Source organism: Streptomyces sp. NPDC002787 (genome assembly GCF_053592095.1).
The window spans coordinates 1-112,690 of the sequence record NZ_JBSFVC010000002.1; the positions used below are offsets into that span (position 1 = coordinate 1).

Genomic DNA, 112,690 nt, shown 5'->3' on the forward strand with positions numbered 1-112,690 from the left:
CAGCGACCGCCCCATCGCCTACGACTTCGCGATCAACTCCGCGTTCGACGACGCCGACGCGCTCCGTACGTACGTCGAACAGTCCATGAAGGGACTCAGGAAGAATCATGGCGATCCAGGTCGGCGACAAGGCCCCCGACTTCGAGCTCAAGGACAACCACGGCGCCACGGTGCGGCTGTCGGACTTCCGTGGTGAGAAGAACGTGGTCGTGCTCTTCTACCCGTTCGCGTTCACCGGGGTGTGCACGGGCGAGCTGTGCGAGCTGCGGGACAACCTGCCGAAGTTCGTGAACGACGACGTGCAGCTGCTGGCCGTGTCGAACGACTCGATCCACACGCTGCGGGTGTTCGCGGAGCAGGAGGGGCTGGAGTACCCGCTGCTGTCGGACTTCTGGCCGCACGGCGAGGTCTCCCGGGCGTACGGCGTCTTCGACGCGGACAAGGGCTGCGCGGTGCGCGGGACGTTCATCGTCGACAAGGAGGGCGTCGTCCGCTGGTCGGTCGTCAACGCCCTGCCGGACGCGCGCGACCTGAACGAGTACCTCGCCGCCCTCGACACCCTGTGATTCTTCGGCTCCAAGGCCTGCGAGGAACGGGAACCCGTCACTAGGATCGACACGTTGATCCGATACCAACGCACGACGGGGCTCCCCGCCCCTGACTACAAAGGGAGGAATCGTGGGAGTCAGCCTCAGCAAGGGCGGCAACGTATCGCTGACCAAGGAGGCACCGGGCCTGACCGCGGTCATCGTCGGACTCGGGTGGGACATCCGCACCACGACCGGCACCGACTTCGACCTGGACGCCAGCGCCCTGCTGCTGGAGTCGTCCGGCAAGGTCAGCAGCGACGCCAACTTCGTCTTCTTCAACAACCTGAAGAGCCCCGACGGCTCGGTCGAGCACACCGGTGACAACCTCACGGGTGAGGGCGAGGGCGACGACGAGCAGATCAAGGTCAACCTGGCGACCGTCCCGGCCGAGATCGAGAAGATCGTCTTCCCTGTCTCGATCTACGACGCCGAGAACCGCCAGCAGTCCTTCGGCCAGGTCCGCAACGCGTTCATCCGCGTCGTCAACCAGGCGGGCGGGACGGAGATCGCCCGTTACGACCTCTCCGAGGACGCCTCCACCGAGACCGCCATGGTCTTCGGCGAGCTGTACCGGCACGGCGCCGAGTGGAAGTTCCGCGCCATCGGCCAGGGCTACGCCTCGGGCCTGCGCGGTATCGCCCAGGACTTCGGTGTGAACGTCTGAGCCACCGGGGAAGACCCACTGGGCTCACCATGTCCGGCGCCGCAGTCGTCATCGACCGCGGCGCCGGACGCGCTCGTACGACGAAGGGGGCGGTCCGCGGGGCGGGCGGCGGTCGGCGCGTACGAGGACAACTGAACAGCTGAGCAACTGAAGCTCGAAAATCGGGGAGGACCAGCACCATGGGCGTCACACTCGCCAAGGGAGGAAATGTCTCCCTCTCCAAGGCCGCGCCGAACCTCACCCAGGTGATGGTCGGGCTCGGCTGGGACGTCCGGACCACCACCGGAGCCCCTTTCGACCTCGACGCCAGCGCGCTGCTGTGCCAGAGCGGCCGGGTGCTGGGGGACGAGTGGTTCGTCTTCTACAACAACCTCAAGAGCCCCGACGGCTCGGTCGAGCACACCGGCGACAACCTCACCGGTGAGGGCGACGGCGACGACGAGTCGCTCATCGTCGACCTCTCCAAGGTGCCGGCCAACGTCGACAAGATCGTCTTTCCGGTCTCCATCCATGACGCGGAGAACCGCGGGCAGGCCTTCGGTCAGGTCAGCAACGCCTTCATCCGAGTCGTCAACCAGGCCGACGGGCAGGAACTCGCCCGGTACGACCTCTCCGAGGACGCCTCCACCGAGACCGCGATGATCTTCGGCGAGGTCTACCGCTATGGCGGAGAGTGGAAGTTCCGGGCCGTGGGACAGGGGTACGCGTCAGGTCTGCGCGGCATCGCCCTGGACTTCGGGGTCAACGTCTCCTAGTTCCGTATGGCGCTCCGCGTTTCGTATGCCGATACTCGTTGCGCAATATGCGCTAAAGCAGCCGCCGTGTGGGGTACGAGAGGCGGAGGACTAGACTTCGTGTTCAAAGTTTCGTAAAGCCGCGCGCGGCGCGGGGGAACCCCGTACACACACGATTGGGTAGCCAGTGGTTCTGAAAACCTTCGGGTGGTCGTTCGCGGTCACCGCGCTCGGCTTGGTCGCAGCGGTTCTCTATGGTGGATGGGCCGCGTTCGGTATCGTCGCGATCCTGTCCGTCCTGGAGATCTCGCTGTCGTTCGACAACGCGGTGGTCAACGCCGGGATCCTGAAGAAGATGAATGCCTTCTGGCAGAAGATCTTCCTCACCATCGGCATCCTCATCGCCGTGTTCGGCATGCGCCTGGTGTTCCCCGTCGTGATCGTCGCGATCAGCGCCCAGATGGGCCCGATCGAGGCCGTCGACCTGGCGCTCACCGACAAGGACCAGTACCAGCAGTACGTGACCGACGCGCACCCGTCGATCGCGGCCTTCGGCGGCATGTTCCTGCTGATGATCTTCCTCGACTTCATCTTCGAGGACCGGGACATCAAGTGGCTGGGCTGGCTGGAGCGCCCGCTGTCCAAGCTCGGCAAGATCGACATGCTGTCGGCCTGCATCGCGATGATCGTCCTGCTGATCACCTCGATGACCTTCGCGACCAACGCCCACCAGCACGGCGGCGCCCATGTCGACAAGGCGCAGACCGTCCTGATCTCCGGCCTCGCCGGCCTCATCACCTACCTCGTCGTCGGCGGTCTCTCCGGCTTCTTCGAGAACAAGCTGGAGGAAGAGGAGGAGCGCGAGCACGAGGCGGAGGAAGAGGCGGAGCGCGCGGGCAAGCCGCGCTCGGCCGTCGCCCTCGCGGGCAAGGCCGCGTTCTTCATGTTCCTCTACCTGGAGGTCCTGGACGCGTCCTTCTCCTTCGACGGTGTCATCGGCGCCTTCGCCATCACCAACGACATCGTCCTGATGGCGCTGGGCCTCGGTATCGGCGCGATGTACGTCCGGTCGCTCACCGTGTACCTGGTCCGCCAGGGCACCCTCGACGACTACGTCTACCTGGAGCACGGCGCGCACTACGCGATCGGCGCCCTCGCCGCGATCCTCCTCGTCACCATCCAGTACGAGATCAACGAGTTCATCACCGGTTCCATCGGTGTCATCCTGATCGGCTGGTCCTTCTGGTCCTCCGTCCGCCGCAACAAGGCGCTGGCGGCCGCGGAGGGAAAAGCTGACGCCTCCAAGCAGGAGGTGTCCTCCGGGGTGTGAGCCGCTGTCCGGGCCGGTGTGACCGGTTCCGGAGTGTGACGGCCCTCCGCGTGAGGGAACGCTCTGAGCGGGGCGGCCGACGAGGACTCGTCCTCGTCGGCCGCCCCGCTGGTGGTTGACGCGACGACACGGCAGTTGTGGGGCGGGCATGAGTTTCCTGGACAACCTCTGGCGGGGGCGGGCCTCGGAGTTCGACGCGGGCAACGCGGCGACCAACGCGATCGAGCTGACCAAGCGGCATCAGAAGGTGTCGCTGTCCAAGCAGAACGCGGCGGCGGGCCATCTGCGCGTCAACCTGTCCTGGCGGATGCGGACGTCCGACATCGGCGGGCCGAGGCGGCAGAGCGTGCTGCGGCACCCCTTCAAGGCGCTCCGGCCGGAGGAGGTGCAGGCGCACAGCCAGAGCATGGTGAACGTCGACCTCGACCTCGGCTGCCTGTACGAGCTGGCCGACGGGACGAAGGGGGTCGTGCAGCCGCTGGGCGGCTTCCTCGGGGACATCAACGAGCCGCCGTACATGCGGCTCAGCGGGGACGACCGGTTCGGGTCGGGCTCCGGCGAGACGATGTACATCAACCTGGACCACCGGGACAACTTCAAGCGGATGCTCGTCTTCGTCTACATCTACGACCAGACGCCGGCGTTCGACCGTACGCACGCGATCGTGACGCTGTACCCGAGCAACGGGCCGCGGATCGAGATAGGCCTGGACGAGAGGCATCCGCAGGCTCGGTCGTGTGCGGTGGTGATGATCGAGAACGTCAAGGGGGAGATCATGGTGCGCCGGGAAGTGAAGTTCGTGTACGGGTTCCAGGCGGAACTCGACCGGTTGTACGGGTGGGGGTTGCAGTGGGGGCGGGGGTACAAGACCAAGGCGGAACGCTGAGGCGGGTCCTGGCCGGTCGCGCCCCTCACGGGGCGCTCCTCAGCGGCCGATGAACTGCGGCCCCTGCGGCGGCAGACGGAAGTCGGGGTCCAGGGCCGCCGCTGTGGGCTGGGGGTAGCCGTAGGCCGGGCCGTTCGCGGTGGCGGGGGCCGGCTGGGGATGCGGGTAGCCGTAGGCGGGTTGAGCGGGCTGTTGGGTGGGGGCCGCCGCCGGAGGGTAGCCGTACGCGGGCTGGGACGGGACGCCCGTGGGGGGCTGCTCGGGGGGCAGGGGAGCCGAGACCTCCGGGGCCTGGGCCTGGGTCGTGTCGCTCTGGTCGGCCGCCGCTGCCGCCTCCGACTCGTCGACCGAGATGCCGAAGTCCGTGGCGAGGCCCTGGAGGCCGTTGGTGTAGCCCTCGCCGAGGGCGCGGAACTTCCAGCCGCCGCCGCGGCGGTAGAGCTCGCCGCAGATCAGGGCGGTCTCGTCGCCGGTCTCGGGCTTGATGTCGAAGTACGCCAGCGGTTCCGCGTCGGCGACGGTGGCGTCGTACAGCAGGATGCGCAGGGACCGTACGCGGTCGAAGGAGACGGGGAGCCCGGAGGCGTCGTCGGCGGAGGCCACGAGAAGAATCTGGCCGACAGCGGACTCGACACCCGCCAGATCCGTCTGGATCGTGTCGGTGAGGCCGTCCGCCACCCGCTTTTTGCCGAGCCGCCACACCTTGCCCGAGGGGTGGCGCGGCTGGTTGTAGAAGACGAAGTCCTCGTCGGACCGTACGCGTCCTTCGGGGCCGAGGAGCAGCGCCGAGGCGTCGACGTCCGGGGAGTCCTGACCCGGCGCCCAGCGCAGCACGGCACGGACCGCCGTGGCCTCGATCGGGACGTTCGACCCCTTCAGCATCGCGTGCGTCATGCGGTCATCCTGCCCTCTCGGTCCTGATCACGACAACGCGGGGGCGCGGAACCGTCGGTGGAATCGTCCAACGCCCGACACGGCCGGGTTACCAGAACTTCACGCTCGGCGGGAACTGATGTCACACATTTGTACGTACTATTACCGGCCACGATCGTGACCGGACGCCCAGGAGCCACGGGGGAATCACATGCGTCATTTCGGGCACATCGCCCCTGAGGAGCGTCAGCGCCTCTTCTTCCGGGAGCCCGGTGTCTTCGATGCCGACTCCCCTGCCCGCGTGCTCGCCGCCGCCCTCGGCGCCACGCTCTACAGCCCGGCGACCCGGGTCCGGCTGGCCGACGACATTGTCAAACAGGCCGGGCGCGGTGTGGTCTCCATGGTGCTGTGCCTGGAGGACTCGATCGACGACGCCGAGGTCGTGGGCGCCGAGGAGAACCTGGTCCGGCAGTTCGCCGATCTCGAGGGCCGTCCGGACGTCGAGCTTCCGCTGCTGTTCATCCGGGTCCGCTTCCCCGAGCAGATACCGGACCTCGTGAGCCGTTTCGGCCCGGCCGTACGGCTGCTGTCCGGATTCGTGTTCCCGAAGTTCACCGAGGAGCGGGGCGTCGCCTTCCTGGAGGCGCTCACCGCCGCTGAGGCCGCGAGCGGGCGGCGGCTGTTCGGGATGCCGGTCCTGGAATCGCCCGAGCTGATGTACAGGGAGACGCGCGTAGACGCGCTCCAGGGCATCGCCCACACCGTCGACAAGTACCGCGACCGCGTCCTCGCGCTGCGCCTCGGCGTCACCGACTTCTGCTCCTCGTACGCGCTGCGCCGGGCGCCCGACATGACCGCCTACGACGTCCAGATCGTCGCCTCCGTGATCGCGGACGTGGTGAACGTGCTGGGGCGCGCCGACGGCACCGGGTTCACGGTCACCGGGCCCGTGTGGGAGTACTTCCGGGTGCAGGAGCGCATGTTCAAGCCGCAGCTGCGCAGCAGCCCCTTCCTGGCCAACCGGGCCGTGGAGCTGCGCGAGTCGCTCATCGAGCACGCCCTGGACGGCCTGCTGCGGGAGATCTCCCTCGACCACGCCAACGGCCTGCTCGGCAAGACCTGCATCCATCCCTCGCACGTCCTGCCGGTGCACGCGCTGTCCGTGGTCAGCCATGAGGAGTTCGGTGACGCCCAGGACATCCTGCGGCCCGACCGCAACGGGGGAGTCCTGCGCTCCGCCTCGCGGAACAAGATGAACGAGGTCAAGCCGCACCGGGCCTGGGCGGAGAGGGTGCTGCAGCGCGCCGAGGTGTTCGGCGTCGCCAACGAGGACATCGGGTTCGTGGACCTGCTGGCCGCGGGTCTGCCCGACTGAACGCCCGGCCTGTGACCGACGTCCGCAATCACGTCGTACCGACAAGGAATCGATGATTAACGCAGCGAACGACACGACCGGTGGGTCCGGTACGGCAGCCGGTGGGGCCGGCCCGGCCGGTGCCGTCTGGTCCGGGGCCTGGGTCGCCGAGCGGCTCGGGGTCGAACTGGTCGGCGGCGAGGAGCTGAGCGGGCTGCTGGGGCTCGCGCTGCGGCGCAACCCCAAGCGGGCGCATCTGCTGGTGTCGAACGTCCTCGGCAAGCATGTGCCGCAGTCCCCGGCCGTCGTGCACGGGCACGGGTTCGCGCTCGGGCGCCGGGTGCGGGAGCTGCTGGGCGTGGACGGGGCGCGTACCTCGGTCGTCCTCGGATACGCCGAGACCGCCACCGGGCTCGGGCACTCGGTGGCGGACGGGGTGGGCGACGCGCCCTACCTCCACTCCACCCGGCGCCCCGTCGAGGGCGTCGACCAGGCCGGTGGCTTCGAGGAGTCCCACTCCCACGCGACGTCGCACCTGTTGCTGCCGGAGGATCCGACGCTGCTCGCGGGGCGGGGGCCGCTCGTGCTCGTCGACGACGAGTTCTCCACCGGGAACACCGTCCTCAACACCATTCGCGCGCTGCACGAGCGGTATCCGCGCAAGCGGTACGTCGTCGTGGCACTGGTCGACATGCGGTCGGCGAAGGACCAGGGGCGGTTGGCCGAGTTCGCCCGGGAGATCGGGGCGCGGGTGGACCTGGTGGCCGCGGCGAAGGGCACCGTGCGACTGCCGGAGGGGGTGCTGGAGAAGGGGCAGGCGTTGGTCGCGGAGTACGAGGCCGCGCCTGCGGCTCCGGCCGGGGACGCCGGTGCGTCGCGGGTCACCCGGGTCGAGCTGGGCTGGCCGGACGGGGTGCCCGACGGCGGGCGGCACGGGTTCACGCCCGCGCATCGCGCGCGGCTGGAGAGCGCGCTGCCCGGTATGGCCGCGCGCGTCGCCGACGCCCTGCCGCCGGGGGCCCGCCGGGTGCTCGTGCTCGGCTTCGAGGAGCTGATGTACGCGCCACTGGCTCTCGCGCGGGAGCTGGAGAAGTCGGCGGACGGGCTGGAGATACGGTTCTCCACGACCACGCGGTCGCCCGTACTCGCCGTCGACGACCCCGGCTACGCGATCCGCAGCCGGATCGTCTTCCCCGCGCACGACGACCCCGCGGACGGGCCGGGGGAGCGGTACGCGTACAACGTGGCCGGCGGCGGCTTCGACGCGGTGGTCGCGGTGGTCGACTCGGTCGCCGACACGGCCGCCCTGCACGCCGCCGACGGCCTGCTGGCCACGCTCACCGCCCACACGCCCAGCGTGCTGCTCACCGTCGTGCCGTCCTACGTCCCGCCGGTCCGGCACCGCCGGGACACGCCGTCCCGGCGGAGCACCGTCGCGGCGGACGAGCCCACGGGGGCGACGGGAGCGAGCGGGTCCGTCGTCGGGGGTGCGACAGCGACACCACGCGAGCCGTTGCCGGGAGCGCCGGCTGGGGCTGGGGCTGGGGCGCGCGAGCCTCTGCCGGGACCGTCGGCTGCGGCTGAGGCGGCCGAGACCCTGCCCGGCGGGGCCCACGCCCCGGTCGCCCCGGTCGCCCCGATGTCCGCCCAGTCGGCGAGGGCGGTCGGCCGAACCGGGTCCCGCGCGCCGGCGTCCCTCTCACCGTCCTCGCCCGTCACCGAAAGGCCCTCGATGCTTCCCGACCCCCTGCGCGGTCCCCACTTCTCCTCCTACGCGCCCGACGAGGTCGGCTGGCTGCTCCAGGACCTCTCGGAGGTGACGCTGGAGGCGCCCACCGAGGAGCGGGAGGAGGCCATTCAGAGCGGGGGCGCGCACTACGCGGAGTCCCTGCCGGTCGAGTACCAACCGAGCGAGCAGTACCAGGCGCTCTTCCACAGCGCGTTGGAGGCCTCCGCCGAGAGGATCGCGCTGGCTGTCGGGGTCGTCACCGAGACCGTGCTCGCGGAGCGGCCGTCGCGGCCCGTCATCGTCTCGTTGGCGCGGGCCGGGACGCCCGTGGGTGTGCTGATGCGTCGGTGGGCCCGGCATCGGCACGGGGTCGAGATACTGCACTACGCCGTGTCGATCGTGCGGGGACGCGGGATCGACGCCAACGCGCTGCGGTGGCTCGCGGTTCACCACGACCCCGCCGACGTCGTGTTCGTCGACGGATGGACCGGCAAGGGCGCGATCACCCGGGAACTCGCCGCGGCGATCCTCGAGTTCGAGGAGTCGGACGGGATCACCGGGTTCGATCCGGAGATCGCCGTGCTCGCCGACCCGGGGTCGTGCGTGCGGACGTACGGCACGCGGGAGGACTTCCTGATTCCGTCCGCCTGCCTCAACTCCACCGTCTCCGGGCTGATTTCGCGGACCGTGCTGCGCTCGGACCTCGTCGGTCCCGACGACTTCCACGGCGCGAAGTTCTACCGGGAGCTGGCCGGTGTGGATGTGTCGATGCGGTTCCTGGACGCCATAGCCGAGCGGTTCGACGATGTCGTGGACGCCGTCGACGCCCGTACCAAGGAGTTGCTCGCCGCCGATCGCACGCCCACCTGGGAGGGCTGGGCGGCCGTCGAGCGGATCAGCGAGGAGTACGGGATCCACGACGTCAACCTGGTCAAGCCGGGTGTCGGGGAGACCACTCGGGTGCTGTTGCGCCGGGTACCGTGGAAGATCCTCGCGCGGGCCGGGGCGGGCGCGGACCTCGACCACGTACGTCTGCTCGCCGAACAGAGGGGGGTACCGGTGGAAGAGGTGGCCGAACTGCCGTACACGTGCGTGGGGTTGATCCACCCGAAGTACACGCGGGGCGCGACTGGCGCCGACGGCAGGGCGGTGGCGGTCTGATGCCGGGGCCTCAGGTTCTTGTGGCGAGTGATCTCGACCGTACGCTCATCTATTCCGCCGCCGCGCTGGCGTTGACCATGCCGGACGCGCGGGCGCCCCGGCTGCTCACCGTCGAGGTGCACGAGAGCAAGCCGCTGTCGTACATGACGGAGACGGCCTCGCGGCTGCTCGCGGAGCTGGGGGACGCGGCGGTGTTCGTGCCGACGACGACCCGGACGCGCAAGCAGTACCAGCGGATCAGTCTGCCGGGCCCGGAGCCGAAGTACGCGATCTGCGCCAACGGCGGGCACCTGCTGGTGGACGGGGTCTCGGACGCCGCCTGGTACGAGCGGGTGACCGCGCGGCTCGCCGACGAGTGCGCGTCGCTCGCCGAGGTGCGGGACCATCTGGCGGCCACGGCCGACCCGGTGTGGGTGCGCAAGCACCGGGTCGCGGAGGACCTGTTCGTCTATCTCGTCGTCGAGCGTGAGCTGCTGCCCGAGGAGTGGGTGAAGGATCTCGCGGTCTGGGCCGAGAACCGGGGGTGGACCGTGTCTCTGCAGGGGCGCAAGCTGTACGCCGTGCCGAAGCCGCTCACCAAGTCGGCGGCGATGCGGGAGGTCGCGCGGCGGACCGGGGCCGAGCTGACGCTCGCCGCGGGGGACTCCTTGCTCGACGCGGATCTGTTGCTCGCGGCGGACCGGGCCTGGCGGCCCGGGCATGGGGAGCTGGCGGATGCGGGGTGGGTGGGGCCGGCTGTCACGGCTCTTCCCGAGCGGGGGGTTGCGGCCGGGGAGCGGATTCTTCGGGAGTTCCTGCGGGTCTCGCGGGAGGGGTGAGCCGGTCAGGAGGTGGGGGTGCTGTGCGTTTCGGGCTGCGGGTCCGTTGTGGCTTGTCGCGCAGTTCCCCGCGCCCCTGAGGAGTTCCCCCTTCTCAGGAAGCGGGCCAGGATGAACGCCAGGACCGCCAGCGCCGCCCCCGCCAGCACGATCTTCGAGTACGTCGAGACGATCGTCGTCACCTCCGTCCAGTTCGCGCCCAGGAAGTAGCCGGCCAGGACGAAGACCGTGTTCCAGAGGGCGCTGCCCAGGGTGGTGAGGAGGGTGAAGACGGGGAGGGGCATGCGTTCGACGCCGGCCGGTACGGAGATCAGGCTGCGGAAGACGGGGATCATGCGCCCGAAGAAGATCGCCTTGGTGCCGTGCCTGAGGAACCAGGCCTCCGTCTTCTCGATGTCCGAGACCTTGACCAGGGGCAGCCTCGCGGCGACGGCGACCGTGCGGTCGCGGCCGAGGAGGGCGCCGACGCCGTAGAGGGCCAGGGCGCCGACGACGGAGCCCGCGGTGGTCCAGAGCAGGGCGGCCAGGAGGTTCATCCGGCCGGTGCTCGCGGCGAAGCCGGCGAGGGGGAGGATGACCTCGCTGGGGATCGGCGGGAACAGGTTCTCCAGCGCGACCGCGAGGCCCGCGCCCGGCGCCCCCAGGAGATCCATCAGATCGACGATCCACAGGGGCGCGCCGCTCGTCGACTCCGCGTGCATGGCTGTCATGGGGGCACGCTAGGCGAGCGAAGCTGAAGGGAACCTGAGGGGGCCCTGAACGCTCATGACCGGGCCGGTCGCGGGGTGAACGCTTCCGGCCCCGGAGTGAACGCTTCCGGCTCCCGGACCGTTGATCGAAGTGTGTTGATCAACCGCAGCAGCCGCCGCCGCAGCATCCGCCACCGCCGCCCGCCCGGGGCGCCGGTGCGGACGTGGTGGCCGAGCCGCCGACCGCGACCGTCGACAGAAGTTTGACCGTGTCGGAGTGGCCTCCGGGGCAGTCCGCCGGGGCGGACGACTCGGCCATCGGACGGCTCAGTTCGAAGGTGTCGCCGCAGGTCCGGCAGCGGTACTCGTAGCGAGGCATGGGCACAGGCTAACCGGCGCCCGCGCGGTGTCAGGAGGCCTCGGGAGTGGCTGGTCGATCACACTGGCCGAAATTTCACGCTGTCGACCGAAGCGGTTGTGAAACTGACTGATAATTTGTGGTCGCTGTGTGGAGGCCGAAAGGCCGGGGGAAACAGGGGGGCTCAGCCGCGGGTGTGGCGGCTGTGGCTGTCCACACGGGCGATGCCAAGTGGGGAGGGGGGACAGGAGTGACCGCTGTCCTTTGTCGATCGGGAGCCACGTCTCCCGGTCGGATAGTCGCCGTGCGCGGGCGAAAGGTTGCCGCGCACCGCCGAATCGTTACCGCGCACCGCGAGGGACGCATATCCGCCGGAGCCCGCCGTGGCTAGGGGAGAGGGGCCTCAGGGGGAGCCTGCGGAGTCCGACCTCACCATGCAGCTGAAGCTCCCCGCCCTCCCGGCGGACGAGACCATGCAGCTGCGGGCGCTCGAACCGGGGGCGCTCGAGGGCCGGAAGGAGCAGCCGGAACCGGGGAGACGGGGCAGACGCAAGGCGCCCAGGCCGTCTGTTCGCGCCAGATTCCTCGCTGTCGCCGGCTCGCGGCTGGCTCCCTTCGCTCCCCTCGTCCGCCGGGTGCGTCCTCAGTACCCGCGCCCGGGCCGTACGGACTGGCGGCGCTGGGTGCCGTCCTGGCGCCAGTCGCTGGGGGCCACGGGCCTGGCCGTGGGCTTCAGCGGCATGTTCCTGACCGTCGCCTACGCCGCCACGGACATACCCGAGGACCTCAACACCTTCGCCACCCAGCAGGACAACGTGTACTTCTGGGCCGACGGCACCCCCATGGCCCGTACCGGCTGGGTGCGGCGCCAGGCGATGCCGCTCAAGGACGTCCCCGAGGACGTGCGCTGGGCGGTCCTCGCGGCGGAGAACGCGAGCTTCTACTCCGACCCCGGCATCTCCGTCAGCGGCATCACCCGCGCGCTGGTGCGCACCGTCGGCGAGGGAGACACCCAGGGCGGCTCGACCATCACCCAGCAATACGTCAAGAACGTGTACCTGACACAGGACCGCTCGCTCGGCCGCAAGTTCGACGAGGCGATGCTCGCCCTCAAGCTCGACAACCAGATGAGCAAGGACGAGATCCTGGAGGGCTACCTCAACACCAGCTGGTTCGGCCGCGGCACCTACGGCATCCAGCGGGCCGCCCAGGCGTACTACGGCAAGGACGTCAGCGAGCTGAACGTCAGCGAGGCCGCGCTCCTCGCCTCCCTCCTCAAGGGCGCGGGCCTCTACGACCCCACCCTGAACAAGGCCAACCGCGACCGGGCCGTGGAGCGGTGGGAGTGGATCCTGGACCGGATGGTGTCCATCGGCAAGCTGTCCCGGACCGAGCGCGCCAAGTACACGAAGTTCCCCGAGCCGGTGAAGCAGTCCACCCAGTACGACACCGGCAAGCAGAGCGACTACCTGGTGGAGCTGGCGTCCCAGTACGCCAAGAAGGCCGCGAACCTCACCGACCAGGAGTTCGACCGGGGCGGCTACCAGATCTACACGACCTTCGACAAGGACCGGCAGACCGAGCTGACCGACGCCGTGACGAAGGCACGCGAGCAGGTGGCGAAGGACAAGCCGAAGAAGGCGAAGACCGCCCACTTCGGGGCCTCCTCGGTCGCCGCCGACGGGCGGATCGTCGCCGTCTACGGCGGCCCCGACCACCGCAGACAGGGCTACAACGAGTCGAACGCGACCACCGTCCCGGCCGGCTCCGCCTTCCTGCCGTTCGTCTACGCCGCCGGTCTGGAACACGGCGTCGTCAAGGAACGCGGCGGCGAGGCTACACCTGTCACCGCGGAGACGGTCTACGACGGCAACGACGCCGTCCCGGTGACCACACCCGAGGGGCCGTACTGGGACCGGGACGGCGATCAGGTCTCCGCCCACAACGACGGCAAGAAATCCTGGGGCCCGATCACCTTGCACGACGCCCTCGCCAACTCGGTGAACACCCCGTTCATGCAACTGGGCATGGACACCGGCCTGGACAAGGTGCGGGACACCGCCGAGGCGGCCGGACTGCTTTCCTCCAGCCTCGGGGCGCAGGTGCCCGCGCTCTCCGTGGGGAACTCCACGCCCAGCGCCATCCGCATGGCCAGCGGATACAGCACCTTCGCCGCCCTGGGCAAGCACACCGAGCCGTACTCCGTGCGGAAGGTGACCCACAACGGGTCCAAGGTCCCCCTGAACACCCCCAGGCCCAAGCGCGCGTTCGGCGGCAAGGTGGCAGCCCAGGTCACCTCGGCGCTCACCGACGCCTTCCGCAAGGACCACCCCGACTCACCCGGCGCCGCCTCCTACGAGGTGGCCGGCAAGGGCGGGACCACCCAGGACGACAAGGCCGCCTGGTACGTCGGCACCGCGGAGGACGTCTCGACCGCCGTGGTCGTCTACCGCATCGACCTCACCGAGAGCCTGGAGCCGCTGCCGCTCGACGGGATCGCCGGAACGCCCAACTCCGGTGTCCCCTACGACATCTGGTCCAGTGCGATGAGTATCGGCTGACCACCGATGAGCACCCGCACCCACCACCCTCGCAGAATGAGCCGTACATGAAGCCTGGCAGCACCTCGCACCGGGGCCGACGCCGCAAGGCCCGCCCGCCGCGCCGCACCACCCGTCCGCAGTTCCTGACCCTGGCCGCGCTCCTCGTCGTCGCCTCGCTCGTCGGCGGTTACCTGGTGCTGAACCGTTCGGCCGACACCGCGCCGACGGCCTCGTCGGCCGGCGGTGGGAACGGCAAGGACTCCACCAAGGCCACCGAGCCCGAGTGGGACGGCAAGACGAAGGTCATCGGGGACGGCTCCACCTCCTACACCGGCCCGCAGAAGGGCCGGCTGAAGGCCGTACCGCTCAAGAAGGGCGAGAAGCCGCCGCAGTTCGTGGTCTTCTCCTGGGACGGCGCGCTCGCCGGCGACGACGAACTCTTCCAGCACTACCGGGAGATGGCGAAGAAGTACAACGCCCACATGACGTTCTTCCTCACCGGCATCTACCTGCTGCCCAAGGACAAACGGGACCTCTACGACCCGCCGCAGCACGACAAGGGCGCCGCCGCGATCAGCTACCCCACCGACGAACACGTCCGCACCACACTGGAGCAGCTCGGCAAGGCGTGGGAGGAGGGCAACGAGATCGGCACCCACTTCAACGGCCACTTCTGCGGCGAGAAGGGCGGCGGTGAGTGGAGCGTCGCGGAGTGGAAGAAGGAGATCGAGGAGTTCAACTCCTTCCTCGAGAACTGGAAGACCAACACCGGCTACTCCGACCTCGACCCGCTGCCCTTCGACCTCAAGGCCGTCAAGGGCGGCCGCGCCCCCTGCCTGGAGGGCCAGGGCAACCTGCTGAAGGCCGTCAAGGACTTCGGCTACCGCTACGACGCCAGCTCCCCGGGCGCCTTCCAGGTATGGCCCGGCAAGAAGGAGGGCATCTGGGACTTCCCGCTGCAGATGCTCCCGTACAACGACGAGTACCAGGCACTGTCGATGGACTTCAACTTCCTCTACAACCAGTCCGAGGGCCAGACCGAGGGTGACCCGGCCATGTACCCGACCTGGCAGCAAGAGACCATCGACACCTACATGTCCGGGTTCAACCGCGTCTACTACGGCAGCCGGGCACCCCTGTTCATCGGCAACCACTTCGAGCAGTGGAACGGCGGCATCTACATGAACGCCGTCGACGAGGTCATCAAGACCGTGTGCGTGAAGAAGGACGTGAAGTGCGTGTCCTTCGACGAGCTGGCCGACTGGATGGACGTCCAGAAGCCGGAAACCCTGGCCAACCTGCGCGGACTCGACCCCGCCCAGTCCCCGGACGACTGGGCGACGGTCGTGAGATAGCGGCCCGGCTACCCAAGTTGCCCACTTGTTATTCCCCCCGGCCTCACTTCGCTTGAGGAGGTCATGTAAAGATTCGCTCCCGGGTACGACCAACTCGGGGTCAAGGAGAATCCCAGTGAGATCAAGGACGTTGAGCCTCGCAGGCTCGACCCTCGCGGCGGCCGTGCTGGCCTCCGCGCTGCTGCCCGTCACCGCCGCGAACGCCGCGGCGACGACACCCAAGGTCACCAAGGCCACCAAGGACGCCTTCGGCCGGGTCGCGGACAACGTGCTCACCGACCGCACGGCCGTCCTGCTCGGCAGCAAGGCCGCCCGCAAGTCGCTGAAGCCCACCGGCGGCGTCAAGCTGTCCGGCGCCCAGAAGAAGGCCGAGGACGGCAAGCTGTCCGCCCTGAAGGGCACCAAGTCCCGCCTCGCCGACCTGGGTGAGGCCTATGCCTCGGCCGACACCCGGGTCACCGTCGACAGCGCCAAGGTCAAGGGTAAGAAGGCCACGGTCCAGGTCACCGAGGCCACGACGCTGAAGTACAAGAAGATACGTGGCGACGAGCCCGCCTCCACGGGCTTCGAGGCGCACCACGTGCTGACCTTCGCCTTCCAGACGAACGGCACCTGGCAGCTGACCGCGATGCGCTCCACCGACGGCGGCGCCCCGCGCATCAACGAGCCCGTGGTCCCGGCCGCCGACGCCAAGCTGAGCCGCACGCCGATGGCCATCATCAACGCCCCCAAGGCGGCCACGACGCGCAACCCCGCCCCCAAGCCGAAGACGCTCACCGGTGGCGCCTACGACTACAAGGCGATGGCGACGTACACCGAGAAGTACTGGAAGAACTACAACCCGGCGTACCGCAAGTACAACGCGGCGGGCGGCGACTGCACCAACTACCTCAGCCAGGGCCTCCTGGCGGGCGGCTGGAAGCAGATCTCCACGGTCACGCCCGAGGAGTACGACACCTGGTACTACGCGTCGAACGGTACGGCCGACGCCTGGATCGGCGTCAACGAGTGGTCCTGGTTCACCCAGACCGCCAAGCGGACCACCGCGCTCGCGAACGTCTACCAGATGGACATCGGTGACGTGCTGCAGGTGGACTTCAACGCGGACGGGGACAAGGACCACTCCATGATGACGACCTACCGCAGCTCCAGCGGCGTCCCCTACCTGACGTACCACGACGCGGACACCTACCGCCGTTCGGTCGCGAGCATCATCGCCTCGTACCCGACCGCGAACTACTACGCGTACCGCACCTGAGCCCCGGCCTCACCAGGCCGCACCAGGTGTCAGCCGGCGCCCTTCCCGTCCGATGGATCCGTCTCGGACTCGGGGAGGGCGTCGACCGGTTTCTTCTGCGCCATCCCCGCCCCTCCCGTGAGCCGCTCCTCGCGCTCCGCCTCCTCGGGGTGACGGGCCCGCCAGTACGGGTTCTCGTGCGGCAGCGCTGTACCGACCCTGCCGTACATGCCGAACGTCATCAGCAGGATCCCGACGACAAAGCTGAACAGGACGTTCTGGATGCGGAACGCCAGGAAGTTGGAGTCGGTGTCCAGCAGGGCCATGTTCGCGAAGCCGCTCAGGATGAACAGGATGCCCAGCGTCATGTTCAGCGTGGAGGCGAAGTTGCCGCCGATCACCATGCCGACGAGCAGCAGCAGCCCCACGGCGATCGACAGGACGCTCAGCGTGCCGTTGGTGCTCAGGCCCACGACCTCGTCGCCCCGGGTGTCGAACCAGCCCACCCGGTCGATGAGACCGAAGATGCCGAAGACGACCAGGAACAGACCCATCAGGCCCGCCCCGAACCGGTAGACCCTGCTGAGGCGGTGGTCGACGGGCAGGTGCTCGTCGATCCTGATCCGCCGCCGGGGACCCGCGTGCCGGCCCCTCGGACGTGCGGTGTGCGTGGCGTGCGTGGCCATGTCCGCCTCCCATCGGGCGTGCGCGGAGGCCTGCGTACCCCTTCAGCATCCGCCGGGGTGCTCCGACGGGCAACCCAGTGGCCCGCGGGCGGCCCAGGGCGGGCGCCTCAGCCGGCGCCCGCGCCGCGCTCCTTGCGGATCTGGTCCACCACCCGGGCCACGTTCTGCCGTACGGCCTCCGTCTCGGTCAGGAAGTGCCAGTAGTCGGGGTGGCGGCCCTCCAGCGTGGCGATCGCGCGGTCCAGACGGGCCACGGAGTCGTCCAGCGGGCGGGCGTGGCGCGGGTCCGGGGTGGAACGGCCGGCCATGGCCAGGCGCTGGGCGTCCCGGATCGCGAACCGGGTCCGGTCGATCTCCTGCTGGGCGTCCTTCTGCACGGCGTTCAGCCGCCGCAGCCGGTCGCCCGCCGCCGAGACCGCCTCGTCGGTGTGGTTCAGCAGCGCCCGTACGGTCGACAGCAGCGAGGTCGCGTCCGGCCAGCGCTGGGCGTCCCGCGCGGCCCGTGCCTCGCGCAGCTTCAGCTGGGCCTGCTCGACGTCCCGCGCGGCCTGGTCCGGCACCTGCTGCAGGTCCTGCCAGCAGGCCGCCACGAACCGCCGCCGCAGCTCGCTCAGCACCTGCGGCACCTGCTCCGCCCGGGTGCCCAGCGCCTCCGCGCGGGTCCGCAGCGACACCAGCCGGTGGTCGATCTCGGCGGCCTTCTCCGGCAGCCGCTCGGCCTCCGCCCGTACCGCCTCCGCCTCCCGCACGACCCGGTCGGCCCGCTCCAGCGTCTCCCGTACGCCGTGCTGCCCCGCCCCCTGGTTGAGCTTGGTCAGCTCGGGCGCGAGGGCGGCGAGCCGGGCGGCCAGATCGTCGGCCCGCAGCCCCGAATCCCGTACGGCGTCCAGGGCGTTGGAGGCGGCGAGCAGGCCCTGCCGGGCGCGCTCCACCGCCGGGACGAGGCGGGCGAGCTGGGTCTCGGCCGTGCCGAGCAGCGGCCCGAGCCCCTGCGCGAAACGGTCCAGCTCCTGCTTGACCCGCCCCAGCTCGTCCTTGGCGGCGGTCAGCTCGGTCCGGGCGCGGGACGCCACGGACGCCTCCAGATCGTCCCGGTCCAGGTCATGGGCGTCGACGGCGTTGATGTACTGGTGGCTGACCTCGTCGATGCGCTGGCCCAGCGCCTCGAAGCCGGAGGCCGCCTGGCGGGCGGCCGGGGAGTCGTCCACCGCCGTGATCGTCTCTATCGAGATCCGCAGATCCCGCTGGGCGGTGTCCAGCTCGTAGAACGCGGCCGCGGCCGCGTCCTTCGCCGCCTGCGCCTCGGCCCGCTGACTCTCCGCCCGCCCGCCGAACCACCGCCGCGTACCGCCCCCGGCGAAGGTGGCGGGCAGCACGAGGGCGGCGAGGAGGGGGAGGGCGAGGAGGGCGACGGCGTCGCGGCCGGCCGAGCGCCGGAGGGCCCGGCGGGGCGGGTGATCGCCGGGCGGCCGGGCTCCGGGACTGTCCGGCGGCCCTTGGGCGGGGTCGGTCGCCGGTCGTGGTGTCGCGGCGGCCGTCGGTCGTGGTGTCGTGGCGGCTGGTGGGCGTGGTGCACGGCTGTGGGGTTGCTGTGCGCTCGGCACAATCGGCGTGTACGGCTCTGCAGGTGTCGCCGTCACATCCCTCTCCCGTGCTGTCATCCGCCCTGACCGGTGCCATTCTCCCACCGGTCAGGGACGAAAACACGGGTCGATCGGTTCGAGCTTCCCGGCCGGCTCTCAGCCCACGGTCCCCACCCTCACCGAGCCGTCCTCGCTGCGGGCCGTCACCACATGGGAGCTGCCCTCGTCACGGGGCACCGAGACATCCACGGAACCGCTGTCGCTGCCCGTCTCGACCCGGTACGACGTGTCACGGGGCAGCCCGATGCTGATGGAGCCGTCGTCGCTGCGGGACTCCACCAGGTCCGGTACGACGCCGAGTTCGAGCTTGATCGATCCGTCCTTCGTGCTCACCTTGACGCTCCGCGACTCGACACCGAGCGCCCGCACCGAAGCGTCGTCGGTGTGCAGTTCCAGGGGCCCGCTGGAGTCACCGACCCGCACGGCACCGTCGGCCGACCGGACCTCCAGCGGCTCCGTGAACCCCTTCGCGGTCACACTCCCGTCGTCGCTCCGCACGGCGACGGCGACGCCGCGCGGCACCTCGATTCGGTGCTTGGCGGAGCAGTCGACCATCACCCCGGAGCACTTCAGCCGCAGCTTCAGCCGGTCGTCCTTCATCTCCCAGGTCACCCGCGGATCGCCGCCGATCATGACCCGCCCCTCGAACCACCGGGTCACCTCGACCTCGTCCACGTCAGCCGCGACCAGTTCGAGCGCGGAGTTGTCCGAGTCGACCGTGAGCGTACGGCCGTCCAGGGCGAAGCTCCGGTGCTCCGGGTCCCGGTCCTCCGCCGCGTCGGCCCCGCACGCGGCGACGGAGGCCATGAGCGCGACGGCGAGACCGGCGACGGCCACGGCTCCTGTGTGCGACCTGCGAGCGGTACGTGCCGTGCGAGCCGTACGTGCCATGACGATCTCCCCCTGGGGCCGGTCTTCCGTTGTCCTTCGACCGTACGGAGCGGGCGTGTTCGGGGGGATGCGGGACGCTCCCGGATCGAAGGTGGGGATAACCCCCGGTTATCGGTTTGCGGGGCATGCCCGCGGGCGATGTAGGCTGTCGACTCGTACTCGGGTGCGTAGCTCAGGGGTAGAGCGCCTGCCTTACAAGCAGGATGTCGGCGGTTCGAAACCGTCCGCGCCCACCGATGGAAGAGGAAGACCCCGGCCGGTCACGGCCGGGGTCTTCGGCGTTTCAGGAATCCTGGGCGTGCTTCAGCCGGGACCGCGCCTCGGCCTTCTCCTCGGTGGCGACCTCCGCCCAGAAGCGGTGGCAGCTCACGAACACCGCGAGCTCCCGCTCCCGCTCGCGGAGCTTCTCCACCTCGGCCTGCTCGTCGGGCGTCCAGCCCGGGGAGGCGGGACGCTCCACCTTCCGCCAGCCGTTGTCGTCACTGAAACCGTCCAGGGGCGCGACCGACCAGGGCAGCCGCTTCAGCAGCGCCAGGAGCTCGGCCCGGACCTGATGCAGCTCCTCCTGACCGGCGAGGAGGTCACTGGGGAAGTCATAGGTCTTAGCCACGCGGCAATGCTACGCCTGTTCGATTTTGGGATGCGAGTTCCTTCTGTCACTTCGGACCCCGCTTCATTCGAAGGGGTGGATGGAGGAGGAAGTGGGGCGGTGGGCGGTAGAAAAGGGGCCTGGAGGCGGGGGAGGTCACCCAAGGGTGAGCTTGGGTGTCTTCGCTATCGTCGCTCCCATGACCCTTGACGATCTCCGTGTCTTCGTCGCCGTGTGCCGGGCCGGGAGCCTCAGTGCGGTGGCCCGTGAGCTGGGGTGCACCCAGTCGGCGGTGAGTCAGCACGTACGGCGGCTGGAGCGGGAGGTCGGTGTCGGGCTCGTGGAGCGGCAGGCCCGTGGGGTCGTGCCCACCCGGGCCGGCCGCGTGCTCCAGGAGGCGGCGGCGGAGGGGATCACCGGGCTCGACCTCGCGCTGCGCCGGCTGGCCGAGATGGTGCGCGGCGACGCCGGTGTCGTACGGATCGCCACCGGCGGCACGACCGTGCGGCACTTCATGGCGCAGGGCATCGTCGACTTCCGGCGCTCGTACCCGGACGTGGGCCTGGAGTTCCAGACCGTACGGTCGAGCGCCGGGTGCTTCGACGCGCTGGCCGATCCCTCCCGGGACCTCGATCTGTCGTGGGTGACGCTCGGGCCCGCCGTCCGTGGCATCGAACAGCGGGCCGTGGCGGAGCTGCCCTGGGTGCTCGCCGTGCGCGCCGACGACGAACTCGCCGGGCGGGAGCGGGTCGAGGGCGCGGAACTGGACGGGATGCGGCTCATCGGGCTGCCGGAGAACTCCACGTCCTACGCCCATCTCGACGCCGCCTACCGTGAGTTGGGTGTCACTGTCAGCCCCTCCGGCGCCGGTGTCGCGGACTGGGACACCGCGATCCTCCTCGCCGAACTCGGCGTCGGTCACGCCGTCGTCCCCGCGCTCCCCGGCTGGACCGGCCCCGGCCACCCCGGGCTGCGTTTCGTCCCGGTCCCCGACCTGCCCCCGCTGACCGTCGGCTGGGCCGTACGCCGCTGGGAGGCGCTGTCCCCGCCGGCCCGCGCCTTCGCCGACACGGTGGCCCGGCACGCGGTGCGGGTGGGGGGTGGAGTGCGGGCGGTCGAGGGGTGAGGGGCGGCTTCAGGGGTGAGTTCACCTGGGGGAGGGAGGCGGGGGCTGGTCAGTGGCCGGCTGCCCGTAGTTCCTCCACCACCTTGGTCGCCATGGGGACCGGGATGCCGTGGCGTTCCGCCGCGCGGAGCAACGCGCCGCCGATCGCGTCCAGTTCGAGGGGGCGGCCGGCCTCGGCGTCGCGTTGCATGGAGGACTTCGTGGTGGGCGGGAAGGCGTCGTAGCGGCGCAGGGACTCGGCCGGGTCGACGGGGGCGCCGCAGGCCGCGCTGACCGCCGCCGTCTCCTCGACCAGAGCGGTCAGTTCCGCACGGTGGCGTGTACGGATCTCACCGAGCGGCAGTCCGTGACGGGTCGTCAGCAGGGCGAACGGTGCCAGGAACGACATCTTCGCCCACAGCACCGCCGTCTCGTCCGCCAGGACCCGGGTGCTCACGCCGGACCATTCCAGTGCCCCGGCGAGGGAGTTGAGGTGTTCGCGCGGGACCGTGTCGCCGGTCAGGTCGACCTCGGCGAAGGGACTGCCGTGTTCGATGACGCCCGGGGCCACGCGGGTCGACTCGACGCGGATGGTGGCCGGGGCGATGGGGACGGTGCCGCCGTAGCGGGCGCGGAGGATCGCCGGGTGCTCGACGCCGTTCAGGAAGGGCACGACCAGGGTGTCGGGGCCCAGGGCGGCCGCCGGGAGCCGGTCCAGGGCCGCCTCCAGGGTGGTGTGCTTCACCGCGATCAGGACCGCGTCGACCGGTTCGCGCAGTTCGGTCGCGGTCTCCACGCGGGCGGTGAACTCCCCGAAGTGGGCGCTTGCGACCTGGATCCCGTCCTTCTCCAGCGTCTGTGCCGTCTCCTCCCCGGCCAGGCAGATCACCCGGTTCCCGGCGCGGGCCAGCAGCGCGGCGAGCAGGCCGCCTACGCCGCCGGGGCCCAGCACCGCCACCGTGAGTCGTTCGTTCGTCATGGTCCCCTCGTTTCCACCGGTCGGGTCGGGTCGGGTCGCGTCGACCGGCTTCGTGATGATCACAAGGGTGGAGGGGAGAGTCAATCCTCGGAGAGGCTTGCTTATACCCAAGGGGATGCTTGGGGTGGTGGGGGAGTCGCGTCGTGGGTCTGGGGTTGGGTCGGTGTACGCGCGAGACTGGGTTCATGTGCCGCAGCATCAAGACTCTCCGACCGCCCGTTCTTCCCGAAGAGGCCACCGAGGACGACATCCGGGCGGCTGCCCTTCAGTACGTCCGTAAGGTGTCCGGATTCCGTGCGCCCGCCGCGCACAACCGTGAGGTCTTCGACCACGCGGTGGATGCGATCGCGGCGGCTACGGCGGAGTTGTTGGAGGGGTTGGAGGTACGGGGCGCTCCGCGGCGGGCCGGGTAGCCCTTCGGCCCCGAGGGGTGGGTTGTTCGGGTGCGGGTGGGTGGGGGCTTGTCGCGCAGTTCCCCGCGCCCCTAAAAGACAAAGACCAGCCCCCACCCCACCCGCGCCCGCCGACGAACCCGCACCCCCGAGCCCTCAGGCGCAGGCCGACCGCCAGGTCAGCTCGCCGGGCTGGGGCGGCGCATGAAGTACGCCGCCGCCGCGCCCGCGCCGAAGAGCGCTGCCAGGGAGACCGCCGTCGCGAGCCAGGTCGGGCCGAGCCATTGCGCGCCGAAGTAGCCGAGGGCGACGCTGTAGGCGGCCCAGGCGAGGCCGGCGACGGCGGACCAGGGGAGGAAGTCGCGGGCGCGGTGGCGGGCCGCGCCCGCGCCGAGGGAGACGACGGAGCGGCCGGCGGGAGCGAAGCGGGCGACGACGACGAGGAGGCCGCCGCCCCCGGCGAGCGCCGCGCCGAGACGTTCCTGCGCGGTCCGCAGTCGCCGGGAGCGGGCGATGGCGCGGTCGAGGCGAGCGCTGCCCCGCCAGGCCAGCCGGTACGCCACCAGATCACCGAGCACGGACGCGGTCGCCGCGGAGAGCATCAGCACCAGGATGTCGGGGACCTCGCGGGGCATCGCGCCCGCCGCCGTCTCGGCCGCGGCCGCCGTGGCCACCGCGACGACCAGGACACCGCTCGGCAGGACCGGGAGGAACACGTCCAGCACGATGGACACGCCCACGACGGCGTAGATCCATGGGCCGGCGGCCAGCCAACCCAGACTCTCAAGCACCGAACACTCTCCTGTTTTCCCCCGGCGGCACGGCGACCCGTGACAGCCGAACAGCGTACGCCCCGGGTATGACAGACGGCTCACAGGGGCTCATGTGTCTGTCACACCGCGTTCATTGTTCATTCGGGCGGCTCGGTGAGGCGTTCGACGGGGCGAGGTGGCGAGGGGGTGCGGAGGCGTAGGGGCGAGGGGAAACGGGAGGGCCGCCGGGGGCGAGTTGCGCCCCCGGCGGCCCGTTCGTGCGCGCGTGCGTCGGTGTTCGGCGTGCCGGGTTCCGTGGTCGGGTTCCGTGTCCGGCCGGTCAGGCCGTCACGGTCGCCTTGTTCCTGGCCGTGTTGTCCGCGGACGCGGTCTGGCGCTTGGCGAAGAGCTGGTCGAGGCCGAACGCGCCGGAGCCGGTGAAGATCAGGAGGAACATGGCCCAGCAGTAGAGGGCCGCGCCCTCGCCGCCGTTCTCGACCGGCCACAGGGCCTGCGGCTGGTGGACCTTGAAGTACGCGTAGGCCATGGCGCCCGAGGCGATGAACGCCGCCAACCGGGTGCCGAGGCCGAGGAGGACCAGGGCGCCGCCGACGAGTTCGATGACGGCGGCGTACCAGCCGGGCCAGGTGCCGGCGGAGACGGTGGCGCCCTGTCCGTCCGCGCCGCCCAGGACGCCGAAGAGGCTCTTGGCGCCGTGGCAGGTGAAGAGCAGGCCGATGACGATGCGGAACAGTCCGAGGGCGTATGGCTGGGCGCTGTTGAGGCGTCCGGTCATCGTGGGGGACTCCTTCGGTGGTGACCCGGTCCTCGTGGGGCCGGTGGGGACGGTTGTTACCGATGAGTCACCACGTTAGGCAGACCTAATCGATGGTTGCAAGTTCAACATTTGGCCAGCTGTTCGCCTGTGCTCGGGCGGCCTTTCCGTAGGTCGTCGCACGTAGGACCGCTCGCGCCACGGCGTCCGCGTCCGAAAGTGTGACCGAATCCACCCCCGGTCTGGCGCCCGCCGCCGTCACCCAGTGCACGCCCTCCGTGGGCACCCCGAAGGCGAACCGCCGTGTGTGCGCGACGCCATGACGGTCTATCAGGTGATATGGGCGCGGTGTCACGTCCAGCCCGCCCGTCTCGTACCCGTCCACCCGGTGCGGGCGGCACCCTCCCGTCCGCAGCAGACCGGCGAGGAGTTCGTCGGCGGTCCTGCGCAGGTCCGGCTCCGGGAGGCGGGCCTCGACGACCGTCGTCACCCTGACCGCCGACCCCGGCACGTCCGGCGAGCGGGCCAGCCAGGCGCCGTCCTCCGGCCGCACCTCAAGGCGCGGGCCGAGCACGGTCAGGACACCCGCCTCGATCAGCGCGGACATCTCCTCGATGCGGCTGCGGGGCGGACCGATGGACAGGAACGCGTTCAGCGGTGTGTACCAGCGGTCCAGATGCTCCCGGCGCGACGCGCCCGCCAGCCCGCCGTGGTCCACGATCAGGCGCAGCTCGTTCCGCAGGTCCCTCAGTACGTCCAACGCCGCCTTCACCGGCCCCTCGACGTTCCCGAGCGCGGCCTGCGCGGCGTCCTCCCGCAGATACCCCAGCAGCCAGTCCCGCCACTCCTCCGGCCCCGTGAACTCCCGTCCCCCATACGGCCGCGACACCCGCTCCCACGACCAGCGGTCGGCCCCCGCGACCCCGAACTCGTCGAGCACGGCGGCCTCTTGGGGCGAGCGGTGCGGCACGGCGAGGAAACGGTCGCGGAAGGAGTGGTGAGAGGGGGCATGGGTGCCGTCGTCGGAGTGGGTGGCGCCATCGAAGGGGGTGCCGTCGAAGCGGTCCCGCCACAGCGCCCCCAACACCCCCTCGTAGTAGACCGTCTCGACCTCCTTCGCCACCAACGGCCATATCTCCGCCAGGAAGTCGGGCGCCTCCCCGGAGTCCGCGCGTTTACGGACGCCCGCGATCACCTCGGGGGTCAGGACGAGCGGGGTGTGGCGGCCGTAGGGGCCCTTGGCGTTGTCGCCGCGCGCCTGGTACGGGACGCCGCGTCGGGAGCCCGCGTACAGGCGGGGTTCGCGCCCGGACGGGACGTACCGCAGCCGCCGCCCACCCCCGGAGAGGCCGTCGCGGTCGTGAACGTCCCGGTCGTCGTCGTATACGAAGACGCCGCCCCGGCCGGTCGTCAGCAGGGCCATGTGGTCGAAGAAGTTGAGGCCGAGACCGCGCAGGAGGACCGGTTCGCCCGGGGCGACGGGGGAGAGGTCGAGGTCGGCCGGGTTGGCGGGCGGGAGGTGGCGCAGGCCGTGCCGGGCGGCGTACGCGGTGAGGTCCCGTTCCGCCCGGTCCGGGACGGTGGGCAGGTGGCCCTGGGTGAGGACCACGGCGGCGAGGCCGCTGAGGACACGGCCGGTGGCCAGGGTGAGCCGCTGGCCGCCGTCGGGTTCGTCGTCGAGGCGGACCGCGCGGGTGCCGTGGACCTCGACCCGGATCTCCGGCGGCGCGCCCCGCACCACCTCGGCGAAGACCCACTCCAGATAACGGCCGTACCGGGCCCGCGTCGGATAGTCGTCGGGCCCCAGCCGCTCCCACGCCTCCGCCGAGTCCGGCTCCTTCGCCGAGTCCGGCTCCTTCGCCGAGTCCGGCTCCTTCGCCGAGTCCGGCTCCTCCGCCGCGTCCCGCTCCTCAACCGCGTCCTGCTGTCCCGCCTCGTCGGTCGCCCACTCGTACAGGCTCGGGCCCGGGTGTATCGGCCCCGAGCAGTCGACGCTCTCGTCGGTGAAGAGGGTGACCTGGGAGGCCACGGTGTTCATCAGCAGGTGGGGGGACTGGTCCGTGCGCCAGACCTGGCCAGGGCCGGGTGGTGCGGGGTCGACGACGTGGACGGTCAGGCGGGTGCCGGGGCGGAGCAGTTCGGGGGCGGAGGCGCAGAGGCGTTCCAGGACGCTGGTGCCACGCGGTCCCGCGCCGACGAGAGCGATGCCGATGCCATTGATCCCTGGGAAATCAGACAAAGGGGTAACTCCCGTGCGTGTGGGGCGCATCGTCGGGCGCGGTGCGGCGGACCGCCCGCCGGGAAGCGGACGGTCCGCCTCATCATGCCGTCGTACTCCACGGGAACAGAGCCCTGTGCCCCCTCGGGCACGCCAGGTGTGGGATGCCTCACGAGCATCTCGGACAACAGGGGCAACAACCGTGCGTAATGGGTCTATTGAGGGGTGAGTGCCGACTCAGTAGCCGTTTCCAGGCGTGCCTTGCCGCCCCGTCGCGCCCGCGCGCGGTCGAGCCGCAGCCGTGCCGAACGGCCGTGCAGCGTCAGTGTCATGAGGTGGTTGCCGAACCAGGGGCCGCCCGTCCTGCGCCAGTCGATCGAGGGCCAGGCGCCCCGCCCGTGCCGCCCGAACCACCGGCCGAGCGCCCGCCCCGTCCCGCTCCAGCCGAAGCGGAAACCGAGCTTTATCGACAGCGGGATGGAGTTGTGGACGGGGGAGCAGGTGAGTTGGAGGACGCGGGCGTCCGGGCGGCGCGGCGAGCCGCCCGGGTGGTTCGCGTCGTCCTCCGGCCACGACGGTTCGGCGACGTACGCGTGGTGCACGTCCCCGGAGAGCACGAGCACGGATGCCGGGGCGTCGGCGCCCGAGCCCACCTCGGCGACCAGGCGGGTCAGGGCCTCGAAGGATTCGGGGAAGGCGGCCCAGTGCTCCAGGTCGGCGCCCCGGCGCAGCTTCTCCCCGAACCGTGCCCAGCGGTCCCCGCGCTCGCCCCGGCAGAGGGCGGCGCTCCAGGCCTCGGCGTCGTGCACGAGATGGGGCAGGAGCCAGGGCAGGGAGGCGCCGATGAGCAGATGGTCGTACGAGCCGCGCGCGTCCAGCGCCTGGGTGCGCAGCCACTCCGCCTCGCCGGGGTCCAGCATCGACCGGTTCCGCTCGTCGAGGACGCGCGCGGCCCGGGTGTCGACCATCAGGAGGCGTACGCGCCCGAAGTCCCGCCGGTAGCTCCAGCGCACCGAGGACGGCTCCTGGTCGGCCCGGGCGGCGTGTGCGCGCAGCGCGTCCGTACCGTCCGGGGTGGCGCGTACGGCGGCGTAGATCGGGTCGGCGGCCAGTTCGGCGGGGGAGAGGTTGCCGAGGTGCTGGTGGACCCAGTACGACATCAGGCCGCTCAGGATGCGCTCGCGCCACCAGGGCGTGGCCCGCATGTCGGCGAGCCAGGCCTCGCTGGTGTTCCAGTCGTCGATGACGTCGTGGTCGTCGAAGATCATGCAGCTGGGGACGGTGGAGAGCAGCCAGCGGATGTGGGGGTCGAGCCAGGACTCGTAGTAGAGGTGGGTGTACTCCTCGTAGTCCGCGACCTGGTCCCCGGGCGGGTCGGCCAGGTCCCGGCGGGCGGCGAGCCAGTGGCGGGTGGCCTTGGAGGTCTCGTCCGCGTAGACCTGGTCGCCCAGGAGGAGCAGCACGTCGGGGCGCTCGGCCCCCGGTTCGACGGCCAGGCGGGCCGCCAGGGCGTCCAGGGCGTCGGCGCCCACTGGGTCGGGCTCACCGGGCGGCGGCGCGGCCCAGCGGCAGGAGCCGAAGGCGACCTTGACGGTGTCGCCCTCGGCGGGGGTGCGGATCTGTGAGGGCGGGAAAGGGGAGTCGGGCCGGGGCCATACGGGTGCGCCGTCCAGCAGGACCTCGTACGCCGAGGCCGTGCCCGGCGTGAGGCCCGTCACCGGGACGAGTGCGTAGTGGTGGCCGGCGATCTGGAAGGTGCGGGCCTCGCCGCGCCCGCCGCCGGCGCAGCGCACCTCGGCAACGCACGGACGGCTCGCCTCGACCCAGACGGTCGCGGACGAGCCGTCCACATATCTCAGCAGTGGTCCCAGGCGCAGCCCCGACATGAGCGATCACTCTCCTCCGTCGCCCCGTACGGTACGGAACGACGGAGGGAAACGGGGAGGTTCCGGACCACTTTGTTCGGGCGCGTTCGGCTCGGGGTCAGCAGTTCGCCAGGTAGCTGGTGAGGGCGCTCTTCTCGGCGGAGTCGACGGAGAGGTCGTAGTAGTACTTCACCTGGACCCAGGCGCGGACGTAGGTGCAGCGGTAGGACGTGACCGAGGGCATCCACTCGGCCGGGTCCTGGTCGCTCTTCGACTGGTTCACGTTGTCCGTGACGGCGATGAGCTGCGGGCGCGTGAGGTCGTTGGCGAAGTTCTGGCGCTGGGTGCTGGTCCAGCTGTCGGCGCCGGAGTCCCAGGCCTCGGCCAGCGGCACCAGGTGGTCGATGTCCAGGTCGGAGGCGGCCGTCCAGGTGGCGCCGTCGTACGGGGAGTACCAGGTGCCGCTGGTGGCGGCGCAGGCGGAGCTGGTGACGACGTTCGAGCCGTCGCGCTTGAGGACCGTCTCGCGGGTGTTGCAGGTGCCGCTGATGGTGATCCAGTGGTTGAACAGGTCCCGGTTGTATCCGGTGCGGTCCTCGGTCGCCACGGTGAGGGTGGCGAGGTAGGAGCGGGCGGTGGCGGCGCTGACGGGGGTCGGGAGCGCGGCGGAGGCGGTCGGAGCGTTGAAGAGCGCGACGGAGGCTATCAATCCGCTGAGCGCCGCGAGTATGCTGACTCGTCGACGCGCGTAGACCTTGCGCATGTGAACTCCTTGTGGGGCCGGGGGTGTTGGGGGCGAGCGATTGAAGGGTCGCGTCGCGGTGTTACCGGCGGATGTGCGTCTGGTGAGAAGTTAATGACGCGAACATGACACGACAAGGGTTGCGACGGGTTATGTGGGGGCCGGGGCGCCCGGGGGTTCGGGGGTTCGGGCCGTTTGGCGGGTGCGGGTCCGTCGGGGTTGCTCGCGCAGTTCCCCGCGCCCCTTGAAAGCACGGGGTGCGCCCAGGCCTTCATGGGCGCGGGGAGCTGCGCGATCAGCCCCCACTCACCCGCAGCCGCCGACACCCCTGGCCGCACCCCGCCGGCGCCCGGCGTATCATCGACCGCGCAGAAGGGGAGTAGCTCTTCGCCGGACCGTCGACATACTGCTCAGCTCGTCTGAGCCGGCGCCCGGAGGCAGGTCCCGAGGATCGGGGCCCGCCAGCGAGACCTTCGGCAAGCAGTGCACCATCCGTGCCGTCCGGCACGGGCGGACCGTGTGCTGCCGTGCCGAGGTGTCGCGTCAGCGGATGATTTCTCTCGGTGGGGCGGCCCGACCGATTGAGGAACCTTGATCAGCTTCAGTGTCACGGCGCTCGTCTTCGGCGTCGTCTTTCTCGCCGAACTCCCCGACAAGACCGCCCTCGCCGGTCTCGTCCTCGGCACCCGCTACCGCGCCTCGTACGTCTTCGCCGGGGTCGCGGCCGCCTTCGCCGTCCATGTCGCGCTCGCCGTGGCGGCGGGGAGCGTCCTCACGCTGCTGCCGCAGCAGATCGTGCACGCGCTGACGGGCGTGCTCTTCCTGGGCGGCGCGGCCGTGCTGCTCATGAAGAAGGGCGAGGACGAGGAGGAGATCCGCAAGCCCGAGAACCAGAGCTTCTGGAAGGTCTCGGGGGCCGGCTTCATGCTCATCCTGGTCGCCGAGTTCGGGGATCTCACGCAGATCATGACGGCCAACCTCGCCGCCCGGTACGACGATCCGCTGTCCGTGGGCCTCGGCGCGGTCCTCGCCCTGTGGACCGTCGCCGGGCTCGGCATCGTCGGCGGCAGGGCGCTGATGAAGCGGGTGCCGCTGACGCTGATCACCCGGATCGCCGCCGTGCTGATGGTGGGGCTCGGTGTGTGGAGTCTGTGGGAAGCCGTGACGGGATGAGTGAGGGGGTGGCGGGGGCCCCGTTTGTTTTGTACCGTAGAGGAACAAAGTGGCTCCCGCCCGCACTCCCTGACCGGCGGGCGGGGCCGCCTTGTTCCTCCGGGGCCGCCTCACCGGGTCCGACCGTCCGCGGCCCCCTTCCCGCGCCTTGGAGCTGCTGATGACGGCCACGACCGTTCTGACCGCCCGCGCCCTCCTGCTGGACATGGACGGCACCCTTGTCAACTCGGACGCCGCCGTCGAACGCGTCTGGCGACGCTGGGCCGAGCGGCACGGGCTGGACGGCACCGAGATCATGAAGGTGGTCCACGGCCGCCAGGGCTACGCCACGATGGCCGTCCTCCTGCCCGACCGGCCCATGGAGCAGAACCTCGCGGACAACGCCCGCATGCTGGCCGAGGAGACCGCCGACGTGGACGGCGTCGTCCCGATACCCGGCGCGCCCGAGTTCCTCGCCTCCCTCGTCGCCGGCGGTGTGCCGCATGCCCTCGTGACCTCGGCGGACGTTCCCCTCTCCACGGCCCGGATGGCCGCCGCCGGCCTGGCGCTGCCCGAGGTACGGGTCACCGCCGAGTCGGTCGGCGCGAGCAAGCCGGACCCCGAGGGCTTCCTGAAGGGGGCCGCCGAGCTGGGCATCGCCCCCGAGGACTGCCTCGTCTTCGAGGACTCCGGGGCGGGCATCGAGGCCGGGCGGGCCGCGGGGATGCGGGTCGTGGGGGTCGGCGAGCGCGCCCGGTCCCACGGCCCCGACGTGGTGGTGCCCGATCTGACGTCGGTGCGGGTCGAGGCGGCCGGGGACGGGACCATCCGGGTGCACGTGAGCGGTTGATTCCCCGGGTGGCAGAGGTCGAATGATTCCCCCGGGGCGGCGGAGGTCGAATGACCCCCGGGGGTGGCAGCGGCCGAACGCTTCACACCTGGTGGCGGTCGAGGACGTCCGTCAGCCTGGTGAAGCCGTCGCCGCCGTGGCCCCGCGCGATGGCGCGGCGGGCGAAGCCCTCGGCCGCGCGCATGACGCCGGCGTCGATGCCGTGCGACTCGGAGACCTCGATGACGTGGGCCATGGTCGACACGGCCGAGGTGAGCGGGTTGCCCTCGCCGGAGTGCCGGCCGCTGTCGACCTCTTCCGCGCCCTCCTCGAAGAGCGGCGGGAGAATCGCCGCGATGCCCTGGGCGAACGGGGTCAGCTCCCGCGCGGTGACACCCTCCGCCCGGGCCAGCGCCAGGGCGTGGGTGTACCCGGTGATCGAGGTCCAGAAGAGGTCGAGCAGCGCGATGTCGTACGCCGCCGCCCGGCCGATGTCCTCGCCGAGGTGGGTGTGGGTGCCGCCCAGCGCTTCCAGCACGGGCCGGTGGGTGCGGTGGAGGTCCTCGGGGCCGCTGTAGAGGAACACGCCCTCCGGGGTACCGATGGCCGGCGTCGGCACCATGATCGCCCCGTCGAGGTAGGCGATGCCGTGTTCGGCGGCCCACGCGGCGGTGTCCCGGGCCCGGTGAGGTGTGTCGGCGGTCAGGTTGACCACCGTGCGGCCCTTCAGCGCGTCGGTGACCTCCGGCGTGCGCAACACCGCGTCCGAGGCGTCGTAGTTCACCACACAGACGACGGTCAGCGCGCTCGCGGCCACCGCCGCCTCGGCCGACCCGGCTCCGATCGCGCCCCGCGCGACCAACTCCGCCTCCCGGCCCGGCGTCCGGTTCCAGACGGTGGTGCGCAGCCCCGCGTCCAGGAACGCGCCGGCGAGAGCCCGGCCCATCGGGCCCAGGCCGAGCACGGTGACGGTGGGCGCGGAAGTGGGAGTGGTGGCGCCGGTGTGGATGGCGGGCTGCTCGGTGTGTGCGGGCATGGCTCAGTAACTCCTGTGGAGAATATGGTGATTGGTGATAGGTGATGGGTGACGGCTGATGAGTGATTCAGCTGTTCAGCTGTTCGGCTTCGGACATCGATAGTTCGTCGATGCGCGGCGAAGGGGCGAGGGGGAACGACAATGAGGCGCAGGCGTGCTCAGGACCCGACTGTCTGTGGGGTGACCGCGGCGATCACCGTGATCGAGGGAAAGTGGAAGACGTCGCTGCTCTGGCTGATGGAGTCCGGTCCGCACCGTCCGGGTGAGCTGCGTCGGCTGCTGCCGGGCCTCAGCGAGAAGGTGCTGACCCAGGCGCTCCGCGAGATGGAGACCGACGGGCTCGTGCACCGGGAGGTGCACGACGTACTGCCGCTGAAGACCGTGTACTCCTTGACCCCGTTCGGCCGCGAACTCTCCGAGGCGCTGGGCCCCTTGTCGGACTGGGGGTACCGGCGCCTGGAAACGCTCACGGGACGCGAGGCCGAGGCCGACGGTGAGGGCGCGGCCCGGTCCGCCTGAGCGGACTCCTGAACCGTCACATCATCGCCTTCGCCCTCCGTCCCCGTCCGGTGCCTGACGACCCTTCGGCCGCCTTCCGCCACACAAGGATCGCCCGACGGGAACCCGCCGGCCAAGTACCCACAAAAAGGTGGGTACGACTGCTCGCGGGCACGAATACGCCCCCGCCCGGCGGTGACGCTGCCGCGACGGGGGCGAGGAGCTGCTTGAGGCGCAGCGGGTGCCCGGTCTGTCAGGCCTCGGTCTTCGGGCCCGTCTGCTGGAGGACCTCGAAGGTCCAGACGGTCGAGTCGGAGGCGGCCGGCTTGGGGCGGTCGCCGCCGCCCTGGTGGGCCTGCTTCATGGGGCCCTCCATCCAGGCCTGGAAGGCGGCCTCGTCGCGCCAGCGGGTGTAGACGAGGTAGTTGTCGGTGCCGTCGACGGGACGCAGCAGCTCGAACCACTCGAAGCCGTCGGAGCTCTCGACCACCCCGGCGCGGGAAGCGAACCGCTTCTCCAGCACCTCGCGCTGCTCGGCGGGAACCGTGAGGACATTGATCTTGACGATGCTCATGGTTTCATCCTGCATCACGCGGGCCGAGGGGAACCGGCCGACCCTCGCCGGTCACGGTTCCTTCGTCTCGGACTCCAGGCGCTCCCGGGTCACCGGGCCGTAGACGCCCGGCTCCTCCTTGTCCTTCGTGATGCCCCGGCTGTTCTGGTAGAGGACGACGGCCTGTTCGACCTGGCTGTCGTAGCTCTCGTCGATGTCACCGTTGTAGATGCCCAACTGGCGCAGCCGGAGCTGCAGTTCGGTGACCTCGGGGTCGTCGTCGCCGAGGCGGAGCGTCTTGGGCACCACCAGCCGGCTGTCGTCCGCGCCCTCCGCGCCGACGGCGGGGCCGCCGGAGGCGCTGGCGCTGGGCGTGCCCTGCGTAGGGGTGGCCGAGGGGGACGCCGACGGTGAGCCGGACGACTGTGAGGGTGAAGGGCTGGACGACGGGCTCTTCGGCGGGTCCTGCGAGGGAGCGCCGCCCGACGGTGCCGGCGCGGGCGCACCGCCCCCGCCTGCCCCGGACGGCTCAACCGGCGACGCCTCCCCGTCGGGCGACGTGTCCGGCGCGCTCGCCCGGACGTCGTCCGGCAGCGCGCGGTCCCGTTCGGGCGCGTCGTACGAGAACAGCCCGCTCGCGATCCCGGCGGCGGCCATCACCCCGGCGGCGGCGGTCCCCGCGAGGGCGACGATGATCCCCGCACGACGGCGACGCCGACGTCCGGGGTGCCGCGCCGAAGAAGGGGCGGGGGAGAGGGAGGCGCCGGGCCGCTGCGACGGGGACGCCGAGGGGCCCTGGGGCGACTGCCGAGGCGCGTACAGGGCCTGGACCGACGGAGTGCTCTCCGCACGTGCGTCCCCCGCGTACGGCCGGGTCGCGTACGCCGCCGTGGTCACCGGCATGGCGGTCGTCGGGGTGTGGTCGGGCCCCGACAGACGCGGTTCGGCCGGGCTCGGTCCCGGCTCCAGCCGGCCCTGCTGAATCGTCAAGGCTTCATCGGTCCCGGCGCTTCGCGCTCTTCCCGCGCTCCCGATGTGCCCGTCGTTCTCTTCGCCCAGTTCCACATAAGGCCGGATCCGGAGGGGGTCGAAGTCCTCCGCGGCCGCCGCCTCGGCCGTACGGGCTTCGAGAAGGGCCTCGGACGCGCGGCGGCCGCACGCGCAGGACGGCGTACCGTCCGAGGCCCGGGGTGTGAAGCATTCCGGGCATATGTGGCTGTTCGGTTCACTCACGTGTCGTTCCTCCCCGCGAAGACTCCAGAGTTTAAGCAAACCGTCGCCACAGAATCTCCCAGGCGCCCCGGGAATCACGGGTTCCGGAACGGCTCGACAGGCCATAACCGGTCACACCGATCACGATGTAGGGGAGACGGAGAAAGAGGACACTTGAGGGCGCTGTACGAGACCCTCGCCCGGGCCCTCGGGAGGTCTGCATGACCGACGACACCAGCCACGAGCGCGACGCCACCGGGGCTACGCCCCCGCGCGCTCCGCACGGCCACGGCGTGCCCGTCGCCGAGGGGGTGCCCGGTGGCGTGATGGTCTCCCTCGGGGCCCTGCTGCTGGGGATGCTGCTGGCGGCGCTCGACCAGACGATCGTGTCGACGGCGCTGCCGACGATCGTGAGCGAGCTCGGCGGCCTGGAACACCTGTCGTGGGTGGTCACGGCGTACATGCTGGCCGCGACGGCGGCGACCCCGCTGTGGGGGAAGCTGGGCGACCAGTACGGCCGGAAGAGGCTCTTCCAGACGGCGATCGTGATTTTTCTCATCGGGTCGGCGCTGTGCGGTATGGCGCAGGACATGCCCCAGTTGATCGGTTTCCGGGCGCTGCAGGGCCTCGGCGGCGGCGGGCTCATGGTGCTGTCGATGGCGATCGTCGGGGATCTCGTACCGCCACGTGAACGCGGGCGTTACCAGGGGCTGTTCGGCGCGGTCTTCGGCGCGACGAGCGTGCTCGGGCCGCTGCTGGGCGGGCTGTTCACCGAGCATCTGAGCTGGCGTTGGGTCTTCTACGTCAACCTGCCGGTCGGAGCCGTGGCGTTGGTCGTCATCGCGACCGCGCTGCGCATCCCCCGCCGGGCCGAGCGGCACGTCATCGACTACCTCGGCACCTTCCTCATCGCCTCCGTCGCCACCTGTCTGGTCCTGGTCGCCTCCCTCGGCGGCACCACCTGGGACTGGAACTCGCCGCGGATCACCGGCCTGTGCGTACTGGCCGTAGTGCTCGCCGTCGTCTTCGTGGCCGTCGAGCGGCGCGCCGCCGAACCCGTCCTCCCGCTCAAGCTGTTCCGCGTCCGGACCTTCACGCTCTCCGCCGTGATCAGCTTCGTCGTCGGCTTCGCGATGTTCGGCGCGATGACCTACCTGCCGACGTTCCTCCAGGTGGTGCACGGTGTGTCGCCCACCATGTCGGGTGTCCACATGCTGCCGATGGTGTTCGGGCTGCTGCTGGCCTCGACGGTCTCCGGGCAGATCGTCAGCCGCACGGGCCGCTGGAAGGTGTTCCCCGTCGCCGGCACGGCCGTCACCACCCTCGGCCTGCTCCTCCTGCACCAACTCGACGCGAACAGCAGCGACGGTGAGATCAGCGCCTACCTCCTCGTCTTCGGTCTCGGTCTCGGGCTCGTCATGCAGGTCCTCGTCCTCATCGTGCAGAACGCCGTCTCGTACGAGGACCTGGGCGTCGCCACGTCCGGCGCCACCTTCTTCCGGTCCATCGGCGCCTCGTTCGGCGTGGCCGTCTTCGGTACGGTCTTCGCCGGGCACCTCGGCGACAAGCTCACCGACGCACTAGAGGGGACCACGCTCCCGTCCGGCGTCAGCGTCGACGGGCTGCGGGCCGACCCGCGCGAGATCGCCGAACTCCCGGCGGCGCTGCGCCCCTCAGTGCTCGACGCCTACTCCTCCGCCATCACCGACGTCTTCGTCTACGCGGCCCCCGTCGCCCTCCTCGGCTTCGTCCTCGCCTGGTTCCTGCGCGAGGACCGGCTGCGGGGGTCCGTGACGGCACCCGACGCCACCGAGACGCTCGCCAGCAACCCCGTCGAGCGGTCGTCGTACGACGAGGTGTGCCGGGCGCTGTCGGTGCTCGGGTCGCGGGAGGGCCGCCGCGAGGTCTACCGGAAGATCACCGCGCGGGCCGGCTACGACCTGCTGCCCGCCGCGAGCTGGCTGCTGCTCCGTATCCGGCGGTACGGCTGGGCCGAACCCGCCGTGCTCGCGGAACGCAGCACCGTTCCGCTCGACGTGATCATGGCCGCGACCCGGCAGGTCGAGGAGCGCCGCCTCGCCCGTCGCGAGGGCATCGACCTCGTCCTCACCGACTCCGGCCGCGAGGCCGCCGAGCGGCTCGCCAAGGCCCGCGAGGACTCCCTCGCCGAGCTCCTCGGCGACTGGTGGGGCCCCGACCGCCCCACCGACCTCGTCCGCCTCGTCGAGGAACTCAACACCGAGCTCTGCGGCTCGGACGCGGAACGCCCGCACGACGAGGGAGCGGTCACAGCCTCTTCGTGAACCAGTGCTCGGCGTACTCGTGGTCATTGTGCGGGGCGCTCTCCTCGTAGCCGAGCCGGGCGTAGAGCGTGCGGGCCTCCACGAGGTCGCCGCGGGTGTCGAGGACGATCCGTTCGGCGCCGAGCGCGCGGGCCGCGTCCTCGGCCGCCGTCACGAGCAGCGCGGCACCGCCCCTGCCGCGTGCCCGCTTCAGCAGGAACACCCGCTTCAGCTCGGCCGTCGCGGCGTCCATCAGCCGCACGCCCGCCGTACCGACCGGCTCCCCCTCGTACCGCGCCACCAGCAACACCCCGCCGGGCGGCGCCAGATACTCCCCGGTGTCCGCCGCGACCTCGCGCTCCAGCTCGTCCGGGTCCGTGACGTGCCCCTCGTGCAGCAGATACCAGCGGTCGCTGACCTCGGTGTAGTACGCCCGCCAGAGCGCGGCGGCCACGGGGGAGTCGTGGGGTTCGGGGGCGACGGCCCAGGTGGTCGTCGTCGCACGGCTGATCGAGGGTGGAGGGGTCATGGCGGTCATTGTCGGGAACGGGGGCGGGGGACCCGCAAACGATTTACGGCCCACCTGGCCCACTTACTCGCCGCGCACTCACTCGCACGCCTTATCTGTCCGCCCTCATCTGTCCGTCCTCATCTGCCCGCACCCACTTGCCGTTTGAACGAAGAGGTTCGGGCAACCCGGTGCGAAACGGCCCGTTGGAGCGAGACGCCCGGGCCGAGGACTCTGGAAGGCATTCATGTCCACAGGCTTGATCATCGCTTTGATCGTGATCGTGGCGGCCGTGGTCGTCGTGGCGGCCGTCCTGACCCAGCGCGCCCGCGCCGGTGCGAGTGGCGGCGGATCGCTGAAGCGGCGTTTCGGACCGGAGTACGACCGGACCGTGACGCGCCATGACGGCGACGAGCGGGCCGCCGCCCGGGAGCTCGCGGAGCGCGTGAAGCGGCACGGTTCGCTGGAGAAGCGGCCGCTGTCGAGCGCGGAGCGCGAACGGTACGAGTCCCGCTGGGCCGCCGCCCAGGAACGCTTCGTCGACTCGCCCCGCGAGGCGGTCGCCGAGGCGGACCGGTTGCTCGCCGAGGTGGCCGGGGCGCGCGGCTTCCCGGCCGGTGACCGCTACGAGACCCAGCTGGAGGCGCTCTCCGTCCACCACGCCCACCATGTGCACGGCTACCGCCGGGTGCACCTCGCGGCGCACTCCACCGGCGGCACCGCCGATGGCCGCGCGGGCACCGCTGACGGCGTCGGTACCGGCGCCGGTACCGGCACCGAGGAGATGCGCGAGGCCATGATCGAGGCCCGCGCCCTGTTCGAGGACCTGGTGACACCCGACCGCCGGGACGCCCGGGCGGACCGGCACGGCACCGCCGGGCGCGAGGGCCTGGCCCACCGTGACGGCAGCGCACGGCGCGACGAGCGCGACGGTACGGCCGCCGACGGCCGTCACCGGTCTCATCTGCCATGGGCGCTCACCAGGCGCCACGCGAAGGGGAGTTGAGGGGGATGACCGAGGACGTGACGAGGGGCGAGGGCATCCGCGAACGCGGTCCGCGCGAGGCGCGGGAGGCCGACATACGGCGCGGCGGGGCGAAGGGCGGCGGTATCGCGCCCGGCACCGGGAGCCCGACCGGCACCACCGGGACCGGGAGCGCGACCGACACCACCGGCACCGGGAACACGACCGGCACCCACGCGGCCGCGGTCGCGGGCCACGACACGACGGTCCGCGGCGGCACGCCCGGCTTCGGCGAAGGCCGCGCGCCACACACGGCGGAGCACACGAAGGCCTCCGCCGCAGGGAATTCCACCGCCGGCTCGCCCCTGCTGCCGCACGACGAGTGCGACAAGCTGACGCTGCGGTTGCAGCACGCGGTCGGCGGCTTCGTCGACGAGCCCAGGTCCGCCGTCGAGGAGGCCGACCACGTACTGGAGGACGTGGCCGCCCGCTTCGCCGACGCGATGACCCAGCGGCGCCGCACCCTCCGCGCCTCCTGGCAGACGGGCGCCGACGACCGCGCCACCTCCGCCGACACCGAACAGCTCCGTCTAGCCCTCCGCGACTACCGGGAGCTGACGGAACGCCTGCTGCGGCTGTAGGCCGCGTCGGCAGCGTAGGACGAGGCCGCGCCCCGGAATCGTGCGCCGGGGCGCGGCCTCACGCCTGTCCACGCCTGCTCTGTCCCGACTCACCCCTGCGGGGGCTCCCGGAGCTCCCGGCGCTCGCGCCACTCCCGTACGACCTCTTCCACGTCGTACGGCTTCAGGCCCAGGGGCGGTCCCGGTGGTGGCTTGAACATCATGTCGCGGATCTTGGTGTTGATCTCGGTGATGACCTTGCGGACCACGCGTTCGGAAGGGGCCTCGGCGGCTGCCGCGAGGGCGTCCTCCGCCTCCTTGCGCAGCGCCAGCGTCGGTGGCAGCACGGACATGCCCTCGCGGGCCATCTTCTGCTTGATCCACCACAGTTCGTCGTAGGTCGTGTCGTCGCCGTGGAGCGGCCGGCCCACGCCGGGGAGGGCCTTGAAGTCGCCGCGCGCCTCCGCGTCACGGATCTGTTTGTCGACGAAGGACTCGAAACTGACACCCGGTGGCTTTCGCTCGGTCATGACTCCATTGTGCCGGAGCCCGCACAACAGGACGATCCGGCGATTTATCATGCGGCGGCGGCGCGCCGAGCGTGCCGTGCGCAGCGACAATCGGAGTTTGACCCTTAGGAGCGGTACGTGCTCGAACTCACCATGGCCTCGGTCTCCGAGGCGGACGCCGGGGCGACGGCCGGTATGCAGATGGCCGACGCGCCCAGCGAGCCGGGCGGCGTGCTCCGGGTGGGCCGCGATCGGGCGGTGTGCCGTCTCGCGACACCGGACGACTGGCTCTTCGTATCCCGGGTGCACCTGGAGTTCCTGTGCGGCCCGGACGGGACCTGGCAGGTCACCTGGCTGCGCGGCTCGCACGCCGACCCCTCCTCCGAGGTGCGGCTGACCCTGCTGGGCCACCAGCCCTCGCCGCTGCCGTACGGCGGTACGGCGAAGCTCCCGCACGGCGCTTCCGGCGAACTCGTCATCTACGACCGCACGGGCCCGCGCAGCGTCAACGTGGGCTTCTACCACGAGGCCTGACGGGGCGGACCCGGGCGGCGGGGTCAGTCCACGACCCGGGCCAGCGCGAACCCGTCGTACCCCTTGCTGCCCACCGTCTGGATCGCCGTGCCGCTCAACTTCGGGTGCTCGGCGATGAGTTCAATGGCGGTCCGGGTGCCGCGCACGTCCGGCTCGGTGCTGGCGGCGTCGGCGACCCGGCCGCCGCGTACGACGTTGTCGACGACGATGACGCTGCCGACCCGGGTGAGCCGGAGCGCCCACTCCACGTAGTGCGGGTTGTTGGCCTTGTCCGCGTCGATGAAGACCAGGTCGAACGGCTCGGGGTTCTCGTCGGTCAGCTTGGGCAGCGACTCCAGGGCGGGGCCCACCCGTACCTCGACGATCGAGTCGAGCCCGGCGCGCGCGATGTTGCGGCACGCGACCTCCGCGTGCCGGGCGCTGTACTCCAGGGAGATCAGCCGGCCGTCGGCGGGCAGCGCCCGGGCCAGCCAGATGGTGCTGTAGCCGCCGAGCGTGCCGATCTCCAGGATGCGGCGGGCGCCCTGGATCTCGGCGAGGAGCTGGAGCAGTTTGCCCTGGTTGGCGGCGACGTCGATGGCGGGGAGTCCGGCCGCCGCGTTGTCGCGCAGTGCCGCCGTCAGGGCCTCGTCGTTCGGGGCGAGATGGGTGGTGAAGTAGTCGTCGACGTCGTCCCAGGTCCGCGACTCGCTCATGAAGCTGTGCCTCCCACGCCTTTCATCAGGACAGTTACTTAGATCAGCTAAATAGGTGCGCTAATGAATATAGGCGCGGGGCGGGGCCTCTGTCAGCGGTTGCGGGTGTGTTTCAGTCGTTCGGGCCGGACTTCGGGTCGGCCGGCGGCGCGGGAGTGGGCGCGGGCGTGGTCGGCGGCGCGGGAGCGGGCATCGGGGCGGGCATCGGCGAGGGCGCGCCCTGCGGGTAGGCCCCCGGCGGCATCGGTGACCCCGGCGCCCCGTGAGGGTAGGCGCCCGGCGGCATGAAGGCCGCGCCCGGCGGCGGTACGGGCGGCAGTTGCCGCTTGGCGTTGCGCTTGAGCACGATCGCGACGGCCACCGCCTTGATCGCGAGCACGGCGATGCCGATGCCGAAGGACAGCAGCCAGCCGGGGATGCCCCACACGGTCCACATCTCGTCCACGTAGATGACCTCTCGGTAGGTGTCGTCTGCGGCGGCCCGCCGCAGTGCGTGGTCGCCGGAGATCCGCTCCGGCCGCGGGAAGTCCTGCTCGACGGCGGTGAGGAAGTCCGTACCGCCCTCGGTGAGGTCGCCGAGCGTGCCGACGGCCCCGGCGACCGGTCCGGCGTACGTCACCTCCGGCTCGTCCCCGCCGATCGCGGAGCTGGGCTCCATACGGTGCTCGGCGAGAACGTACAGGCCGAGGGACTGCGGGGTGGTGGCCAGGCGGGACAGGCGCATCGGGTAGACCAGCTCGTCGCTGGCGAAGGTGAGGTGGAGCGGGTCGAGGGTGCCGGAGAGCGGGGTGTCCGTGGTCGTGCTCTCCCCGTTCTCCGTGCCCTCGCTGCTCCCAGGGCCCTCGGCGTTCTCGGAGCCGTCGGCGTCTTCCGGTGCCAGCCGGATCGCCACGTACTCCCACTGCTGCCGGACGTACGGCTCCAGCGCCGCGTCCAGCCGGTCGGGCAGCTCGAAGCCGTTCTCGTCGAGCCAGTCGCCGAGGGCGCCCGAGTCGGTGGCGGTCAGCCGGGCCACGTCGAACGGGCCGAGCCGCTCGCGGCCGACGACGTCCACCGAGGACTCGGGGTCCTGGGGCGCCGCCCCCGCCGTGTCGCCGCTCTCGAACATGTCCCACGGCCAGTCGTGCCCGCGCGGCCAGAAGTACTCACGCGTCCGACGCTCGGGCGCGGTCTCCGCGTCGAGCTGGTCGAAGAGGGCCGCGTCGCCGAGCTCCACCGTGGCCCGGTTCGGCACCGGCATGATCCAGGCGGCCGTGCGGGCGTCACCGGAGACCGTCAGGCTCATCACGATCTGTTCCTCGCGGCCGTCCCAGCGCACGACGGACCTCTCGCGGTTCACATACATGCTCCGCTGGCCGTCCGGCACCATCGCCCCGCACCCGCAGGCGTACGCCGGTGCCACCAGCGAGGCCAGCTGGAAGCCCAGCAGGGCGAGGACGACCACCAGCAGCCGGCCGCGTGCCTGGCGCGCCCACTCCGCCGGACGCCCGCGCCCCCGTACGACACCGTTCATCCCCCGTGCTCCTCCTGCTGTGCGCATCGTGCAGACGGCCATGCTTCCAGGTGTTTGTCAGTGGCCTGTCACAACCCCGCCCGTGATGTGCATCCGTGATCCGCCTCGCGCCCTTGAGGGGCCTCGCGCCCTTGAGGGCGTGGGCAACGTTCCGCGCACTATCGTCATCCGGACAAAACATGGGCGACTCTCAGGTGAAGTGGGGGTGGCCCGCGTCTCACAGCGGGGGCGGTGCGAACCTTCTCGGTGGGACCTCGACGGGGCGGGAGGGCGACAAGGCGTGGCGACGGAGCAGAGCAGACCGGGCGGTGCCGTGGATACGGGCTTGACGGCGGCGCGACTGGGAACCGTCCGAGCCGTGCTCTGGCTGTTCGCCGGAGTCCTGGCGGTGCGGCAGCTCGCGGTCGTGCTGAGCTCACCCAAGGGCGAGCGGCTGACGGATCTGGAGACCTGGGTCGGACCCAGCGGCGTCCTGCATGTGAACGGCTCGCTGTACGACTCGACGCGGTTCACCGGCACGCCCTTCGGCGGTCTCGTCCTCAAACCCCTCACCCGGATGGCGGAACAGGCCCTCGGCTGGGGCTGGACCTTCGGCACCCTCCTGCTGGTCGTCGCCCTCGGCCTGGTCGCCGCCCGCGCCCTGCCCCAGCCCGTCACCCGCCGTACGGCGTTGCTCGCGGCCCCCGTCGCGGTCACCCTGCTGATGCTGTCGCTGCCGGTGCGCAACACGCTGTACCTGGGCCAGACCAGCATCCTCCCCGTCCTTCTCGTTCTCGCGGGCTGCTTCGCGGTCCGGGGCGAGCGCACCAGCGGGGCCTTCATAGGGCTCGCCGCGGCCTTCCAGCCGACCGTGCTGCTGTTCGTGCCGCTGCTGTGGTTCACCGGGCGCAGGCGGGCCGCCGCGAGCACCGGGATCACGTTCGCCGGGGTCACCGCGCTGGCCTGGGCCGCGATGCCGCACGACTCGTTCACCTACTGGGTGCACCACCTCGCCGGCGTCGGCCTCGGGGGCCGGGCGGACGACCTCGCCAACCAGTCGCTGCACGGCGCGCTGCTCCGGCTGGGCCTGGAAGGCCCGCTGGAGATCGTCGTCTTCTTCGCACTGGCCGCCGCCGTCGCCGTGTTCGGTATGCGGCGGGCCATCCACTACGCCCGTGACGGCCAGCTGCTGCTCGCCGTCGCCGTCACCGGCTGTGTCGTGGTGGCCGTCTCACCGACGTCCTGGAAGCACCAGCTGCTGTGGGTGCTGCTCGCGATGGTCGGCCGGGTCGGAAAGAAGGCGTCGTCGCGGTATGTGTGGCCGGTCGCCGTCGTCCTGGTGATGACGCTGCCGGCGAAGATGATGGTGCCGAACATGGGCGCCCTGCATCCGCTGCGTGACAACGTCGTCCTGCTGGCCGCGCTCGCCGCCGCGCTCGTCGTGCCGTTCCTCTCCCGCACCTCGGAGTACTACCGGGCGCCGATCCCCACGGAGTACGCCCCGAGGACGGAGACCCGCTTCAGCTGGGCCCCGCTGCTGCGCCGGGTGGCGACCCGCCCGAACCTGCTGCTCGAACTGCTGCTGATCCGCGTCACCTACGCGGCCTACCAGCGCACCCGTCTCGAGGCCACCGGCAGCCGGGCCGCCGCCGAGGACCACGCGGAGCAGATCCTCGCCGTCGAGAAGGCCCTGTTCCTCGACATCGAACACTGGTTCAACCACGCGGTGGTCGGTGTCGGCTGGCTGCGGAGCTTCTTCGACTTCTACTACACGTCGTTCCACTTCGTCGTGCCCCTGACCGTCCTCGGTGTCCTCTACTGGCGCCGCCCCGCCGACTACCGCTGGGCCCGCACGACCATCGGCTTCACCACGCTCCTCGCGCTCCTCGGCTTCTTCTTCTACCCGCTGGCCCCGCCGCGCCTGATGCCCGGCCTCGGCATCATCGACACCATCTACGGCGTCCAGGACTTCTCCAAGCCGGACTACGGCAGACTCACCGAACTCACCAACCAGTACGCGGCGATGCCGTCCCTCCACTTCGGCTGGTCCCTGTGGTGCGGCCTCACGATCGCCCTGGTCGCCCCCAAGGTGTGGATGAAGGTCCTGGGCCTCATGCACCCCTTCTTCACGGTCCTGGCGATCGTGGCGACGGGCAACCACTGGGTCCTTGACGCGGTCGGGGGAGCGGCGGTCGTCGGCGCCGGCTTCGGCGTGACGTACCTGCTGACCGGCCCTCGCACCACCGCGCCCCGAAAGGGGAGCGGTGAACTGGGCGAGCAACCGGAGACGACGGACAGACTCGCGACGGCCGTCCGGCGCAACGGCGGAGGAGCGACCCCAGACGGCGGAGACAGGGGCGGGGCGTAGGGGTGTGGCCCCTGCCTCCGGCGGGACGGGCCGACGGCGCCGGGAGGCCGTCGGCCCGAGTGTGACGGGGCGGTGCCCGGTTCAGACCGTGGTCACCTGGAGGTGTTTGACCCCGTTGATCCAGGCCGAGCGCAGGCGGCTCGGTTCGCCGGCCAGGCGGAGGTTAGGCATGGCGTCGGCGATCGCGTTGAAGATGAGGTCGATTTCGAGGACGGCCAGGGACTTGCCGAGGCAGAAGTGGGGGCCTCCGCCGCCGAAGCCGAGGTGGGGGTTGGGGTCGCGGGTGATGTCGAAGGTGTCGGGGGCGGGGAAGACCTCGGGGTCGTGGTTGGCGGAGGCGTAGAAGATGCCCACGCGGTCGCCCTTCTTGATCAGTTTTCCGCCGAGTTCGACGTCCTGGGTGGCGGTGCGCTGGAAGGCGTTGACCGGGGCGGCCCAGCGGACGATCTCCTCGGCGGCCGTCGCGGGGCGCTCGCGCTTGTAGAGGTCCCACTGGTCGGGGTGGGTGAGGAAGGCGTGCATGCCGTGGGTGATGGCGTTGCGGGTCGTCTCGTTGCCCGCGACCGCCAGCATCAGTACGAAGAAGCCGAACTCGTCGGAGGTGAGGTTCCCCTCGTCCTCGGCGGCCACCAGGGTGGTGACGATGTCCTTGGCGGGGCACTGCTTGCGGTCGGCGGCCATGTTCATGGCGTAGGCGATCAGCTCCATCGCCGACTGCTGGCCGACCTCCTCGGTGATGGCGTACTCCGGGTCGTCGTACGAGATCATCCGGTTCGACCACTCGAAGATCCGGATGCGGTCCTCCTGCGGGATGCCGATCAGTTCCGCTATGGCCTGGAGGGGGAGTTCACAGGCGACCTCGGTGACGAAGTCGAAGGGGCCCGGCTGGGCGACGGCCTGCCGGGCGATGGTGAGGGCGCGGTGGCGCAGGTTGTCCTCCAGCGCGCGGATCGCCCTCGGGGTGAAGACGCGCTGCACGATCTGGCGGACCCGGGTGTGCTCCGGCGGGTCCATGTTCAGCAGGATGAGGCGTTGGGCATCGATGGCATCGCGCTCGATGTGCTCGTTGAAGCGGATGATCGCCGTGTTGACCGTCGAGGAGAACAGCTCCGGGTGCGTCGAGACGTACTTGACGTCCGCGTGCCGGGTGACGGCCCAGTAGCCCTCGTCCGCGAAGCCCGCGATGCCCGGCGCCTGCGGGATCCAGCGGACCGGTTCCGTGCGGCGCAGTTCGGCGAACTCCGGGAGGGGGACACGATGGTGCAGCAGGTCGGGGTCGGTGAGGTCGAACCCGTCGGGCAGCGCTGGACAGGGCATCGGCAACTCCTGACGGAGCATCAGATACAGGGAATTGCGGTGACCGTAGTAACGGGTTCTAGAACTAGCAAGGGGTACGGGCCTTCCAGTCGGCTTTTCAGTTGCCGCACGCCCCTTGCGGTCGCGGAGCCGCGCTCAGCAGACTGCTGGAGAGAACTAGAACGCGTACTAGTTCTGCGTGGCGGGCCGGGCCGGGACGCCCCGCGCCGCGCGGGTAACCGTTGAGAGGATCCCCCATGGCCGCGGAACCCGTGATCGTCGAAGCCGTACGCACCCCCATCGGCAAGCGCGGTGGCGCGCTCGCCAATCTGCACCCCGCCTACCTCCTGGGCGAGACCTACCGTGAACTCCTCGGCCGCACCGGCATCCCCGCCGACTGCGTCGAACAGATCGTCGGCGGCACGGTGACCCACGCCGGCGAACAGTCCATGAACCCCGCGCGCACGGCATGGCTGACCATGGGCCTGCCGTACGAGACGGCCGCGACGACCGTCGACTGTCAGTGCGGCTCCTCTCAGCAGGCGTCGCACATGGTGGCCAACATGGTCTCGGCGGGTGTCATCGACGTCGGGATCAGCTGCGGCGTCGAGGCCATGTCCCGGGTGCCGCTCGGGTCGGGGTCCAAGCACGGTCCGGGAAAGCCGTTCCCGGAGGAGTGGAACGTCGATCTGCCGAACCAGTTCGAGGCGGCGGAGCGGATCGCCCGGCACCGGGGGCTGACCCGGGAGGACGTGGACGCGCTGGGGCTGCTCTCCCAGGAGCGGGCCGCCGCGGCCTGGGCCGAGGAGCGGTTCAAGAAGGAGACGTTCGCCGTCCAGGTGCCGACGACCGAGGCGGAGCAGCAGGCCGGGCAGGGCATGTGGCGGCTCGTCGACCACGACGAGGGGCTGCGCGACACGTCGGCGGAGGCGCTGGCCCGGCTGAAGCCGATCATGCCTACGGCCGTCCATACGGCGGGCAACTCCTCCCAGATCAGCGACGGGGCGGCGGCGATCATGTGGGCGTCGAAGCGGATGGCGCGGGCGCTGAAGCTGCGGCCCCGGGCGCGGATCGTCGCCCAGGCGCTGGTGGGCGCCGACCCGCATTTCCACCTCGACGGGCCGATCGACGCGACCAAGGCGGTGCTGGGGAAGGCCGGGATGTCGCTCAAGGACATCGACCTCGTCGAGATCAACGAGGCGTTCGCGTCGGTGGTGCTGAGCTGGGCGCGGGTCTTCGAGCAGGACCTGGCGAAGGTGAACGTCAATGGCGGGGCGATCGCGCTGGGGCATCCCGTGGGGGCGACCGGGGCGCGGCTCATCACGACGGCGCTGCATGAACTGGAGCGGACGGACAAGGAGTTCGCGCTGGTGACGATGTGTGCGGGTGGGGGGTTGGCGACCGGGACGATCATTCAGCGGTTGTGACTCCGTCGGGGCGTGGCAGGTCGGGGCGTGGCAGGTGGGGGCGCGGTCGGGTGGGGTGCTCGTCCCCGGGTCGGTGGGGGCTGGTCGCACAGTCCCCGCGCCCCTGAACGGCCCTGCGGGCCGCCCCGGACGCGGAAGTGGCCCTGCTGGTCGTCCCGCGGCCAGCAGGGCCTTCCCCCGTGGCGGCCGGTCGTGCCGCCTCTTTCCCCCGTGGCGGCAAGTCCCCCGTGCCGCCTCTTCCCCCGTCGGGCGATCCCCCGTGCCGCCCGTTTCCCCCGTGAGTGGCAAGTCCCCCGTGGCCGTGCCGCTCCATCCATCCCCCGTCGTGAGCGGCCCCCGTGCCGCTCACACCACTGATTCCAGCCCGCCGCGCATTGTTTGGCAGGGGTGTCGAGCCTGCCAAACAATGGCCGGACGCGATCTCTCCGCTTAGGTGGCCGGATGCGTACGGTGGTTGTCCGAGACGGTGTGGGTGTGGTGGGAGGGGAACGGAACGGTGGCGGGTCGTCGTGAGGTGCCGGTCGATCCGGGGGCCGGGCCGGTGCAGCGGTTCGCGTTCGAGTTGCGGAAGCTGCGGACCGAGGCGGGCGGCCTCACCTACCGGGCGATGGCCGCGCAGGCCGGCTACTCGATCACCACGCTCTCCCAGGCGGCCGGCGGAGAGCAGTTGCCGACGCTGCCGGTGGCGCTGGCCTTCGTACGGGCCTGCGGCGGTGACCCGGCGGAGTGGGAGATCCGGTGGCACCAGGCGGTGGAGGAGGCCGCCGCCTTCGGCACGGACGACGACGGGGCGGGCGCGGAGCCGCCGTACCGGGGGCTGGCCCGGTTCGAGACCGACGACAGCGGGCTCTTCTTCGGCCGGGACCGGCTCACCGCCGAACTCGTCGATCTCCTGCGCCGCCGACGGTTCGCGGCGGTCTTCGGCCCCTCGGGCATCGGCAAGTCCTCGCTGCTGCGCGCCGGACTGATCCCCGTCCTCCGGGAGTCCGAGGAGCAGGGCCTGCGACCGTCGGCCATCCGGATCCTGACGCCCGGCGATCAGCTGGCCCGGACCCATGAGCTGCTTCTGGAGGCGAGCGGCCCCGACACCGACACCGGTACAGGCGCAGGCACCGGCACCGGCAAAGGCACCGGCACCGGTGACCGGCTCGTGGTCGTCGATCAGTTCGAGGAGGTCTTCACCCTCTGCCACGACGCGGCCGAGCGGGCCCGGTTCATCGATCTGCTGCTGACCGCGCGCGATCCGGGGAACCGGCTGCGCGTACTGATCGCCGTACGCGCGGACTTCTACGGCCGGTGCGCCGAGCACCGTGAGCTGGCCGAGGCGCTGGGGGACGCCAATCTGCTGGCCGGGCCGATGAGTCCGACGGAGCTGCGGGAGGTCGTCGTCAAACCGGCCGCGGCCGCCGGGCTGACCGTCGAGCGGGCGCTGACCACCCGGCTGGTCGAGGAGATCACCGACGCGCCGGGCGGGCTGCCGCTGCTGTCGCACGTCCTGCTGGAGACGTGGCGTCGCCGCCGGGGCAAGACGCTGACCCTGGCCGGGTACGAGGCGGCCGGCGGGCTGGACGGGGCGATCGCGAAGACCGCCGAGGACGTCTACGGCGGGTTCACCGAGGGCGAGGCGGCCATGGCCCGCCGGGTGCTGCTGCGGCTGATCTCCCCGGGCGACGGCACGCCCGACACCCGACGCCCCGCCGAGCGGGCGGAGTTGGAGACCACCGGCACGGGCCGGGAGGAGGTCGCCCAGGTCCTGGAGGCGCTCACCCGGGCCCGTCTTCTCACGCTCGACGGTCCGGCCGTCGAGGTCGCCCACGAGGCGCTCATCACCGCCTGGCCCCGCCTGCGCGGCTGGATCGAGGAGGACCGCGACCGGCTGCGCGTCCATCGGCAGCTGACCGAGGCGGCCCGCACCTGGGAGGAGCTGGGCCGTGACGCGGGCGCGCTGTACCGGGGGAGCCGGCTCGTCACGGCGCGGGAGTACTTCGCCGGCCCGCGCCACACCGACGACCTGACCGACCAGGAAGCCGCCTTCCTCACCGAGAGTCTCGCCGCCCTCGACCAGGAGGAGCGCGCCCGGGCCCGCACCACCCGCCGACTGCGCGTCCTCGTCACCTCCCTGGCCTGCCTCCTCGCCCTGGCCCTGACCGCCACGACGGTCGCCTACTGGCAGCGTCAGACCGCCCTCGACGCACAGCGTGACGGTCTCTCCCGGCAGTTGGCCGCCCAGTCCGCCGCCCTGCTGGACACCGACACCGACCTCGCCTCGCTCCTGGCCATCAAGGCGTACCGGGCGAGCCCCACCCGCGAGGCCACCCGGAGCCTGTACGCCGCCGCGGCCGTCCCGCTGGAACGCAAGCTGACCGGTCACACCGGAACCGCTTCCGCCCTGGTCTACAGCCCCGACGGGAAGACCCTCGCCGGCGGCAGTTTCGACGGCACGGTACGGCTGTGGGACACGGCGACCGGCCGTTCCCGGAAGGTGCTCAGCGGCCGTAAGGGCAAGGACGCCCCCGACCTCGTACGCACCGTGGCCTTCGGCCCGGACGGCAGGACCCTCGCGACGAGTCACGGCGACGACGCACGGCTGTGGGACCTGGACACCGGACGCGTACGGTCCTCGGTCGCCCTGAGCCATCCCGACGACGACAACATGGCGGCGGTGGGGTTCGATCACGCCGGCCGCGCACTGGCCGTCGCGGAGGGCGGGCAGGTGCTGGACGTGGCCACCGGACGCGTGGCGACCACGCTCAAGGGCCCGACGGGTCTGGAGATGGCGGTGGCGTTCAGCCCCGACGGGCACACCCTCGCCACCAGCACCCGGGACCACACCGCTCAGCTGTGGGACCTGGACACCGGCCGAGTGCTGTCCACCCTCAGGAGCAGTACCGGAGTGGTCAGTTCACTCGCGTTCGCCACCGACGGGAAGACCCTGGCCACGGGCACCGAGGACGGCACCGTCCAGCTGTGGGACGTGGCCGACGGCGAGCGGAAAACCACCCTCACCAGCGCCAGCAGCCGTGTCGAGTCCATGGCGTTCGCCCCGAACGGCAAGACCCTCGCCGCCGGCAGCTACGACGGCACGGTACGGCTCTGGGACCTCGCCACCGGACGCGCCGACACCACCCTCACCGGGCACACCCGCCCCGTGATGTCGGTGGCGTTCAGCCCCGACGGGGACGACCTCGCAACGGGCAACGAGGCCGACAGCTCCGGCGGCGGCGACGTCAGCGTCCGGCTGTGGAACGTGGCCGCGAACCGCCCCCGCGCCACGCTGGACATCGCCGGCGGAGACCTGCAGTCCATGGCCTTCAGCCCCGACGGCGACACCATCGCCACCAGCAGCGTGCGGACGAACCACAAGGGCTGGACCACCACCGGTGTGATCCGGTTGTGGGACACGGCCACCCGCCGTCCGAGAGCCACCCTCGACGACGGGAAGACCGACATGATGGGCGGCGGAGGGTCGGTCCTGTTCAGCCCCGACGGCAGGACCCTGGCCGTCGTCGACGGTCCCGGGGCACAGCTGTGGGACCTCACCACCCGTCGGGTGCGGTCCACTCTGGCCGGCCGGTTCGTCAACGGGATGGTGTTCAGCCCCGACGGCAGGACGCTGGTGACGGTGGGCGACGGCCTGGTGCTGTGGGACGCCGCGACCGCGCGTCCCCGGGTCGAGTTCCCCAAGGACGAGTCGAGTTCGGTGCTGGCGTTCAGCTCGACGGGCGAGGTCTTCGCCACCACCGGAGGCCAGAAAGGGGAGATCCGGCTGCGCGACGCCACCACCGGACGCGTCCGGTCCACGCTCACCGAACCCGTCGGCCGCACCACGCCCAAGGGGGCCGACCCCGCATTCGACTGGATGTTCCGGCAGGTGGAGGCCATGTCCTTCAGCCCGGACGGCCGCACCCTCGCCTCCGCCAACGCCGACGGCACGGTACGGCTGTGGGACACCGCCACGGGAGACCTCGACGCCACGCTCACCGTGAGCCTCACGGAGGGCCATGTGGAGCTGGTGTTCAGCCCCGACGGCCGTACCCTCGCCACGGCCGCCGGCGGGAAGGTACGGCTGTGGGACACCACCACGAGATACGCTCGCGCGACCTTCCCCGGAGGGGGCGCCGCGAGGCTGGCGTTCAGCCCCGACGGCCGCACCCTCGCGGTGGCCGACCACGAGAGCCGCCTACGCCTGTGGGACGCGGCCCTGCCCCGCCCCGAGCAGGCGATCACCAACCTCTGCCGCGCCGTCCATCGTGACCTCACGCAGCAGGAGAAGGCGCTCTACCTACCGGACCAGGAGTCGGGCCGAGTCTGCTGAACGGAGCCCGACCAGGTGACGAACGCGCTGAACGCGGCGGGGCCCAGGGTGAGGTGGGGGCCCGCCGGGTTCTTGGAGTCACGGATGGCGATGGTGGAGTGGGAGCTTTCGGCGATTTCTACGCACTCGCCGCCCTGGTCGCTGCTGTACGACGACTCGCGCCAGGTCAGGAGCCCGAGCGGAGCGCACTCCACGCACTCGCCGCCTTGGTCGCCGCTGTAGCTCGACTTACGCCACCGGGTCCCTGTCGGGATCGCGTTGCTCTCCATAACGCTCCTCCATCACGCGTCGGATCAGCTCCGCCGAATCCCTGAGGGAGAGGGCGGCGGCTTGAAGATGATCGTAACGGAGCGAACAGTCCTTGACGGTGTCCGGGTTCGCGGTCGGATGCCCACTCCCGTAGCCTTCTGTGTAGACGATGTCTGGGTCGCGCTTGCACCGGAAGAGCGTGAACGAGCCTTGTAGGCCGGCATGAGCACCGGCCTCGAACGGCAGGATCTGGACGTTGATCCGGGGGTTCTTCTCGAAGGCCAACAGCTTCAGCAATTGGCCCCGCATGACGTGCGCGCCGCCGATCCTCTGGTACAGCGCGGCCTCGCTGATGACGGCCCACAGGACCGGGGGTTCGTCCTTGTCGAAGATGCGCTGGCGGGCCAGTCGTACGGCGGTCCGGTCGTCGAGGTCGGAGTCGTCCAGGGCGCTGAGTACGGCACGGACGTAGTCCTCGGTCTGCAGAAGACCGTGGATCAACTGGGTCTGGAAGGAGCAGATCTCGGCGGCTCGAACTTCAAGCTCCGCCACCTGCTGGAACCAGGCCGGAAGTTGATGGCGCATCACCAGCACCGCGAGCCGGGACAGCAACCCGCCCGTCTCCAGCGCCACATCCACCCGTTCGCTGAACTCCAGCGTCGGGCACTTTCTCGCCGTCTCGATCTGCCCAACCAGTGACGCGGTATAGCCGAGGATGTCCCCCAGTTGCTTCTGTGTCAGGCCCGCGGCCTCACGGCAGCGCCGCAACTCGAAGCCGTAGTAGTCCAGTGGTGAGGCGCCGGGATCGAGGGTGTGGATCTGGGTCACGTGCGGTCCCCTTTTCGAGCTTCAACCCACTCTTTAACAGGTTGCGTCCGATCTGTAGCTGACAGTAGCCGCGTCGAGCCAGTCTTGTGGGGTGAACGCACACTTTCCCCCCTTCCTCCTGGGTGTACTTCCCGCCCAGTACCGGATCTGCCTCACGGTGGGTGAGCACTCCGCCCATCACATCCGCCGCATCGTCCGCTCGTACCTCGACGAGTGGGAGATGGCGGAGCTCGCCGACGCCGTCGAGCTGGCCGTGACCGAGCTGCTCGCCAACGTCGTACGGCATGTCCCGGACCGGCGCTGCACCCTGCTCTTGCTGCGGGCGGCGTCGGGCGTGCGGGTGGAGGTTGCCGACGGGTCGACTCAACTCCCCGTCGTACGCGATGACTTGCCGCAGGACGCGGAACGCGGGCGTGGGCTCGTGCTGTTGGACGCGCTGGCCGACAAGTGGGGTGTGGGGCCGAGGGTGGAAGGGGGCAAGACCGTGTGGTTCGAGTGCCGGCTTTGAGTAGCCGTACTCATGTGGCAGCCAGCCGCTCGCCCGAGACTTCGAGCATGAGACGAATCACCGGGGGAAAGCGCCGTACAGGTGTGGCATGGGCGGCGCTGTGTGCGCTCGCGCTCACCGCTTGTGGCGCCGAACGAGCGAGCGGCGGGGACACGAAGGCCGGGGCGGGAGCCGAGGGCAGGGTCGAGGCCGGGGCGGCCTCGCCCTCCCGGGCGCCCTCCCGCGCTCCTTCCGACGACGCCGAGTTCCTGACGTTCATGGAACTGATCACCGACCTCGTCGAGCCGTGCGCGGGGGAGCGCCCGGCCCCGCCGCCGACGGACTGGGAGGAGGAGTCGGAGTCCGCCGCACCGCCGGCCGATCCTCCGGTCGAACCACCGGCCGAGGTCCCGTCCGATCTGCCCCTTCCCGAGGAGCCGTTGCCGACGAGCGAATCCGGGGAGCCCAGAAGCGCCGACGAGAAGGTGGAGCTGACCTCCTTGGAGAAGTGCGAGGCGAGTATCCACACCGAGCGCATCACGAAGGCCTTCGAGGAGACCGCCGATCCGACGCCGGAGCGGGTCGGCGACGGCCTGCGCGACCTCGGTTACATCGACGAAAGCGTCCAGGGCCTCCGGGACTCCGGTGACGGTGTCCGGTTCCTCCTCGATCTGCGGGTGATGGGCGGGCAGTTGTGCCTGGCCGGGGACGTCACCGCCACGAGGACGGTGATCGAGCCGTTCGGGGCTCAGGCGTCCGACTTCGTCGAGTGCGGGGATGTGCGCCGCCACGACTGAACCCCTCGGCGGCGGTCAGCGTTCCGGTGGGCTGAGTCGCGACAGGTCGGTCGGGAGCAGCTCGGGGTGGTGGGCCGCCAGGCCGGCGCCGCCGAGCCACCAGCCCCGGTGGACGAGGGCCCGGCACAGGGAGGGGTCGAGGCGGTCGAAGACGGTCGGGACGAGGGCGAGGTCGCGGCCGTCGTGGGTGCGGTGTTCGGGGAAGGCCGTGCGCCAGCGCAGGACCGGGTCCGTGGACGGGAAGTCGGTGGCGAGCTGGACCAGGATGCCTCGGCGGGCGCCCTTCGGGACTTCGTCGACCGGGCCGAGCGCCGCGCCGAGCTTGAAGCGTTCGATCATGGCCCGGGTGCGGAGCGTGGTGCTCTGGCGGTAGAGGAGCGAGTTGGCTCTCGCCAGGTCGCGGATCACCGGGACACGGCCGTACATGCCCGGGCGGAGCAGGCCCCCGGAGTTGAGGACGCACAGGAACGTATGCCGGTAGGTGTCGCTGTCCACGGCTTCCAGGCCGGTGTTGTCGTAGGTGCCGCCGTCCAGGAGGGCCGGGCGGTGTGTGCCGCAGGGGAAGGGGGAGGCATCGAGGACCACGGGCGGGAAGGCGCCGGGGACAGCGGCCGAGGCCGAGACGGCGCGGCTGAGGCGCAGGCCCGTGCCGGTGGTGCGGGCGAGGCCGATCGTGTAGTCGCCGTAGACGTCGCGTTCGAAGGTGAAGCGGACGCCGGTGGTCTGGTTGGCGGCGTTGACGATCCAGCGGACCTGGGGGTCCAGGTGTTCCAGTTCGGTTCGGTCGAAGAACCAGTCGTCGAGGTGTCCGGCCAGCAGGTCCGTGCGGGTGGTGGGGCCGAGGGTGCGCCAGACGTCGCGCAGGAGTGCCCGCTTGAGTGAGTGGGAGGAGACCTGGTCGACGACCGGGGCGATCACGAGTTCGTCCACGGCCTGCGGGGCGAAGTCCCTGTCGCGCAGTGCCGGCCAGGTGGTGGCGAGGCAGCCGTTGGCTATCGAGCCGCCGGACACGGAGGAGGAGTAGCGCAGGTTGCGCAGGAGCCCGGTGTCGGCCAGCAGGCGGATGAAGCCCAGCGAGGAGAGCGTGGCGCGGAAGCCGCCGCCGGAGAGGGCGAGGGCGACCGGGATGCCTGTGGCGGGCGGTGGTTCGGCCGGGCGGAGGGTGTCGCCGCAGGGGCGGGCGGTGAGGCCGGTGCCGACGGCGGGGGAGTCCACGGCCCAGGTCGGGCCGGTGGTCGGACCGGTGGTCGGATGGGTGGCCGGATCGGTGGCGGCGCCCTGGGCCGCAGGGGGAGCGGTGGCGGTGTCGGGGCGGGTGAACGTGTCCGTCGCGTGGCGGTGCTTGGTCATGGCCGGTCTCCGATCGTGATGACGAGGGCCTGGTCGGTGGGCCCCCTGACGTCGACCTCGAAGGCACGGTCCGCGCGCAGGACTTCCAGCGCCTCCTCGGCGAAGGGGATGTGGTTGGTGAGGTGGATGACGTACTCGTCGTCGGGGTCGCGGGACTCGACGAGCCAGCGCAGGGTGTCCTCGCCGGGGTGGTGGTGGCGGACGCCGTCGGCGGAGATGACGTAGTGGTCGGCCCGGATCCGCTCGAAGAAGTCGGGCTCCACGTTGCGGTCGCTGCCGTGGTGGGGGAGCTTCAGCAGGTCGACGTGGAGCGGGGCGGGGTCGTCGAGCAGGTCGAGGGCGCGCAGTCCGGCCAGGACGTGGTCGCCTCGTGCGTCGCCGGTGAGCAGTGCGGTGCCGTCCTCGTGGCGCAGGAGCAGGACGATGCTGGAGAGGTTCTGCACCGAATCGTCCGCGTAGGCCGCCGAGATGACCTCGGGGTCGCCGCGCTGTTTCGCCTTGCGCCACTTTTCCTCCAGCTCGGCCAGCGCGCCCTCGTCCGGCGCGACGACCGTGACGTCCAGGTCGTGCAGGGTCGCCTCGGCGCCCTCGACGAGGGGGCTGTCGAACGGGGCGTTGCCGTCCAGGCGCAGGGCGGCGGCCGCGTTGCGGATGTCCCGGCCCTGGTTGTAGCTGGCGGTGACCGCCATGTCGGAGGCGGCGGCCTGTTCGAGGAGCGGGTGCACGGAGGCGCTCAGGCCGGGGGCCCGCTGGTCGACCAGCTCCTCCACGGAGTTGAACCACAGGGCGTCCACGGCGTACGGGAGGGCCTCGCCGTCCTGCTGGGCCTGCCGCATGTCGCGGAAGAGCCGGACGAGTCCGCCGGCGTGGTCGTCGTCTACGTGGGAGAGGCAGACGACGTCCAGGTGGGGTGGGGTGCCGGGGCCTCCACCCCCGTCGGCGCCTCCTCCTCCCCGGCCGCCTCCTCGGCCTCCGTCCTGGCCGGTCAGTTGTCGCAGCCGGCCCTGGAGGGAGGCCCGGTAGACGCCGGCGGGACCGCCGTCGACGAGCATGACCCGTTCGTCGTGCGGCCCCCGCCCGCCGTCCGCGTCCCAGCGGACGAGGAAGCAGTCACCGTGGCGGGCGTCGAGGAAATCGAAGGTCAGCATGTCGGCCTGCCTCGCCGGACCAGTGGCTCGATCGCTCACACGGACTGCATGGCGCGCAGCACGTCGACGAGCCCATGACCCTGGAAGTCGCGTTCACGGGAGAGGTCGGTCGCCGTCGCGCACAGGATCTGCTTCACGCGCTCGGGGCGGCCGAGCAACTCGCGGTAGCGGGCCAGCAGCATGGCCGCCGCCCCGCTGACGTGTGCCGCCGCCTGGCTGGTGCCGTGCATGGCGGCGATGCCCTCGCCGGGGATCGGTCCGTCGATGTCCTCCCCGGGCGCCACCAGGTCGGGCTTGGGCCGTCCGTCGCCGGTGGGGCCACGGCTGGAGAAGTAACTGACGCCGTGGCGGTGCGGATTGCTGCGGTGGGTGGAGCCGACGGTGATGACCGACTCCGCGTTGCCGGGATCGGAGATGCTGATGTCGTGGTAGCCGGCGCCCAGGGTGCGTACGGTCCCGGTGAACCCGGCGTTCCCGGCGGCGGTCACGACCACGACACCGGACCGCGTCAGCCGGTCGCACTCGACGCACACCGGTGTCCAGCCGGTGGAGTGGGTGGCGACGTCGTGCGGCACGGACAGGCTGAGGTTGACCCCGGCGATGACGAACCGGCCGGCCTGCTCGTTGATGTGCCGGACCGCCTGGAGCGCGGTGACGATGGAGAACTCGTCGCCCTCCCCCTCGTCGTTCAGCACCCGGAAGTCGTACAGCCGGATGCGCGGGCAGATGCCCCGGAACTCCAGCTCCGGCCACCAGCCGCCGATGATGCCCGCGATGTGCGTGCCGTGCTGGTCGCCGGGCGGTACGTACGCGTCCGGCTGTCCGGGCGCGGGCGGGCCGGGGGCCGGGCCGTTCTCGACGGACGGCAGGGCGGCCGACCAGTTCACGAGCCCGTTGACCAGCGCGTCGTCGGGCAGCTTCGCCCGTACGCAGGTGAAGTCGAAGGAGCGGGCGATACGCGACTCCAGCTTCCGGGGCGGGGAGACCGTGGTGTCCCACTCGTGGAACGCCGAGTGCCGCGCGTCGAGACCGCTGTCGACCACGGCCCAGCCGATCGAGGCGCTGTCGACGGAGAACACCTGCTCGGCGGCGTCGGCTTTGATCGTCCGCCGCGACCGTACGACCGCGCGGGTCGCCCGGCGGTTCGTCGTCACGGAGACGATGGGGTACTTCTGCCGCCGGTCGACGACCTGGCCCACGGGGGTGTGGGCACCGCGCACGGGGTGCGGGTCCGGGACGACGGAGGCCAGCATGCGGACGAGTACGCCGGTCACGTCCTGTTCGTGCGGGTTGGCGTCCGCCACGACCCGGCGCAGCAGGTTCAGGAACCACGTGAGCTGGCGGCCGCGTTCCTGGCGGCGCTGCATGTTGTCGTGGATCTCGCTGGTCGCCGGGGCCCGGATGTGCCCGTGGAGCGCCGCCTCGATGCCCTCCGCACCGCTCTCGACGGCGAGTTCGTGCGCGACCCGCACCACCCCCGCGAGACTGGTCAGCGGCAGTAACGCCGTGACCAGTTCCTCCAGCGTCATCTGCACGACCACGAAGCTCCCGGCCGCCACCGGCCGGCACTCCTCCGTCAGCCCGAGCCGCTGCAGCCGTTCGAGGGCCTGCTCGACGCCGTACTCCTCACGGACCGCGAGGATCAGGTCCTGCCGGTACGAGGAGTCCTGCCGGTACGAGGAGTCCTGCCGGTACGAGGAGTCCGGCGGCCGGGGTGGCGGGGACGGTCGCGGTCGCGGGGGCGGCGGTGGTTCGGTCAAGGCCGGTGGTTCGGTCAGGGCCGGTGGTTCGGCGAAGGCCAGCCACACACCGAAGTGCACCGGACAGTCGGTGGCCCACAGGACGGGCACGGGCCCCTCCCCGTAGAACACCGCCAAGAGTTCCGCTCGGTCCATCAGTGCTCCCGATGCGCTTGGCGGGAGAGGGACTTAACCCATTCTCCGCCCCGGTCAGGAGCACCGCATCCGGGAAGCGGGGACGGCGAAGGCGGCGGCCCCGGGGATCGGGGGCCGCCGCCTTCGGTCTGTGTGCCGGCTCAGTACCAGTGGTTGGCCTGCCAGAAGTTCCACGCGCCGCAGGGGCTGCCGTAGCGGTCCTTCATGTAGTCCACGCCCCACTCGATCTGCGTGGCGGCGTTGGTCTTCCAGTCGGAGCCGGCGGAGGACATCTTCGAACCGGGGAGCGCCTGGACCAGACCGTAGGCGCCGGAGGACGCGTTCGTCGCGTTGACGTCCCAGTCGCTCTCGTGGTCGACGATGTTGGAGAAGCACTTGTACTGGGCCGAGTCCGCGATCATCTTCTTCGCGACCGCCTGGGCCTGAGAGGCCTCCGACGCGGCCTGGGCGGGCGCGGCGGCGAACAGGGCACCGGTGGCGGCAGCGGCCAGGGTGGCACCGGCGAGGGCCTTCTTCGGGGAAGCGATGCGGCGGAGAACGGAGAGGGTCACGGAGAGCCTTTTCTTCGGGGACATGGCCGTCGCGGGCATGCCTTCACCACGTGCTGTGCGGTGGGGGCGTACGTCGGCGCCGAGGCCCGTGGGGGCTCGTCGGCGCCGTGCGACTCATCCAGAGAAACAGCCGGAGCAGCCGCCCGCAATGACCCCTTTTGCTAGTTGTGGCCGTATCCGGGCCGAAGGGCCAGTCTGTGGCGTGGCTCTCAATGCGCAGGTCAGCGGCCATAAGGGCGTGGGCATGCCACGTAGTTGGATCTACGACCGTGATTCGTATGTGACGTGGGTCCTGTGGGGTGGTTCACGGCTCACCCAACGGAGCGTGAGTGGCGCCTCACCCGCTGGTCATCGCGGGGGCGGGGCGAATGTGACCGCGCTCTCGAAGGCCGCCCTGCGCGTGGCCCGGCGCAGCGCCTTCAGGACCGGGGCGCCGAGGGTGAGGGTCAGGACGACGGTGGCGACCGCGCGGCCCAGGTCCCAGCCGAGGGACGTGGCCAGGCAGTACGCGACGAAACGGGCGAGGTTCGTGGCCGGGTCCGCGTGCCCGTCGAAGGCGATGTTCGCGGCGAGGGTGTCGATGAAGGGCCAGCCGTAGAGGTTCATGACCGTGCCGTACGCGAAGGCGGCGACGAAGCCGTAGGCGGCGAGCAGGACGAGTTCGCCACGGCCGCGCAGGCGGTTCGCGCCCGGCAGGAGCCCGGCGCCCATCGCGAACCACCCCATCGACAGCATCTGGAACGGCATCCACGGGCCCACACCACCCGTGAGCAGCGCGGACGAGAACATCGTCACCGCGCCGAGCGTGAAGCCGAAGCCGGGGCCGAGGACGCGTCCGCTCAGCACCATCAGGAAGAACATCGGCTCGATGCCGGCCGTCCCCGCGCCGATCGGCCGCAGCGCCGCGCCGGTCGCCGCGAGAACGCCGAGCATCGCCACGGCCTTCGCCCCCAGCCCTGCCTCGGAGAGCGTCGCCCCGACCACCCCGACGAGCAGCACCAGCAGGCCCGCGAACAGCCAGGGGGCGTCCTTCGCGTGAGCGGTCACCTGGGACCCGGGGTCCGCGAAGAAGGGCCAGGTGAAGGCGGCGGCACCGATGAGGCTGACGAGGAGGAGGGCGGCGACGGTGCGGGGGGAGAGGGGGACGGGCTTTGGGCGGGGGCGGATGCGGGGGCGCGGGAGCCTCATGACCGCTCCTGCTTCGTCGCGCCTTGCCGTTCCGGCTCCGCCGCCCGCAGGGCGTGCCGCACCTGGGCCGTGGTCAGCCACTTCTGCGGCGCGAGGATCTTCGTGACCTGCGGGGCGAAGGACGGGGAGCCGACGACGACATCGGGGGTGGGGCCGTCCGCCACGATCTCACCGTCGGCGAGGATGACGACGCGGTGGGCGAGGTCGGCGGCGAGCTCCACGTCATGGGTGGCCAGGACGATGGCGTGGCCCTCGCCGGCGAGCGTGCGCAAGGTCGCGACCAGGCGGGACTTGGCCGCGTAGTCGAGGCCTCGGGTCGGCTCGTCGAGGAGGAGCAGCGGCGGGCGGGCCGTGAGGACGACCGCGAGGGCAAGGGCCAGCCGCTGTCCCTCCGAGAGGTCTCGGGGGTGGGTGTCGTCCGCGATCCCGGGCAACAGGCCGGAGGCGAGCGCCCGGCAGGTGCCCGGCTCGGCCCCGGCGTCCCGGTCCGCCGCCGCGCACTCCGCGGCGACCGTGTCCGTGTACAGCAGGTCCCGGGGCTCCTGCGGTACGAGGCCCACGCGGCGTACGAGATCCCGGGGTGCCGTGCGGTGGGGGACCAGGCCGCATATGTGCACGGAACCGGCCGACGGTGCCACCAGGCCGACCAGTGCGGAGAGGAGGGTGGACTTGCCGGCGCCGTTGCGGCCCATGACGGCGATGGTCTCGCCGGGGGTGACGGTGAGGGTGACGTGGCGGAGTGCGTGGACGCTGCCGCGGTGGACCGAGAGGGCTGTGACCGTCGCCGGGGGCGCGGGACTTGACGGCGCCTCCGGAGTGGGGTGTTTGCGGAAGAGGCGGTGGAGGAGGGAGGGCTTCGGAGCCGGGGAGAGCTCGGGGGCGTCTGTGGTCTGCGGGGTGCGGGTGGTCTGTGGTTGATCGCGCAGCTCCCCGCGCCCCTGGGCGGCGTGGGTGTCGGCCGGGGTGTGGGGTGCCAGGCGTTCCCGGAGTGCTCCTGCCCTGCGGCGGGCGTCCCGCACGGTGAGGGGCAGGGGCGACCAACCGGCCAGTCGGCCCAGGTCCACCACCGGGGGACACACGGGGGAGACGGCCATCATGTCGGCCGGGGTGCCCAGGACGGGTGGGGCGCCGGGGGCCGGGAGGAGGGCGACCCGGTCGGCGTACTGGACGACGCGTTCCAGGCGGTGTTCGGCCATGAGCACCGTCGTACCGAGGTCGTGGACGAGCCGCTGGAGCACGGCCAGGACCTCCTCCGCGGCCGCCGGGTCCAGCGCGGAGGTCGGCTCGTCGAGGACCAGGACGCGGGGGTGCGGCGTGAGGACGGACCCGATGGCGACGCGTTGCCGCTGGCCGCCCGAGAGCGTGGCGAGGGGACGGTCGCGGAGCCCGGCGAGCCCCAGCAGGTCGAGTGTCTCCTCCACCCGGCGCCGCATGACATCCGGTGCGAGCCCCAACGACTCCATGCCGTAGGCGAGTTCGTCCTCGACCGTGTCCGTGACGAAGTGCGACAGCGGGTCCTGCCCCACCGTGCCCACCACGTCGGCGAGTTCACGCGGCTTGTGCGTACGGGTGTCCCGCCCGGCCACCGTCACCCGGCCGCGCAGAGTGCCGCCGGTGAAGTGCGGCACGAGCCCGCTCACCGCCCCCAGCAAGGTCGTCTTGCCGACGCCCGACGGGCCGACGAGAAGGACGAGTTCGCCCTCCGGGACCTCGAAGTCCACGCCCTGGAGCGTCGGTTCGGCCACTCCGTCGTACGTGACGGAGACATCCTCGAAGCGGATCATGAGGTCTCCTTGGCGGTGGGCTGCCGTGGGGCCGGTACCGCGAACGCCGGGAGCAGGCCCAGCAGGATCGCGGCGGCCGGGCGGAGGGGGAGGTCCGGGGAGGTGAGGGGGACGACGGTGGGGTGCAGGGCGGCGGAGTCGTACGCGGCGAGGACGACCATCAGCACGGCGACGGCCACGCCCGAACCGGCCACCAGCCAGGCCCGCACGCCCCACACGTCCGGCCGGTAGCGGGTGCGCGGCGAGCGACGGCAGCCGAGCCGCAGACCGGTGAGCGCGGCGGCCAGACCGGTGAGCAGCACGGGGAGCCCGTAGGTGCCGCCCTCGGCGGTCAGTACGCCGTACGTTCCCGCGCAGACGCCGAGCAGACCGCCGAGGGTGAGCGCGGCCGTCGTACGGCGGACGCGGGCGGGAACCTCGGCGGTACGGCCGTAGCCGCGCGAGTCCATCGCGGCGGCGAGCGCCACCGACCGCTCCAACGCGCCCTCCAGCACCGGCAGTCCGACGTGCAGCAGCCCCCGTACGCCCCGGTCCGGCCGCCCGCGCAGCCGCCGCGCGGCCCGCAACCGCTGTACGTCCGCCACGAGATGCGGCGCGAACGTCATCGCCACCACCACCGCCACGCCCGCCTCGTACAGGGCGCCGGGGAGGGACTTGAGCAGGCGGGCCGGGTTCGCGAGGGCGTTCGCGGCGCCGACACAGATCAGCAGGGTGGCCAGCCGCAGCCCGTCGTAGAGCGCGAAGAGGAACCCCTCCGCCGTGACCCGACCGCCGAGGCGAATCCCCTGCGCCCATGCCGGGAGCGGCACTTCGGGCAGCGTGAACAGCGTGTGTGTACCGGGGATGGGGGAGCCCAGCACGACCGCGAAGGCCAACCGGATCAGCAGCACCGCCAGCCCGAGCTTCACGAACGCGGTGTACGAGCGGGCCCAGGGCGCGTCGGTGCGGTGCGTGGCCACGACATAACCGGCGACGGCGACGAGGAGGGCGAGGAGGAGGGGGTTGGTCGTCCGGGACGCGGCGGTGGCGAGCCCCAACGACCAGAGCCACCAGGCGAGGGGGTGCACCCCGGCCGGCCCCGTCCCCGGGCGCTGCCCCGTGAACCACCGCACGCGCCCTACCCCCGGCGCCGTCGACGCGCCTGCCACACCGCCGCCGCGCCCAGCGCGGCGACCACCCCTGCGCCGACGAACAGCCCGACGGACGGCCCCTCTTCGTCGCCGGGGGCCGACTCGGGCGACGCGCTCACGGCCTCCGACGTCGGCTCGGCACCGGCGGTCGGGTCCGCGTCGACCGCCTCACCGCACCCCTTCCCCGGATAGTCCGCGATGGCGCAGAGCAGCGCGTTCGTGTCGTACCGCAGCGGCTTCGCGACGGACGCCAGCGCCTCGGCCGTCGTCGCGTCGTCCGGCACCCGCGCACAGGCCGTCCGCGCGGCCGGGGGCGTCTCCCCGGCCGGCGCGTCCGCCGCCGTACCGAAGTCGATGACCAGCGCGACCCGCTTCTCCCCGTCCCGGGCGGCCTTGTTCGCGCAGATGACGTCGAAGTCGGCCGTCCCGCGCGGCTGCGCCGCATGCGCCGAGTCCCGGCTGACAGCGAACCGGAACCCCTGGACCTCCCCGTCGGAGGGCCGCGCGGTGGAGGGCCCTTGTGTGGCGTACGCCCACGCCGACCCGTTCCGCTCCCAGAACGACCAGTACCGGTACGCGGCTGCCTGAGCCTGCGTCCCACTCCCGAGCACGAACAGGAACACGAACACGAACACGAACACGAACACGGACACGAGCACGTGCACCAGCGGCACGCCGCCCGTCAGGAGCGGCGCCTTCCTCGGCCGGGAGGGCCTCCGGTGGGCGATCATGCCTCGCGCCGGTTCCGGCCGGCCCTCAGCAGCGTGAACCCGACCACGGCGATCACGGCGACGAGCCCGAGCCCGATTCCCCACCACGCACCTGCCCCGAGACCGTCGCCGCTCTCCTCCCCGGCGGCCGTGTCCTCGTTCGGCACGGAGGAGTAGTCGTCCACGTCGCGCGCCGGACCGGTGTCCTTCAGCTGGGCCACGAGGTCGGCGCCGCCGAAGTCGCGGGGGTCGCCGCCGGAGGCGCGCGAGGCGAAGATGAGCTGGGCGTACGCGGCCGGGCCGGCCTTGGCGGCCCAGACGCCGTAGTTCTTCTCCAGCCAGGCGAGCGGCTTCCCGGTCGCATCGGTGTCCCCGGCGGCGGCGAGGGCGACGACCGCGTCGGCGGTGTTGCCGTGGTCGGGCTGGTCCTCCGCCCCGGCGAGCGCGGACTCCAGGTAACCGTCGGCGGTCAGAGCGCCGGCGAGGTAGACGGCCCCGTTGTGGGCCAGGTCCTTCGGCGCGTCACCCGCGACGCACTCTCCGCGGGACCCCGTCCCGGCCTCGCCGTCGGGCGCGGTGTCGGGCGCGTTGTCGGCCGCGAACCCCTTGCCCAGACTGCCGAGAACCGCGGCGGCCGTGGCGTCGGCGTTCGCGGCGAGGCCGCCCTTCTTGTCCGGCTGATAGGCGAAGGCGCCACCGTCCTTCTTGTCGCCCCCGCAGGGGATGACGAGGGAACGGAGGGCGTCGTAGGGCGAGTTGCCGCTCTTCTCCTGCTTCTCGGGTGCGTCGCCCACGGCGGTCAGCGCGCCGATGACGACGGCCGTCGAGTTCGCGTCGCTGGGGCCGCCGACGGTGTAACCCCAACCACCGTCGTTGTTCTGGTTGTCCTTCAACCACCGCACCGCCCGCCCGGCCTCGGCGTCCCGCCCGCCGACCGTGGCGAGGGCCTGCACCGCGGCGGCCGTACTGTTCGTGTCGACGGCCGTCTTGGCGTCGCACTTCGCGGTGGCGTCCGCCCGGTACGCAGCGAACGCCCCGCTCGCGCACTGCTGCCCGACGAGCCACTCCACGGCCCCGGCGCCGGGCTCCTCCCCGACGATGTCCAGCGCGAGGAGCGCGAGGGACTGCCGCCAGACGCCGTCGTAGGTGGGGTCGTTGGAGCCGTACAGGCCGTTGGGAATCGCCTGGGACGGCGAGGGGGAGGGAGCGTCGTCCGCGTACGTGCCGTCGGCGTACGCGTCGTCGGCGTACGCGACCGGTGCGAAGCCCGCATCGAGCCCGAGCCCGAGTCCGAGTCCGGGTCCGGATCCGGGGCCAAGTCCGTTGCCGAGCCCGGTCGTGACGGCCAGTACGGCGACTGCTACCGCGGCGCTGCGGCGGACATTCATGATCGGCGGCTGCCTCTCCCTGACGGGGAGCCGGGGCGGCACGGCGAAGCGCCGGGCGGCTCGGCTCCGTATTCCTCGACGGTGCCGTACACCGGCGGGCCGCCGGTGACGCGAGCCGGTCACGGTTCGTCCAGGGCAGTCCGACTCGCCGTCCCCTTGCCGGGGTCGGCTCACGGTTGCGGGTCAGCGCCGGATTTGCACCGGCTTCCCCCTGTACGGGCGTGATGACGACCCGGCCACTCTACCTGCCGGTAGCCAAAAGCCTGAGGGCCCTCTGTGCGCCGGGATAGGTTCGCGCCATGCGTACGGGGAGACTGCTGGGGGCGGGCCGCACGGCCGACGTATACGAACTCCACGACGACGAAGGCGAGTCGGGAACGGACGGGCAGGGCGGGACCGGCGAGTCCGGCGCCGACGCCGTAGCCTCCGGCCCCGACGGCCGTGACGAACCCGACATACGCGGTGTGCCAGACGGGGCCGACAGATGCGGCGGGTCAGGTGGCGCCTGGGTGTTGCGGCGGTATCGCGACGGCTGGGGTGACGCGGCTGCCGAGGCCGAGGTCATGGAGTACGTACGCGGCCACGGTTACCCCGTCCCGCGCGTGCGCTGGGCGAGCCGTACGGAGATGGTGCTGGAGCGGCTGTCCGGGCCGACCATGGTCGAGGCTGTTGCCGCAGACCTGCTCGACCCGACCCAGGCCGGCGCCCTCCTGGCCCGCCTCCTGCACGACCTCCACGCCATCCCACCGCGCGGCAACGCGTCGGCTTCTCCGCCGCGCATCCTCCACCTGGACCTGCACCCCGAGAATGTCATCCTCACGCCCCACGGCCCCCAGGTCATCGACTGGAACAACACCGAGCAGGGCCCACCCGGCCTGGACTGGGGCGTCTCGGCGCTGATCCTCGCCCAGGTAGCCGCCGACACGGCCGACTCCCGCGCGGACATGGCCCACACCGTCCTGGCCTCTCTCCTCACCCACCAGCCGGACGGCCCCTCGGCGCTGACGGACGAGGGCCTGATCGCGGCGAGAGAGCGTCGTGCGGCCAACCCGACGATGAGCACCCACGAGCTCGAACTCCTAAAGGACGCGGAGAAGTTGGTCCGCTCCCTCGCCACCCCGGGATCTACCTGAGCCTGCCGTCGTCACAGTTCGCCGAAGACGACTCCGCGCCAGGTCCAGCCGGCGTCGAGCACGGCGTTCCGTAGGGGGCTCGCAGTTCCGAGCTGTCGAAGCGGAAAACCTCGGTCGCTTCGAGGCCGCCGCTGTCGCCGCGCCCGATCGTCCAGCGGCGGGAGACGGTCGTGCCCTGCCCGCGCGAGTACTCCCACGACATCGCGAGACTCGGCGGATTCCCGCGCGCACGACGTACGGCACATCGGGCCGATTGGCCCCGATCCCGCATGTCGTGGTTGGCGGGGCGTCGTCGTGTTTTCCAGGGGTTGTTTGTTCGGACGCCGGCGACCGAACGCGAACAACATCCGGGCCGCTAGACCTGAAGGCCGCACAGGGCAAGGACTTCGGGAAGGACGAATCGCGATGAGGCGAAACAGGCTGGTCCTCGCGGCGGCAGGCGGCGCGCTCGCGCTGAGCGGCGCGCTGGGCACGCAGGCCGCGGCGGCGGACGTGGGAGGGGTCACCGTGCTTGCCACGGAGACGTACAAGAACAAGGCCACGAGTCGCTGTATGGATGACAGTGACTTCGGGCTGCGCGCCGTGGGGTGCCACTTCAATACGACCCAGCAGTGGACCCCGCGCCCCATCGGTGGCTACCGCGAGCTGAAGAGCGCCGGCACGGGCCGTTGTCTGGACGACAGCGACCGTGGGTTCCGCACCGTGGGGTGCCACGGCGGCACGACCCAGCAGTGGCAGGTGATCTCCCTTGGAGGCGGCGCCATCCAGTTCAAGAACCGGGGCACCGGCCGCTGCGCGGACGACAGCAGCGCGGGGCTCCGTACCTGGACGTGCTGGGCGGCGACGGACCCCAAGGTCGTGAACCAGAGCTGGTCCTGAGACACCGAGGGGAAGCCAATGCGCGCGGTGAAACGAATACGAACGGAGAAGCGAATGGAAACGGGGAAGCGGATGGGAACGGAGAAGCGAGAAGCGCGGAAGCGAAGGGGAGCGGGGAATCGGATGCGGTCGAACGTCGTGGCGAGGTCGCTCGTCAGTGTCACCGCCGTCGTCGGGATCGCCGCCGGGAGTCTGGCGGGGGCGGGTGCCGGCTTCGCCGCGTCCGCGCCGGCCGCGAAACCGGCGGTGAACTCCGAGGCCGTCGCCCCCCTCGCGGTGGTCAACCTGGGCCTGAGCACGGCGCAGGCCCAGGACGTCCAGCGCTGGCTGGCCAGGTACTGGGGGTACACCGGCGCGATCGACGGGCTGCTGGGCACCCACAGCTGGATGGCGTTCCAGCGCAACCTCCGGAACTGGGGCTATACCGGCGAGATCGACGGCGTCGTCGGCGGCGGCACGATCAGCGCGCTGCAACGCCTGCTGCGGCACTGGGGCTACACCGGGCCGATCGACGGAATCGCCGGGGAGGGGACCCAGGCCGCCTTCAAGGCGTTCGCCGAGGGCATCTGGCCCTGATCCGGGTGGCCGGTTCCTGAGCGACAACCCTGCCGTGCCCGCGCCCGTGCCCTCGCCGAACACAGCGCGCCGAGGGTGCGGGAGGCGGGCGGCGGGCGGCGGGCGGTCCCGTCTCCTCACACCGCCACATACGTGACCGGCTCGCTCCCCGCCACCGCCTCCGCGCGCCCCAGCTTCACCAGTCGTCGCAGGTGGGCCTCCGCCTCCGAGACGGCGATGGTGCGGGAGGAGAAGGGGATCTGGGGCCAGGGGCGGTTCCACTCCATGCGCTCGGCGAGTTGCCAGGGGGTGAGGGGCTCGGCGAGGAGGGTGAGCAGACCGGTGAGGCGGGACTCGTGGTGGGCCAGCAACTCCCGTACGCGCGCGGCGGTGTCGGTGAACGCGTACTGGTGGGCCGGCAGCACCTCGGCGGGGCCGAGGCGGCCGACGCGTTCCAGGGAGTCGAGGTAGTCGCCGAGGGGGTCGGTGACCGTGTCGTCGTCGGGATCCTCGTACAGGCCGATGTGCGGGCTGATCTCGGGGAGGAGATGGTCGCCGGAGAACAGCCGTCCGTAGCCCGGGAGTTGGGCGGGATGGGCCTCCTCCAGGTGGAGGCAGACGTGGCCGGGAGTGTGGCCCGGGGTCCAGATCGCGCGGACGCGGCGGCCGGCCAGGTCGAGGAGTTCGCCGGGGACGATCTCGCGGTCGGGCAACGCGGGGGAGAAGCCGGGCAGGGCGCGCGGGCGGCGAGGGGCGCGCAGGGGAGCGAGGTGTTCCTCGGGAGCGCCCGCGGCCGTGAGCTTGTCCGTCATGTACGAGAACCAGCGGTCCGGGCCGGTCCCGCGGGTGCGCCGTACGATCGCCGTGTCGGCCGCGTGCATCGCGATCCACGCCCCGGACGCCTCGCGCACCGCGCCCGACAGGCCGTGGTGGTCGGGGTGGTGATGGGTGATGACGACACCGTGGATCTCCGCGACCGACGTACCGCACGCGGTCAGTCCCGCCGCGAGCGTGTCCCACGACGCCGGGTCGTCCCAGCCCGTGTCGATCAGCACCGGTCCGCGGTCGGTGTCCACGACGTACACGAGCGTGTGGCCGAGTGGATTGTCCGGGATGGGGACCTTGACTGACCGTACGCCTCCGCCGTGGTCGGTCACGTGTGTCATGAGCTCCCCTGTCGTCGATGCCCCGATCGCCACGCTGCGGCCACTATAACTAGAACGGGTTCCACCAGGGGCGGTGTGAGTGTCGTGAAGCGCCCTGAAGCGCTGTGAGACGCCGTGAACCCGCACAGGGCGGACGGCCTGACGTCCGTTCCGTGGACTCCTCCGAGTGGAACTGGTATCAGTTCCCTATCTGATGGAGCGTCAGAGAACTGGTCCCGGGAGGCAGTCGGCCATGACCGAGCTCGTGGAACACGGACAGCTGTTCATCGGCGGGGAGTTGACCGACCCCCAGGGCACGGACGTCATCGAGGTGGTCTCGCCCCACACCGAGGAGGTCATCGGCCGCGTCCCGCACGCCTCACGCGCGGACGTCGACCGGGCCGTGGCCGCCGCGCGCCAGGCCTTCGACCACGGGCCCTGGCCGCGCATGACCCTCGACGAGCGGATCGAGGTCGTCGCACGGATCAAGGACGCCTTCGCCGTGCGGCACGAGGAGTTCGCCCGGATCATCAGCTCCGAGAACGGCACCCCGTTCACCTCCAGCGTGATGGTGCAGGCGCTCGCCTCGATGATGGCGTGGGACGCGGCGATCACGACGGCCCGCGACTTCACGTACGAGGAACGGCGGGACGGCGTGCTCGGCAAGATCCTGGTCCGGCGCGAGCCGGTCGGGGTGGTCGCGGCGGTCGTCCCCTGGAACGTCCCGCAGTTCACCGCCGCCGCCAAACTCGCCCCCGCCCTGCTCGCCGGCTGCCCGGCGATCCTGAAGGTCTCGCCCGAAACCCCGCTCGACGCCTACCTGTTGGCGGAGATCGCCACCGAGGCCGGCCTGCCCGAAGGGGTTCTCTCGATCCTCCCCGCCGACCGCGAGGTCAGCGAGTACCTGGTCGGACACCCGGGCGTCGACAAGGTCTCCTTCACCGGCTCGGTCGCCGCCGGCAAACGCGTCATGGAGGTCGCCGCCCGCAACCTCACCCGCGTCACGCTGGAGCTGGGCGGCAAGTCGGCGGCCGTGATCCTCCCCGACGCGGACGCCCAGACCGCCGTCAACGGCATCGCCCCCTTCGCCTGGATGATCAACGGCCAGGCGTGCGTCGCCCAGACCCGCATCCTCGTCCCGCGCTCGCGCTACGACGAGTTCGCCGAGGCCTTCACGGCCGCCGCCTGCGCGCTGAAGGTCGGCGACCCCCTCGACCCGGCCACCGAACTCGGCCCCCTCGTCGCCCAGCGCCAGCAGCGCCGCAGCCTCGACTACATACGGATCGGCCAGGAGGAAGGCGCCAAGATCCTCACCGGTGGCGGCCGCCCGCCCGGCCTCGACCGCGGCTGGTACGTGGAGCCCACCCTCTTCGGCGACGTCGACAACTCCATGCGCGTCGCCCGCGAGGAGATCTTCGGCCCGGTGATCTGCCTCCTGCCGTACGGCGACGAGGCCGAGGCCGTCAAGATCGCCAACGACTCCGACTACGGCCTCAGCGGCAGCGTCTGGACCGCCGACGACGAGCGCGGCGTCGACATCGCCCGCCAGGTCCGCACCGGCACCTACTCCGTCAACACCTTCAGCCTCGACATGCTCGGCCCCTTCGGCGGCTACAAGAACTCCGGCCTGGGGCGGGAGTTCGGCCCCGAGGGCTATGGCGAGTACCTGGAGTACAAGATGATCCACCTGCCCGCCGGCTACGAGCCGCCCGCCGGCGTCGTCGCGGGGAAGGGCGTCGGATGACGGGCGACCGCTGGCGGGTGGAGGTCGACCGCGCCCTTTGCATCGGCTCCGCCCAGTGCACGCACCTCGCCCCGGACGCCTTCCGCCTCGACACCGCCATGCAGTCCCACCCCACGGCCCTCGAGACCGACGCCAACGAACGCATCCTGAAGGCGGCGGAGGGCTGCCCGGTGGAGGCGATCACGATCACCCTGCCGGGGAGCGGGGAGCCGGTGTTCCCGCCGGAGGAGTAGGGGCTTACGCGGCCTGGGACGCCGAGGAGCGGCAGCGCGCCGCCGACCTCTGCCCGACGCGCGGCCGCGTCGTGAACGTCCCCGTGACCGGCGGCCGGCGCTGCGGGGAGGCCCTGCTCGCCCGATATGCCAGAAAAATCCCCTTTAGGGGGTTGCATTCCCGTGTGGGTGTTCTATCGTAGAAAACAGCCTACGAGACGAGTGAGGGAGCCGACCGGAGTAGCCGACATGGGCGAGAGGTAGCAGATCCGCCGGTGCCGACGTCGACGGTCGGGCTGAGAGGCCGGAAGGTAGCAGGACAGGACCTGATGGCGACCCCCAGCACCTGATCCGGGTAATACCGGCGCAGGGAACCCGTCTCGTAGGTCTTTTTATGCCTGCTTCCGCTATGCCTTCTTCCGCCGCTCCGGCGCCGTCAGGTCGATCAGGCGGCAGACCGTCTCGATGTCGATCTTCACCTGGGCGATGGAGGCGCGGCCGGAGAGCCAGGTGATCAGCGCCGAGTGCCAGGTGTGCTCGATGACGCGGACCGCCGACAGCTGCTCCGGGGTGGGGTGCTCCAAGCCCATCGCGTCGAGGATGATCGCGGTGGTCTGGTGGGAGACCTGATCGACCTCGGGGCTGACGCTGCGATCGGCGAAGGTGAGCGCGCGGACCATGGCGTCGGCGAGGTGGGGCTCGCGCTGCAGGGCGCGGAAGGCACGCATGAGGGTCTCGGCGACGCGCTCGGCCGCCGTCTCGCCGGACGGCGGTTTCTTCCGGAGCGTGCCGTGCATGTGCTCCAGCTGGGCCTGCATGGTGGCGACCAGCAGATGGATCTTGGAGGGGAAGTAGCGGTAGAGCGTGCCGAGGGCGACCTGCGAGGACTCGGCGACCTCACGCATCTGTACGGCGTCGAAACCGCCCCGGCTGGCCAGCTGGGCGCTCGCGTGCAGGATGCGGCGCCGACGGGCCTCCTGCCGCTCCGTGAGGGGCGGCGAGTCCGGTCGTACGGCGCCGGCTTCCACCTTGACTTCCGCAGGCATGGGTCTCGTTCCGTGACAGTCGTGACGGTCGGTGAGGGTATGCGATCAAATAGCATGCCAGGGCGTCGGCCGTGGCGTGAATCACCTGATCCATCTCTCACAGCGGTACTACCAGCCGGTAGATTCAGAGCCTCTTGAACGATCAACTCTGAAACTTGTTCTAGATTACCGTCTCGTCGTAATCTCACGGGAAATCGCAGTGAGAAGGGGGCCAGGAGTGACCGCTGAGGCCAGTCAGGCGGGGTCCCGACATGACCTCGCCGCGGACGGCGAGCGACCGCTCAATATCGCGCTCCTCACCTATAAAGGGAACCCGTTCTGCGGGGGCCAGGGCGTGTACGTACGGCACCTCTCGCGTGAGCTCGCGCGCCTCGGCCACCGGGTCGAGGTGATCGGCTCCCAGCCGTACCCCGTGCTCGACGAGGACGCCGTACCCGTCGACGGCCCGGGCCGGCTCTCCCTCACCGAGCTGCCCAGCCTCGACCTCTACCGGCAGCCCGACCCCTTCCGCACCCCCGAGCGCGGCGAGTACCGCGACTGGATCGACGCCCTCGAAGTGGCGACGATGTGGACCGGCGGCTTCCCGGAACCGCTGACCTTCTCGCTCCGCGCCCGCCGCCATCTGCGCACGCGGCGCGGCGAGTTCGACGTCGTCCACGACAACCAGACGCTCGGGTACGGGCTGTTGGGCGAGGTGGGCGCCCCGCTCGTCACCACCATCCACCACCCCATCACCGTCGACCGGCAGTTGGAGCTGGACGCGGCCGAGGGGTGGCAGCGGCGGATGTCCGTGCGCCGCTGGTACGCCTTCACCCGCATGCAGAAGAGGGTCGCGCGGCGACTGCCGTCCGTGCTCACCGTCTCCGGCACCTCCCGCCAGGAGATCGTCGACCACCTCGGCGTACGCGACGACCGTATGCACGTCGTGCACATCGGCGCCGACACCGACCTCTTCTCGCCGAATCCGGCCGTGGCCCAGGTCCCCGGCCGCATCGTCACCACCTCCAGCGCGGACGTCCCGCTCAAGGGGCTCGTCTTCCTCGTCGAGGCGCTCGCCAAGGTGCGCACCGAGCACCCGGCCGCCCATCTCGTCGTCGTCGGCAAGCGGCCCACCGAGGGCCCGGTCGCCCAGGCCGTCGAGCGGTACGGCCTCGAAGGCGCCGTCGAGTTCGTCAAGGGCATCTCCGACGCCGAACTGGTCGACCTGGTCCGCTCGGCCGAGGTCGCCTGCGTGCCCTCGCTGTACGAGGGGTTCTCGCTGCCCGCCGCCGAGGCCATGGCCACCGGTACGCCGCTGGTCGCCACCACCGGCGGAGCCATACCGGAGGTCGCCGGACCCGACGGCGAGACCTGCCTCGCGGTGCCTCCCGGCGACCCGGGCGCCCTGGCCACCGGGATCAGCCGGCTCCTCGGCGACCCGGACCTCCGGCAGCGGCTCGGCCGCGCGGGACGCGAACGGGTCCTGCAGCGGTTCACCTGGGCCAGGGCCGCCGAGGGCACGGTGGCCCACTACCGCGAGGCGATCGCCCGGGACGGGGGCCGCTCCGCCGCACCGGTGGCGGACCGAGCCGTCGAAGAAGTAGTTGAAGCAAACCGCGAAAGCGCCAACCGCGAAAGCAGGGCCACGTGCTGACCGTCGACTTCTCCCGGTTCCCGCTCGCCCCGGGGGACCGTGTCCTGGATCTCGGCTGTGGAGCGGGCCGGCACGCCTTCGAGTGCTACCGGCGCGGCGCCCAGGTCGTGGCCCTCGACCAGAACGGCGAGGAGATCCGCGAGGTCGCCAAGTGGTTCGCGGCGATGAAGGAGGCCGGGGAGGCCCCCGAGGGCGCGACCGCCACCGCCATGGAGGGCGACGCCCTCGCGCTGCCCTTCCCCGACGAGTCCTTCGACGTCGTCATCATCTCCGAGGTGATGGAGCACATCCCCGACGACAAGGGCGTACTCGCCGAGATGGTCCGGGTGTTGAAGCCCGGCGGCCGCATAGCCATCACCGTCCCGCGCTACGGCCCCGAGAAGGTCTGCTGGACGCTGTCCGACGCGTACCACGAGGTCGAGGGCGGCCACATCCGCATCTACAAGGCGGACGAGCTGCTCGCGAAGATCCGCGAGGCGGGCCTCAAGCCGTACGGCACCCACCACGCCCACGCGCTGCACTCCCCGTACTGGTGGCTGAAGTGCGCGTTCGGCGTCGACAACGACAAGGCGCTGCCCGTGCGGGCGTACCACCAGCTGCTGGTCTGGGACATCATGAAGAAGCCACTGGCCACCCGGATCGCCGAGCAGGCGCTGAACCCGCTGATCGGCAAGAGCTTCGTGGCGTACGCGACCAAGCCGCACCTTCCCTGGATCCCCGAAGAATCCGGGACCTCCGAGGAAGCCAGGACCTCCGAGGAAGCCGGGACCAAGGCCGGGGCGGCCGCCAAGTGACCACGCCCCGGACAGAACACCTGGTCCTGCCCGGGGTCCTCACCGCCGAGCAGGCCGCCGCGACCGTGCGGGGCCTCCTCGCCGTACAGCGGGAGGACGGCGCGATCCCCTGGTTCCGGGGGCACCACCTCGACCCGTGGGACCACACCGAGGCCGCCATGGCCCTGGACGCGGCAGGAGAGCACGAGGCCGCCGAGCGCGCCTACGAGTGGCTGCGCCGGCACCAGAACGAGGACGGCTCCTGGTACGCGGCGTACGCCGACGGGGACGCCGACGACGTCACCGACCGGGGCCGTGAGACCAACTTCGTCGCGTACATAGCCGTCGGCGTCTGGCACCACTACCTGGCCACCGGCGACGACACCTTCCTGGACCGCATGTGGCCGGCCGTCTACGCGGCCGTGGAGTTCGTGCTCCGGCTTCAGCAGCCCGGCGGCCAGATCGGCTGGCGCCGCGACGACGACGGCACGCCCACGGCCGACGCGCTGCTCACCGGCAGCTCCTCCGTCCACCACGCGCTGCGCTGCGCGCTCGCCATCGCCGAGCAGCGCGAAGAGCCGCAGCCCGACTGGGAGTTGGCGGTCGGCGCGCTGCGGCACGCGATACGCCGGCACCCCGAGCGGTTCCTCGACAAGGACCGCTACTCGATGGACTGGTACTACCCGGTGCTCGGCGGCGCGCTCACCGGCGCCGAGGCCAAGTCCCGCGTGGAGGAGGGCTGGGACCGCTTCGTCGTCCCCGGCTTCGGTGTCCGCTGCGTGGTCCCCAACCCCTGGGTGACCGGCGGCGAGTCCGCCGAACTCGCCCTGGCGCTCTGGGCGATGGGCGAGTCCGACCGCGCCCTGGAGATCCTCCAGTCCATCCAGCACCTCCGCGACCCCGACTCGGGCCTGTACTGGACGGGTTACGTCTACGACGACCAGGCCGTCTGGCCCGAGGAACTGACCTCCTGGACGGCCGGTTCCCTGCTGCTCGCCGTGGCCGCGCTGGGCGGCGACGAGGCGACGTGCGCGGTCTTCGGCGGGGAGCGCCTGCCGCGCGGGCTGGACGCGGAGTGCTGTTGAGCCGAGGGGGCACGTGCGGCTGAGTGGGGGCTGCCCTTGAAAGCAGGGGGTGACCCGTGCTTTTCAGGGGCGCGGGGAACCGCCCGAGCAACCGCACACCACCCGCACTCGCCTCACAGCCTCAGCCTCCCGAGCTCTTCGGCGCGTTCGGCTCTCCCGCGGAGCATTCAGTGGCGATGCATCCGGTTGGCGATCGCATGCCCCACAAACAGATAGACGACGGCCGCCAGGCCGTACCCGGCCACCACCCTCGCCCACTGCTCGTCGAAGGTGAACAGGTCGTGGGACCAGCCCGCGAGCCAGCGGGCCGCGTCATGGACGAACTGCACGAAGTCGTTCGTGCCGTTGGCGTCCAGAAGGTACATCAGGATCCACAGGCCGAGGATGAAGGCCATGATGTCGGCGACGATCGCTATGATCCGGCCCGCCTGGTTGGAGCCGCTATATCGAGACATGCCGTACGGGTAGCCCGCCGCGCTTCGCTGAAACCTCAAGGGGCTCCCGACAGACGGGACATGCTTACGAGTTGAGCTCCGCCAGCACCCGCAACGTCTCCGGATCCGGCGCGAGCACCAGCAGGTCGGTCACCGGCCCCTTCCGCCACAACTCCAGCCGCTCCGCGATGCGTTCGCGCGGGCCGACGAGCGAGATCTCGTCGGCGAAGGCGTCCGGTACGGCGAGTACGGCTTCCTCGCGCCGCCCGTCGAGGAAGAGACGCTGGATGTGCCGGGCCTCCTCCTCGTAGCCCATGCGGGCCATGAGGTCGGCGTGGAAGTTGCGCCTGGCGTGCCCCATGCCGCCGATGTAGAAGCCGAGCATCGCCTTCACGGGCAGCAGCCCTTCGGCGACGTCGTCGCAGACCTTGGCCCGGGCCATGGGCGCGATGAGGAAGCCGTCGGAGATGCCGGTCAGCGACGCCTCGTAGACATCGGTCCGCGTCGGCGACCAGTACAACGGCAGCCAGCCGTCCGCGATCCGGGCCGTCTGCGCGATGTTGCTCGGCCCCTCGGCGCCGAGCAGGACGGGCAGGTCGGCGCGGAGGGGGTGGGTGATGGACTTCAGCGCCTTGCCGATGCCGGTGCCGTCCGGCCCGTCGTACGGGAGGGGGTGGAAGCGGCCGTCCAGCTCGACGGGGGCCTCGCGCCTGAGGACTTGGCGTACGACGTCGACGTACTCCCTGGTCGCGGTGAGCGGGGACTTCGGGAACGGCCGCCCGTACCAGCCCTCGACGACCTGCGGCCCGGAGAGCCCGAGACCGAGGAGGGCGCGTCCGCCGGAGAGATGGTCCAGGGTCAGGGCGTGCATCGCGGTGGTGGTGGGCGACCGGGCGGCCATCTGGGCAACCGCCGTACCCAGCTTGATCCTTGAGGTCTGCGCCGCGATCCAGGTGAGCGGTGTGAAGGCGTCCGATCCCCAGGATTCGGCGGTCCACACCGAGTCGTAGCCGAGCCGCTCCGCCTCCTGCGCGAGCGGTACATGGTCCGCCGAGGGGCCGCGCCCCCAGTAACCGAGTGCCAGACCGAGCCGCATACGCCTGCCTCCTGACGGTGCGTCAGCTCAACGGAGCGGGAGGCGACTGTACGACAACGGCCCCCCGCCCGGAAGAGCGAGGGGCCGGTCGTACGGCGGGTTGTGGGGCGGTCCTGCGGCGGGGTGGTCAGCCGCGCTGGATGCCGCTGGTGTCCTGGAGGACACCACGGCGGCCGTCCTGGGTCTGGGCCACCAGGTTGGGGCCGCGCTGCTCGACCGCCAGGTACCAGGTGCCCGGGGCCAGTTCGGCGATCGTCGACTGCGAACCGTCCTCCGCGAACAGCGGACGGGCCACCGGCACCGCGAACCAGAACGGCGAGAAGTCGGCCGCCGGCGGCTGCGGGGCCGCGGCCTGCTGCTGCGGAGCACCACCGAACGGCGCACCCGGCCCCGGCTGCCCGGGCTGCGGCTGGCTCGCGCCGAACGGGGGCTGCTGCGCACCGGCGCCCGGGTAGCCGTAACCACCGGGCGGCTGGGCGCCGTACGGCTGCGGGGCGGCCGGACGCGGGGCGCCGACGAGCGCGGCCTTGAGGGCGGGGACGAGGGGGGTGGCGATGGCGGCGGCGGCCAGGAGCAGGGCGGCGATCAGACCGAGGATGAGACCGGCGCCGGAGTCGGGCTCCGAGCCTCCGAAGGCGCCCAGCAGTTCCTCCATCGCGCCGAACGGGTCGATGATCGACCAGAACGCGGTCCACGCGGCGAAGATGGTCAGCGCCACCCCGAGCTGGCCGACGTCGAGGCCGATGACCTTGGGCGGCTGCGGCAGCGCACGGGCGAGGACGATCAGCACCGCACCGACGATGCCGGCGACGTACATGCTCATCACCAAGCCGAGGTTGTCCCAGGCATTGGGGATGTCGTCGCCGGAGCCGTCGAACGTGTCGAGGAACGACGCGATGAACAGCAATACCGCTGCTCCGATCACGACGCCGTCGCCTCTGGTGAGGGAGCGGATATTCACTTCAGGTCCTTCGTCAGTCGTCTCGTCGTCGGTGGAGGCGTCGCCGTCACCATGTCGCCGTCAGGCCGTGGTGGGAAGCGCGGGGGTGGCCCCTCATCGTAGGGACGACCCTATCGTCCGACCGACTTGGGTGTCCGCCGGGATCATCTCGATGATCACGACCCGCCCGCTACCCACGCAGGAAACTCACGATTCCCTCAGAGTTCCCCTGCGCCGCTTTCTGCCGCCAGGCACCGCTGGTCAACAGTGCCGCGTCATGGATATCGCGCATCCCGGGGCATTCGGTGAACAGGGGCGGAACCGTTGACAGATTGAGACCGCGCGAACGTCGTTCCGTCGCACTTCGGTAAGGGCCCTTAAGCGGCCGGAGGGTTCACGGAAGAGGAGAGTTGTTCATTCTTCGAGGAAGCTCGTGATGCCGTCCGAGATTCCGCGGGCCGCCTTCTGCCGCCAGTCGCCGCTCATGAGCAGGGCCGCGTCCTTGCTGTCGCGCATGTTGCCGCACTCGATGAACACCTTGGGGACGGTCGAGAGGTTGAGGCCGCCGAGGTCGGTGCGGGTGACGATGCCGGTGCCGTCGCCGACGTAGTTGGAGGGGGCGCTGCCGGTGGCGCGGACGAAGTAGCCGGCGATGCGCTCGCCGAGGTCGCGGGAGGGGGCGACGATGGGCCGGGTGTCGGCGGCGCCGTCGTTCACCGAGCCCGGCAGGATCACATGGAAGCCGCGGTTGCCGGCCCCCGAGCCGTCCGCGTGGATCGACACCACCGCGTCCGCCTTCGCCTCGTTGCCGATGCGTGCCCGCTCGTCGATGCACGGCCCCCACGGCCGGTCGTCTTCCTGGGTGAACTCGACGGTGGCGCCCTGCCGTTCGAGGAGCGTCCGCAGCCGCCGTGCGACGTCCAGGGTGAACCTGGCTTCCGTGTGGCCGTCGTTGGTGGTCGTCCCCGTCGTGTCGCACTCCTTCGAGCCCGTCCCGATGTCCACCTTGCGGTTGATCTCGTCGGTGTGCTGGAAGTTGCCCGGATTGTGGCCCGGGTCGATCACGACGACCTTGCCCTTGAGGGCGCCGGTGGCGGCGGGCGCGGAGGCGGAGCCGGAGGGGCTCGCCTTCTTGCCGTCGCCACCGTCGTCGGCGTCGTCGCCGTTGTCACCGGAGGGGGCTCCGGTCGCCGGGGGAGTGGTCGCCGACCGGGTCTGCGGGACCGCTGCGCTGCCCGACCCGTCGTCCCCGCCGCCGGAATCCCCGACGGCCTGCCAGACGCCCCACCCGGTCACCGCCCCCACCACGATCGCGGCCACCGCCACGCTCAGCGGACGGCGGAGGGCGGAACGGCGGGGCTGGGGCGGATCGAAGTCCGGGCCTACGTACGACACGGCTGCCACGATACGGGGCCGACCACGCGCCGGGCGCACCCCTCCTCAGGAGTGGGGGCGGTGCCCAGCGCCCCTGAAGGGGCGCTCCTGCCGGGTCTCGGTGCCGGGGCAGGACTGGACTGGACTGCCGGTCGTCCGGCGGGTCAGAGTACGGGCATGCTGGAGGTGGTGATCGCGGTTCTCGGGGCTGTGGTGGGGGCGTCGGCGCTTGTCGTGAGCATCGCCGGGCACCGGCACAACGTCCGTCAGGCCGGGCGGCTGGCGGAGCGGGAACGCCGTATCGAGGCCCGGGAGCGCGAGGCCGATCAGCGGGAGCGGCTGATCCAGTCGTCGATGCTGCACGTGGCGATGGTCAGCAGCCCCTCGGCGCTCGCGGAGGGGTACGAGCGGTGGCGCCTCGAAGCGGTCAACACCAGCAACCAGCCCCTCGTCCAGCTGGCCGTCCACTACGACGGCGTACGCCTCGACGGCCGTGACATCCTGCCCGCCGGAGGTGTGCTCACGGCCCACCTCCCGATGACCTCCGCCGCCGGCTCACCGCCCTCGCCCCTCCTCTGCTCCGTCGAGTTCACGGACAGCTCCGGCAGCCGCTGGCGCCGCCTGGCGACGGGCCAACTCCAGCCCCAGGCCGCGGCCACCGGCGAAGAGGCCCACTGGCAGACCCCGGTGGCACCCATCGTCGGCCCCCTGCCCCCTCCCCTCTTCAGCGGAAGCCCCTCCGGGGCCGTGCCCTCACAGCGCGCGACGCCCCCACCGGAACCACCCCTGTCCAAACGGGCCTACGTCCCTGCAGTTGCAGCCGTGATCGCCGTCGTGGCGGCCGCCGTCTACCTGCTCGTCCGGTACGTGGGCTAGCGGTCCGGCAAAACGCGTGACCGCCGGGCAGGCCGCTGACCAGCGGTGGGCGTACGCGCTGTCGCAAGGTAGAGTCGTGCGGTTACGTCTGGTTGTGGGGCAGGGCTTCGTCGTGCGGTGCGTGGAGCCCTGGTGGGAGGGCCTGTAGCGCATGAGTCGTCGCTCCAACGGGTTGGCCGGGATCTGGGCCGAGGCACAACGCCAGCAGCAGCGCCAGGCGGAGGCGCGGGCGCGGCAGCAGCGGGAGTACGAGCGGCAACAGCGCGCGTACCAGCGGGACTTGGCGCGCAGCCAGCGGGAGCAGCAGGCGGCGTACCGGCAGCAGAGGGAGGCGGAGGCGCGACGGCGTACGGAGGAACTCGACGCGCGCGTCGCGGCGTTGGAGGGCCTGCTGGTCGCCGGGTGCCGGGCCTCCGCGTTCCGGGCGGCCTCCCTGACCCGTCCCGAACGGCTGGAGCCGTTCTCGCCAGGGCCGCTCGCCCAGCCCGTACCCATGCCGGACCCCAACCACTACCAGGCGCAAGGCGGTTGGACCGCCCAGCGCCGCGCGCAGGCCCAGGCCGAGGCGCGCGCCCGGTTCGAGCACGACTGGCACGCCGCCCAGGCCGCCGAGGCGCAGCGGCAGCACCAACTGGAGCAGTACCGGCGGCAGTACGAGCAGTGGGCCGAAGGACAGCGGGCGGAGATCCGCCGGCACAACGCCGGGCTCGCGGAGATGGCGACGGCGCTGCGGGGCGGCGACCCGGAAGCCGCGGTCGACTACTTCTCCGCCGCCCTCTACGCCTCGGCCGCCTGGCCCGACGGTTTCCCCCGGGGCGTGTCCGCCGCGTACGACTCGGCGGCCCGGCAACTGGTCCTGGACTGGGAGCTGCCCCGGTACGACATCGTCCCCGAGGTGAAGACCGTCCACTACATGCCGAGCGTCGACCAGGACAAGGAGCGACCGCGTCCGGTCACCCAGCGGCGGGCGCTGTACCGGGACGTCCTCGCGCAGTGCGTCCTGCTGGTGCTGCACGACCTCTTCGCCGCCGACGAGTTCGGCGCCCTGGAGTCGGTGGTCCTGAACGGGTTCGTGGACGACCACGATCCGGCGACCGGACGCCGGGCCCAGATCTTCCTGGCGACCGTGACGACCTCCCGGTCGGTGTTCACCGGGCTGCATCTGGAGCAGGTGAGCGCCGTCGACTGTCTGACGGACGGGCTCCGGGGGCAGTTGTCGTCCCGCCCGGACCAGCGCACCCCCGTGCGGACCGGCCGCAGGCCCGACGACGTGGGCAACGGCGTCGTCACCCACGGCGGCGACGAGGACCCCGACCTGCTGGAGATGGACCCCCTCGCCTTCGAGCAGCTCGTCGCGGAGCTCTTCCGGGCGATGGGCATGCAGGCGGTGACGACCCAGCGCTCCAACGACGGCGGCGTGGACGTCGACGCCCTCGACCCGACCCCGATCCGGGGCGGCAAGATCGTCGTACAGGTCAAGCGCTACCGCAACACCGTCCCGCCCACCGCCGTCCGCGATCTGTACGGCACTGTCCAGGACGCCGGCGCCAACAAAGGCGTCCTGGTGACCACGTCCAAGTTCGGTCCCGGCTCCCACACCTTCGCCCACGGCAAACCACTGGAACTCGTCTCCGGGCGCGAACTCGTCGACCTGCTCCACCGGCACGGGCTCCGTGGACGCCTGGGCACGGGCGAGCGCCCCGCCCCCGCCTCTCCCGCCCTCCCCGCCCAGCGGACCTCACCGGACGACGCCCGGACCGGCGCGGCCCCGGACCATGTCGACCACAGTGTGCTCGGCATGTCCTGGACCGGCGGCGTCGCCCTGGATGTCTGCGCGCTCGTCTGCCACGGGGACCGGGTCCTCAGCGACGACCACTTCGTGTTCTACAACAACCTGCGCACCCCCGACGGCACGGTCCGCGCCGTCCCCCCGACCGCGCCCGACAAGGCCGCGATCCAGGTCTCCTTCGACGCACTGCCGGACACCGCCGACCGCCTCGTCCTCGTGGCCGCGATCGACCCGGCCGTGAACCCCGACGCCGATCTCTCCGGCTTCACCGACGCCCACATCCGCCTCCTGGACCCCTCCCGTGCCGAACAGGGCCGCCTGGAGGTCTCCGACGGCCGCACCGGCGAGACGGCACTGACCCTCGGCTCCTTCCGCCGCCGAGCCAACGGCGACTGGGACTTCGTCCTCGGCGGCAAGGGCTACGGCGGAGGCCTGGAGGAACTGGTCCAGGACTACGGCATCGAGGTGGCGTAGCGGACATGCCCCGGGCGGTGCAGGTGAGATGCCCAGGGTGGGGCAGGTCGGATGCCCGGGGCGGCGCGGGTCAGACCCCGGTCCCCGTCCGCCGCAGCACCCGCAGGGAGTCCGTCGCCGAGACCTCCGTGAAGGCGCCGGACTCCAGCGCCCTGAGGTAGACGCGGTACGGGGCCTGGCCGGTGAACTCGTCGACGGGGTCGGGGAAGACGTCGTGGATGACGAGGAGACCGCCGGGGGCCACATGCGGGGCCCAGCCCTCGTAGTCGGCGGTGGCGTGCTCGTCCGTGTGACCGCCGTCGACGAAGACGAGGCCGAGCGGCGTGCCCCAGAAGGCGGCTACCTGCGGGGAACGGCCGACCACCGCGACGACGTGGTCCTCCAGTCCGGCCTGGTGGAGGGTGCGCCGGAACGTGGGGAGCGTGTCCATCCGGCCGACCTCGGGGTCGACCGTGGACTCGTCGTGGTACTCCCAGCCCGGCTGCTGCTCCTCGCTGCCCCGGTGGTGGTCGACCGTGATCGCCGTGACCCCCGCCGCACGCGCCGCGTCGGCCAGCAGGATCGTGGACCGGCCGCAGTACGTCCCGACCTCCAGCAACGGCAGCCCCAGCCGCCCCGCCTCCACCGCCGCCGCGTACAGGGCCAGCCCCTCACCCACGGGCATGAACCCCTTGGCCGACTCGAAGGCGGCGAGAACCTCCGGCTCGGGAGCCGGGTTCGCCGGGGTGGGGGCCGCGGACATGGGTCCTCCGTGCTTGTCGTACGCGCTGGTGGGTGACGCGAGGGAGCTCCGCCCGTACGTCACCGGGGGCGTCCCATGCTGTCGACCGGGGTCGCCCCATGCTGTCACGTGCGTGGCCGGCGGCCGCGGCAGGTCGCCCGCGGCAGGGGCCTCAGGACACCCGCTCGGTCGGGCGTTCGACGGCCGCCGTGCCCTCCTTGCCGGTGCGGCCGCCGGCGTCGGTCTCGCTGCTCGCCCGCAGGGTCGGGCCGGGGGCCGGACGGCGGCCCGGCAGGAACACGGCCAGGAGGAGGCCGACGGTGACCGCGGCCGTGGCGATCAGGAAGGAGACGCGGAAGCCGTGCATGGTGGGGACCGCGACGCCACCGACGTGGTGCGCGGTGTTGGCCAGCACCATGCCGATGACGGCGCTCGACACGGACGTACCGATGGAGCGCATGAGGCTGTTGAGGCCGTTCGCGGCGCCCGTCTCGGAGGGGTCCACGGCGCCGACGATCAGTGCCGGGAGCGAGGAGTAGGCGAGGCCGATGCCCGTGCCGATGACGACCGACACGACCACGGTCTGCCAGGCGGCGCTCATCAGGCCGAGGCCGGCGCCGTAGCCGACCGCGATGATCAGCAGGCCGAGGATGAGGGTGGTCTTGGGCCCGTACTGGGCGGAGATCCGGGCGTAGACCGGTGCCGTGAACATCATCGTCAGACCGAGGGGGGCCACGCACAGGCCCGCGACGACCATCGACTGGCCGAGGCCGTAGCCGGTGGACGAGGGGAGTTGGAGGAGCTGGGGCAGGACGAGCGAGATGACGTAGAAGGAGACGCCGACCATGATCGAGGCGAGGTTGGTGAGGAGCACCTCGCGGCGGGCGGTGGTGCGCAGGTCCACCAGGGGCGCGGGGACGCGCAGTTCCAGGAGGCCCCAGAGGAGCAGGACCACCGCCGACGCGGCGAACAGCCCGAGCGTGGTCGCGGAGGTCCAGCCCCAGTCGCTGCCCTTGGTGATGGGGAGAAGGAAGAGGACCAGGCCGAGGGAGAGACCGAGTGCGCCGAGGTGGTCGAAGGTGCCCTCCGCGCGGGTCCTCGTCTCCGGTACGGCGACGAGGGTGAGGACCATCGAGAGGACGCCGAGGCCGGCGGCGCCGAAGAAGAGGACGTGCCAGTCGGTGTTCTGCGCGACCGCGGCGGCGAGCGGCAGCGCGAGTCCGCCGCCGACGCCTATGGACGAGCTCATCAGGGCCATGGCGGAGCCGAGGCGTTCCCGGGGCAGCTCGTCACGCATCAGGCCGATGCCCAGCGGGATCACGCCCATGGAGAAGCCCTGGAGGGTACGGCCGACGATCATGGGGACGAGCGCGCTGGTGAAACCGCTGATCAGCGCGCCGACCACCATCACGGCGAGGCTGGCGAGCAGCATGCGGCGCTTGCCGTAGAGGTCGCCGAGCCGGCCCATGATCGGGGTGGCCACGGCGCCGGAGAGCAGGGTCGAGGTCAGGACCCAGGTGGCGTTGCTGGGGGAGGTGTCCAGCAGCTGCGGGAGGTCCTTGATCACCGGGACCAGCAGGGTCTGCATCACCGCGACGACGATTCCCGCGAAGGCCAGCACCGGGACGATCGCCCGGTTCGAGCCGACCGGTCCGGCCGCCCTCGTGATCGGCCGGTCGTTCGGTGTCGGTGTGTGCGGCTGCGTCATGGAGCGGGGCCTCCTGGCCGGGTGAGAGTGCGTGCCATCTGAACCTCGTGCGCCTGGGCAACTATTCCGTTGTTTTGAGTGACTAACGAAAGCTTGACCCGTCCTTGGGAAAGTGACGTGCCGTCAGGAGCCTTCACATGTGCGTGCGGCTCGGCTATACAGAGGGTCGCCGGACTGGAACGCGTTCTAGACGGGTGGGTTCCAGGTCCCCGTGACGACCTCGGTGCGACCGCTGGTGCGGACGGTCGTGCCGAGGTTCCCCGACCCGATCCACCGCCACCAGCCACCCACGGCACAGGAGCCCCATGCCCATCGACGCCGCCAAGGCCCTCGCGGCCGAGCCCCGTTCCGCCGAGATCGTGTGGAGCCGCAAGGACGTGCTGCTCTACCACCTCGGGATCGGCGCCGGCATCCCCGCGACCGACCCCGACGAGCTGCGCTACACGCTGGAGTCCCGGCTGCACGTCCTGCCGAGCTTCGCGACCGTCGCGGGGGCGGGCTCGCCGGACGTCATCGGCGGCCTGAACGCACCCGGCGTCGACGTGGACCTCGCCAAGGTCCTCCACGGCGGCCAGCGCGTCGAGCTGCGCCGGCCGATCCCGGCCGAGGGGCGGGCGACGGCGACCTCGCGCGTGGCGGCGGTGTACGACAAGGGCAAGGCGGCCGTCCTGGTGATGCGGACCGAGGTGGCCGACGCCGAGGGGCCGCTGTGGGTGAACGAGGCGCAGATCTTCGTACGGGGAGAGGGCGGCTGGGGCGGTGAGCGCGGGCCGTCCGCGCGGCAGGAACCGCCGGCCACCGCACCCGACAAGGAGGTCGAGCGGGTGGTCCGCGAGGACCAGGCGCTGCTCTACCGGCTCTCCGGCGACTGGAACCCGTTGCACGCGGACCCGGAGTTCGCCGCGCGCGCCGGGTTCGACCGGCCGATCCTGCACGGGCTGTGCACGTACGGGATGACGCTGAAGGCCGTGGTGGACACGGTGCTCGGCGGGGACGTCGGCAGCGTCCGCTCGTACGGGACGCGCTTCGCGGGAGTCGTCTTCCCGGGCGAGACCCTCCGCATCCGGATGTGGCAGGCGGACGAGCGCTCGGTGCGGGTGACGGTGACGGCGGTCGAGCGGGACGACGCGCCGGTGCTGGCGGACACCGTCGTCGAGCACGCATGAGCAGCTCGGTACAGCCGTGACGAGCGGCTCAGGACAACCGTAGGGGACAGGTACTCCCGGGAGGGGTCGCACCATGCGCGCAGCCGTACTGCACGAGATCGGTCAGGACAAGCTGGACGTGCTCGACGACGTCGAGGCGGTGGGCTTCGGGCCGGGCAGGGTGAGGATCCGGGTGCGGGCCACCGGACTGTGCCACTCGGACCTGTCCGCGATGGCCGGGGTGCTGCCGCAGCCCGGACCGTTCGTCCCCGGGCACGAGGGCGCCGGCGAGATAGTCGAAGTCGGGGAAGGCGTACAGGACTTGAAGCCCGGCGACCGGGTGGTCGTGTGCTGGCTCCCGGCCTGCGGCAACTGCCCGGCCTGCAAGCGCGGCCAGACCCAGCTCTGTCTCGCCGGGTTCCTGAACGCCGGTACGCCCAACTTCAGGCGGCCCGCCGGGGACGTCTTCGGCTTCGCGGGCACCGGCACCTTCGCCGAGGAGGTCGTCGTCGACGCCGGCTGCGCCGTGCCGATACCGGACGACGTGCCCTTCGACATCGGCGCCCTCATCGGCTGCGGCGTCACCACCGGGCTCGGCGCGGCCCTCAACACCGCCGATGTGGAGGCCGGTTCGTCGGTCGCCGTCATCGGCTGCGGGGGCGTCGGCATCTCCGCGATCCAGGGCGCCCGGCTCAAGGGCGCCGCCGAGATCGTCGCCGTCGACCCCGTGGTCTCGCGGCGGGAGGCGGCGCTCAGGTTCGGCGCCACCCAAGCGATCTCACCGGAGGAACTGGCCGACGCGAAGCAGTCCGTCACCGCCGGCGAGGGCTTCGACTACGTCTTCGAGGTCGTCGGCCGCTCGTCCACCGCCCGCACCGCGTACGAGGCCACCCGGCGCGGCGGCACACTGGTCGTCGTCGGCGCGGGCGCGCTGGACGACTTCCTCCAGCTCAGCATGTTCGAGCTGTTCTTCGACGAGAAGCGGATCCTGCCCTCCATGTACGGCGGGGGAGACGTCCTGCGCTCCTACGAGCGGGCCATCGCCCTCTGGCGGGCCGGCCGTATCGACCTCGCGGGCCTGATCACCCACCGGGTGGCACTCTCGGACATCAACGAGGCGCTGGACCAGATGCGGACCGGGGTGGCACTGCGGACCTGCATCGAGATCTGACCACCGCCAGGGTGCGAGAGGAGAGGGGCTCGGGAATGGCATGGCCACTCGAAGGACTGTCCGCCATCGTCACCGGCGCGGGGCGCGGGCTCGGCCGGGCCGAGGCGCTGGAGCTGGCCCGGCTGGGCGCGGCCGTCGTCGTCAACGACTACGGCCGGCCGGGACGGGACGGCTCCGGTGAGGTGTCCACCGGCCCCGCCGAGGAGGTCGCGGCGTCGATCCGGGCGGCGGGCGGCCGTGCGGTGGCCCACACCGGGGACGTGTCCGATCACCAACAGGCCCGGGAACTCGTCGAGTTGGCGGTCGCCGAGTTCGGCAAGCTGGACATCCTCGTCAACAACGCCGGCATCCTGCGCGACCGCATGGTCTTCTCCATGTCCGAGGACGAGTGGGACTCGGTGATCCGGGTGCATCTCAAGGGGCACTTCAACACGACCCGTTTCGCCTCCGCCCACTGGCGCACCCGGGCGAAGTCGGGCGACGGCGGACCGGTGTACGGGCGCGTCGTCAACACCTCCTCGGAGGCCTTCCTCGCCGGATCGGCCGGCCAGCCCAACTACGCCGCCGCGAAGGGCGGAATCGTCGGGCTGACCACCTCCACGGCCCTCGCGCTCGCCAAGTACGGCGTCACCGCGAACGTCATCTGCCCGCGCGCCCGGACCCGGATGACCGAGGACGTCTTCGCGGGACTGCCGGGCCGGGTGGAGGGCGACGGCGCCGGTTCCCACGGAAGCGGCGCCCTCGACCCGCTCGCCCCCGAACATGTCGCCCCCCTCGTCGGCTACCTGGCCTCGCCCGCCGCCGCCCAGGTCAACGGCCAGCTCTTCGTCGTCCACGGCGGCATGGTCGCGATCGTCGAACGACCGCGAGTACGGGCCCAGTTCGACACCAAGCAGGACGCCTTCACGTACGACGAACTCGACGGCCTGCTCACGCCGTACTACGTCGACCGGCCGGAGGGGGAGACGTTCGCGGCGGCGGAGGTGCTGGGGCTGCGGCACGGCTCGAGGGCGGCCCCGTGAGCGGCGCGGACCCCGTGCCCACAACGCGAACGGCCCCGCCCGTCGATGACGGGCGGGGCCGGGCGTCAAAGCGATGACCCGCTCTGGTGTCGCATTGACGTTTCTCCAGAGGCCTTCGGAGGGGACTCGTGCCGCCGTTCAGGCGGACGCCGTCGACTCCGTGTGCTCGGCCGGCTTGCGGTGGCGCCCCCGAGGGGTCGCCTTCTCGGCTTCGTGGGCCGAGATCTGCCCTCGGTGCCTGCCGTGGCCTTCCACCTCGTGGGGGTTGGCGGTGGGCGGCTGTGTGCTGTGCGCGTCGCTCATTGGAAGTGTTCCCCGTCGAATGATCTTCTTACCAGGGGGTAATTTTATCGGGCGTTCGCGCACGGCCCGAAGGCGCTCAAGGGCGTGTCGGCCCCGCCGCGTCCACTTCGCCCGCACTCCGCACACCGCCTTCACCCGACGGTCACCTCCTCCGGCACGCGCCCCTCCAACGGCGCCTGCTGCAACGGCACGGGCCGGGCGACGACGGGTGCGGACGGCTCCGCCCCGGCAGGACCCGCCCCCGCCGCACCGGTGCCGGACAGGTCCACATCCGACGGTTCGCCGCCCGGCGCTCCGCCGCCCGGCGCTCCGCCGCCCGGCGCTCCGCCGCCCGGCGCTCCGCCGCCCGGCGCTCCGCCGCCCGGCGGTCCGCCGCCCGGCGGCTGCCCGCCCGCCGGATGCCCGACCGCCGGTTCGGACCCGGGCGAGCCCCTCCCGGCCTCCACGACCGGCGCCCCGGCGCAGTTCGGACCCGTTGCCCGCGCAACCTCTCGGCGGCCCCCCTCCATGCCCCCCTCCCGGGACTCCTCCGCCTCCTCCCCCCAACGCACCCCCACCCGAGCCACCCCGCACCGCACCACCCCCGTGCTGTACGGCAGTTGCAGCACGCCCTCCCGGCTCCACAGCCCGGTCCCCGCCAACCAGCCCTCGGGGGCGGGCAGATGGAGGATCCGCCGTGCGGCCGGACGCCAGACGCCGACCCAGCTGCCGCGCATGCCGTCGACGCGCAACGCGACCCCGCAGCTCTCGGGGGTCAGGATCTGGCCCGGCTGGATGGCGAAGGGGGTGATGCGGTGGCCGTCGGGAACCCGCAGGCACTCCGGGAAGCGGACCGGCAGCGTGCTGCCGAGCACGCCCCAGCCGAGCCGGTCCTGGCCGGGCGCGTCGGAGCGGATCAGGAGCAGTCCGCTGTCGGGGTCGGCGAGCAGCAGCCGGTCGTTGCTGTCGTCCGCGATCTGCAACAGCGGCGACACCGCGCCGCCCTGCTCCAGATCGACGACCACCGACTTCGTCCGGCCGTCCAACTCCTGGTCCAGGGCGAGCAGCCGGCCCGTCCCGTCCAGCCAGACCCCGCCCGAGCACCGCCCCGGCACCTGCGCCAGCAGCTCCGGTCCGAACGCGCCGCCCGCCACCAGCCACACGGTCGTGGCGCTCCGGCCCAGGGCGAGGGCGTACGCCAGCTCCCCGCACGGCGAGGGCGGCAGCAGCCGCAACGCGGCCGCCGGGTCGGCGCATTCGACCCCGCCGAGCTGGAGTTCGCCGGTGCCGGGGCCCGTCGGGTAGAGGAGCGAGAACAGATGCCGGCCGGCCGCCAGCCGGTGGATGAGGACCCGGCCGTCGGTCATGGGGAGCACCTCGGTGCCGGGCTCCTCCGGCTGGTTGCCGGGCAGGGGCACGGCGTACGGCTCGGGGCCGTCCAGGGTCCAGCGCTCGGGGAACCAGGACTCGCCGTCGAGGGCGAGACGTGCCGCGTACGTCCCGTCGGCGGTGATCACACAGCCGGGCGGCGCCGCGGCCCCTTCGCTCCCGCCCCAGCCGCCGCCGAAGCGTCTGCCGTCGCCGAAGCCGCTGCCGTCGCTGAAGCCTCGGCCCTCGCCGAAGCCACTGCCCTCGCTGAAGCCTCTGTCGTCACCGCCGCCCTTGGGGTCGTTGCCGCCGTTACCCGCGCCGGTTTCGTTCTCGTCGCTCTCCCGTCCCGTCTCGTTCCCGTGGCCCGTCGTGGGTGAGGGGGGTGTACAGGCCGTCATCGTTCGATCACCTCCGGCGACGAAGCTAGTTTTCGTACGCACAGACGTGAGGCAACCCACGCCCCCTTCACACATAAGGGTGCTCCTCACCTGATTCACCTGAGGGAACGGCGACGGATGTGCTGGCCGAGGGTCGGCTGGTCAAGTGACCCGCGGCAGGTCGGGGACGGGAGCGGTGCAGGTAGCCTGTGGTGCGTGCCCCGTCTGTCTGAAGTCATCGCCGCGCTCGACGCCCTCTGGCCGCCCGAGAGGGCCGAGGGGTGGGACGCGGTCGGCACGGTCTGCGGAGACCCCGACCAGGAGGTCAGGCGGGTGCTGTTCGCCGTCGACCCGGTCCGGGAGATCGTCGAGGAAGCGGTGAAGCTGGACGCGGACCTGCTGGTCACCCACCATCCGCTCTACCTGCGCGGTACGACGACGGTGGCGGCCTCCACGTTCAAGGGCCACGTCGTGCACACCCTCATCAAGAACGACATCGCGCTGCACGTCGCCCACACCAACGCCGACACCGCCGACCCCGGAGTCAGCGACGCTTTGGCGGGGGCCCTGGACCTGCGGGTCGTACGCCCCCTCGTGCCGGACCCCTCCGACCCCGCCGGCCGTCGTGGTCTCGGCCGCGTCTGCGAGCTGGACCACCCGCTGACGGTGCGGGAACTGGCCGCCCGGGCCGCCGAACGGCTGCCCGCCACCGCGCAGGGCATCCGGATCGCCGGCGACCCCGAGGCGCTCGTCCGCACGGTCGCCGTCAGCGGCGGCTCCGGCGACAGCCTCTTCGACGACGTACGCGCGGCCGGCGTCGACGCCTTCCTCACCGCGGACCTGCGCCACCACCCGGCCTCCGAGGCCGTCGCCCGCACCACGGAAGCCACCGCCACCCCCCTCGCGCTGCTGGACGCGGCGCACTGGGCCACCGAGTGGCCCTGGTGCGAGCTGGCGGCCGCCCAGCTCGACGAGATCTCCGACCGGGAGGGATGGGGACTGCGCGTCCACGTCTCCAAGACGGTCACCGACCCCTGGACCGCCCACGCGGCGCCCTCCACCACTTCTGACCCACTGGGAGCCCCCAACTGAACGCCGCGCCCGCCGACCAGATCCGACTCCTCGACGTCCAGGCCCTGGACGTACGCCTGCAGCAGCTCGCGCACAAGCGGAGGTCGCTGCCCGAGCACGCCGAGATCGAGTCGCTGACGAAGGACCACACCCAGCTGCGCGACCTGCTCGTGGCCGCGCAGACCGAGGAGAGTGACACCGCCCGCGAGCAGACCAAGGCCGAGCAGGACGTGGACCAGGTGCGTCAGCGCGCCGTCCGTGACCAGCAGCGCCTGGACTCGGGCGCGGTCAGCTCCCCGAAGGACCTGGAGAACCTCCAGCGCGAGATCGCCTCCCTCGCCAAGCGGCAGGGTGATCTGGAGGACATCGTCCTGGAGGTCATGGAGCGCCGGGAGTCCGTGCAGGAGCGGGTCGCCGAGCTGACCGAGCGGGTCGGAGCGGTCCAGGGCAAGGTCGACGACGCGACCGCCCGCCGGGACGCCGCGTTCGACGAGATCGACGGCGAGGTGGCGACGGTGACGAAGGAGCGCGAGGTCATCGCGGCCGCGGTCCCCGCGGACCTCCTCAAGCTCTACGACAAGCTGCGCGACCAGCAGGGCGGCATCGGCGCGGCCAAGCTGTACCAGCGCACCTGCCAGGGCTGCCGCCAGGAGCTGTCGATCACCGACATCAACGAGATCCGCAAGGCCGCCGCCGACACGGTCGTGCGCTGCGAGAACTGCGGCCGCATCCTGGTGCGCACGGCGGAGTCGGGCCTGTAGCGGCGGCCGTACGGGACAGACCAAGAGGCTGATGTGGTGCGGGAGTTCATCGTCGAGGCCGACGGCGGTTCCCGGGGCAACCCGGGGCCCGCGGGCTACGGTTCCGTCGTCCTCGACCCGGTGACGGGCGGGACGTTGGTGGAGGCCGCCGAGTACATCGGCGTCGCCACCAACAACGTCGCCGAGTACCGGGGGCTCATCGCGGGCCTGAAGGCGGCGTACCAGCTGGACCCGGCGGCCGCCGTCCGCGTCCGCATGGACTCCAAGCTCGTCGTGGAGCAGATGTCGGGCCGCTGGAAGATCAAACACCCCGACATGAAGCCCCTGGCCGCCGAGGCCGCCCGCGTCTTCCCACTCGGCCAGGTCACCTACGAGTGGATCCCCCGCGACCAGAACAAACACGCCGACCGCCTGGCCAACGAGGCGATGGACGCGGGGAAGCGGGGGGAGCGGTGGTCGCCGTCGGCGTCCACCGCGGAGCTGGACACACGGGCGTCGCGGGCCGCGACACCGGAGCCCTCGGGTCCGCCCGGGGACGCGGTGGCGGGCGCGGCGAGAGCCAGGGCGGCACTGGCGGGGGCACGAGACGCGACCACCGGCGGCCACGGGTCAGCATCGCGGCCAGCGATTGTGACTGACGCCGCCGCGACTCCGGGCACGTCACCCGAGGTTCCCGGCAATGCGTCGGCGACTTCGACCACTTCGACCACTTCGGCCGGCTTGCGGAGCGCGGATGAGGCTTTGGCCGGCCGGGCGGGCGCTGCCGAGGTTGCGGATGGTGCGGGGAGGGCTGCCGAGGTCCCGGGTGGCCCGGTGAATGCTGCCGATGTTCCGCTCAGCCAGGGGGACGCTGCCGATACGCCGGCCGATCCCGCGCGCGCCCCCCACGCTCCGTCTGACTCCCCCCTCTCCGTTCCCTCGACCCGCTCGACGCCTCCCACCGGTTCGTCCCCGGCCCCGGCCCCGTCCCCCGCCCCGGCCTCGGCTGGTCGGTCGGCCGGGCGCGCGGCGGAGCCCGGCGGCGAGGCCCGTACGGTGTCCCCCACGGCTGCCACCGTCCCCGGCGCCCCCCGGCCCGGCAAAGCCGGCGCCGATCTCCGTGCCGCGAGGAACGTCGCCTCCGCCGCTCCCGACCTCGGCGCCCCCGCCACCTTCGTGCTGCTGCGGCACGGCGAGACGCCCCTCACCCCCCAGAAGCGGTTCTCGGGGAGCGGCGGCTCGGACCCCTCCCTCTCCGACGTCGGCCGGTATCAGGCGGAACGGGTCGCCGCCGCCCTGGCCACTCGCGGGACCATCCAGGACGTCGTGTCGTCGCCGTTGGCCCGGTGCCGGGAGACGGCGGGGATCGTCGCGGCCCGGCTCGGGCTCGGGGTGACGATCGATGACGGGCTGCGCGAGACGGACTTCGGCGCGTGGGAAGGCCTCAGCTTCGGCGAGGTGCGGGAGCGCTACCCGGACGACATGAACGCCTGGCTGGCCTCCCCGGACGCCGAACCCACCGGCGGCGGCGAGAGCTTCGAGGCCGTGGCCCACCGGGTCGCCGCCACCCGGGACAAGCTGGTCGCCGCACACAGGGGCCGCACCGTCCTGCTGGTCACCCACGTCACGCCGATCAAGACCCTCGTACGCCTGGCCCTCGGCGCACCCCCGGAGTCCCTGTTCCGCATGGAGCTGTCGGCGGCATCCCTGTCGGCCCTGGCGTACTACGCGGACGGCAACGCCACCCTCCGCCTTCTCAACGACACGTCACACCTGCGCTGAACGGCGGTCGCGGAGGCCCGCCGCCTCCCGGGCCAGCCCCTCGATCCGCCCCCACTCCCGCGCCGCCACGGCATCGGCGGGCAGCATCCAAGTGCCGCCCACACAGCCGACGTTGGGGAGGGACAGATACTCCGGCGCGTCGGCGGCCCCGATCCCGCCGGTCGGACAGAAACGGGCCTGGGGGAGGGGCCCGGCGAGCGACCTCAGATACGTCGTACCGCCCGCCGCCTGGGCCGGGAAGAACTTCATCTCGCGCACTCCGCGCTCCAACAGCGCCACGACCTCCGACGCCGTCGACACCCCCGGCAGGAACGGCACCCCGGACGCCCGCATCGCCTCCAGCAGTACGTCCGTCCAGCCCGGGCTGACCAGGAAACGAGCGCCCGCCGCGACGGACTCCGTCACCTGCGCGGGGGTGATGACCGTACCCACCCCGACCACCGCCTCCGGAACCTCCGCCACGATCGCCCGTACGGCATCGAGCGCGGCCGGCGTCCGCAGGGTCACCTCGATCGCCGGCAACCCACCCGCGACCAGCGCCCGCGCGAGCGGCACGGCGTCTGCGGGGTCGTCGACGACGACCACCGGCAGCACGGGCGCCAGGTCGAGGACGGAGACGCGCGAACGCGGGGACGGGGGCAGCGATGAGGACATGCGGTCATCCTGCCCCGGCCGCCCAGCATGCACAACGCGCGTTGCGCATGCTGCAATGACTTGCCTAACTGTGGCGGGCGCTGACGGTGAGGGTCAGTGAACCTCGGTCACCAGTACATCCAGCGTCCACGCCTTCCCGGCGCCCACCGGAGGCTCCACCTCCACCACGTACCCGAGATCCCGCAGCGCCTCCACCAGCTCCGCCGGGCCCTTGGGCGCGATCCCGGCCGACAGCAGGCTCCGTACGATGCGGCCCTTGGTCGCCTTGTTGAAGTGGCTGACGACCTTCCGCGTCGGCGCGTGCAGCACCCGTACGTTCGCGGTCCGCCCGGCGACCTCGCCCTTCGGCTTCCACGCGGCCGTGTACGCCGAGGAGCGCAGATCGAGGACGAGGCCATCGTCGGCGGCCTCGGGGAGCGCCGACGCCATCGGCGTACGCCAGTGCGTGCCGAGCGCCCCGATGCCGGGCAGCTTCACGCCCATCGAGCAACGGTAGGAAGGGATACGGTCCGTCACGCGCACCGCACCCCACAGCCCCGAGAAGACCAGCAGCGAGCGCGCCGCCCGCTGCTTCGCGGCGGTCTCCAGGGTGGCCAGGCCGAGGGCGTCGTACAGCACGCCCGTATAGATCTGCCCGGCCGGCCGAGCCCCCGCCGTCAACAGCTCCGCGTTCTTGGCGACCTCCCCACGCAGCCCCTCACTGAGCCCGAGCACCTCACACGCCTTGTCCTCGTCCCCGGCGCACAGCTCCACGAGCTCCCCGATCACAGCCTCCCGCGCCCCGGTCAGCGACGGCAGCGAAAGCCCCTCCAACTTCAGGGGAGCGCCACCCGAGGAGGGGGCCTTGCCTTCGGACGGGGGCAGCAGGACGAGCACGGGGACTCCTTCTGTAGGGCTCCGCGACAGGGTACGGGGTGGAAGGAGGCCCTCCGAGTCCGGCCGCCCGCGGTCGGGATGCTCCCGTCTGCCGCCGGAATGCGCCCCCGCTTGCCGTCGGGATGCCGTCCCGTCCGCCCCGCCCTACGCTCGACCCATGCCCCGCCGCCATCTCCGCGTCAAGGCCGCCGCCGAGGCTCCCCTGCGGGCGGCCCTGCGCGCGCTGCGCGGGGAACTCGGTGTGCCCGACGCCTTCCCGCTCCAGGTCCTCGTCGAGGCGGAGCACGCCGCGAAGTCACCGCGCCTCCCGTCGTACGACGCCACGGACATCCCCCTCTTCACCATCGACCCACCCACCTCCACCGACCTCGACCAGGCGATGCACCTGTCGCGACGGCCGGGCACGGGCCCAGGCGCCGGCGGCTACCGCGTCCGTTACGCCATCGCCGACGTAGCCGCCTTCGTCACCCCCGGCGGCGCCCTCGACGCCGAGGCCCACCGCCGGGTGACGACCCTCTACTTCCCCGACGACAAGGTCCCCCTCCACCCCGCCTGCCTTTCCGAGGGCGCCGCCAGCCTCCTCCCGGACCACACCCGTCCGGCGGTCCTGTGGACCCTGGACCTCGACGCGGACGGCCGCACCGAGACCGTCGACGTCCGCCGCGCCCTCGTACGCAGCCGAGCCAAGCTGAACTACGCGGGCGTACAGAAGGAGATCGACGAGGGCACCGCCGAGGAACCCCTCGCCCTGCTGAAGGAGATCGGGCAGCTGCGCGAGCGCCTGGAAGTCGAACGCGGCGGCATCTCCCTCACCATCCCCGAGCAGGAGATCATCGAACACGGCACTCACGGCACCCAGGGTGAGGGTGGCGAGGACTACGAGTTGAGGTACCGCGCCCCGCTACCCGCCGACGCCTGGAACGCCCAGATCTCCCTCCTCACCGGCATGGCCGCCGCCGACCTGATGCTGACCCACGGCACCGGCGTCCTGCGCACGCTCCCCGCCGCACCGGACGGCGCCGTCGGCCGCCTCCGCCGTACGGCCGAAGCCCTGCGCATCGACTGGCCCCACCACGTCTCGTACGCGCACCTGGTCCGCTCCCTCGACCCGCACGACCCCCGCCACGCGGCCTTCCTCCTGGAGTGCACGACCCTGCTGCGCGGCGCGCACTACACGGTCTTCCGCGACGGCGTCCTCCCCGACATCACCACGCACTCCGCCGTCGCCGCCTCCTACGCCCACTGCACGGCCCCCCTCCGCCGCCTCGTCGACCGCTACACCTCGGAGATCTGCCTCGCGGCGGCCGCCGGCACCCCCACCCCCGACTGGGTCCCGGCGGCCTTCGACACCCTCCCCGACGAGATGACCGCCGGCACCCGACGGGCCGGCCGCGCCGAGCGCGAGTGCGTCGACATCATCGAGGCGGCACTGCTCAGGGACCGGGTGGGGGAGGTGTTCGACGGGTACGTGGTCGACGTCGAGGAGGATCAACCGGCCGTGGGAACCGTGCAGTTGGAGTCCCCGGCGGTCATCGGCCGAGTGGTGGCGGACCCGGCGGGCCGGCTGCCGCTGGGGGAGCGGCTGCGGGTACGGCTCACGCAGGCCCAGCCGGGAGCGGCGAAGGTACGGTTCGCTCCCGCGTGACCCCGCTGCCGAACTCCCTTATGAGGGCGACCAGTCGAGCGGAATCGTCGGCGTGGAAGCGCACCAGCCGTACTTCCCTGCGTCGGCCGAGGAAGGTCGAGTACGAGACGGGCTGGGCCAGTTCGACGATGATGGTGGTCTGGGAACCGACCTCCATGTTCAACTCCCCGTCCCGCTTCTCGTGCGTCGTACACAACTCACGGCGGACCGACGCGACGGCGGTCAGCGGGACGCACAGGTCCACGGTCGCGAAGCGGCGCAGCCGCAGGGTCGTGTCGGTGAGGACGTGCGGGCGGGTCACGGAGGCCGCGTGGAGCCCGGCGACGACGAGGATCGTGTAGAGGTCGAGGACGAGGAAGACCTGGTGCACGAGCGGGAAGTCCCGCAGCAGGACGGACATGGTGACGGTCTCGACGACGCACACGAAGCCGAACCCGAACATCATGGCCCCCTGTCCCCGCGCGTAGCCGAACGCCCGCCCGCCGTCCCCGATCCCGTGCGGCCGCCGCGCCACCCAGCGCAACAGGCTGGCCAGCAGCAGGAGTTCATGACACACGAGGGAGCGGGCGATCCGGTGTCCCGGAGTGCTCCGCATGGTCCCGATCGTCCTCATCGGTGGTCCTCCCTCAGTATCCGGAGTGTGCGGCGGATGGCCTCCGCCTGGGCCGGGGCGAAGTCGGCGTAGAAGGCCCGCAGGAAGCTGCCGGTGCCGTTGGCGCGGCTGTCGAGTTCGATGTCGGTGTCCGGTGGGACCATGTCCGGCGGGACGAGGCCGGCCAGCAGATGGGCCGCCTCCGTCACACGGGGGTCGTCGGGCTCGGCGTCGGCGAGCGCGTCGAGCAGCGCGTACGCCTCGTGCGCCCGCTCCACCGCGCCGGGCACCGCCATCATGCTCTCCAGCCCGGCGAGCATCTCCGCGCGAGCCTCCGGCGTCGCCGTCGTCTCCAGCAGCGCGAACACCTCCCGGTCCTTGGCGGCCATCGGGGACTGCGGAGCGGACCCGAACTTCCCGAAGAGCGCGGCGAGTTCGGGCGACACGGGCCCCTCGGCCGGCAGCCGCCCGGCACGCGCGTCCTCCATCAGGACACGCAACCGGCCCCGCCGCTCCCGGATCTCCGTCTCCTGCCGAGCCAGATCCTCATCCAACTCACCGAGCACCTCGACGAGTTCACGCCCGGCGTCGTCCGCGAGCACGTCCCGCACCTCGGCGAGCCCGAGCCCCAACTCGGTCAGCCGCCGAATCCGCGCCAGCACGACCGCGTGCCGCAACGTGTAGTCCCGATATCCGTTCGCCCGCCGCTCCGGTTCGGGGAGCAGCCCGAGATGGTGGTAATGCCGCACGGCCCGCGGCGTCACACCGACGGCCGCGGCCAGTTCTCCGATCCGCATGCGACCAGTAGAAACGTTGACGCTGCGGCAGGGTCAAGCGACGGGCCCGGCGACTGACGGTGACCGGGATCATGTGCCACGATCGAGGGAACGGTTCCCGATCTCATGGCCAGGTGATCAGCCGATGTCCCAGTCTGGCGAGCGACCGAAGAAGGAGGGGCGTGACATGACTGCCATGGCCCACGAGCCGCTCACGCAGGAAGACGTCCTGCTGGAGGGCTTTCTCGCCCTGGACACCCCGGAGGGTTTCCGGGCGGAGCTGATCGAGGGGGAGATCGTTGTGACACCGCCGCCGGACGGGGATCACGAGGACTACATCAATCTGATCATGAAGCAGGTGATCAGGCGCTCCCGGACCGATATGGATTTCAGCGGAAACAAGGGGCTGAAGCTAGGGAAGGCGGAGGGCTGTCCGAAGGAACACGTGCTCCCGGACGGCACGTTCGCCCCCCGGGTACTGCGCCTCTACCGTGGGGCCGACCCCTGGATGCCCTGCCAGGGCGTCGCCATGGTGCTGGAGGTGACCTCCACCCGGCCCAAGGCCGACCGCGAGGTCAAGCGCCGCTGCTACGCCCGCGGCGGTATCCCGTTCTACCTGCTCATCGACCGCGACAGCTCCGAGGTGACACTCCTCAGCGATCCGCGAGAGGAAGACTACCGCCGACGCTGCACCGTCCCCTTCGGCAAGCCGCTCGCCCTCCCGGAACCCTTCGCCTTCGACCTGGAGACCTCAGACTTCCTCTGACCCGCCCGGCCTACGGCCCCGCCGGGCGTAGCCTGGAGGACCGGTGGAGGACCGTTGGAGGGGGCGAGGCCGAGGTGAACGAACGCGGTGAGACGCGCTGGACCCGCGCCACCCTCGGCCACCCCGACCGCCCCCTCGACCTCCTCACCGCCCGCTTCGACCGCCACCGCTACGCCCCGCACACCCACGAGGAATTCAGCATCGGCATCTGTGTCCGGGGCGCCTCGTGCATCGACTACCGGGGCGGCGCCCTCACGGTGGGGGAGGGCTCGATCGTCGTCCTGGCCCCCGGAGAGGTCCACACCGGCGAGTCCGCGTACGGCACGTACGCCTACCGCGCGCTCTACCCCGCCCCCGCCCTCCTCACCGACGGCATCCTCGGTGGCACCCCACACTTCCGGGACCCCCTCCTCCACGACCCCGAACTCTCCGCCGCCCTGCGCACCGCCCACACCGAGCTGAGCACCTGCCCCGACCCCCTGGAGGCCGAGTCCCGCCTCCCCTGGCTGCTCACGGCCCTGGCCCGCCGCCACTCCACATCCCGCGCGACCCCCGACACGGTCCCCGGCGCGAGCACGATCGCCCACGCCGTACGAGACCGCCTCGCCGACGAGCTGACAGCTCCCCCCTCCCTCGCCGACCTCGCCACCGACCTGGGCCTCTCCCGCTACCAACTCCTCCGAGCCTTCCGCACGACGATGGGCATGCCCCCGTACGCCTGGCTGGCCCAGCACCGGGTGAGCCGGGCGCGCACCCTTCTGGAGTCCGGCGCCCGCCCCGCGGAAGTGGCAGGCCGGGTGGGCTTCGCGGACCAGGCCCACATGACGCGCTGGTTCAGACGGGTGCTGGGGGTGACCCCGGCGGCGTACCGCAACAGCGTTCAAGACCTACGCCGCTGATCCATCCGAGACTCACCCCATGACTGCACGCGGCTGGTTCCTCTTCTCCCTGATGGGAGTCCTCTGGGGCGTCCCTTACCTGATGATCAAAATAGCCGTGGACGAGGTCTCCCCGTCCACGGTCGTCTTCGTCCGCTGCGCCCTGGGCGCGGCCCTCCTCCTCCCCTTCGCGATCCGCCAGGGAAACCTGACCCGCGTAGTCCGTCAGCACTGGCGCCCGATGCTCGCCTTCGCCGTGATCGAGGTCATCGGCCCCTGGTGGACCCTGACCGACGCCGAACGCCACCTCTCCAGCTCCACGGCCGGCCTCCTGATCGCGGGCGTCCCGATCGTGAGCGTGCTCCTGGCCCGCTTCTTCGGCGACACGGAACGACTGGGAGCCCGCCGCATGACCGGCCTGGCCCTGGGCCTGGGCGGCGTAGCAGTCCTCACCATCCCCCACCTCACCGGCGGAAACGTCCTCTCCCTCACCGAGGTCCTGATCACGGTGATCGGCTACGCGACAGCCCCCTTGATCATGACCCGCCACCTGAACAAGGTCCCCACCCTCCAGCTGATAGCCCCGGTCCTGCTCCTGTCGGCCCTGGTCTACGCCCCCGCGGCAGCCCTGACCCGCCCACCCACCCTCCCGTCGACCTCCGCCCTGATCTCCTTGGCCGCCCTGGGCGTGATCTGCACGGCCCTGGCCTTCGTGGCCTTCCTGGAGCTGATCCGAGAGGTCGGCCCGACGAGGGCGACGGTCTTCACGTACGTCAACCCGGCGGTGGCGGTGGCGGCGGGCGCGCTGTTCCTGGACGAGCAGCTCACCCCCGCGATCCTGGCCTCTTTCGCTTTGATCCTGGCGGGCTCGTTCCTGGCGACGGCGTCGACGTCATCGACGTCATCGACGGCACAGAGGGGTGGCGGCCGCCGGGTAGCATGGTCCACACGGCAGACGAGCCGGGCGGACGGCCGCGTGGAGTCCCTCTGAGGGGCTTCCCGAGGAACGTCCGGGCTCCACAGGGCAGGGTGATGGCTAACGGCCACCCGGGGTGACCCGCGGGACAGTGCCACAGAAAACAAACCGCCCGGCGCTTCGGCGCTGGGTAAGGGTGAAACGGTGGTGTAAGAGACCACCAGTGCCCAGGGTGACCTGGGCAGCTAGGTAAACCCCACCCGGAGCAAGGTCAAGAGGGGGCACCCCGGTGCCCCTGCGCGGACGTTCGAGGGCTGCCCGCCCGAGTCCGCGGGTAGACCGCACGAGGCCGGCGGCAACGCCGGCCCTAGATGGATGGCCGTCTCCCCGGCCGCCGCGAGGCGGTTGGGTGACAGAACCCGGCGTACAGCCCGACTCGTCTGCCGCTACTTGCGGCTTTGCCTGGGAAAGGGCCTCTGACCTGCGTCGGAGGCCCTTCTGGCTTCGTTCGCGTTCAGCAGCAGCGGTTGTTCACTGATTGCGGCGGCATCTGGTGATCAACAAGGTCCTGGATGTTCACGAGAAGTAGCGGCAGTGCCTGGGGACGGCCTGGCCGACACGGTCAGGGGTTCTGCCGTGCAGTGTCAGCCTGGTGAGCAGAGCCCGTAGGCTCCCAGAGTTATGAAGATATTGATCTCTGTTGACATGGAGGGCATCTCGGGGATCGTGCATCCCAGCGAGACGAACCCGGATGGCTACGACTACACGCGCGGCCGGGCGTTAATGACGGCTGAGACCAACGCCGTGATCGCCGGTGTCCTGGACGGCGATCCCACGGCCGAGGTACGGGTCGCCGACGCACACGGCCCTTTCTGTAACCTGCTGCCTGAGGAACTCGACCGCAGGGCGCACCTGGTCCGTGGCAAGCCGCGGCCCCTGGGCATGCTCGGCGGACTCGACGAACAGACCGACGCGGTCCTGCTCGTCGGCTACCACGCCCGCGCCGGCGGCGGACCGGCCGTGTTGGCACACACCATGAACGACGGCATCCTCGACGTGCGGGTGGCCGGACGTTCCATGGGCGAGATCGGCCTCAACGCCGCCATGGCCGGACATCTGGACGTACCGGTCGTGCTGCTCAGTGGCGACGACAGCGCTTGCGCCGAACTGCAAGATCTGGTCCCCTCCGCGGTCACCGTCGCGGTCAAGCAAGCCCTCGGTCAGGGCGCTGCCGTAGCCCTGCACCCCGAAGAAGCTCGGGATCGGCTGCGCCAAGCGGCCGCCGAAGCCATCACGCGGCGTGCACATGTTTCACCGCTGGCCCTTGCCGGACCGCTTGATGTCGAGGTCGACCTTTCCGCGCCGTTCATGGTTGATCTGGCGACACTCGTGCCAGGTGTCTCACGCGGTGAAGGTGGCAGGACAGTCACCTTCACCGCCGCCGACTTTGCCGACGCCTACCGGCTGGTCCTGCTACTCGCGCAGCTCGCCACCATCAAACCTGGCTAGGGTTCAACCGGGGTCTGTCCAGCCGTACAGACCCGGCCGTTCGCGACATCAGGGGCGCTGTCCGGCCGCCCTGCGTTCCTGCTCACCTCCTGCAGGCGCCTGCTCAGATGCCGGTGGTCAGCCACGGGCCGCCGCCCTGGTAGGCGAGATCGGCCAGAATGGGAACGCCCTGACGCTGGAACTCGTCGCTTTCGATGACTGGGCTGAGAGGCCGCGACCGGCAGACCGATCTCGGTGACGGCGCCGCCGGTGGCGCCAGTCAGGCGGGACGCACCAGGGCGTCGAGCATCTGCTCCAGTAGGTCGTTGTTCGCGTTGAAGCTGGCCACCGATGCGGCGATGTTCTCCTCTTGGTCCATGTCCTGCCAGGAGATGGTGTATCCCGCTTCACGGGCGAGTGGGGCGAGGAAGGCGCGCTGGGTGCGGCCGTTGCCTTCCCGGAAGGGGTGGATGGCGTTCACATCGCCGTACAGGTCGGCCAGGGCTCGGATGAACTCGAGGCGGTCCAAGCCTTGCAGGTGGTCGTTGTCGGCGAGCTTGTGGAAGTCCGCGCCGTTGTCCCGCAGATCGTACGGCCGCAGTGTCATGGACTGTCCGTGCCCGGGTCCAGCACTACGCCCATCTCGCCCAGAGGGAGGTCGGCCGTGCCCGGCGTCAGGTGACCGGTGCCGAACGGCAGCGATGGTTCCCGCGAGCCTGACGAGCCCTCCCGGAAGGGGCCGACAGCAGTGAGCATCCGGCATGCGCGTGTACCGGCGCCCGTGTTCCTGACCTCGGCACGACTGGCGGATCGCCCGGCGGGTCGCGGACGGTCAGGAACGCGGCGGCGAGGGCGCCGGACGAGTTGGAGCAGTGCAGGGGGGGCGGTACCGCCCCGTCACGCGTTCTGCGCGATCTCCCTGGCCAGGGCTGACAGCCGGTGCGCCTCGGGCAGGGCGTCCGCCTTCGTCAGGGGGCAGCGCACCGGGTGAGCGTTGTCCCGCTGGACGTCGCGCGCGTAGGCGAAGCGGCAGCCGTCCGCGGCGTCGATCGGCACGCGGAAGTCCAGGTAGCCGCGGTCGGGGCGGACGTAGCAGTACGCGCCCACCTTGCGGGGGCCGGGGACGTAGAGCTTGACGTAGCTCGTCTTGTCGGTGCCCAGCTCGGCGACGGCTCCGTGCTCGTGGACCTCCGTCTCCACGAAGGAGACGAAATGGTCGAGCTGCTGGGCGGGAGCCCGGGTACGCAGCAGGTCGAGCACGGCCGGATCCAGTGCGGGCCCGCCGCGGTCCGCACCGGACCCGGCCGTGCTGCGCAGGGTGATGTCGGCGCCCTGGGCCGCCAGCGCCTGAATCAGCGCGGGCATGTCCGCCGGGTCGGCCTCGATGGTCACCTTGATCACTGCGATTCCCCTTCACTCCGCAAGCCCGCGCCTGGGGCGAACGCCCCGACGGAGAGCAGCATAGTGAAAGCATTCCAGATGCTGTCAATTGTTTTCCGCCTACTGTTCACCTTCTTTCTGCTTACTGTCGACGTCCAGCTCCGCCAGGGCCACACGCGCGCGCTCGGCGGTGTGGGTGTTCCTGGCGCCGTGGAGGCCGGACGTGTAGAAGCGCCGGGCCTGCGTCAGTCGTCCGAGGTCACGCAGGCAGTCACCGATGGTGAGGTAGGTGTCGGGACGGTACGTGGTCTCGTCGGTACGGCCGAGAAGGACGAGAGCCCGCCGGGCGTACGAGAGCCCGTACGCCGGTCTGCCGCGCAGCCGGGCCAGGCCGGCGAGGCGCCTGAGGCACTGGGCCTGTGCCGAGACACGCTCCAGTTCCCGGTTCAGTTCGAGGGCTGTGCGGGTGTGTTCCTCCGCGATCTCCAGGGCACCCATGCGTTCCGCGCAGACCCCCAGATGCTGGTGGGACCGGGCCATCTCCTCGGTTGCGTCACGGGCGGTGGCCGAGCGCAGGGCGGCGTCGAACTCGGCGTGCGCCGCCTCGTAGTTCTCGGTGAGCACGTACAGGGTGCCGATCTGGTTGCGCAGTTCCTCCGCCTGCGCCACGTCACCCGTACGCTCGCAGAGACCGAGGGCCGAGCGGCAGTGCGCCATGGCGGTGTCCAGATCCCCGTCGTCCTCCGCCAGGTAGGCCAGGCTCCGGTGACAGGAGCTGATCGCGCCGAGATCCTCGAGCCGCGTGAAGATCTCCTGTGCCTCCTCGAAGCCGGCTCTGGCCTCGGCCGGGCGTCCGCTGTCGGCGTTCAGCATGGACAGCTGGTACAGAGCGGCGGCGGCGTCCCGTTCCAACCCCAACTCGTGGAAGGCCGTACGGGCCAGGCTGTATCGGGCACGGGCGAGACGGTGATCGCCCTGTTCGTGCTCGATGGATCCGAGCTGGTGCTCGGCGTAGGCGATGCTCAGCCGGTCGCCGGCGGCCGTGCTGACGGACAGCGCCCGTTCCAGGTGCTCGCGTGCCTCCTTCATGTCGCCCCGGTCCCGGGCGATGAGACCGAGCTGGCGGTGGACGATGGCCTCCGACTCCGTGCCCGGTTCGCTCCACTCCAGCATCCGCCGGCACAGCGCCCGCTCGGTCGTCCAGCGGCCCCTCGCGTGCAGCACGCCGCACAGGCGGCGGCCCAGCGCTCCCGCCTCCCGGTGCAGCCGGACGGCGACGAGATGGTGCAGGGACTCGAACGCCGCGTCGATGCGTACCGGTTCGGGCAGGCCGGTGTCGGAGAAGATCTCCTCCGTGTACGCGGCCGCACGGCGGTGTGCGTCGTGTGCGGCCTGCGGATCGAGGCGGTCCAGTTCGGCCGCGGTCCAGCGGTGGACGCTCCACAACTGCGCACCGGCCGGACCCGTGCCGTCCTCGGCCAGCAGCCCGGAGGCGGCCAGCGCGTCGAGACGTTCGCGCGTACCCTCCGCGCCCCCTGAGCCCTCCGCGTCCTCCGTGTCTCCCGCGTCCTCCGTGTCTCCCGCGTCCTCCGTGTCTCCCGAGCCCTCCGGGCCCCCCGAGCCGGTGAACGCCGACGCCGGGACGGGCACACGGTGCACCGCCGCGCGGTGCAGCAGGGCGCGGCTCGTCGGGTCCAGGCTGGACAGCAGGTCGCCGAGCAGCGTGTCGGCGGCCGTGAGGCTCAGCGCCTCCCGCAGGGCGGGGCGCAGCTGCCCCCGCACGCGGGCGCGCGCGGCGTCGAGGCCACCGTTGAGCCGGCCGACACGGGCCACCAGGTCGTCCGTCGCCCGGCCGGCGCCCAGGAGCGCCTCCAGATAGGCGTAGGTACGAGGATGGCCGCCGACGACCTGGCGGATCTCCTGCCACTTCGTCCGGGGGAGCTTGCGCGACAGGGGCAGCCGCAGTCGCATCAGATCGGTCTCGTCCGGGGTGAGCGGAGGAAGCGGAAGCCGGCGAAGACGCCGGGAGGCGGGTCCGGCCGCCGTCGGGAGGGGATGACGGGAGACGATCACCAGGGACGTGCCCGTCGGCAGGGTGGTCCACGCGGTGAGGAAGTCCGCCAGTTCGGGGTCGGTGAAACGGGTCCGGCCCTCCGGGTCACGGGTCAGGTTGGCCTCGAAGTCGTCCAGCACCACGGTCAGCGACCGGGTGGACCCGTCCGCCGTCGGGCGAGCCTCCGCCGCCGCCCCGGCGAGCGCGTCGGTTCCGGTGAGGTGTGCGAGGGCGGCCAGGCGCCCGGACCAGGGCTGCTCCGCGTCCACCAGTGCGAACATCCGCGGGTCGTCCGTCTCCCCGGCGAGCGCGTCCGCCGCGCCGCGCAGGATCTCGTCGGGGCCGACCGGGCCTTTGAGCAGCACGGGCGGAGCCGAGGAAGCCCGCAGACGCAGCAACTCGCCGACGAACGCGGTCTTCCCGACCCCGCCCACTCCGTGCACGACGAGCCCGGTGCCGTCGTCGGCCAGGGCGTTCAGGGCTACGCGCAGCTGTGCCCGGCGGCCCACGAACGAGCCGAGCGGCAGGGCGAGGGGCACCTCGGGCGAGGCGGCCCCCGTCGAGGCATCCCCGCGGTCGGGCTCCACCGCCTGGGGACGGGGCCCGGCGAAGAGAAGGGGCACGTGCCATTCCGGCAGCCAGTCGTTCCCGGCGCGCCTGAGGCGCTCCTGCTCCGTGCGGGCGTCGTGCAGGGCCTCCCACAGGGGCCGGCCGGCGGCCAGGGCGGCGTACATGTCGGCCATGAGCGCGCCCGCGTACGTGTCCCGGACCGGTGCCGACATGGCGACGACCGCCGGCACACCGGACTGGGTGAGGCTCTGAGCCAGTCCGGGCAGAAACCTGCTGTGGTGCGCCGGTTCCGGCCCGGTGGCGGAGCGGCTCACCGACGATGCCGTCGAGCAGCCGGCCAGGACCACCGCAGGGACACCGTGGGCGGCGCACAGGGCACGCCACAGGGCGTCGGCGGTCACCGGATCGCGGTCACCGGCCTCGTCCTCCAGCAGGAGTTCACCGGGCCTCGCGTGGCAGACGATGTGCACGACGTCGGCGGGTTTCTCCGCCAGGGCGGCGCTGAGTGCGGTGAGGCTGCCGGAGCTGAGCACCCGCAGCTCCGCCCGGCCCGGGACCCGGGAGACGGCAGCCGCCAGCCGCGCCGTCTCCGCGTCCAGGTCGAGCAGGGGCTCCCTGCGGCCGGGGGCCTTGCGGGGCCCGGCGAGCAGGACGAGCAGCCGCAACGGCCGGTCCGGTCCGCCAAGGGGTGTGGGCGCGTGGTGGTCGCCGAAGCTGCGGTACGGCCGGATGGTCGGATGGAGCGCCAGGGGTGCCGACTGGCCGGGCAGGGTCAGTGCCTCCCACGGCAGGCCGTCGAGCCGGCCCTGCTCCGCCTCGATGACGAGCGGCAGGCCGTGCTCCTTCGCCGCCTCGCCCTGCGACGCCGTGGCGAGGGCGCGGACCGCTCGGGCGCCCACCGCCTCGGCGAGCAGACTGCCCAGACGCCGCATCAGCTGCGGTGGTGGGACGCCGGTCCTGCGGGGGCGGGCGCCCCGGCCGGCGGCCTCGTACGCCCGGTGCAGTGCCTGTACGGTCTCCGCCAGGGCGAAGGACACGTCCGCTCCGGGACCTTCGGCGACGGTCCGCGTACCGGCGCTGAGGGTGACGGCGGCATGCCGGATCCGCAGGCTCCAATGCGATGGGCCGGGGTGTGCCGCCGGCGCCGCTTCATCGTGCACAGGGATCCTCCTGCGCGTGGACGGCTTCCGGGGTGGCGGCGCCTGCCTCGCAGATGTACACGACGGTCGGTTTCTCCTTCGCGTCGAGTGGCGCGGTGACGTAGAGGACGGCACCGGTGAGGACCAGCAGGGAGGCCAGCAGGGTGTCCCGCCGGGCCCGCTTCAGGGACTGCCGCACCTGCCAGGCGTGGATCCAGGCGAGCAGCCGCTGCTGCAGGCGCTGGATCAGCAGCGCGTTACGCCGGGCTACGGCTGCCTCGTGGGCCAGAAGACGCTCTCGCGCGGGATCGCTCTCACGGGCCAGCAGGGCTTCGAGGCGGGCCGCCACGGTCAGCCGCAGACGGCGCTCGCGCCGCAGGGCGGCAGGGTCGGTGGCGTGAGGGCCGTAGAAGTCGGCGGGTGACCGGTCGATCAGCTTCCGCAGCCCGTCCAGTTCCGGCGCGTCGAGATCGTCGAACGTCGCCGTCCGGGGGCTGAGCACCTCGCCGGCGCGCCACACCACCCAGACGACCCCCGCGACGGCCAGCAGCATGCCGCCGGCCGCCGCGACCACGTCTCCCGCGTCGTCCAGGTCCTTGACGACGACGAGTGGCCCGCCCGCCAGCACCAGAGCGCCGACTCCCGCCGCCGCCGCGGTGATCCAGCGCGCCGTGGCACGCATGTCGGCGACGGAGGCCCGCAGATCGGCGAGAACGGGGTCGGGGACCGGGTCGCCGGCCTGCGGCTCGGCCGGGGTGCTCATCCCGGGAGGGGAGGGTGGTCGTCCGGTCCGGGGAAGTCCTCGTCGTCGCCGCGCAGGTCGGGCGGCGCCTGGTCGTCGGGGAGTTCTTCGTGCCGCACCCATGCGGTGCCGTTGAAGTACTCCACGTTCGGGCCGTTGAACCGGATGTCGCCCTCTTCGGGCTGCTGTGGTGGTGAACCCATGACGGGATTATCCGCAGAATTCGAGTCAGTTGGCATCGGATGTGCTCAACTGGTGCTGTGTCGACGCCTATTGCCAGCGCTTGCTGTCGTCGCTTGTCGCCGTCGCCGAATCCCCGTCCCCTTCGTCGAAGGACTCCGCCGTGTACGACCTGACGCTCAGCCCGCCCGCCCGGGGTACCGTGATCGAGAGCCTGCACGGTCTGGTCGGGGCTTCCGGCCTCGTCACCACGGTGCAGACGACGGTCGGCCTGAACGACACGATCGGAGCGATCATCGAGGCGGCTCCACGTCTGCCGGAGGACCACGAGGTCAAGGCCAACGGGCTGATCGTGAGCCGCGTCGGGATGTACCGCATCGTCTGGGGCGTCGTCAGCCACCCCGACGGAAGCCTGGCGGTCCTCACCCCGATGCCTGCCTACGAGGGCCAGCCCTCCGACTGGATCCGCCACTACATGCGTGAGGTGCTCGATCCCGTCATGGCTCTCTCCGGCCGCGGCCACCGCACCGGTGGAGGCGGCAACGGCACGGTGACCGACCCGGAGTTCGCGCGTGCGTTCAGGGAGGCCTACGTCTGACCCGGAGCCCGTGAGCAGGGGAATATCCTGTTTTCCCGTCCTTCACCGCCTCTTTTCACGGTCCGGCCAGCCACTAGGATCTGCCCCGAGGGTCCGACCACGGGGAACGGTCGCCCTCGCGGGACACGAGGAGCGGGGACAGGCATGCGGGAAGGCCGGTGGGTCACGGTCACCGAGTCCGAGTTCGATCATGAACGCCGCGGCCTGGAGGCGATCCGGGAGAAGCTGCCGGACTCCGACCCCTGGCGTGCCTGGTCGAACTTCACCTTCACCGCGAACACCGGCCACGTCCGCGAGGTCGACCTGCTGGTCGTCGCCCCCGGCGGCGTCTGCATGATCGAGCTGAAGGACTGGCACGGCTCGGTTACGTCCGAGAACGGCACCTGGGTGCAGACGACGCCCGGCGGCCGCCGCCGTACCCACGGCAACCCGCTGCACCTGGTCAACCGCAAGGCCAAGGAACTGGCCGGCCTGCTCGCACTGCCCGGCAACAAGCGGGTCTGGGTCGCCGAGGCCGTCTGCTTCACCGACAACAGCCTCCGCGTACGCCTGCCCGCCCACGACCAGAACGGCGTGTACACCGTCCACCAGCTGGTCGAGATGCTCAAGGCACCCCCGCGTGACGAGCGGCGCCGCGTCACGGCGATCGGTTCGCGCGAGGTCGAGGCGGCCCTCAAGAACATTGGCATCCGCAAGAGCGACGCGCAGTACAAGGTCGGCCCGTACGAGCTGCAGCGGAAGTCCTTCGACTCCGGGCCCACGTGGGCCGACTACCTCGCCCGCCACAGCGACCTGCCCGAGGCCGCCCGCGTCCGCATCTACCTCAGCGAGCGCGGCTCCGACGCCTCCCTGCGTCAGTCCGTCGAGAACGCGGCCCGCCGCGAGGCCGCGGTGCTGGGCCGGTTCAAGCACCCGGGCGCCGTCCAGCTCAAGCAGTACTTCCCCTCCGGGCACGCCGCCGGCCCCGCGTTGATCTTCGACTACCACCCGGACACGTTGAAGCTGGACGAGTACCTGGTCCAGTACGGCGAGAAGCTGGACATCCTCGGCCGCATGGCGCTGGTCCGCCAGCTCGCCGAGACGATGCGCTCCGCGCACGCCAGCCGCATCCACCACCGGGCGCTCGCCGCCCGCTCCGTGCACGTCGTCCCCCGGCCGCGCGGCCGCAAGGGCCGGGCAGTCGGCGAGGAGGCCGCCTGGCTGACCCCGGATCTCCAGATCTCCGACTGGCAGATCGCCACCCAGCGCAGCGGCGACTCCTCCCAGGGCCAGGGCATGACCCGCTTCGCGCCGACCGCCCTGTCCGCGATGCACCTGGCCGACGACGCCGACGCCTACCTCGCCCCCGAGCTGACCGCCCTCAACCCCGACCCGGTGCACCTCGACGTGTACGGGCTCGGCGTCCTCACCTACCTGCTGGTCACCGGCAAGGCCCCGGCCGCCAGCCAGGCCGAGCTGCTGGCCCGCCTGGAGGCGGGGGAGGGCCTGCGCCCCAGCTCCCTGGTGGACGGCCTGTCGGAGGACGTGGACGACCTGGTGCAGGCCGCCACCGCCTACCGGCCGGGCCAGCGCCTGTCCAGCGTGGACGAGTTCCTGGAGCTGCTGGAGGTCGTCGAGGACTCCCTGACCGCCCCCGCCCCAGCGGCCCCCGACACGGAGGCGCCCGGCGAGGAGGACGGGGCCCCCGCCGACAAGGACCCGCTGGAGGCCGTCGCCGGTGACGTGTTCGCCGGCCGGTGGGAGATCCGCCGCCGCCTCGGCACCGGCTCCACCAGCCGCGCCTTCCTCGTCCGCGACCTCCAGGCCGAGGCCCGCAAGACCCGCCCGCTGGCCGTGCTCAAGGTCGCCCTCTCCGACAACCGGGGCGAGATCCTGGCCCGCGAGGCCGAGGCCATGGGCCGCCTGCGCCCCCACTCCGGCATCATCCGCCTCGTCGAGCCCGAGCCGCTGCACATCGGCGGCCGTACGGTCCTGGCGCTGGAGTACGTCGGCGACGAACGCGACGACACCGGGCAGGGCGGCGAGGCCGGGTCCCGCCCGCGCCGCCGCGAGGAGACGGTCGCCCGCCAGCTCCGCGAGAACGGCCGCCTCCAGGTCGACCAGCTGGAGGCGTACGGCGACTACCTCTTCGGCGCCGTCGACTTCCTGGAGGGCGAGGGCGTCTGGCACCGCGACATCAAGCCGGACAACATCGCCATCCGCATCCGCCCCAACCGCACCCGCGAACTCGTCCTCATCGACTTCTCCCTCGCCGGCTACCCGGCGAAGAGCACCGACGCGGGCACCGACGGCTACCTCGACCCCTTCGTCGACGTCATCACCCGCGGCTCGTACGACTCGCACGCCGAGCGGTACGCCGTCGCCGTCACCCTGCACCAGATGGCCTCCGGCGAGCTGCCCAAGTGGGGCGACGGCAGCGTCCTGCCCCGCATGACCGAGGCGAAGGACTGGCCGTACCCGACGATCGCGGCCGAAGCCTTCGACCCCGCCGTACGGGACGGCCTCGTCGCCTTCTTCCAGAAGGCCCTGCACCGCGACGCGGCCAAGCGGTACCCCGAGCTGAAGCCGATGCGGGACGCCTGGCGCAAGGTCTTCCTCGACGCCTCGCAGACGGTTCCGTCCAGTCACCGCGCCCGCGCGTCGGCCCCGGCGCCCACGACCGCCGGGGAGGGCCTGCCCGCCCAGGGCGCCGCCGCGGCGGGGATCGCGGACGCCGAACCCGAGAGCGCCGAGCAGCAGCGCGACCGGCTCGCCGCCGAGGTCACGCGGGACACCCCGCTGACCGTCTCCGGGCTCACGCTCGCCGCCCAGTCGTTCCTGTACGGCCTGGGCATCACGACCGTCGGCGAACTCCTCGACTACAGCCGCCGCAAACTCGTCAACGCCCCCGGCCTGGGCGCCAAGACCCGCAACGAGGTCCAGCAGCGGCAGCGCGAGTGGGGCGAGCGGCTGCGCGAGATCCCCGTCTCGCCGCTCACGCCGAAGGGCCGCGCGGAGGCCAAGGAGGAGCTGGAGCAGCTCACGGCCGCCGAGTCGGCCCTGGTCGGCCACCTGGCGACCGGCGAGTCGGCGGGCACGCTCCCCGCCCGCACACTGCGCTCGGTCAGCCTCGACACCCTCGCCACCGTCTTCGTACCCGCCGTCAACAACAACGGCTCCAACCGCAACAAGGCGGAGATGGTACGGCTGCTGCTGCGCCTGCCCGACGAGCACGGGGTCCTGCCGGGCATCGGCGTCTGGCCGAAGCAGAAGGACGTCGCGGAGGCCCTCGGGCTGAGCCAGGGCCGTATCCCGCAGATACTCAAGGACGAGCGCAAGCGCTGGAAGGCGGAGCCCGCCGTCCAGGCACTGCGCGAGGAGATCATCGACCTGCTGGTGAGCATGGGGCGGGTCGCCTCGGCGGTCGAGATCGCGGACGCCCTGGCGGTCCGGCGCGGCACGCATCTCGCGGGGCGTGAGCAGCGGCGCGCGATGGCGCTGGCTGCCGTACGGGCCGTGGTCGAGGTGGAGCAACTGGTGCCGCAGGAGGCCGAGTTCCAGCACCAGCCGAACCGTAAGGCGACGGACGAGTCCCTGGGCGCCGGCCTGCTCGCCCTCGACGTACGGGGGGACGACGGCCCGGACACCCCGACCGCACCGGGCCTGCTGGAGTACGCGACCCGTCTCGGCCGTACGGCGGACCGGCTGGCCAAGCTGGACACCCTGCCGACGGCCGCGACGGTGCTGGCCGAGCTGGGCGCGCTGACGGTGCCGCCGGGCGCGGTCAACTGGGACGAGCGGCGCATGGTCGAGCTGGCGGCAGCGGCCTCCGTGAACGCTGCGGCCACTCCGCGTCTGGAGATCTACCCGCGCGACCTGCCGCTGGTCCGGGCGCTGCGGCTCACGCAGGCCGGGCTCGTCCGCTGGATTCCGGGCGTACCGGAGGGGCGGCAGCCCGGCCTGACGGGCGAGGACGTGCATGAGCGGGTGCGCGCTCGCTTCCCGGAACTGGTCGTGGTGGACGGCCGGGGCGGCACCTCCCACGACCTGCCGACGGGCGGCCCGCTCACCAAGGCCCTGCGCGACGCGGGCTTCGAACTGTCGCTGAACACACGCGAGGACACGGG

98 protein-coding genes, 1 tRNA gene, 1 other RNA gene, 2 pseudogenes and 1 riboswitch (1 of these 103 cut by a window edge) are annotated in these 112,690 nt (G+C 71.6%); of the genes and pseudogenes, 51 read left to right on the forward strand and 51 right to left on the reverse strand.

Annotated elements, in window-relative coordinates:
* The 6 genes and pseudogenes from ACWD26_RS02215 to ACWD26_RS02240 form a co-directional block, all read left to right on the forward strand.
* Window positions 1–79: pseudogene (locus tag ACWD26_RS02215) on the forward strand (Dabb family protein); the annotation flags it as partial.
* Window positions 80–107: 28 nt separating this feature from the next.
* Window positions 108–566 carry a peroxiredoxin gene (locus ACWD26_RS02220; RefSeq protein ID WP_451265291.1) on the forward strand — a complete coding sequence of 153 codons (459 nt, stop codon included), beginning with the start codon at window positions 108–110 and terminating at the stop codon, window positions 564–566.
* Window positions 567–678: 112 nt separating this feature from the next.
* On the forward strand, window positions 679–1,254 hold the full coding sequence (locus ACWD26_RS02225) for a calcium homeostasis/redox stress adaptation protein (protein WP_451265293.1): 576 nt from the start codon (window positions 679–681) through the stop codon (window positions 1,252–1,254).
* A 179-nt stretch (window positions 1,255–1,433) separates the two neighbouring features.
* Window positions 1,434–2,009 carry a TerD family protein gene (locus ACWD26_RS02230; protein ID WP_451265295.1) on the forward strand — a complete coding sequence of 192 codons (576 nt, stop codon included), beginning with the start codon at window positions 1,434–1,436 and terminating at the stop codon, window positions 2,007–2,009.
* A gap of 166 nt (window positions 2,010–2,175) precedes the next feature.
* On the forward strand, window positions 2,176–3,318 hold the full coding sequence (locus tag ACWD26_RS02235) for a DUF475 domain-containing protein (protein WP_451265297.1): 1,143 nt from the start codon (window positions 2,176–2,178) through the stop codon (window positions 3,316–3,318).
* Between the two features lie 148 nt (window positions 3,319–3,466).
* A complete protein-coding gene (locus ACWD26_RS02240; protein ID WP_451265299.1) occupies window positions 3,467–4,204 on the forward strand; it encodes a TerD family protein in 738 nt (245 codons plus the stop codon).
* 39 nt (window positions 4,205–4,243) lie between these two features.
* On the opposite strand, the gene ACWD26_RS02245 is transcribed toward ACWD26_RS02240, so the two are convergent.
* Window positions 4,244–5,098, reverse strand: a complete 855-nt coding sequence (locus ACWD26_RS02245; RefSeq protein ID WP_451265301.1) for a TerD family protein — start codon at window positions 5,096–5,098, stop codon at window positions 4,244–4,246.
* 190 nt (window positions 5,099–5,288) lie between these two features.
* On the opposite strand from ACWD26_RS02245, the gene ACWD26_RS02250 reads away from it, so the two are divergent.
* From ACWD26_RS02250 to ACWD26_RS02260, 3 genes are read left to right on the forward strand one after another with little or no spacing between them, the layout of a single operon-like run.
* Complete coding sequence (locus ACWD26_RS02250; protein ID WP_451265302.1) at window positions 5,289–6,452, forward strand: HpcH/HpaI aldolase/citrate lyase family protein; 1,164 nt, start codon at window positions 5,289–5,291, stop codon at window positions 6,450–6,452.
* A gap of 52 nt (window positions 6,453–6,504) precedes the next feature.
* Window positions 6,505–9,321, forward strand: a complete 2,817-nt coding sequence (locus tag ACWD26_RS02255; RefSeq protein WP_451265304.1) for a phosphoribosyltransferase domain-containing protein — start codon at window positions 6,505–6,507, stop codon at window positions 9,319–9,321.
* Window positions 9,321–10,139 (forward strand): HAD family hydrolase, encoded by an 819-nt coding sequence (locus ACWD26_RS02260; RefSeq protein ID WP_451265306.1) that lies wholly within the window; start codon window positions 9,321–9,323, stop codon window positions 10,137–10,139. The genes ACWD26_RS02255 and ACWD26_RS02260 overlap by 1 nt, the downstream gene beginning before the upstream one ends.
* Before the next feature lie 5 nt (window positions 10,140–10,144).
* On the opposite strand, the gene ACWD26_RS02265 is transcribed toward ACWD26_RS02260, so the two are convergent.
* Together ACWD26_RS02265 and ACWD26_RS02270 are read right to left on the reverse strand one after the other, a co-directional pair.
* Window positions 10,145–10,840 (reverse strand): DedA family protein, encoded by a 696-nt coding sequence (locus ACWD26_RS02265; RefSeq protein WP_451265972.1) that lies wholly within the window; start codon window positions 10,838–10,840, stop codon window positions 10,145–10,147.
* 148 nt (window positions 10,841–10,988) lie between these two features.
* Window positions 10,989–11,207, reverse strand: coding sequence for an FmdB family zinc ribbon protein (locus ACWD26_RS02270; RefSeq protein ID WP_451265308.1), 219 nt, complete (start codon window positions 11,205–11,207; stop codon window positions 10,989–10,991).
* Between the two features lie 413 nt (window positions 11,208–11,620).
* Between ACWD26_RS02270 and ACWD26_RS02275 the strand changes: the two genes are divergently transcribed.
* The 3 genes from ACWD26_RS02275 to ACWD26_RS02285 all read left to right on the forward strand — a co-directional run bounded on the left by ACWD26_RS02275 (window position 11,621) and on the right by ACWD26_RS02285 (window position 16,342).
* On the forward strand, window positions 11,621–13,747 hold the full coding sequence (locus ACWD26_RS02275) for a transglycosylase domain-containing protein (RefSeq protein WP_451265310.1): 2,127 nt from the start codon (window positions 11,621–11,623) through the stop codon (window positions 13,745–13,747).
* 47 nt (window positions 13,748–13,794) lie between these two features.
* Complete coding sequence (locus ACWD26_RS02280; protein ID WP_451265312.1) at window positions 13,795–15,084, forward strand: hypothetical protein; 1,290 nt, start codon at window positions 13,795–13,797, stop codon at window positions 15,082–15,084.
* A gap of 115 nt (window positions 15,085–15,199) precedes the next feature.
* A complete protein-coding gene (locus ACWD26_RS02285; RefSeq protein WP_451265314.1) occupies window positions 15,200–16,342 on the forward strand; it encodes an amidase domain-containing protein in 1,143 nt (380 codons plus the stop codon).
* A 29-nt stretch (window positions 16,343–16,371) separates the two neighbouring features.
* On the opposite strand, the gene ACWD26_RS02290 is transcribed toward ACWD26_RS02285, so the two are convergent.
* The 3 genes from ACWD26_RS02290 to ACWD26_RS02300 all read right to left on the reverse strand — a co-directional run bounded on the left by ACWD26_RS02290 (window position 16,372) and on the right by ACWD26_RS02300 (window position 19,541).
* Complete coding sequence (locus ACWD26_RS02290; protein ID WP_451265316.1) at window positions 16,372–17,007, reverse strand: DUF4383 domain-containing protein; 636 nt, start codon at window positions 17,005–17,007, stop codon at window positions 16,372–16,374.
* A 107-nt stretch (window positions 17,008–17,114) separates the two neighbouring features.
* Window positions 17,115–18,647, reverse strand: a complete 1,533-nt coding sequence (locus tag ACWD26_RS02295) for a hypothetical protein (protein ID WP_451265318.1) — start codon at window positions 18,645–18,647, stop codon at window positions 17,115–17,117.
* A gap of 99 nt (window positions 18,648–18,746) precedes the next feature.
* Window positions 18,747–19,541, reverse strand: coding sequence for a DUF4097 family beta strand repeat-containing protein (locus ACWD26_RS02300; protein ID WP_451265320.1), 795 nt, complete (start codon window positions 19,539–19,541; stop codon window positions 18,747–18,749).
* Between the two features lie 161 nt (window positions 19,542–19,702).
* Between ACWD26_RS02300 and ACWD26_RS02305 the strand changes: the two genes are divergently transcribed.
* Window positions 19,703–19,774, forward strand: a tRNA-Val gene (locus ACWD26_RS02305).
* A 50-nt stretch (window positions 19,775–19,824) separates the two neighbouring features.
* On the opposite strand, the gene ACWD26_RS02310 is transcribed toward ACWD26_RS02305, so the two are convergent.
* Window positions 19,825–20,151: a hypothetical protein gene (locus ACWD26_RS02310; RefSeq protein WP_451265322.1), complete on the reverse strand. Its 327-nt coding sequence runs from the start codon at window positions 20,149–20,151 to the stop codon at window positions 19,825–19,827.
* A gap of 178 nt (window positions 20,152–20,329) precedes the next feature.
* Here ACWD26_RS02310 and ACWD26_RS02315 point away from each other — a divergent pair, with 178 nt between their 5' ends.
* Entirely contained in the window at window positions 20,330–21,256 is a 927-nt protein-coding gene (locus ACWD26_RS02315; protein ID WP_451265324.1) for a LysR family transcriptional regulator, read from the forward strand.
* Between the two features lie 49 nt (window positions 21,257–21,305).
* Here the strand turns inward: ACWD26_RS02315 and ACWD26_RS02320 are convergent, their stop codons facing one another.
* Window positions 21,306–22,214, reverse strand: coding sequence for a ketopantoate reductase family protein (locus ACWD26_RS02320; RefSeq protein WP_451265326.1), 909 nt, complete (start codon window positions 22,212–22,214; stop codon window positions 21,306–21,308).
* Window positions 22,215–22,399: 185 nt separating this feature from the next.
* Here ACWD26_RS02320 and ACWD26_RS02325 point away from each other — a divergent pair, with 185 nt between their 5' ends.
* Entirely contained in the window at window positions 22,400–22,627 is a 228-nt protein-coding gene (locus ACWD26_RS02325) for a DUF2277 domain-containing protein (RefSeq protein WP_451265328.1), read from the forward strand.
* A 158-nt stretch (window positions 22,628–22,785) separates the two neighbouring features.
* Here the strand turns inward: ACWD26_RS02325 and ACWD26_RS02330 are convergent, their stop codons facing one another.
* The 5 genes from ACWD26_RS02330 to ACWD26_RS02350 form a co-directional block, all read right to left on the reverse strand.
* On the reverse strand, window positions 22,786–23,397 hold the full coding sequence (locus tag ACWD26_RS02330) for a DedA family protein (protein ID WP_451265330.1): 612 nt from the start codon (window positions 23,395–23,397) through the stop codon (window positions 22,786–22,788).
* Between the two features lie 301 nt (window positions 23,398–23,698).
* Window positions 23,699–24,154, reverse strand: coding sequence for a DoxX family protein (locus ACWD26_RS02335; protein ID WP_451265332.1), 456 nt, complete (start codon window positions 24,152–24,154; stop codon window positions 23,699–23,701).
* 85 nt (window positions 24,155–24,239) lie between these two features.
* Window positions 24,240–26,402: an FAD/NAD(P)-binding protein gene (locus ACWD26_RS02340; RefSeq protein WP_451265334.1), complete on the reverse strand. Its 2,163-nt coding sequence runs from the start codon at window positions 26,400–26,402 to the stop codon at window positions 24,240–24,242.
* Between the two features lie 164 nt (window positions 26,403–26,566).
* Window positions 26,567–28,237 (reverse strand): alkaline phosphatase D family protein, encoded by a 1,671-nt coding sequence (locus ACWD26_RS02345; RefSeq protein ID WP_451265336.1) that lies wholly within the window; start codon window positions 28,235–28,237, stop codon window positions 26,567–26,569.
* 97 nt (window positions 28,238–28,334) lie between these two features.
* Window positions 28,335–28,979 carry an HNH endonuclease family protein gene (locus ACWD26_RS02350; protein WP_451265338.1) on the reverse strand — a complete coding sequence of 215 codons (645 nt, stop codon included), beginning with the start codon at window positions 28,977–28,979 and terminating at the stop codon, window positions 28,335–28,337.
* Between the two features lie 570 nt (window positions 28,980–29,549).
* Between ACWD26_RS02350 and ACWD26_RS02355 the strand changes: the two genes are divergently transcribed.
* Together ACWD26_RS02355 and ACWD26_RS02360 are read left to right on the forward strand one after the other, a co-directional pair.
* On the forward strand, window positions 29,550–30,131 hold the full coding sequence (locus ACWD26_RS02355; protein WP_451265340.1) for a TMEM165/GDT1 family protein: 582 nt from the start codon (window positions 29,550–29,552) through the stop codon (window positions 30,129–30,131).
* Window positions 30,132–30,291: 160 nt separating this feature from the next.
* Window positions 30,292–30,960 carry an HAD family hydrolase gene (locus ACWD26_RS02360; RefSeq protein ID WP_451265342.1) on the forward strand — a complete coding sequence of 223 codons (669 nt, stop codon included), beginning with the start codon at window positions 30,292–30,294 and terminating at the stop codon, window positions 30,958–30,960.
* An 82-nt stretch (window positions 30,961–31,042) separates the two neighbouring features.
* Here ACWD26_RS02360 and ACWD26_RS02365 read toward each other — a convergent pair whose 3' ends face one another.
* A complete protein-coding gene (locus ACWD26_RS02365) occupies window positions 31,043–31,975 on the reverse strand; it encodes an NAD(P)-dependent oxidoreductase (protein ID WP_451265344.1) in 933 nt (310 codons plus the stop codon).
* A 141-nt stretch (window positions 31,976–32,116) separates the two neighbouring features.
* On the opposite strand from ACWD26_RS02365, the gene ACWD26_RS02370 reads away from it, so the two are divergent.
* Window positions 32,117–32,494: a winged helix-turn-helix transcriptional regulator gene (locus tag ACWD26_RS02370; protein ID WP_451265346.1), complete on the forward strand. Its 378-nt coding sequence runs from the start codon at window positions 32,117–32,119 to the stop codon at window positions 32,492–32,494.
* Window positions 32,495–32,726: 232 nt separating this feature from the next.
* Here ACWD26_RS02370 and ACWD26_RS02375 read toward each other — a convergent pair whose 3' ends face one another.
* Entirely contained in the window at window positions 32,727–33,047 is a 321-nt protein-coding gene (locus ACWD26_RS02375) for an antibiotic biosynthesis monooxygenase family protein (RefSeq protein WP_451265348.1), read from the reverse strand.
* Between the two features lie 51 nt (window positions 33,048–33,098).
* Complete coding sequence (locus ACWD26_RS02380; RefSeq protein ID WP_451265350.1) at window positions 33,099–34,016, reverse strand: peptidoglycan-binding protein; 918 nt, start codon at window positions 34,014–34,016, stop codon at window positions 33,099–33,101.
* A gap of 443 nt (window positions 34,017–34,459) precedes the next feature.
* On the opposite strand from ACWD26_RS02380, the gene ACWD26_RS02385 reads away from it, so the two are divergent.
* Complete coding sequence (locus ACWD26_RS02385) at window positions 34,460–36,541, forward strand: DHA2 family efflux MFS transporter permease subunit (RefSeq protein WP_451265352.1); 2,082 nt, start codon at window positions 34,460–34,462, stop codon at window positions 36,539–36,541.
* On the opposite strand, the gene ACWD26_RS02390 is transcribed toward ACWD26_RS02385, so the two are convergent.
* Window positions 36,525–37,049 (reverse strand): GNAT family N-acetyltransferase, encoded by a 525-nt coding sequence (locus tag ACWD26_RS02390; protein WP_451265354.1) that lies wholly within the window; start codon window positions 37,047–37,049, stop codon window positions 36,525–36,527. The two genes, ACWD26_RS02385 and ACWD26_RS02390, sit on opposite strands and share 17 nt — an antisense overlap.
* A 226-nt stretch (window positions 37,050–37,275) precedes the next feature.
* Here ACWD26_RS02390 and ACWD26_RS02395 point away from each other — a divergent pair, with 226 nt between their 5' ends.
* On the forward strand, window positions 37,276–38,034 hold the full coding sequence (locus tag ACWD26_RS02395; protein WP_451265356.1) for a hypothetical protein: 759 nt from the start codon (window positions 37,276–37,278) through the stop codon (window positions 38,032–38,034).
* Between the two features lie 5 nt (window positions 38,035–38,039).
* Window positions 38,040–38,633: a hypothetical protein gene (locus ACWD26_RS02400; RefSeq protein ID WP_451265358.1), complete on the forward strand. Its 594-nt coding sequence runs from the start codon at window positions 38,040–38,042 to the stop codon at window positions 38,631–38,633.
* An 89-nt stretch (window positions 38,634–38,722) separates the two neighbouring features.
* Here the strand turns inward: ACWD26_RS02400 and ACWD26_RS02405 are convergent, their stop codons facing one another.
* A complete protein-coding gene (locus tag ACWD26_RS02405) occupies window positions 38,723–39,142 on the reverse strand; it encodes a DnaJ family domain-containing protein (RefSeq protein WP_451265360.1) in 420 nt (139 codons plus the stop codon).
* Window positions 39,143–39,259: 117 nt separating this feature from the next.
* Here ACWD26_RS02405 and ACWD26_RS02410 point away from each other — a divergent pair, with 117 nt between their 5' ends.
* Window positions 39,260–39,655, forward strand: a complete 396-nt coding sequence (locus ACWD26_RS02410) for a hypothetical protein (RefSeq protein ID WP_451265362.1) — start codon at window positions 39,260–39,262, stop codon at window positions 39,653–39,655.
* Window positions 39,656–39,678: 23 nt separating this feature from the next.
* On the opposite strand, the gene ACWD26_RS02415 is transcribed toward ACWD26_RS02410, so the two are convergent.
* Both ACWD26_RS02415 and ACWD26_RS02420 read right to left on the reverse strand, forming a co-directional pair.
* On the reverse strand, window positions 39,679–40,350 hold the full coding sequence (locus ACWD26_RS02415; RefSeq protein WP_451265364.1) for an O-methyltransferase: 672 nt from the start codon (window positions 40,348–40,350) through the stop codon (window positions 39,679–39,681).
* Between the two features lie 112 nt (window positions 40,351–40,462).
* Window positions 40,463–41,863 carry a DUF2330 domain-containing protein gene (locus ACWD26_RS02420; RefSeq protein WP_451265366.1) on the reverse strand — a complete coding sequence of 467 codons (1,401 nt, stop codon included), beginning with the start codon at window positions 41,861–41,863 and terminating at the stop codon, window positions 40,463–40,465.
* A 280-nt stretch (window positions 41,864–42,143) separates the two neighbouring features.
* On the opposite strand from ACWD26_RS02420, the gene ACWD26_RS02425 reads away from it, so the two are divergent.
* Window positions 42,144–44,210 (forward strand): bifunctional glycosyltransferase 87/phosphatase PAP2 family protein, encoded by a 2,067-nt coding sequence (locus ACWD26_RS02425; protein ID WP_451265368.1) that lies wholly within the window; start codon window positions 42,144–42,146, stop codon window positions 44,208–44,210.
* Between the two features lie 81 nt (window positions 44,211–44,291).
* Here ACWD26_RS02425 and ACWD26_RS02430 read toward each other — a convergent pair whose 3' ends face one another.
* Window positions 44,292–45,527, reverse strand: a complete 1,236-nt coding sequence (locus tag ACWD26_RS02430) for a cytochrome P450 (protein ID WP_451265370.1) — start codon at window positions 45,525–45,527, stop codon at window positions 44,292–44,294.
* Between the two features lie 236 nt (window positions 45,528–45,763).
* On the opposite strand from ACWD26_RS02430, the gene ACWD26_RS02435 reads away from it, so the two are divergent.
* Both ACWD26_RS02435 and ACWD26_RS02440 read left to right on the forward strand, forming a co-directional pair.
* The gene (locus tag ACWD26_RS02435) at window positions 45,764–46,933 is read left to right on the forward strand and encodes a steroid 3-ketoacyl-CoA thiolase (protein ID WP_451265372.1); all 1,170 of its coding nucleotides are present in this window, start codon (window positions 45,764–45,766) and stop codon (window positions 46,931–46,933) included.
* A 496-nt stretch (window positions 46,934–47,429) separates the two neighbouring features.
* A complete protein-coding gene (locus ACWD26_RS02440; RefSeq protein WP_451265374.1) occupies window positions 47,430–51,248 on the forward strand; it encodes an nSTAND1 domain-containing NTPase in 3,819 nt (1,272 codons plus the stop codon).
* Here ACWD26_RS02440 and ACWD26_RS02445 read toward each other — a convergent pair.
* On the reverse strand, window positions 51,212–51,517 hold the full coding sequence (locus ACWD26_RS02445; RefSeq protein WP_451265376.1) for a DUF397 domain-containing protein: 306 nt from the start codon (window positions 51,515–51,517) through the stop codon (window positions 51,212–51,214). The genes ACWD26_RS02440 and ACWD26_RS02445 overlap by 37 nt on opposite strands.
* Window positions 51,477–52,325 (reverse strand): helix-turn-helix domain-containing protein, encoded by an 849-nt coding sequence (locus ACWD26_RS02450; RefSeq protein ID WP_451265378.1) that lies wholly within the window; start codon window positions 52,323–52,325, stop codon window positions 51,477–51,479. Before ACWD26_RS02450 ends, ACWD26_RS02445 begins: the two co-directional genes overlap by 41 nt.
* A 91-nt stretch (window positions 52,326–52,416) precedes the next feature.
* Between ACWD26_RS02450 and ACWD26_RS02455 the strand changes: the two genes are divergently transcribed.
* A complete protein-coding gene (locus tag ACWD26_RS02455; protein WP_451265380.1) occupies window positions 52,417–52,833 on the forward strand; it encodes an ATP-binding protein in 417 nt (138 codons plus the stop codon).
* Window positions 52,834–52,880: 47 nt separating this feature from the next.
* Complete coding sequence (locus ACWD26_RS02460; protein WP_451265382.1) at window positions 52,881–53,609, forward strand: hypothetical protein; 729 nt, start codon at window positions 52,881–52,883, stop codon at window positions 53,607–53,609.
* Window positions 53,610–53,624: 15 nt separating this feature from the next.
* Here the strand turns inward: ACWD26_RS02460 and ACWD26_RS02465 are convergent, their stop codons facing one another.
* From ACWD26_RS02465 to ACWD26_RS02505, 9 genes are all read right to left on the reverse strand, one after another.
* Entirely contained in the window at window positions 53,625–54,959 is a 1,335-nt protein-coding gene (locus tag ACWD26_RS02465) for a patatin-like phospholipase family protein (protein ID WP_451265384.1), read from the reverse strand.
* Complete coding sequence (locus ACWD26_RS02470) at window positions 54,956–56,107, reverse strand: ComEC/Rec2 family competence protein (RefSeq protein WP_451265386.1); 1,152 nt, start codon at window positions 56,105–56,107, stop codon at window positions 54,956–54,958. Before ACWD26_RS02470 ends, ACWD26_RS02465 begins: the two co-directional genes overlap by 4 nt.
* Before the next feature lie 35 nt (window positions 56,108–56,142).
* Window positions 56,143–58,002 (reverse strand): S8 family serine peptidase, encoded by a 1,860-nt coding sequence (locus tag ACWD26_RS02475; protein WP_451265388.1) that lies wholly within the window; start codon window positions 58,000–58,002, stop codon window positions 56,143–56,145.
* Window positions 58,003–58,142: 140 nt separating this feature from the next.
* Window positions 58,143–58,592 carry an aggregation-promoting factor C-terminal-like domain-containing protein gene (locus ACWD26_RS02480; RefSeq protein WP_451265390.1) on the reverse strand — a complete coding sequence of 150 codons (450 nt, stop codon included), beginning with the start codon at window positions 58,590–58,592 and terminating at the stop codon, window positions 58,143–58,145.
* A gap of 309 nt (window positions 58,593–58,901) precedes the next feature.
* Window positions 58,902–59,741 carry an ECF transporter S component gene (locus ACWD26_RS02485; RefSeq protein WP_451265392.1) on the reverse strand — a complete coding sequence of 280 codons (840 nt, stop codon included), beginning with the start codon at window positions 59,739–59,741 and terminating at the stop codon, window positions 58,902–58,904.
* Window positions 59,738–61,525: an ABC transporter ATP-binding protein gene (locus ACWD26_RS02490; protein WP_451265394.1), complete on the reverse strand. Its 1,788-nt coding sequence runs from the start codon at window positions 61,523–61,525 to the stop codon at window positions 59,738–59,740. The genes ACWD26_RS02485 and ACWD26_RS02490 overlap by 4 nt, the downstream gene beginning before the upstream one ends.
* Complete coding sequence (locus tag ACWD26_RS02495) at window positions 61,522–62,637, reverse strand: CbiQ family ECF transporter T component (protein WP_451265396.1); 1,116 nt, start codon at window positions 62,635–62,637, stop codon at window positions 61,522–61,524. The genes ACWD26_RS02490 and ACWD26_RS02495 overlap by 4 nt, the downstream gene beginning before the upstream one ends.
* Window positions 62,638–62,642: 5 nt before the next feature.
* Window positions 62,643–63,386: an SCO2322 family protein gene (locus ACWD26_RS02500; RefSeq protein ID WP_451265398.1), complete on the reverse strand. Its 744-nt coding sequence runs from the start codon at window positions 63,384–63,386 to the stop codon at window positions 62,643–62,645.
* Window positions 63,383–64,753 carry a prenyltransferase/squalene oxidase repeat-containing protein gene (locus ACWD26_RS02505; RefSeq protein WP_451265400.1) on the reverse strand — a complete coding sequence of 457 codons (1,371 nt, stop codon included), beginning with the start codon at window positions 64,751–64,753 and terminating at the stop codon, window positions 63,383–63,385. Before ACWD26_RS02505 ends, ACWD26_RS02500 begins: the two co-directional genes overlap by 4 nt.
* Window positions 64,754–64,903: 150 nt before the next feature.
* Window positions 64,904–64,962: riboswitch (cobalamin riboswitch) on the reverse strand.
* A gap of 90 nt (window positions 64,963–65,052) precedes the next feature.
* Here ACWD26_RS02505 and ACWD26_RS02510 point away from each other — a divergent pair.
* The 3 genes from ACWD26_RS02510 to ACWD26_RS02520 all read left to right on the forward strand — a co-directional run bounded on the left by ACWD26_RS02510 (window position 65,053) and on the right by ACWD26_RS02520 (window position 67,341).
* A complete protein-coding gene (locus tag ACWD26_RS02510; RefSeq protein WP_451265402.1) occupies window positions 65,053–65,886 on the forward strand; it encodes a phosphotransferase in 834 nt (277 codons plus the stop codon).
* A 405-nt stretch (window positions 65,887–66,291) separates the two neighbouring features.
* Window positions 66,292–66,765: an RICIN domain-containing protein gene (locus tag ACWD26_RS02515; RefSeq protein WP_451265404.1), complete on the forward strand. Its 474-nt coding sequence runs from the start codon at window positions 66,292–66,294 to the stop codon at window positions 66,763–66,765.
* 123 nt (window positions 66,766–66,888) lie between these two features.
* Complete coding sequence (locus ACWD26_RS02520) at window positions 66,889–67,341, forward strand: peptidoglycan-binding protein (protein WP_451265406.1); 453 nt, start codon at window positions 66,889–66,891, stop codon at window positions 67,339–67,341.
* Window positions 67,342–67,457: 116 nt separating this feature from the next.
* On the opposite strand, the gene ACWD26_RS02525 is transcribed toward ACWD26_RS02520, so the two are convergent.
* Window positions 67,458–68,486: an MBL fold metallo-hydrolase gene (locus tag ACWD26_RS02525; RefSeq protein WP_451265408.1), complete on the reverse strand. Its 1,029-nt coding sequence runs from the start codon at window positions 68,484–68,486 to the stop codon at window positions 67,458–67,460.
* Between the two features lie 232 nt (window positions 68,487–68,718).
* Here ACWD26_RS02525 and ACWD26_RS02530 point away from each other — a divergent pair, with 232 nt between their 5' ends.
* Together ACWD26_RS02530 and ACWD26_RS02535 are read left to right on the forward strand one after the other, a co-directional pair.
* Window positions 68,719–70,209: an aldehyde dehydrogenase gene (locus ACWD26_RS02530; RefSeq protein ID WP_451265410.1), complete on the forward strand. Its 1,491-nt coding sequence runs from the start codon at window positions 68,719–68,721 to the stop codon at window positions 70,207–70,209.
* On the forward strand, window positions 70,206–70,442 hold the full coding sequence (locus ACWD26_RS02535; RefSeq protein ID WP_451265412.1) for a ferredoxin: 237 nt from the start codon (window positions 70,206–70,208) through the stop codon (window positions 70,440–70,442). The genes ACWD26_RS02530 and ACWD26_RS02535 overlap by 4 nt, the downstream gene beginning before the upstream one ends.
* A 386-nt stretch (window positions 70,443–70,828) precedes the next feature.
* Here ACWD26_RS02535 and ACWD26_RS02540 read toward each other — a convergent pair whose 3' ends face one another.
* Complete coding sequence (locus tag ACWD26_RS02540; protein WP_451265414.1) at window positions 70,829–71,467, reverse strand: TetR family transcriptional regulator; 639 nt, start codon at window positions 71,465–71,467, stop codon at window positions 70,829–70,831.
* Window positions 71,468–71,684: 217 nt separating this feature from the next.
* Here ACWD26_RS02540 and ACWD26_RS02545 point away from each other — a divergent pair, with 217 nt between their 5' ends.
* The 3 genes from ACWD26_RS02545 to ACWD26_RS02555 are packed head-to-tail and all read left to right on the forward strand — an operon-like array spanning window position 71,685 to window position 74,958.
* Complete coding sequence (locus tag ACWD26_RS02545) at window positions 71,685–73,100, forward strand: glycosyltransferase family 4 protein (RefSeq protein WP_451265416.1); 1,416 nt, start codon at window positions 71,685–71,687, stop codon at window positions 73,098–73,100.
* Window positions 73,094–73,894: a class I SAM-dependent methyltransferase gene (locus ACWD26_RS02550; RefSeq protein WP_451265418.1), complete on the forward strand. Its 801-nt coding sequence runs from the start codon at window positions 73,094–73,096 to the stop codon at window positions 73,892–73,894. The genes ACWD26_RS02545 and ACWD26_RS02550 overlap by 7 nt, the downstream gene beginning before the upstream one ends.
* Window positions 73,891–74,958 carry a prenyltransferase gene (locus ACWD26_RS02555; RefSeq protein WP_451265420.1) on the forward strand — a complete coding sequence of 356 codons (1,068 nt, stop codon included), beginning with the start codon at window positions 73,891–73,893 and terminating at the stop codon, window positions 74,956–74,958. The genes ACWD26_RS02550 and ACWD26_RS02555 overlap by 4 nt, the downstream gene beginning before the upstream one ends.
* Window positions 74,959–75,125: 167 nt before the next feature.
* Here the strand turns inward: ACWD26_RS02555 and ACWD26_RS02560 are convergent, their stop codons facing one another.
* From ACWD26_RS02560 to ACWD26_RS02575, 4 genes are all read right to left on the reverse strand, one after another.
* Window positions 75,126–75,413 (reverse strand): hypothetical protein, encoded by a 288-nt coding sequence (locus ACWD26_RS02560; RefSeq protein WP_451265422.1) that lies wholly within the window; start codon window positions 75,411–75,413, stop codon window positions 75,126–75,128.
* Between the two features lie 64 nt (window positions 75,414–75,477).
* Window positions 75,478–76,488, reverse strand: coding sequence for an LLM class F420-dependent oxidoreductase (locus ACWD26_RS02565; protein ID WP_451265424.1), 1,011 nt, complete (start codon window positions 76,486–76,488; stop codon window positions 75,478–75,480).
* A 127-nt stretch (window positions 76,489–76,615) separates the two neighbouring features.
* Entirely contained in the window at window positions 76,616–77,449 is an 834-nt protein-coding gene (locus ACWD26_RS02570) for a hypothetical protein (protein ID WP_451265426.1), read from the reverse strand.
* Between the two features lie 393 nt (window positions 77,450–77,842).
* Window positions 77,843–78,823, reverse strand: a complete 981-nt coding sequence (locus tag ACWD26_RS02575; protein WP_451265428.1) for an N-acetylmuramoyl-L-alanine amidase — start codon at window positions 78,821–78,823, stop codon at window positions 77,843–77,845.
* 156 nt (window positions 78,824–78,979) lie between these two features.
* Here ACWD26_RS02575 and ACWD26_RS02580 point away from each other — a divergent pair, with 156 nt between their 5' ends.
* Together ACWD26_RS02580 and ACWD26_RS02585 are read left to right on the forward strand one after the other, a co-directional pair.
* Window positions 78,980–79,678: a hypothetical protein gene (locus ACWD26_RS02580; protein ID WP_451265430.1), complete on the forward strand. Its 699-nt coding sequence runs from the start codon at window positions 78,980–78,982 to the stop codon at window positions 79,676–79,678.
* A 151-nt stretch (window positions 79,679–79,829) separates the two neighbouring features.
* Window positions 79,830–81,941, forward strand: coding sequence for a restriction endonuclease (locus ACWD26_RS02585; protein WP_451265432.1), 2,112 nt, complete (start codon window positions 79,830–79,832; stop codon window positions 81,939–81,941).
* Between the two features lie 70 nt (window positions 81,942–82,011).
* On the opposite strand, the gene ACWD26_RS02590 is transcribed toward ACWD26_RS02585, so the two are convergent.
* Window positions 82,012–82,683 carry a class I SAM-dependent methyltransferase gene (locus ACWD26_RS02590; protein WP_451265434.1) on the reverse strand — a complete coding sequence of 224 codons (672 nt, stop codon included), beginning with the start codon at window positions 82,681–82,683 and terminating at the stop codon, window positions 82,012–82,014.
* A gap of 151 nt (window positions 82,684–82,834) precedes the next feature.
* Window positions 82,835–84,370, reverse strand: a complete 1,536-nt coding sequence (locus ACWD26_RS02595) for an MFS transporter (RefSeq protein ID WP_451265436.1) — start codon at window positions 84,368–84,370, stop codon at window positions 82,835–82,837.
* 305 nt (window positions 84,371–84,675) lie between these two features.
* Between ACWD26_RS02595 and ACWD26_RS02600 the strand changes: the two genes are divergently transcribed.
* From ACWD26_RS02600 to ACWD26_RS02610, 3 genes are all read left to right on the forward strand, one after another.
* Complete coding sequence (locus ACWD26_RS02600) at window positions 84,676–85,536, forward strand: MaoC/PaaZ C-terminal domain-containing protein (protein WP_451265438.1); 861 nt, start codon at window positions 84,676–84,678, stop codon at window positions 85,534–85,536.
* 73 nt (window positions 85,537–85,609) lie between these two features.
* Window positions 85,610–86,686, forward strand: a complete 1,077-nt coding sequence (locus tag ACWD26_RS02605; RefSeq protein WP_451265440.1) for a Zn-dependent alcohol dehydrogenase — start codon at window positions 85,610–85,612, stop codon at window positions 86,684–86,686.
* Between the two features lie 35 nt (window positions 86,687–86,721).
* On the forward strand, window positions 86,722–87,708 hold the full coding sequence (locus ACWD26_RS02610) for a 3-oxoacyl-ACP reductase (RefSeq protein ID WP_451265442.1): 987 nt from the start codon (window positions 86,722–86,724) through the stop codon (window positions 87,706–87,708).
* 138 nt (window positions 87,709–87,846) lie between these two features.
* Here ACWD26_RS02610 and ACWD26_RS02615 read toward each other — a convergent pair whose 3' ends face one another.
* Together ACWD26_RS02615 and ACWD26_RS02620 are read right to left on the reverse strand one after the other, a co-directional pair.
* Entirely contained in the window at window positions 87,847–88,011 is a 165-nt protein-coding gene (locus ACWD26_RS02615; RefSeq protein WP_451265444.1) for a hypothetical protein, read from the reverse strand.
* A 131-nt stretch (window positions 88,012–88,142) separates the two neighbouring features.
* Window positions 88,143–89,759, reverse strand: coding sequence for a hypothetical protein (locus ACWD26_RS02620; protein ID WP_451265446.1), 1,617 nt, complete (start codon window positions 89,757–89,759; stop codon window positions 88,143–88,145).
* 195 nt (window positions 89,760–89,954) lie between these two features.
* On the opposite strand from ACWD26_RS02620, the gene ACWD26_RS02625 reads away from it, so the two are divergent.
* The 3 genes from ACWD26_RS02625 to ACWD26_RS02635 are packed head-to-tail and all read left to right on the forward strand — an operon-like array spanning window position 89,955 to window position 93,331.
* Window positions 89,955–90,830, forward strand: coding sequence for a Nif3-like dinuclear metal center hexameric protein (locus ACWD26_RS02625; RefSeq protein WP_451265448.1), 876 nt, complete (start codon window positions 89,955–89,957; stop codon window positions 90,828–90,830).
* A complete protein-coding gene (locus ACWD26_RS02630) occupies window positions 90,827–91,570 on the forward strand; it encodes a zinc ribbon domain-containing protein (protein WP_451265974.1) in 744 nt (247 codons plus the stop codon). Before ACWD26_RS02625 ends, ACWD26_RS02630 begins: the two co-directional genes overlap by 4 nt.
* A gap of 36 nt (window positions 91,571–91,606) precedes the next feature.
* Complete coding sequence (locus tag ACWD26_RS02635; protein ID WP_451265450.1) at window positions 91,607–93,331, forward strand: bifunctional RNase H/acid phosphatase; 1,725 nt, start codon at window positions 91,607–91,609, stop codon at window positions 93,329–93,331.
* Here ACWD26_RS02635 and eda read toward each other — a convergent pair.
* Both eda and yaaA read right to left on the reverse strand, forming a co-directional pair.
* Entirely contained in the window at window positions 93,317–93,985 is a 669-nt protein-coding gene (eda, locus tag ACWD26_RS02640) for a bifunctional 4-hydroxy-2-oxoglutarate aldolase/2-dehydro-3-deoxy-phosphogluconate aldolase (RefSeq protein ID WP_451265452.1), read from the reverse strand. The two genes, ACWD26_RS02635 and eda, sit on opposite strands and share 15 nt — an antisense overlap.
* A 93-nt stretch (window positions 93,986–94,078) precedes the next feature.
* Window positions 94,079–94,861 (reverse strand): peroxide stress protein YaaA, encoded by a 783-nt coding sequence (gene yaaA, locus ACWD26_RS02645; protein WP_451265454.1) that lies wholly within the window; start codon window positions 94,859–94,861, stop codon window positions 94,079–94,081.
* Window positions 94,862–95,018: 157 nt separating this feature from the next.
* On the opposite strand from yaaA, the gene ACWD26_RS02650 reads away from it, so the two are divergent.
* Window positions 95,019–96,506 (forward strand): RNB domain-containing ribonuclease, encoded by a 1,488-nt coding sequence (locus ACWD26_RS02650; RefSeq protein WP_451265456.1) that lies wholly within the window; start codon window positions 95,019–95,021, stop codon window positions 96,504–96,506.
* Here ACWD26_RS02650 and ACWD26_RS02655 read toward each other — a convergent pair.
* Both ACWD26_RS02655 and ACWD26_RS02660 read right to left on the reverse strand, forming a co-directional pair.
* Window positions 96,457–97,101 carry a hypothetical protein gene (locus tag ACWD26_RS02655; RefSeq protein ID WP_451265458.1) on the reverse strand — a complete coding sequence of 215 codons (645 nt, stop codon included), beginning with the start codon at window positions 97,099–97,101 and terminating at the stop codon, window positions 96,457–96,459. The genes ACWD26_RS02650 and ACWD26_RS02655 overlap by 50 nt on opposite strands.
* Window positions 97,102–97,115: 14 nt before the next feature.
* Window positions 97,116–97,895, reverse strand: coding sequence for a MerR family transcriptional regulator (locus ACWD26_RS02660; protein ID WP_451265460.1), 780 nt, complete (start codon window positions 97,893–97,895; stop codon window positions 97,116–97,118).
* Window positions 97,896–98,061: 166 nt separating this feature from the next.
* Here ACWD26_RS02660 and ACWD26_RS02665 point away from each other — a divergent pair, with 166 nt between their 5' ends.
* The 5 genes and pseudogenes from ACWD26_RS02665 to ACWD26_RS02685 all read left to right on the forward strand — a co-directional run bounded on the left by ACWD26_RS02665 (window position 98,062) and on the right by ACWD26_RS02685 (window position 101,943).
* Entirely contained in the window at window positions 98,062–98,640 is a 579-nt protein-coding gene (locus tag ACWD26_RS02665; protein ID WP_451265462.1) for a Uma2 family endonuclease, read from the forward strand.
* A gap of 74 nt (window positions 98,641–98,714) precedes the next feature.
* The gene (locus tag ACWD26_RS02670) at window positions 98,715–99,539 is read left to right on the forward strand and encodes an AraC family ligand binding domain-containing protein (RefSeq protein ID WP_451265464.1); all 825 of its coding nucleotides are present in this window, start codon (window positions 98,715–98,717) and stop codon (window positions 99,537–99,539) included.
* Between the two features lie 82 nt (window positions 99,540–99,621).
* Window positions 99,622–100,338 (forward strand): annotated as a pseudogene (locus tag ACWD26_RS02675) (DMT family transporter); the annotation flags it as partial.
* Window positions 100,339–100,474: 136 nt separating this feature from the next.
* Window positions 100,475–100,877: RNase P RNA component class A (rnpB, locus tag ACWD26_RS02680), an RNA gene on the forward strand.
* Window positions 100,878–101,115: 238 nt separating this feature from the next.
* Window positions 101,116–101,943: a M55 family metallopeptidase gene (locus ACWD26_RS02685; protein WP_451265466.1), complete on the forward strand. Its 828-nt coding sequence runs from the start codon at window positions 101,116–101,118 to the stop codon at window positions 101,941–101,943.
* A 259-nt stretch (window positions 101,944–102,202) separates the two neighbouring features.
* Here ACWD26_RS02685 and ACWD26_RS02690 read toward each other — a convergent pair whose 3' ends face one another.
* The 5 genes from ACWD26_RS02690 to ACWD26_RS02710 form a co-directional block, all read right to left on the reverse strand.
* Complete coding sequence (locus ACWD26_RS02690) at window positions 102,203–102,685, reverse strand: Fic family protein (protein WP_451265468.1); 483 nt, start codon at window positions 102,683–102,685, stop codon at window positions 102,203–102,205.
* Between the two features lie 134 nt (window positions 102,686–102,819).
* The gene (locus ACWD26_RS02695) at window positions 102,820–103,323 is read right to left on the reverse strand and encodes a hypothetical protein (protein ID WP_451265470.1); all 504 of its coding nucleotides are present in this window, start codon (window positions 103,321–103,323) and stop codon (window positions 102,820–102,822) included.
* Window positions 103,324–103,422: 99 nt separating this feature from the next.
* Window positions 103,423–107,085 carry a tetratricopeptide repeat protein gene (locus tag ACWD26_RS02700; protein WP_451265472.1) on the reverse strand — a complete coding sequence of 1,221 codons (3,663 nt, stop codon included), beginning with the start codon at window positions 107,083–107,085 and terminating at the stop codon, window positions 103,423–103,425.
* Window positions 107,075–107,827, reverse strand: coding sequence for a hypothetical protein (locus ACWD26_RS02705; RefSeq protein ID WP_451265474.1), 753 nt, complete (start codon window positions 107,825–107,827; stop codon window positions 107,075–107,077). Before ACWD26_RS02705 ends, ACWD26_RS02700 begins: the two co-directional genes overlap by 11 nt.
* The gene (locus ACWD26_RS02710) at window positions 107,824–108,009 is read right to left on the reverse strand and encodes a hypothetical protein (protein WP_451265476.1); all 186 of its coding nucleotides are present in this window, start codon (window positions 108,007–108,009) and stop codon (window positions 107,824–107,826) included. Before ACWD26_RS02710 ends, ACWD26_RS02705 begins: the two co-directional genes overlap by 4 nt.
* 29 nt (window positions 108,010–108,038) lie before the next feature.
* Here ACWD26_RS02710 and ACWD26_RS02715 point away from each other — a divergent pair, with 29 nt between their 5' ends.
* Window positions 108,039–108,584, forward strand: coding sequence for a hypothetical protein (locus ACWD26_RS02715; protein WP_451265477.1), 546 nt, complete (start codon window positions 108,039–108,041; stop codon window positions 108,582–108,584).
* 144 nt (window positions 108,585–108,728) lie between these two features.
* A protein-coding gene (pglW, locus tag ACWD26_RS02720; protein ID WP_451265479.1) for a BREX system serine/threonine kinase PglW crosses the window boundary here: on the forward strand, window positions 108,729–112,690 show its 5' portion. Its footprint extends 766 nt past the window's final position; only the first 3,962 of its 4,728 coding nucleotides appear in the window; the start codon lies at window positions 108,729–108,731; its stop codon lies beyond the right edge, outside the window.

What these genes read in the sequence shown, in the direction of transcription:
- ACWD26_RS02220 (WP_451265291.1), top strand. Translation starts at nt 108, where the DNA reads ATGGCGATCCAGGTCGGCGACAAGGCCCCCGACTTCGAGCTCAAGGAC.
- ACWD26_RS02230 (WP_451265295.1), top strand. Translation starts at nt 1,434, where the DNA reads ATGGGCGTCACACTCGCCAAGGGAGGAAATGTCTCCCTCTCCAAGGCC.
- ACWD26_RS02240 (WP_451265299.1), top strand. Translation starts at nt 3,467, where the DNA reads ATGAGTTTCCTGGACAACCTCTGGCGGGGGCGGGCCTCGGAGTTCGAC.
- ACWD26_RS02245 (WP_451265301.1), bottom strand. Translation starts at nt 5,098, where the DNA reads ATGACGCACGCGATGCTGAAGGGGTCGAACGTCCCGATCGAGGCCACG.
- ACWD26_RS02250 (WP_451265302.1), top strand. Translation starts at nt 5,289, where the DNA reads ATGCGTCATTTCGGGCACATCGCCCCTGAGGAGCGTCAGCGCCTCTTC.
- ACWD26_RS02255 (WP_451265304.1), top strand. Translation starts at nt 6,505, where the DNA reads ATGATTAACGCAGCGAACGACACGACCGGTGGGTCCGGTACGGCAGCC.
- ACWD26_RS02260 (WP_451265306.1), top strand. Translation starts at nt 9,321, where the DNA reads ATGCCGGGGCCTCAGGTTCTTGTGGCGAGTGATCTCGACCGTACGCTC.
- ACWD26_RS02265 (WP_451265972.1), bottom strand. Translation starts at nt 10,840, where the DNA reads ATGCACGCGGAGTCGACGAGCGGCGCGCCCCTGTGGATCGTCGATCTG.
- ACWD26_RS02270 (WP_451265308.1), bottom strand. Translation starts at nt 11,207, where the DNA reads ATGCCTCGCTACGAGTACCGCTGCCGGACCTGCGGCGACACCTTCGAA.
- ACWD26_RS02275 (WP_451265310.1), top strand. Translation starts at nt 11,621, where the DNA reads ATGCAGCTGAAGCTCCCCGCCCTCCCGGCGGACGAGACCATGCAGCTG.
- ACWD26_RS02280 (WP_451265312.1), top strand. Translation starts at nt 13,795, where the DNA reads ATGAAGCCTGGCAGCACCTCGCACCGGGGCCGACGCCGCAAGGCCCGC.
- ACWD26_RS02290 (WP_451265316.1), bottom strand. Translation starts at nt 17,007, where the DNA reads ATGGCCACGCACGCCACGCACACCGCACGTCCGAGGGGCCGGCACGCG.
- ACWD26_RS02300 (WP_451265320.1), bottom strand. Translation starts at nt 19,541, where the DNA reads ATGGCACGTACGGCTCGCACGGCACGTACCGCTCGCAGGTCGCACACA.
- ACWD26_RS02315 (WP_451265324.1), top strand. Translation starts at nt 20,330, where the DNA reads ATGACCCTTGACGATCTCCGTGTCTTCGTCGCCGTGTGCCGGGCCGGG.
- ACWD26_RS02320 (WP_451265326.1), bottom strand. Translation starts at nt 22,214, where the DNA reads ATGACGAACGAACGACTCACGGTGGCGGTGCTGGGCCCCGGCGGCGTA.
- ACWD26_RS02325 (WP_451265328.1), top strand. Translation starts at nt 22,400, where the DNA reads ATGTGCCGCAGCATCAAGACTCTCCGACCGCCCGTTCTTCCCGAAGAG.
- ACWD26_RS02335 (WP_451265332.1), bottom strand. Translation starts at nt 24,154, where the DNA reads ATGACCGGACGCCTCAACAGCGCCCAGCCATACGCCCTCGGACTGTTC.
- ACWD26_RS02340 (WP_451265334.1), bottom strand. Translation starts at nt 26,402, where the DNA reads ATGCGCCCCACACGCACGGGAGTTACCCCTTTGTCTGATTTCCCAGGG.
- ACWD26_RS02345 (WP_451265336.1), bottom strand. Translation starts at nt 28,237, where the DNA reads ATGTCGGGGCTGCGCCTGGGACCACTGCTGAGATATGTGGACGGCTCG.
- ACWD26_RS02350 (WP_451265338.1), bottom strand. Translation starts at nt 28,979, where the DNA reads ATGCGCAAGGTCTACGCGCGTCGACGAGTCAGCATACTCGCGGCGCTC.
- ACWD26_RS02360 (WP_451265342.1), top strand. Translation starts at nt 30,292, where the DNA reads ATGACGGCCACGACCGTTCTGACCGCCCGCGCCCTCCTGCTGGACATG.
- ACWD26_RS02365 (WP_451265344.1), bottom strand. Translation starts at nt 31,975, where the DNA reads ATGCCCGCACACACCGAGCAGCCCGCCATCCACACCGGCGCCACCACT.
- ACWD26_RS02370 (WP_451265346.1), top strand. Translation starts at nt 32,117, where the DNA reads ATGAGGCGCAGGCGTGCTCAGGACCCGACTGTCTGTGGGGTGACCGCG.
- ACWD26_RS02375 (WP_451265348.1), bottom strand. Translation starts at nt 33,047, where the DNA reads ATGAGCATCGTCAAGATCAATGTCCTCACGGTTCCCGCCGAGCAGCGC.
- ACWD26_RS02385 (WP_451265352.1), top strand. Translation starts at nt 34,460, where the DNA reads ATGACCGACGACACCAGCCACGAGCGCGACGCCACCGGGGCTACGCCC.
- ACWD26_RS02390 (WP_451265354.1), bottom strand. Translation starts at nt 37,049, where the DNA reads ATGACCCCTCCACCCTCGATCAGCCGTGCGACGACGACCACCTGGGCC.
- ACWD26_RS02395 (WP_451265356.1), top strand. Translation starts at nt 37,276, where the DNA reads ATGTCCACAGGCTTGATCATCGCTTTGATCGTGATCGTGGCGGCCGTG.
- ACWD26_RS02400 (WP_451265358.1), top strand. Translation starts at nt 38,040, where the DNA reads ATGACCGAGGACGTGACGAGGGGCGAGGGCATCCGCGAACGCGGTCCG.
- ACWD26_RS02405 (WP_451265360.1), bottom strand. Translation starts at nt 39,142, where the DNA reads ATGACCGAGCGAAAGCCACCGGGTGTCAGTTTCGAGTCCTTCGTCGAC.
- ACWD26_RS02415 (WP_451265364.1), bottom strand. Translation starts at nt 40,350, where the DNA reads ATGAGCGAGTCGCGGACCTGGGACGACGTCGACGACTACTTCACCACC.
- ACWD26_RS02420 (WP_451265366.1), bottom strand. Translation starts at nt 41,863, where the DNA reads ATGAACGGTGTCGTACGGGGGCGCGGGCGTCCGGCGGAGTGGGCGCGC.
- ACWD26_RS02430 (WP_451265370.1), bottom strand. Translation starts at nt 45,527, where the DNA reads ATGCCCTGTCCAGCGCTGCCCGACGGGTTCGACCTCACCGACCCCGAC.
- ACWD26_RS02435 (WP_451265372.1), top strand. Translation starts at nt 45,764, where the DNA reads ATGGCCGCGGAACCCGTGATCGTCGAAGCCGTACGCACCCCCATCGGC.
- ACWD26_RS02445 (WP_451265376.1), bottom strand. Translation starts at nt 51,517, where the DNA reads ATGGAGAGCAACGCGATCCCGACAGGGACCCGGTGGCGTAAGTCGAGC.
- ACWD26_RS02460 (WP_451265382.1), top strand. Translation starts at nt 52,881, where the DNA reads ATGAGACGAATCACCGGGGGAAAGCGCCGTACAGGTGTGGCATGGGCG.
- ACWD26_RS02465 (WP_451265384.1), bottom strand. Translation starts at nt 54,959, where the DNA reads ATGACCAAGCACCGCCACGCGACGGACACGTTCACCCGCCCCGACACC.
- ACWD26_RS02470 (WP_451265386.1), bottom strand. Translation starts at nt 56,107, where the DNA reads ATGCTGACCTTCGATTTCCTCGACGCCCGCCACGGTGACTGCTTCCTC.
- ACWD26_RS02475 (WP_451265388.1), bottom strand. Translation starts at nt 58,002, where the DNA reads ATGGACCGAGCGGAACTCTTGGCGGTGTTCTACGGGGAGGGGCCCGTG.
- ACWD26_RS02480 (WP_451265390.1), bottom strand. Translation starts at nt 58,592, where the DNA reads ATGCCCGCGACGGCCATGTCCCCGAAGAAAAGGCTCTCCGTGACCCTC.
- ACWD26_RS02485 (WP_451265392.1), bottom strand. Translation starts at nt 59,741, where the DNA reads ATGAGGCTCCCGCGCCCCCGCATCCGCCCCCGCCCAAAGCCCGTCCCC.
- ACWD26_RS02490 (WP_451265394.1), bottom strand. Translation starts at nt 61,525, where the DNA reads ATGATCCGCTTCGAGGATGTCTCCGTCACGTACGACGGAGTGGCCGAA.
- ACWD26_RS02500 (WP_451265398.1), bottom strand. Translation starts at nt 63,386, where the DNA reads ATGATCGCCCACCGGAGGCCCTCCCGGCCGAGGAAGGCGCCGCTCCTG.
- ACWD26_RS02505 (WP_451265400.1), bottom strand. Translation starts at nt 64,753, where the DNA reads ATGAATGTCCGCCGCAGCGCCGCGGTAGCAGTCGCCGTACTGGCCGTC.
- ACWD26_RS02510 (WP_451265402.1), top strand. Translation starts at nt 65,053, where the DNA reads ATGCGTACGGGGAGACTGCTGGGGGCGGGCCGCACGGCCGACGTATAC.
- ACWD26_RS02515 (WP_451265404.1), top strand. Translation starts at nt 66,292, where the DNA reads ATGAGGCGAAACAGGCTGGTCCTCGCGGCGGCAGGCGGCGCGCTCGCG.
- ACWD26_RS02520 (WP_451265406.1), top strand. Translation starts at nt 66,889, where the DNA reads ATGCGGTCGAACGTCGTGGCGAGGTCGCTCGTCAGTGTCACCGCCGTC.
- ACWD26_RS02525 (WP_451265408.1), bottom strand. Translation starts at nt 68,486, where the DNA reads ATGACACACGTGACCGACCACGGCGGAGGCGTACGGTCAGTCAAGGTC.
- ACWD26_RS02530 (WP_451265410.1), top strand. Translation starts at nt 68,719, where the DNA reads ATGACCGAGCTCGTGGAACACGGACAGCTGTTCATCGGCGGGGAGTTG.
- ACWD26_RS02535 (WP_451265412.1), top strand. Translation starts at nt 70,206, where the DNA reads ATGACGGGCGACCGCTGGCGGGTGGAGGTCGACCGCGCCCTTTGCATC.
- ACWD26_RS02540 (WP_451265414.1), bottom strand. Translation starts at nt 71,467, where the DNA reads ATGCCTGCGGAAGTCAAGGTGGAAGCCGGCGCCGTACGACCGGACTCG.
- ACWD26_RS02560 (WP_451265422.1), bottom strand. Translation starts at nt 75,413, where the DNA reads ATGTCTCGATATAGCGGCTCCAACCAGGCGGGCCGGATCATAGCGATC.
- ACWD26_RS02565 (WP_451265424.1), bottom strand. Translation starts at nt 76,488, where the DNA reads ATGCGGCTCGGTCTGGCACTCGGTTACTGGGGGCGCGGCCCCTCGGCG.
- ACWD26_RS02580 (WP_451265430.1), top strand. Translation starts at nt 78,980, where the DNA reads ATGCTGGAGGTGGTGATCGCGGTTCTCGGGGCTGTGGTGGGGGCGTCG.
- ACWD26_RS02585 (WP_451265432.1), top strand. Translation starts at nt 79,830, where the DNA reads ATGAGTCGTCGCTCCAACGGGTTGGCCGGGATCTGGGCCGAGGCACAA.
- ACWD26_RS02590 (WP_451265434.1), bottom strand. Translation starts at nt 82,683, where the DNA reads ATGTCCGCGGCCCCCACCCCGGCGAACCCGGCTCCCGAGCCGGAGGTT.
- ACWD26_RS02595 (WP_451265436.1), bottom strand. Translation starts at nt 84,370, where the DNA reads ATGACGCAGCCGCACACACCGACACCGAACGACCGGCCGATCACGAGG.
- ACWD26_RS02600 (WP_451265438.1), top strand. Translation starts at nt 84,676, where the DNA reads ATGCCCATCGACGCCGCCAAGGCCCTCGCGGCCGAGCCCCGTTCCGCC.
- ACWD26_RS02605 (WP_451265440.1), top strand. Translation starts at nt 85,610, where the DNA reads ATGCGCGCAGCCGTACTGCACGAGATCGGTCAGGACAAGCTGGACGTG.
- ACWD26_RS02610 (WP_451265442.1), top strand. Translation starts at nt 86,722, where the DNA reads ATGGCATGGCCACTCGAAGGACTGTCCGCCATCGTCACCGGCGCGGGG.
- ACWD26_RS02615 (WP_451265444.1), bottom strand. Translation starts at nt 88,011, where the DNA reads ATGAGCGACGCGCACAGCACACAGCCGCCCACCGCCAACCCCCACGAG.
- ACWD26_RS02620 (WP_451265446.1), bottom strand. Translation starts at nt 89,759, where the DNA reads ATGACGGCCTGTACACCCCCCTCACCCACGACGGGCCACGGGAACGAG.
- eda (WP_451265452.1), bottom strand. Translation starts at nt 93,985, where the DNA reads ATGTCCTCATCGCTGCCCCCGTCCCCGCGTTCGCGCGTCTCCGTCCTC.
- ACWD26_RS02650 (WP_451265456.1), top strand. Translation starts at nt 95,019, where the DNA reads ATGCCCCGCCGCCATCTCCGCGTCAAGGCCGCCGCCGAGGCTCCCCTG.
- ACWD26_RS02655 (WP_451265458.1), bottom strand. Translation starts at nt 97,101, where the DNA reads ATGCGGAGCACTCCGGGACACCGGATCGCCCGCTCCCTCGTGTGTCAT.
- ACWD26_RS02660 (WP_451265460.1), bottom strand. Translation starts at nt 97,895, where the DNA reads ATGCGGATCGGAGAACTGGCCGCGGCCGTCGGTGTGACGCCGCGGGCC.
- ACWD26_RS02665 (WP_451265462.1), top strand. Translation starts at nt 98,062, where the DNA reads ATGACTGCCATGGCCCACGAGCCGCTCACGCAGGAAGACGTCCTGCTG.
- ACWD26_RS02685 (WP_451265466.1), top strand. Translation starts at nt 101,116, where the DNA reads ATGAAGATATTGATCTCTGTTGACATGGAGGGCATCTCGGGGATCGTG.
- ACWD26_RS02690 (WP_451265468.1), bottom strand. Translation starts at nt 102,685, where the DNA reads ATGCCGGATGCTCACTGCTGTCGGCCCCTTCCGGGAGGGCTCGTCAGG.
- ACWD26_RS02705 (WP_451265474.1), bottom strand. Translation starts at nt 107,827, where the DNA reads ATGAGCACCCCGGCCGAGCCGCAGGCCGGCGACCCGGTCCCCGACCCC.
- ACWD26_RS02710 (WP_451265476.1), bottom strand. Translation starts at nt 108,009, where the DNA reads ATGGGTTCACCACCACAGCAGCCCGAAGAGGGCGACATCCGGTTCAAC.